113 protein-coding genes and 3 tRNA genes (2 of these 116 only partly in view) are annotated in these 112,401 nt (G+C 65.8%); 62 read left to right on the forward strand and 54 right to left on the reverse strand.

All coding sequences use genetic code 11. The annotated features are described in order from the left end of the window. On the reverse strand, window positions 1–2,090 hold the 5' portion of the coding sequence (locus AC1REM_RS02910) for a Na+/H+ antiporter subunit A (protein WP_492513248.1). Its footprint begins 865 nt before the window's first position; only the first 2,090 of its 2,955 coding nucleotides appear in the window; it begins with the start codon at window positions 2,088–2,090; its stop codon lies beyond the left edge, outside the window. 222 nt (window positions 2,091–2,312) lie between these two features. On the opposite strand from AC1REM_RS02910, the gene AC1REM_RS02915 reads away from it, so the two are divergent. Next, entirely contained in the window at window positions 2,313–3,818 is a 1,506-nt protein-coding gene (locus tag AC1REM_RS02915; RefSeq protein WP_492513249.1) for a hypothetical protein, read from the forward strand. Here AC1REM_RS02915 and AC1REM_RS02920 read toward each other — a convergent pair. Further along, window positions 3,815–4,909, reverse strand: coding sequence for a LacI family DNA-binding transcriptional regulator (locus AC1REM_RS02920; RefSeq protein ID WP_492513250.1), 1,095 nt, complete (start codon window positions 4,907–4,909; stop codon window positions 3,815–3,817). The genes AC1REM_RS02915 and AC1REM_RS02920 overlap by 4 nt on opposite strands. A 59-nt stretch (window positions 4,910–4,968) precedes the next feature. Here AC1REM_RS02920 and AC1REM_RS02925 point away from each other — a divergent pair, with 59 nt between their 5' ends. Continuing rightward, entirely contained in the window at window positions 4,969–6,201 is a 1,233-nt protein-coding gene (locus tag AC1REM_RS02925; protein WP_492513251.1) for an MFS transporter, read from the forward strand. Here the strand turns inward: AC1REM_RS02925 and AC1REM_RS02930 are convergent. Further along, complete coding sequence (locus tag AC1REM_RS02930; RefSeq protein ID WP_492513252.1) at window positions 6,198–6,839, reverse strand: response regulator transcription factor; 642 nt, start codon at window positions 6,837–6,839, stop codon at window positions 6,198–6,200. The two genes, AC1REM_RS02925 and AC1REM_RS02930, sit on opposite strands and share 4 nt — an antisense overlap. After that, entirely contained in the window at window positions 6,836–8,029 is a 1,194-nt protein-coding gene (locus AC1REM_RS02935) for a sensor histidine kinase (RefSeq protein WP_492513253.1), read from the reverse strand. The genes AC1REM_RS02930 and AC1REM_RS02935 overlap by 4 nt, the downstream gene beginning before the upstream one ends. Before the next feature lie 117 nt (window positions 8,030–8,146). On the opposite strand from AC1REM_RS02935, the gene AC1REM_RS02940 reads away from it, so the two are divergent. The 3 genes from AC1REM_RS02940 to AC1REM_RS02950 are packed head-to-tail and all read left to right on the forward strand — an operon-like array spanning window position 8,147 to window position 10,458. Next, a complete protein-coding gene (locus tag AC1REM_RS02940; protein WP_492513254.1) occupies window positions 8,147–9,022 on the forward strand; it encodes a GAP family protein in 876 nt (291 codons plus the stop codon). A gap of 41 nt (window positions 9,023–9,063) precedes the next feature. Continuing rightward, window positions 9,064–9,759: an endonuclease NucS gene (gene nucS, locus AC1REM_RS02945; RefSeq protein WP_204938525.1), complete on the forward strand. Its 696-nt coding sequence runs from the start codon at window positions 9,064–9,066 to the stop codon at window positions 9,757–9,759. Window positions 9,760–9,789: 30 nt separating this feature from the next. Beyond that, window positions 9,790–10,458 (forward strand): HAD hydrolase-like protein, encoded by a 669-nt coding sequence (locus tag AC1REM_RS02950; protein WP_492513255.1) that lies wholly within the window; start codon window positions 9,790–9,792, stop codon window positions 10,456–10,458. Here the strand turns inward: AC1REM_RS02950 and AC1REM_RS02955 are convergent. The 7 genes from AC1REM_RS02955 to AC1REM_RS02985 are packed head-to-tail and all read right to left on the reverse strand — an operon-like array spanning window position 10,455 to window position 17,926. After that, window positions 10,455–11,456: an ABC transporter ATP-binding protein gene (locus AC1REM_RS02955; protein ID WP_492513256.1), complete on the reverse strand. Its 1,002-nt coding sequence runs from the start codon at window positions 11,454–11,456 to the stop codon at window positions 10,455–10,457. The genes AC1REM_RS02950 and AC1REM_RS02955 overlap by 4 nt on opposite strands. Further along, complete coding sequence (locus tag AC1REM_RS02960; RefSeq protein WP_492513257.1) at window positions 11,453–12,445, reverse strand: ABC transporter ATP-binding protein; 993 nt, start codon at window positions 12,443–12,445, stop codon at window positions 11,453–11,455. The genes AC1REM_RS02955 and AC1REM_RS02960 overlap by 4 nt, the downstream gene beginning before the upstream one ends. Further along, window positions 12,442–13,158, reverse strand: coding sequence for an arylmalonate decarboxylase (locus AC1REM_RS02965; RefSeq protein ID WP_492513258.1), 717 nt, complete (start codon window positions 13,156–13,158; stop codon window positions 12,442–12,444). The genes AC1REM_RS02960 and AC1REM_RS02965 overlap by 4 nt, the downstream gene beginning before the upstream one ends. Before the next feature lie 23 nt (window positions 13,159–13,181). Continuing rightward, on the reverse strand, window positions 13,182–14,144 hold the full coding sequence (locus AC1REM_RS02970) for an ABC transporter permease (protein WP_492513259.1): 963 nt from the start codon (window positions 14,142–14,144) through the stop codon (window positions 13,182–13,184). Continuing rightward, window positions 14,141–15,070, reverse strand: coding sequence for an ABC transporter permease (locus AC1REM_RS02975; RefSeq protein WP_492513260.1), 930 nt, complete (start codon window positions 15,068–15,070; stop codon window positions 14,141–14,143). Before AC1REM_RS02975 ends, AC1REM_RS02970 begins: the two co-directional genes overlap by 4 nt. Window positions 15,071–15,123: 53 nt before the next feature. After that, window positions 15,124–16,113 carry an aldo/keto reductase gene (locus AC1REM_RS02980; protein ID WP_492513261.1) on the reverse strand — a complete coding sequence of 330 codons (990 nt, stop codon included), beginning with the start codon at window positions 16,111–16,113 and terminating at the stop codon, window positions 15,124–15,126. A gap of 28 nt (window positions 16,114–16,141) precedes the next feature. Beyond that, window positions 16,142–17,926: an ABC transporter substrate-binding protein gene (locus tag AC1REM_RS02985; protein WP_492513262.1), complete on the reverse strand. Its 1,785-nt coding sequence runs from the start codon at window positions 17,924–17,926 to the stop codon at window positions 16,142–16,144. A gap of 123 nt (window positions 17,927–18,049) precedes the next feature. Here AC1REM_RS02985 and AC1REM_RS02990 point away from each other — a divergent pair, with 123 nt between their 5' ends. Next, window positions 18,050–18,805, forward strand: a complete 756-nt coding sequence (locus tag AC1REM_RS02990) for an IclR family transcriptional regulator (protein ID WP_492513263.1) — start codon at window positions 18,050–18,052, stop codon at window positions 18,803–18,805. A 103-nt stretch (window positions 18,806–18,908) separates the two neighbouring features. Here the strand turns inward: AC1REM_RS02990 and AC1REM_RS02995 are convergent, their stop codons facing one another. The 3 genes from AC1REM_RS02995 to AC1REM_RS03005 all read right to left on the reverse strand — a co-directional run bounded on the left by AC1REM_RS02995 (window position 18,909) and on the right by AC1REM_RS03005 (window position 20,405). Then, window positions 18,909–19,115 (reverse strand): cold-shock protein, encoded by a 207-nt coding sequence (locus AC1REM_RS02995; protein WP_492513264.1) that lies wholly within the window; start codon window positions 19,113–19,115, stop codon window positions 18,909–18,911. Between the two features lie 730 nt (window positions 19,116–19,845). Further along, window positions 19,846–20,241, reverse strand: coding sequence for a DUF6389 family protein (locus AC1REM_RS03000; protein ID WP_492513265.1), 396 nt, complete (start codon window positions 20,239–20,241; stop codon window positions 19,846–19,848). Window positions 20,242–20,321: 80 nt separating this feature from the next. Next, window positions 20,322–20,405, reverse strand: a tRNA-Leu gene (locus tag AC1REM_RS03005). Between the two features lie 191 nt (window positions 20,406–20,596). Here AC1REM_RS03005 and AC1REM_RS03010 point away from each other — a divergent pair. The 7 genes from AC1REM_RS03010 to pknB all read left to right on the forward strand — a co-directional run bounded on the left by AC1REM_RS03010 (window position 20,597) and on the right by pknB (window position 29,475). Next, complete coding sequence (locus tag AC1REM_RS03010; protein ID WP_492513266.1) at window positions 20,597–21,319, forward strand: FHA domain-containing protein; 723 nt, start codon at window positions 20,597–20,599, stop codon at window positions 21,317–21,319. Next, window positions 21,316–21,828 (forward strand): FHA domain-containing protein FhaB/FipA, encoded by a 513-nt coding sequence (locus tag AC1REM_RS03015; protein WP_492513267.1) that lies wholly within the window; start codon window positions 21,316–21,318, stop codon window positions 21,826–21,828. The genes AC1REM_RS03010 and AC1REM_RS03015 overlap by 4 nt, the downstream gene beginning before the upstream one ends. A gap of 8 nt (window positions 21,829–21,836) precedes the next feature. Continuing rightward, complete coding sequence (locus AC1REM_RS03020; RefSeq protein ID WP_492513268.1) at window positions 21,837–23,075, forward strand: PP2C family protein-serine/threonine phosphatase; 1,239 nt, start codon at window positions 21,837–21,839, stop codon at window positions 23,073–23,075. Then, complete coding sequence (locus AC1REM_RS03025; RefSeq protein ID WP_492513269.1) at window positions 23,072–24,466, forward strand: FtsW/RodA/SpoVE family cell cycle protein; 1,395 nt, start codon at window positions 23,072–23,074, stop codon at window positions 24,464–24,466. Before AC1REM_RS03020 ends, AC1REM_RS03025 begins: the two co-directional genes overlap by 4 nt. Beyond that, a complete protein-coding gene (locus AC1REM_RS03030) occupies window positions 24,463–25,926 on the forward strand; it encodes a penicillin-binding transpeptidase domain-containing protein (RefSeq protein ID WP_492513270.1) in 1,464 nt (487 codons plus the stop codon). The genes AC1REM_RS03025 and AC1REM_RS03030 overlap by 4 nt, the downstream gene beginning before the upstream one ends. Next, window positions 25,923–27,707, forward strand: a complete 1,785-nt coding sequence (locus AC1REM_RS03035; protein ID WP_492513271.1) for a protein kinase domain-containing protein — start codon at window positions 25,923–25,925, stop codon at window positions 27,705–27,707. The genes AC1REM_RS03030 and AC1REM_RS03035 overlap by 4 nt, the downstream gene beginning before the upstream one ends. Before the next feature lie 76 nt (window positions 27,708–27,783). Further along, on the forward strand, window positions 27,784–29,475 hold the full coding sequence (gene pknB / locus AC1REM_RS03040) for a Stk1 family PASTA domain-containing Ser/Thr kinase (protein WP_492513272.1): 1,692 nt from the start codon (window positions 27,784–27,786) through the stop codon (window positions 29,473–29,475). A gap of 3 nt (window positions 29,476–29,478) precedes the next feature. On the opposite strand, the gene AC1REM_RS03045 is transcribed toward pknB, so the two are convergent. Genes AC1REM_RS03045 through AC1REM_RS03055 form a run of 3 tightly spaced genes read right to left on the reverse strand, consistent with a single transcriptional unit; the run spans window position 29,479 to window position 31,045 of the window. Beyond that, window positions 29,479–30,117 carry an anthranilate synthase component II gene (locus tag AC1REM_RS03045; RefSeq protein WP_492513273.1) on the reverse strand — a complete coding sequence of 213 codons (639 nt, stop codon included), beginning with the start codon at window positions 30,115–30,117 and terminating at the stop codon, window positions 29,479–29,481. After that, entirely contained in the window at window positions 30,114–30,269 is a 156-nt protein-coding gene (locus AC1REM_RS03050) for a hypothetical protein (protein ID WP_492513274.1), read from the reverse strand. Before AC1REM_RS03050 ends, AC1REM_RS03045 begins: the two co-directional genes overlap by 4 nt. Beyond that, window positions 30,269–31,045 carry a class E sortase gene (locus AC1REM_RS03055; protein WP_492513275.1) on the reverse strand — a complete coding sequence of 259 codons (777 nt, stop codon included), beginning with the start codon at window positions 31,043–31,045 and terminating at the stop codon, window positions 30,269–30,271. Before AC1REM_RS03055 ends, AC1REM_RS03050 begins: the two co-directional genes overlap by 1 nt. A 55-nt stretch (window positions 31,046–31,100) precedes the next feature. Between AC1REM_RS03055 and AC1REM_RS03060 the strand changes: the two genes are divergently transcribed. Next, on the forward strand, window positions 31,101–31,340 hold the full coding sequence (locus AC1REM_RS03060) for a cell division protein CrgA (protein ID WP_204938542.1): 240 nt from the start codon (window positions 31,101–31,103) through the stop codon (window positions 31,338–31,340). Between the two features lie 177 nt (window positions 31,341–31,517). On the opposite strand, the gene AC1REM_RS03065 is transcribed toward AC1REM_RS03060, so the two are convergent. Both AC1REM_RS03065 and AC1REM_RS03070 read right to left on the reverse strand, forming a co-directional pair. Continuing rightward, window positions 31,518–32,414 carry a rhomboid family intramembrane serine protease gene (locus AC1REM_RS03065; RefSeq protein WP_492513276.1) on the reverse strand — a complete coding sequence of 299 codons (897 nt, stop codon included), beginning with the start codon at window positions 32,412–32,414 and terminating at the stop codon, window positions 31,518–31,520. Window positions 32,415–32,444: 30 nt separating this feature from the next. Beyond that, window positions 32,445–33,002 (reverse strand): peptidylprolyl isomerase, encoded by a 558-nt coding sequence (locus AC1REM_RS03070; RefSeq protein WP_204938544.1) that lies wholly within the window; start codon window positions 33,000–33,002, stop codon window positions 32,445–32,447. Between the two features lie 99 nt (window positions 33,003–33,101). Between AC1REM_RS03070 and AC1REM_RS03075 the strand changes: the two genes are divergently transcribed. Both AC1REM_RS03075 and AC1REM_RS03080 read left to right on the forward strand, forming a co-directional pair. After that, window positions 33,102–33,620 carry a DNA helicase gene (locus AC1REM_RS03075; protein WP_492513277.1) on the forward strand — a complete coding sequence of 173 codons (519 nt, stop codon included), beginning with the start codon at window positions 33,102–33,104 and terminating at the stop codon, window positions 33,618–33,620. Next, window positions 33,617–34,123, forward strand: coding sequence for an aminoacyl-tRNA deacylase (locus AC1REM_RS03080; RefSeq protein WP_492513278.1), 507 nt, complete (start codon window positions 33,617–33,619; stop codon window positions 34,121–34,123). Before AC1REM_RS03075 ends, AC1REM_RS03080 begins: the two co-directional genes overlap by 4 nt. Window positions 34,124–34,130: 7 nt before the next feature. Here AC1REM_RS03080 and AC1REM_RS03085 read toward each other — a convergent pair whose 3' ends face one another. Together AC1REM_RS03085 and AC1REM_RS03090 are read right to left on the reverse strand one after the other, a co-directional pair. Next, window positions 34,131–34,568 carry an NUDIX hydrolase gene (locus AC1REM_RS03085; protein ID WP_492513279.1) on the reverse strand — a complete coding sequence of 146 codons (438 nt, stop codon included), beginning with the start codon at window positions 34,566–34,568 and terminating at the stop codon, window positions 34,131–34,133. A 46-nt stretch (window positions 34,569–34,614) separates the two neighbouring features. After that, on the reverse strand, window positions 34,615–36,210 hold the full coding sequence (locus AC1REM_RS03090; RefSeq protein ID WP_492513280.1) for an amidohydrolase: 1,596 nt from the start codon (window positions 36,208–36,210) through the stop codon (window positions 34,615–34,617). Between the two features lie 308 nt (window positions 36,211–36,518). Between AC1REM_RS03090 and AC1REM_RS03095 the strand changes: the two genes are divergently transcribed. The 10 genes from AC1REM_RS03095 (at window position 36,519) to AC1REM_RS03140 (ending at window position 45,080) form a co-directional block, all read left to right on the forward strand. Beyond that, window positions 36,519–36,908, forward strand: coding sequence for a type IV pilin protein (locus AC1REM_RS03095; protein WP_492513281.1), 390 nt, complete (start codon window positions 36,519–36,521; stop codon window positions 36,906–36,908). A 137-nt stretch (window positions 36,909–37,045) separates the two neighbouring features. Then, window positions 37,046–37,468 (forward strand): type IV pilus modification PilV family protein, encoded by a 423-nt coding sequence (locus AC1REM_RS03100; RefSeq protein WP_492513282.1) that lies wholly within the window; start codon window positions 37,046–37,048, stop codon window positions 37,466–37,468. Window positions 37,469–37,488: 20 nt separating this feature from the next. Then, complete coding sequence (locus tag AC1REM_RS03105) at window positions 37,489–38,034, forward strand: prepilin-type N-terminal cleavage/methylation domain-containing protein (RefSeq protein ID WP_492513283.1); 546 nt, start codon at window positions 37,489–37,491, stop codon at window positions 38,032–38,034. After that, entirely contained in the window at window positions 38,028–39,443 is a 1,416-nt protein-coding gene (locus AC1REM_RS03110; RefSeq protein ID WP_492513284.1) for a hypothetical protein, read from the forward strand. The genes AC1REM_RS03105 and AC1REM_RS03110 overlap by 7 nt, the downstream gene beginning before the upstream one ends. Then, the gene (locus AC1REM_RS03115; RefSeq protein ID WP_492513285.1) at window positions 39,440–40,252 is read left to right on the forward strand and encodes a prepilin peptidase; all 813 of its coding nucleotides are present in this window, start codon (window positions 39,440–39,442) and stop codon (window positions 40,250–40,252) included. The genes AC1REM_RS03110 and AC1REM_RS03115 overlap by 4 nt, the downstream gene beginning before the upstream one ends. Window positions 40,253–40,286: 34 nt before the next feature. Further along, a complete protein-coding gene (gene pilM, locus AC1REM_RS03120) occupies window positions 40,287–41,333 on the forward strand; it encodes a pilus assembly protein PilM (RefSeq protein WP_492513286.1) in 1,047 nt (348 codons plus the stop codon). Beyond that, the gene (locus AC1REM_RS03125; RefSeq protein ID WP_492513287.1) at window positions 41,333–42,019 is read left to right on the forward strand and encodes a hypothetical protein; all 687 of its coding nucleotides are present in this window, start codon (window positions 41,333–41,335) and stop codon (window positions 42,017–42,019) included. Before pilM ends, AC1REM_RS03125 begins: the two co-directional genes overlap by 1 nt. Before the next feature lie 2 nt (window positions 42,020–42,021). Then, the gene (locus tag AC1REM_RS03130; protein WP_492513288.1) at window positions 42,022–42,693 is read left to right on the forward strand and encodes a hypothetical protein; all 672 of its coding nucleotides are present in this window, start codon (window positions 42,022–42,024) and stop codon (window positions 42,691–42,693) included. A 7-nt stretch (window positions 42,694–42,700) separates the two neighbouring features. Further along, window positions 42,701–43,843, forward strand: a complete 1,143-nt coding sequence (locus AC1REM_RS03135) for a type IV pilus twitching motility protein PilT (RefSeq protein ID WP_204938557.1) — start codon at window positions 42,701–42,703, stop codon at window positions 43,841–43,843. 1 nt (window position 43,844) lies between these two features. Next, a complete protein-coding gene (locus tag AC1REM_RS03140; RefSeq protein ID WP_492513289.1) occupies window positions 43,845–45,080 on the forward strand; it encodes a type II secretion system F family protein in 1,236 nt (411 codons plus the stop codon). Between the two features lie 69 nt (window positions 45,081–45,149). Here AC1REM_RS03140 and AC1REM_RS03145 read toward each other — a convergent pair whose 3' ends face one another. The 4 genes from AC1REM_RS03145 to AC1REM_RS03160 form a co-directional block, all read right to left on the reverse strand. Continuing rightward, entirely contained in the window at window positions 45,150–46,820 is a 1,671-nt protein-coding gene (locus AC1REM_RS03145; RefSeq protein WP_492513290.1) for a GspE/PulE family protein, read from the reverse strand. Between the two features lie 366 nt (window positions 46,821–47,186). Next, entirely contained in the window at window positions 47,187–48,323 is a 1,137-nt protein-coding gene (locus AC1REM_RS03150; protein WP_492513291.1) for a 5-methylcytosine restriction system specificity protein McrC, read from the reverse strand. A 158-nt stretch (window positions 48,324–48,481) separates the two neighbouring features. Then, window positions 48,482–49,837: an McrB family protein gene (locus AC1REM_RS03155; protein ID WP_492513292.1), complete on the reverse strand. Its 1,356-nt coding sequence runs from the start codon at window positions 49,835–49,837 to the stop codon at window positions 48,482–48,484. Window positions 49,838–50,167: 330 nt separating this feature from the next. Beyond that, entirely contained in the window at window positions 50,168–51,073 is a 906-nt protein-coding gene (locus AC1REM_RS03160; RefSeq protein ID WP_492513293.1) for a DNA adenine methylase, read from the reverse strand. A 70-nt stretch (window positions 51,074–51,143) separates the two neighbouring features. On the opposite strand from AC1REM_RS03160, the gene AC1REM_RS03165 reads away from it, so the two are divergent. Both AC1REM_RS03165 and AC1REM_RS03170 read left to right on the forward strand, forming a co-directional pair. After that, window positions 51,144–52,466: a site-specific DNA-methyltransferase gene (locus tag AC1REM_RS03165; protein WP_492513294.1), complete on the forward strand. Its 1,323-nt coding sequence runs from the start codon at window positions 51,144–51,146 to the stop codon at window positions 52,464–52,466. Between the two features lie 282 nt (window positions 52,467–52,748). Continuing rightward, window positions 52,749–52,910, forward strand: a complete 162-nt coding sequence (locus AC1REM_RS03170; protein WP_492513295.1) for a hypothetical protein — start codon at window positions 52,749–52,751, stop codon at window positions 52,908–52,910. Window positions 52,911–52,950: 40 nt separating this feature from the next. On the opposite strand, the gene AC1REM_RS03175 is transcribed toward AC1REM_RS03170, so the two are convergent. The 6 genes from AC1REM_RS03175 to AC1REM_RS03200 all read right to left on the reverse strand — a co-directional run bounded on the left by AC1REM_RS03175 (window position 52,951) and on the right by AC1REM_RS03200 (window position 56,724). Beyond that, window positions 52,951–53,370: a hypothetical protein gene (locus AC1REM_RS03175; RefSeq protein WP_492513296.1), complete on the reverse strand. Its 420-nt coding sequence runs from the start codon at window positions 53,368–53,370 to the stop codon at window positions 52,951–52,953. A gap of 183 nt (window positions 53,371–53,553) precedes the next feature. After that, window positions 53,554–53,626 (reverse strand) — tRNA-Ala (locus AC1REM_RS03180). 28 nt (window positions 53,627–53,654) lie between these two features. Beyond that, window positions 53,655–53,728, reverse strand: a tRNA-Ile gene (locus AC1REM_RS03185). A 62-nt stretch (window positions 53,729–53,790) separates the two neighbouring features. Then, window positions 53,791–54,576, reverse strand: a complete 786-nt coding sequence (locus AC1REM_RS03190) for a DUF4097 family beta strand repeat-containing protein (RefSeq protein WP_492513297.1) — start codon at window positions 54,574–54,576, stop codon at window positions 53,791–53,793. Between the two features lie 127 nt (window positions 54,577–54,703). After that, the gene (locus AC1REM_RS03195) at window positions 54,704–55,384 is read right to left on the reverse strand and encodes a response regulator (RefSeq protein WP_492513298.1); all 681 of its coding nucleotides are present in this window, start codon (window positions 55,382–55,384) and stop codon (window positions 54,704–54,706) included. Then, window positions 55,372–56,724: a sensor histidine kinase gene (locus AC1REM_RS03200; protein ID WP_492513299.1), complete on the reverse strand. Its 1,353-nt coding sequence runs from the start codon at window positions 56,722–56,724 to the stop codon at window positions 55,372–55,374. The genes AC1REM_RS03195 and AC1REM_RS03200 overlap by 13 nt, the downstream gene beginning before the upstream one ends. Window positions 56,725–56,842: 118 nt before the next feature. On the opposite strand from AC1REM_RS03200, the gene AC1REM_RS03205 reads away from it, so the two are divergent. Next, a complete protein-coding gene (locus AC1REM_RS03205) occupies window positions 56,843–57,556 on the forward strand; it encodes a VIT1/CCC1 transporter family protein (RefSeq protein WP_492513300.1) in 714 nt (237 codons plus the stop codon). Window positions 57,557–57,610: 54 nt separating this feature from the next. Here AC1REM_RS03205 and AC1REM_RS03210 read toward each other — a convergent pair whose 3' ends face one another. From AC1REM_RS03210 to dnaA, 7 genes are all read right to left on the reverse strand, one after another. Beyond that, window positions 57,611–58,018 (reverse strand): DUF3566 domain-containing protein, encoded by a 408-nt coding sequence (locus tag AC1REM_RS03210; protein WP_492513301.1) that lies wholly within the window; start codon window positions 58,016–58,018, stop codon window positions 57,611–57,613. Next, a complete protein-coding gene (gene gyrA / locus AC1REM_RS03215; RefSeq protein ID WP_492513302.1) occupies window positions 58,015–60,558 on the reverse strand; it encodes a DNA gyrase subunit A in 2,544 nt (847 codons plus the stop codon). The genes AC1REM_RS03210 and gyrA overlap by 4 nt, the downstream gene beginning before the upstream one ends. Window positions 60,559–60,593: 35 nt before the next feature. Continuing rightward, entirely contained in the window at window positions 60,594–62,582 is a 1,989-nt protein-coding gene (gyrB, locus tag AC1REM_RS03220) for a DNA topoisomerase (ATP-hydrolyzing) subunit B (RefSeq protein WP_492514466.1), read from the reverse strand. A 210-nt stretch (window positions 62,583–62,792) separates the two neighbouring features. After that, complete coding sequence (locus tag AC1REM_RS03225; RefSeq protein ID WP_378786218.1) at window positions 62,793–63,278, reverse strand: DciA family protein; 486 nt, start codon at window positions 63,276–63,278, stop codon at window positions 62,793–62,795. Then, entirely contained in the window at window positions 63,265–64,482 is a 1,218-nt protein-coding gene (gene recF / locus AC1REM_RS03230; protein WP_492513303.1) for a DNA replication/repair protein RecF, read from the reverse strand. The genes AC1REM_RS03225 and recF overlap by 14 nt, the downstream gene beginning before the upstream one ends. A 90-nt stretch (window positions 64,483–64,572) precedes the next feature. Further along, complete coding sequence (gene dnaN, locus AC1REM_RS03235; RefSeq protein ID WP_204938570.1) at window positions 64,573–65,715, reverse strand: DNA polymerase III subunit beta; 1,143 nt, start codon at window positions 65,713–65,715, stop codon at window positions 64,573–64,575. 534 nt (window positions 65,716–66,249) lie between these two features. Next, window positions 66,250–67,647: a chromosomal replication initiator protein DnaA gene (gene dnaA / locus AC1REM_RS03240; protein ID WP_204938571.1), complete on the reverse strand. Its 1,398-nt coding sequence runs from the start codon at window positions 67,645–67,647 to the stop codon at window positions 66,250–66,252. Between the two features lie 297 nt (window positions 67,648–67,944). Here dnaA and rpmH point away from each other — a divergent pair, with 297 nt between their 5' ends. From rpmH to AC1REM_RS03290, 10 genes are all read left to right on the forward strand, one after another. Further along, the gene (gene rpmH, locus AC1REM_RS03245; protein WP_058724833.1) at window positions 67,945–68,082 is read left to right on the forward strand and encodes a 50S ribosomal protein L34; all 138 of its coding nucleotides are present in this window, start codon (window positions 67,945–67,947) and stop codon (window positions 68,080–68,082) included. 5 nt (window positions 68,083–68,087) lie between these two features. Further along, on the forward strand, window positions 68,088–68,423 hold the full coding sequence (gene rnpA, locus AC1REM_RS03250; RefSeq protein WP_492513304.1) for a ribonuclease P protein component: 336 nt from the start codon (window positions 68,088–68,090) through the stop codon (window positions 68,421–68,423). Next, window positions 68,420–68,770 carry a membrane protein insertion efficiency factor YidD gene (gene yidD / locus AC1REM_RS03255; protein WP_492513305.1) on the forward strand — a complete coding sequence of 117 codons (351 nt, stop codon included), beginning with the start codon at window positions 68,420–68,422 and terminating at the stop codon, window positions 68,768–68,770. The genes rnpA and yidD overlap by 4 nt, the downstream gene beginning before the upstream one ends. Before the next feature lie 3 nt (window positions 68,771–68,773). Next, window positions 68,774–69,841 (forward strand): membrane protein insertase YidC, encoded by a 1,068-nt coding sequence (gene yidC / locus AC1REM_RS03260; RefSeq protein WP_492513306.1) that lies wholly within the window; start codon window positions 68,774–68,776, stop codon window positions 69,839–69,841. Next, complete coding sequence (locus AC1REM_RS03265; protein ID WP_492513307.1) at window positions 69,838–70,347, forward strand: Jag family protein; 510 nt, start codon at window positions 69,838–69,840, stop codon at window positions 70,345–70,347. The genes yidC and AC1REM_RS03265 overlap by 4 nt, the downstream gene beginning before the upstream one ends. 32 nt (window positions 70,348–70,379) lie before the next feature. Next, on the forward strand, window positions 70,380–71,018 hold the full coding sequence (gene rsmG, locus AC1REM_RS03270) for a 16S rRNA (guanine(527)-N(7))-methyltransferase RsmG (RefSeq protein ID WP_492513308.1): 639 nt from the start codon (window positions 70,380–70,382) through the stop codon (window positions 71,016–71,018). Between the two features lie 108 nt (window positions 71,019–71,126). Beyond that, window positions 71,127–72,056, forward strand: a complete 930-nt coding sequence (locus tag AC1REM_RS03275; protein ID WP_492513309.1) for a ParA family protein — start codon at window positions 71,127–71,129, stop codon at window positions 72,054–72,056. Next, window positions 72,056–73,012 (forward strand): ParB/RepB/Spo0J family partition protein, encoded by a 957-nt coding sequence (locus AC1REM_RS03280; RefSeq protein ID WP_492513310.1) that lies wholly within the window; start codon window positions 72,056–72,058, stop codon window positions 73,010–73,012. The genes AC1REM_RS03275 and AC1REM_RS03280 overlap by 1 nt, the downstream gene beginning before the upstream one ends. A gap of 307 nt (window positions 73,013–73,319) precedes the next feature. Next, window positions 73,320–73,658 carry a tryptophan synthase subunit alpha gene (locus AC1REM_RS03285; RefSeq protein WP_454126478.1) on the forward strand — a complete coding sequence of 113 codons (339 nt, stop codon included), beginning with the start codon at window positions 73,320–73,322 and terminating at the stop codon, window positions 73,656–73,658. Window positions 73,659–74,607: 949 nt separating this feature from the next. Further along, on the forward strand, window positions 74,608–75,132 hold the full coding sequence (locus AC1REM_RS03290) for a hypothetical protein (protein ID WP_492513311.1): 525 nt from the start codon (window positions 74,608–74,610) through the stop codon (window positions 75,130–75,132). Between the two features lie 216 nt (window positions 75,133–75,348). Here the strand turns inward: AC1REM_RS03290 and trxA are convergent, their stop codons facing one another. The 4 genes from trxA to AC1REM_RS03310 form a co-directional block, all read right to left on the reverse strand. After that, on the reverse strand, window positions 75,349–75,672 hold the full coding sequence (gene trxA, locus AC1REM_RS03295; RefSeq protein ID WP_204938578.1) for a thioredoxin: 324 nt from the start codon (window positions 75,670–75,672) through the stop codon (window positions 75,349–75,351). Between the two features lie 81 nt (window positions 75,673–75,753). Next, complete coding sequence (gene trxB, locus AC1REM_RS03300) at window positions 75,754–76,707, reverse strand: thioredoxin-disulfide reductase (protein ID WP_492513312.1); 954 nt, start codon at window positions 76,705–76,707, stop codon at window positions 75,754–75,756. A gap of 118 nt (window positions 76,708–76,825) precedes the next feature. Further along, a complete protein-coding gene (gene murJ, locus AC1REM_RS03305; protein ID WP_492513313.1) occupies window positions 76,826–78,454 on the reverse strand; it encodes a murein biosynthesis integral membrane protein MurJ in 1,629 nt (542 codons plus the stop codon). 7 nt (window positions 78,455–78,461) lie between these two features. Further along, window positions 78,462–80,585 (reverse strand): DUF6049 family protein, encoded by a 2,124-nt coding sequence (locus AC1REM_RS03310; RefSeq protein ID WP_492513314.1) that lies wholly within the window; start codon window positions 80,583–80,585, stop codon window positions 78,462–78,464. Window positions 80,586–80,688: 103 nt separating this feature from the next. On the opposite strand from AC1REM_RS03310, the gene AC1REM_RS03315 reads away from it, so the two are divergent. Beyond that, window positions 80,689–82,200: a DUF7059 domain-containing protein gene (locus AC1REM_RS03315; RefSeq protein WP_492513315.1), complete on the forward strand. Its 1,512-nt coding sequence runs from the start codon at window positions 80,689–80,691 to the stop codon at window positions 82,198–82,200. A 46-nt stretch (window positions 82,201–82,246) separates the two neighbouring features. Here AC1REM_RS03315 and AC1REM_RS03320 read toward each other — a convergent pair whose 3' ends face one another. After that, window positions 82,247–83,524, reverse strand: coding sequence for a sensor histidine kinase (locus AC1REM_RS03320; protein WP_492513316.1), 1,278 nt, complete (start codon window positions 83,522–83,524; stop codon window positions 82,247–82,249). A 5-nt stretch (window positions 83,525–83,529) separates the two neighbouring features. Then, window positions 83,530–84,195: a response regulator transcription factor gene (locus AC1REM_RS03325; protein WP_492513317.1), complete on the reverse strand. Its 666-nt coding sequence runs from the start codon at window positions 84,193–84,195 to the stop codon at window positions 83,530–83,532. Between the two features lie 136 nt (window positions 84,196–84,331). Between AC1REM_RS03325 and AC1REM_RS03330 the strand changes: the two genes are divergently transcribed. The 5 genes from AC1REM_RS03330 (at window position 84,332) to AC1REM_RS03350 (ending at window position 89,200) form a co-directional block, all read left to right on the forward strand. Further along, window positions 84,332–85,096 carry a hypothetical protein gene (locus tag AC1REM_RS03330; RefSeq protein WP_492513318.1) on the forward strand — a complete coding sequence of 255 codons (765 nt, stop codon included), beginning with the start codon at window positions 84,332–84,334 and terminating at the stop codon, window positions 85,094–85,096. Beyond that, on the forward strand, window positions 85,093–86,148 hold the full coding sequence (locus tag AC1REM_RS03335; protein WP_492513319.1) for a peptidoglycan-binding protein: 1,056 nt from the start codon (window positions 85,093–85,095) through the stop codon (window positions 86,146–86,148). The genes AC1REM_RS03330 and AC1REM_RS03335 overlap by 4 nt, the downstream gene beginning before the upstream one ends. Then, window positions 86,145–86,855 carry an ABC transporter ATP-binding protein gene (locus AC1REM_RS03340; protein WP_492513320.1) on the forward strand — a complete coding sequence of 237 codons (711 nt, stop codon included), beginning with the start codon at window positions 86,145–86,147 and terminating at the stop codon, window positions 86,853–86,855. The genes AC1REM_RS03335 and AC1REM_RS03340 overlap by 4 nt, the downstream gene beginning before the upstream one ends. Next, window positions 86,852–88,060, forward strand: a complete 1,209-nt coding sequence (locus tag AC1REM_RS03345; protein WP_492513321.1) for an ABC transporter permease — start codon at window positions 86,852–86,854, stop codon at window positions 88,058–88,060. Before AC1REM_RS03340 ends, AC1REM_RS03345 begins: the two co-directional genes overlap by 4 nt. An 84-nt stretch (window positions 88,061–88,144) precedes the next feature. Continuing rightward, entirely contained in the window at window positions 88,145–89,200 is a 1,056-nt protein-coding gene (locus AC1REM_RS03350; protein ID WP_492513322.1) for an LLM class flavin-dependent oxidoreductase, read from the forward strand. A 15-nt stretch (window positions 89,201–89,215) separates the two neighbouring features. Here AC1REM_RS03350 and AC1REM_RS03355 read toward each other — a convergent pair whose 3' ends face one another. From AC1REM_RS03355 to AC1REM_RS03370, 4 genes are all read right to left on the reverse strand, one after another. Next, entirely contained in the window at window positions 89,216–89,548 is a 333-nt protein-coding gene (locus AC1REM_RS03355) for a hypothetical protein (protein WP_492513323.1), read from the reverse strand. After that, window positions 89,545–89,685, reverse strand: coding sequence for a hypothetical protein (locus AC1REM_RS03360; RefSeq protein WP_492513324.1), 141 nt, complete (start codon window positions 89,683–89,685; stop codon window positions 89,545–89,547). Before AC1REM_RS03360 ends, AC1REM_RS03355 begins: the two co-directional genes overlap by 4 nt. Before the next feature lie 113 nt (window positions 89,686–89,798). Then, window positions 89,799–90,266, reverse strand: a complete 468-nt coding sequence (locus tag AC1REM_RS03365; RefSeq protein ID WP_492513325.1) for a hypothetical protein — start codon at window positions 90,264–90,266, stop codon at window positions 89,799–89,801. Between the two features lie 37 nt (window positions 90,267–90,303). Next, window positions 90,304–92,094 (reverse strand): alkaline phosphatase family protein, encoded by a 1,791-nt coding sequence (locus tag AC1REM_RS03370; protein ID WP_492513326.1) that lies wholly within the window; start codon window positions 92,092–92,094, stop codon window positions 90,304–90,306. Window positions 92,095–92,164: 70 nt separating this feature from the next. On the opposite strand from AC1REM_RS03370, the gene AC1REM_RS03375 reads away from it, so the two are divergent. Beyond that, complete coding sequence (locus AC1REM_RS03375) at window positions 92,165–92,458, forward strand: hypothetical protein (RefSeq protein ID WP_492513327.1); 294 nt, start codon at window positions 92,165–92,167, stop codon at window positions 92,456–92,458. A 75-nt stretch (window positions 92,459–92,533) separates the two neighbouring features. Further along, on the forward strand, window positions 92,534–93,961 hold the full coding sequence (locus tag AC1REM_RS03380; RefSeq protein WP_492513328.1) for a CCA tRNA nucleotidyltransferase: 1,428 nt from the start codon (window positions 92,534–92,536) through the stop codon (window positions 93,959–93,961). Window positions 93,962–94,108: 147 nt separating this feature from the next. Here the strand turns inward: AC1REM_RS03380 and AC1REM_RS03385 are convergent, their stop codons facing one another. Next, window positions 94,109–95,152: a DUF1700 domain-containing protein gene (locus tag AC1REM_RS03385; protein ID WP_492513329.1), complete on the reverse strand. Its 1,044-nt coding sequence runs from the start codon at window positions 95,150–95,152 to the stop codon at window positions 94,109–94,111. Continuing rightward, window positions 95,149–95,493: a PadR family transcriptional regulator gene (locus AC1REM_RS03390; RefSeq protein ID WP_492513330.1), complete on the reverse strand. Its 345-nt coding sequence runs from the start codon at window positions 95,491–95,493 to the stop codon at window positions 95,149–95,151. Before AC1REM_RS03390 ends, AC1REM_RS03385 begins: the two co-directional genes overlap by 4 nt. A 230-nt stretch (window positions 95,494–95,723) precedes the next feature. On the opposite strand from AC1REM_RS03390, the gene AC1REM_RS03395 reads away from it, so the two are divergent. The 11 genes from AC1REM_RS03395 (at window position 95,724) to AC1REM_RS03445 (ending at window position 106,398) form a co-directional block, all read left to right on the forward strand. Then, window positions 95,724–96,752, forward strand: coding sequence for a LacI family DNA-binding transcriptional regulator (locus tag AC1REM_RS03395; RefSeq protein ID WP_492513331.1), 1,029 nt, complete (start codon window positions 95,724–95,726; stop codon window positions 96,750–96,752). Continuing rightward, window positions 96,749–97,645 carry a ribokinase gene (locus AC1REM_RS03400; protein WP_204938592.1) on the forward strand — a complete coding sequence of 299 codons (897 nt, stop codon included), beginning with the start codon at window positions 96,749–96,751 and terminating at the stop codon, window positions 97,643–97,645. Before AC1REM_RS03395 ends, AC1REM_RS03400 begins: the two co-directional genes overlap by 4 nt. 46 nt (window positions 97,646–97,691) lie before the next feature. Further along, window positions 97,692–98,735 (forward strand): nucleoside hydrolase, encoded by a 1,044-nt coding sequence (locus AC1REM_RS03405; protein ID WP_492513332.1) that lies wholly within the window; start codon window positions 97,692–97,694, stop codon window positions 98,733–98,735. 48 nt (window positions 98,736–98,783) lie between these two features. Continuing rightward, on the forward strand, window positions 98,784–99,605 hold the full coding sequence (locus AC1REM_RS03410; RefSeq protein WP_492513333.1) for an ECF transporter S component: 822 nt from the start codon (window positions 98,784–98,786) through the stop codon (window positions 99,603–99,605). Between the two features lie 4 nt (window positions 99,606–99,609). Further along, window positions 99,610–100,389, forward strand: coding sequence for an energy-coupling factor transporter transmembrane component T family protein (locus tag AC1REM_RS03415; RefSeq protein ID WP_492513334.1), 780 nt, complete (start codon window positions 99,610–99,612; stop codon window positions 100,387–100,389). Further along, a complete protein-coding gene (locus tag AC1REM_RS03420) occupies window positions 100,386–101,231 on the forward strand; it encodes an energy-coupling factor ABC transporter ATP-binding protein (protein ID WP_204938595.1) in 846 nt (281 codons plus the stop codon). Before AC1REM_RS03415 ends, AC1REM_RS03420 begins: the two co-directional genes overlap by 4 nt. After that, the gene (locus AC1REM_RS03425; RefSeq protein WP_204938596.1) at window positions 101,228–102,052 is read left to right on the forward strand and encodes an energy-coupling factor ABC transporter ATP-binding protein; all 825 of its coding nucleotides are present in this window, start codon (window positions 101,228–101,230) and stop codon (window positions 102,050–102,052) included. Before AC1REM_RS03420 ends, AC1REM_RS03425 begins: the two co-directional genes overlap by 4 nt. Beyond that, window positions 102,049–102,882: an EamA family transporter gene (locus tag AC1REM_RS03430; RefSeq protein WP_204938597.1), complete on the forward strand. Its 834-nt coding sequence runs from the start codon at window positions 102,049–102,051 to the stop codon at window positions 102,880–102,882. The genes AC1REM_RS03425 and AC1REM_RS03430 overlap by 4 nt, the downstream gene beginning before the upstream one ends. 90 nt (window positions 102,883–102,972) lie before the next feature. Next, window positions 102,973–104,295: a GAF domain-containing protein gene (locus AC1REM_RS03435; protein ID WP_492513335.1), complete on the forward strand. Its 1,323-nt coding sequence runs from the start codon at window positions 102,973–102,975 to the stop codon at window positions 104,293–104,295. Between the two features lie 100 nt (window positions 104,296–104,395). After that, window positions 104,396–105,946: an acetaldehyde dehydrogenase ExaC gene (exaC, locus tag AC1REM_RS03440; protein ID WP_204938599.1), complete on the forward strand. Its 1,551-nt coding sequence runs from the start codon at window positions 104,396–104,398 to the stop codon at window positions 105,944–105,946. A gap of 68 nt (window positions 105,947–106,014) precedes the next feature. Next, the gene (locus AC1REM_RS03445) at window positions 106,015–106,398 is read left to right on the forward strand and encodes a DUF779 domain-containing protein (RefSeq protein ID WP_492513336.1); all 384 of its coding nucleotides are present in this window, start codon (window positions 106,015–106,017) and stop codon (window positions 106,396–106,398) included. Between the two features lie 31 nt (window positions 106,399–106,429). Here AC1REM_RS03445 and AC1REM_RS03450 read toward each other — a convergent pair whose 3' ends face one another. Both AC1REM_RS03450 and AC1REM_RS03455 read right to left on the reverse strand, forming a co-directional pair. Beyond that, complete coding sequence (locus AC1REM_RS03450) at window positions 106,430–107,464, reverse strand: NAD(P)-dependent alcohol dehydrogenase (protein ID WP_492513337.1); 1,035 nt, start codon at window positions 107,462–107,464, stop codon at window positions 106,430–106,432. Window positions 107,465–107,602: 138 nt separating this feature from the next. Further along, entirely contained in the window at window positions 107,603–108,670 is a 1,068-nt protein-coding gene (locus AC1REM_RS03455) for a hypothetical protein (protein WP_492513338.1), read from the reverse strand. Window positions 108,671–108,983: 313 nt separating this feature from the next. Here AC1REM_RS03455 and rpsF point away from each other — a divergent pair, with 313 nt between their 5' ends. From rpsF to rplI, 4 genes are read left to right on the forward strand one after another with little or no spacing between them, the layout of a single operon-like run. Beyond that, the gene (rpsF, locus tag AC1REM_RS03460; protein WP_492513339.1) at window positions 108,984–109,349 is read left to right on the forward strand and encodes a 30S ribosomal protein S6; all 366 of its coding nucleotides are present in this window, start codon (window positions 108,984–108,986) and stop codon (window positions 109,347–109,349) included. Window positions 109,350–109,354: 5 nt separating this feature from the next. Continuing rightward, entirely contained in the window at window positions 109,355–109,855 is a 501-nt protein-coding gene (locus tag AC1REM_RS03465; RefSeq protein ID WP_204938615.1) for a single-stranded DNA-binding protein, read from the forward strand. Between the two features lie 60 nt (window positions 109,856–109,915). Continuing rightward, window positions 109,916–110,170: a 30S ribosomal protein S18 gene (gene rpsR / locus AC1REM_RS03470; protein WP_040168021.1), complete on the forward strand. Its 255-nt coding sequence runs from the start codon at window positions 109,916–109,918 to the stop codon at window positions 110,168–110,170. 14 nt (window positions 110,171–110,184) lie between these two features. Then, on the forward strand, window positions 110,185–110,637 hold the full coding sequence (gene rplI / locus AC1REM_RS03475; protein ID WP_492513340.1) for a 50S ribosomal protein L9: 453 nt from the start codon (window positions 110,185–110,187) through the stop codon (window positions 110,635–110,637). A gap of 114 nt (window positions 110,638–110,751) precedes the next feature. Here the strand turns inward: rplI and AC1REM_RS03480 are convergent, their stop codons facing one another. Beyond that, on the reverse strand, window positions 110,752–111,915 hold the full coding sequence (locus AC1REM_RS03480; protein WP_492513341.1) for a chaplin family protein: 1,164 nt from the start codon (window positions 111,913–111,915) through the stop codon (window positions 110,752–110,754). 81 nt (window positions 111,916–111,996) lie between these two features. Next, on the reverse strand, window positions 111,997–112,401 hold the 3' portion of the coding sequence (locus AC1REM_RS03485) for a hypothetical protein (RefSeq protein ID WP_492513342.1). The gene runs 534 nt beyond the window's last position; the window shows 405 of its 939 coding nt (coding positions 535–939); the start codon falls outside the window, past its right edge; the stop codon is at window positions 111,997–111,999.

The following is a 112,401-nucleotide window of genomic DNA, read 5'->3' on the forward strand; positions in this document are numbered from 1 at the left end:
GGGATGCGTCCGACGGACGCGTTGTGCTCGCCCATGCGCGCGGGCAGTCGACGCAGCACGAGCGCGAACGTCACGAGCGTGACGGTCTCGACGAGGATCTGCGTGAGCGCGAGGTCGGGTGCACCGCTGGTCGCGAACAGCACGACCATGCCAAGACCCGTGACCGAGACGAGCACGACGCCGGTGTAGCGCTTCTGGGCACGGACCGCGATGATTCCTGCGGCGATCATGATCGGCGCGACCACCAGCTGGATCGGGGTGTGCCAAGCGCTCAGCTCTGCGCGAGCCGGACCGCTCGCGAACAGCGCCGTCGCCTCGGCGGCCACGACGACCACGAAGATCGTGCCGACGTACACCGGAAGCGAACCTCGCTGGGTGAACGTGGTCGTCAGCACCGAGAGCCGGTCGATACCGCGCACCACCAGGTAGTAGCCGTCGATCGCCGTGAACGGGAGCAGCCTGTTGCGACTGCTCCAGCCGAGGCGCAGCGTGAGGACGAACAGCCCGATACCGAGCGCGATCGCCAGCAGGGAGATGAAGAGCGCGGGTTCCAGGCCGTGCCACAGCGCGAGATGCCCGGGTTCGAGCGGAGAGCCGTCGTACGCGGGAATCGTCGACGTGCGGGCATAGCCCTGCAGTGCGTGATCGACGAGCGGAGCCGCGAGACCGATCAGCGACAGACCCGACAGGATCACGGGCGCGACGAGGAATCCGAACGGCGGATCGGGCCATGCCGTTTCGGGAATATATTCGCCCGCGGAATCCTTCTTGCGCCAGAACGCACCCCACAGGAAACGAGCGCCGTAGGCCGCGGTCAGCACTGCGCCGAGAACGACTCCCACGAAGGCCACGAGTCCCCAGGGGGATCCGAGCTGTGCATCGTGCAGGAGCGCAGTGAGCGCGGACTCCTTCGCGACGAAGCCGATCGTCGGCGCGACGCCGGCCATCGAGCAGATCGCGATGAAGGCAGCTGTCGCCATGACCGGCGCCTGGCGTCCCACACCCGAGAGTTCGTTCACGTCACGCGTGGAAAGCTGACGGTCGATGACGCCGACGATGAGGAAGAGCGCCGACTTGAAGAGCGCGTGACCGATCACGAGAGCGAGGCCGGCGAGGGCCGCATCCGGAGTTCCGTAACCGATCACGACCGTGAACAGACCGAGCTGACTCACCGTGCCGAACGCGAGGATGCGCTTCAAGTCGGTCTCACGCAATGCCTGATACCCGCCGATCAGCATCGTGAGGACGCCGAGGCTGATCACGACCGGACGCCACGGACCCGACAGGGCGAAGACGGGAGCGAGGCGCGCGATCAGGTAGATGCCCGCCTTCACCATGGCGGCGGCATGCAGGTAGGCGCTGACGGGAGTCGGTGCAGCCATGGCGCCAGGCAACCAGAAGTGGAAGGGGAAGATCGCCGACTTGCTGAGCGCCCCCACCAGGATCATGACAATCGCCGCGTCGATGAGTGGCCCCGTGGGGGCGAGCTCGAGGATCTCCGTGATGCTCGTCGTTCCGGTGTCCACCACGAGGAGCACCACACCGACGAACATGACGAGTCCGCCGAGGGTTGTGACGAGCAGGGCCTGCAGCGCCGAACGTCGGCTCGCGCCGCGGCGGTTGTAGTACCCGATCAGGAGGTAGGAGAGGATGCTCGTGAGCTCCCAGAACATGACCAGCAGCACGAAGTCGTCGGTGAGCACGAGACCGTACATCGCCCCGGCGAAAGCGAGAAGCACCGCGGCGAACTGACCGAGGCCTGGCTCGGGCTTCTCGGAATCGAAGTACCAGCGGCAGTACAGAAGCACAAGGGCACCGACACCCGTGACGATGAGCGTCAGCACCCAGCTGAGAACGTCCATACGGAACGACAGGGTTATCCCGAGCTGTGGGATCCACTCGACCGATTGCTGGGGGATGCGTGCCGCATCGGATGCCCCGGCGATGACGGTCGGCATCAGAAGCGTTGCATGAACGAATGCCGCTGCGGGAATAAGAGCCGCCACTGCGAATGCCCGCGCGCCGATCCACTTCACGAGAAGCGGCAGAAGCAGCGCGGAGAGCGTGAACACGACGAGGAGGGTCAGCATGTGCGAACTCCTCTGGCTCGTCGGTCGGCGGGCGACTCAGGCGGGCGGTACTCGTCTATTTTACGGGGAAACCAGGCCGGTCCCGACCGTTTGGGGGACAGAAACATGCGAAAGACACATCGGATCACCCGTCGGCAACCAGCGCCCAACAGGCGTTTCACGTGAAACGGCGCGCTCAACATTTCTCGACAATTCCTCGCCGCGGCCCCGCAGAATGGAGCGGTGACTCACCTGCGACCGGCTCTGGCGGAGATCAGTGGATGGACGGCGGCTGTTGCAATCGCGGTGGTCATCGTCGGTCAAGTGGCGTCCACGGCGCGATCCGAGGTGCTGTTCCGCGATGCGGATTCCCTCGTCGTCGCGCTCGTGACCCGATCCCTCGTCGAGGGTTCGGCGACGCAGTGGGCCATGTCGCCGGTGCTCTTCCTCCCCGAGGTCGCCGTGTTCCTTCCGCTCTGGCTCGTTGCACATTCCCTTCTCGGCATGAATCTGTTCGGCGTGCTTGCGGTGAGCGCCGTGATCAATGTTGCGTTGCTCTATGGCGCCCTCCGCTTCGCGGCCGGATCCCGCGGAAAGGGACGATCACCGATCGTCATGGCCCTCGCTGCGCTCGGCCTGTTCGGACTCCTTTCCGCAAGTGAGTTCTCTGCGTCTCGCGACTCCCTCGAGTTGGCCTCGCTCTCGCTGACATCCACCTACTACGTCGGAACTGTCGCAGCGATGCTGTTCACCGTCGGCGCGCTGCGTCGCCATCGTGACCACCCCCGTCATGGCACCGCTCTGCTGATCACCCTCACAGTGGTCGCGTTCATCTCCGCGATGTCGAACCCGCTGTTCCTCGCTTGGGCGACAGCGCCGCTCTCATTGCTGCTGGGCTGGCGGATGATCCGCGGCGATGTGCTCGCACGGCGGGAGCTCGTTCTGCTTGTCGGAGGATCGACGCTCGGCTACCTCGGTCGCATTCCGCTTTCGGCATGGATCGCGAACACGAGCGCGGCCTACGCCCAGCCCGCGCGCTGGCTCGACGCGACGAGCACCTACCTTGCCCTGCTCGGCGAGCGGCTGAGCGCTCCCCCGGGCTTCCTGGCCGTGCTGCTCGTCATCGGTCTCCTCGGGCTCGGGATCGAGCGCACGCTGCACGTCCGCGATTCAGGCACGCTCCTCGTCGCGATGGCGTCCTGGCTCATCCCCGCCGTGGTGATCGTCGGGATGATCGCGATGGGAACGCATTCCGCGCGTTACCTGCAGCCTGTCGTGTGGGCGCCTCTCCTCGCCGTGCTGTGTCTGCCTCGCGCGCCACTACCTCGCCGACTGCACATGGTCCTTGGGGTGACCCTCTCGATCGTGCTGCTTCTCACCGCGGTCCTCAGCACGCAGCGCATCCGCACCGCGGTGCAGCATCCGGATCCCGACCTCGCCTGCGTGACCGACTGGATCACCGCACACCCCAAGCAGAGCGGTGCAGGGCAGTTCTGGACGGTCCGACTGCCGAAAGCATTCCTCGCCGATCCATCCCAGCTCGTGCAAGTCGACCACGAGCTCAACGCCTACGCCTGGCTCGTCGATCGGGGCGACTTCTCGGTCGACGCCGTCACGTTCCTGATCGAGGATGCGCAGACTGTGGCCTGGAACGTACCGGGACGAGCCACAGCCACCGAGGTCTCCTGCGGTCGCTACACGATCGCGCAGCTTCCCGAACCCGCGCCCCTCGGCCCGCAGAGGTCCTAGCCCCGCGGCGCTGGGCCCGTGGTGGTGCCGATGCGGAACGTGCAGTTCAGCAGCTGCGAGCTTGGCGGCTCACCGCGTAGCATCCGCGCCACCGCAGCACCGGCCGCGCGACCCTTCTCTGCCGATGGCTGCACGACCGTGGTGAGCACGTGGCCACCGAGGCCGTCCACTTCCACACCGTCGAAGCCGGTCACGCTCACATCTTCGGGCACACGCAGACCGAGTTCTTCCGCTGCGCGCACGACCCCCGCAGCGAGCAGGTCACTCTGTGCGATGATCGCCGTCGGCCGCAGACGCGATCCGTCTTCGGGCACGTCGAGCAGCAGACGCCCGGCGAGCACTCCCTCGTCGATGAAGCTGCCCTCACTGTGGACGACCTGCGCCTCCGGGAAGGCCTGCCGCACATCGCGCAGGCGGCGCGCGGTGATCTCGACGCGGATGCGCGCGATCTGGCCCTCGGTGACGAAACCGCGTTCGAGGTCCAGCCCGAACGGAAGAGTGACGATCGCGACGTCTTCATGGCCGAGGTCGCGGAGATGCGTGTTGAGCTGCGCGGATGCTTCGTCGCTGTCGAGTTCGACGTGCGCGGCATCCGCTCCGCCGTCGCCTTCGATCACGACGACCGGCAGCCCGCGGGCGCGGATGACGTCGAGGCTCTCATAAGTGCGGGGCGTGCAACTCAGGAGCACGACCGCGTCGACGGGCGCGGTGTCGAGGGTGACGGGGTTCTCGCCACCGGGATCATGGCGCAGCAGGAGCACGCCGGAGCCGAGTGTCGCGAGTGCGTCGGTGAGGCCGTCCATCGTGGCGGTCTTCACGGGATCGAGGAAGGCAGTGCGCAGGTGCTCTTCGAGGACGACGGCGACGATGCCGCTGCGGCCCGTGCGCAATGAGGCGGCCCGTGGATCGGGCCCGGCGTAGCCCAGTTCGGCCGCCGCATCCAGCACGCGCTGCCTGGTCGCATCCGACACCTTGGTCTTGCCGCTGAAGACCACCGAGGCGGTGGAACCGGAGACTCCGGCGGCTCGAGCGACGTCGGCGATCGTCGCTCGGCGGGGCGCCGGCGTGCGGTTCGTCTCGGTCGTGCTCATAGAAAGGAGAATACCGCGCCCCTTCTGCAGCATCGAATCGTTTCGATACGATGGATTCCATGGATGCCACCCTCACCCGCCCGGTCTACGTGCGCTGGCGTACCGCGATCTTCGCGATCTTCTTTTCCAGCGGCCTCTCGATCGCCACCTGGGCATCGCGCGTGCCAGACATCCGCCTCGCCCTCGAGGTCGACAAAGCGCAGGTCGGAATGCTCCTGCTCGGCGCAGGCATCGCCTCCATCATCGGCATCTCGTCGAGCCCTGCCGTGCTGGCGCGCACCGGCGCCCGGCTCGGGATGATCCTCTCGATCACGACCTTCGCGACCGGCGTCGCCCTCATCGGAATCGGAGCGAACGTCTTCGGCTCCTTCCAGGTCGTGCTGCTGGGGCTCGTGCTGTTCGGACTCGGCAATGGGTGCGTCGACGTCATGATGAACGTCGAGGCCACCGCGATCGAGCAGCACTCCGGCAAGACGATCCTTCCGCTGTTCCACGCCTTCTTCAGCTTCGGCACCGTCATCGGCGCAGGCATCGGCGCCCTCGCCGCCCTGTGGCAAATCTCCGTCTTCGCGCACGCCGTGACCGTCGGAGTCCTGATCTTCGTGATCGGCGCTGTCAGCGTCGCCAACGTCCCGGGCCGGGCCGAGACGCTCGACCCCGTCGAGGGCGACACCGAGAAGGTCCACTGGCGCGAGCGGATGCACGTGGCACTCTCAGCCTGGCGGGAGCCGCGCACCTATGCGCTGGGCGTGGTCATGCTCGGCATGTCGTTCGCCGAGGGCGGCGCCAACGACTGGCTCGCCCTCGGAGTGGCCGAGGAGCACGCGGGCGGCACGCCTGCTCTGGGCGCGGCGGCACTCGCCGTGTTCTCCGTCGCGATGACGACCGTGCGCATCTTCGGCGGCCCCCTCGTCGACCGCCTCGGCAGAGTGATCGTGCTGCGAGTTCTCGCATTGACGGCGGCCGCGGGCATCCTGCTGTTCATCCTCGCGCCGTCGATTCCGATGGTCTTCCTCGGCGCCGCACTCTGGGGCATCGGTGCGTCGCTCGGATTCCCGTTGGGGATGTCCGCCGCCGCGGACGACCCGGCGAAGGCCGCCGCGCGCGTGAGCGCTGCCGCCACGATCGGCTACATCTCCTTCCTCGGGGGCCCGCCGGTGCTCGGCTTCATCAGCGAGCACATCGGCCTGCTGAACACGCTGTACATCCTGGTCGTGCTGGCCGTGGCATCCGGTCTCTTCTCGGGCGCCGCCCGTCCGCTGCGCGAGGACGAGAAGACGCCGACCACCTAGGCGCGGGGTCTGCGCGCGAGCGCCGCTGCATGCGAGCGGCTCTCCGCGCCGAGCTTGGCGAGCACGTTCGACACGTGCGTCTTCACGGTCGGAAGAGAGATACCCAGTCGATCGGCGAGCTGACGATTCGACCACCCGTTCAGGATGCCGTCGAGCACCTCGCGTTCCCGCGTCGTGAGCTCGGGCTGATCTGCAGGATCGGGCGCAGCATCCGGCGCATCCCGCACGACCAGTGCGAGCGCACGGCGCGTGACTTTCGGATCCAGCGCCCCGTCGCCAGCCGCGACTGCGTGCACAGCCTGCACGAGCGTCGGGGCATCGACGGTCTTGAGCAGGAACCCTGCCGCGCCCGCGCGCAATGCGCCGAAGACCAGCTCGTCCTCATCGAAACTCGTCAGCACGAGGACGTCACTGAGACCGCGTTCGACGATCTCTCTCGTCGCCGAGACGCCGTCACGGCCGGGCATCCGCAAATCCATGAGCACGACGTCCGGGCGAAGCGACTGCGCATTGCGCACCGCCACATCGCCGTCCGCGGCCTCGCCGACAACCTCGACTCCGTGCGCTTCGAGCATGATCCGCAAGCCGGCTCGGATCGCCCCGTGATCGTCGGCGAGCAGCACCGTCGGCGCACTCATGCCGCCACCTCTCGCGGAAGCACCGCATCCACCGACCATCCGCGGGCGATCGGGCCCGCATGCAGCGTGCCGCCCAGCATCCCCACCCGCTCCTTCAGCATGCTGAGCCCCCACCCGCTGCCGCTGTAGCCGGGAACCGTGAATGACGTGCCCCCGCGCGAGATCACGCGCACGCGCACCGTTTCGTCCTCGGTGGCGAGAAACACATCGACCTCCGCGCCGCTTGCGTGCCGAACACAGTTCACGAGAGCCTCACGGATTGTCCGAACCACCGTCTGCTCGGCCGCAGACGACAGCGGCGTGACGGTCTCGATGGCCGCGGTGACCTGCAGGCCCGATCGGCGCGCGTCGTCGATGATCGCATCGAGATCTGCCAACCGGGGCGTGGAGAGTGGATCGCCCTCGCCGTGCCGCAGCACCGTGATCATGCTGCGCAGCGCCCGGTGCGCGTCGAGCCCGGCGTCGCGCACCGCCCGAAGCGCCGCCCGGTCGCGCTCCTGCGCAGGCGCGGTCGACAGCGCCGCCTCGGCGCGGATCGCCATGGCCAGCACGTGCCCGGCGACGACATCGTGGAGTTCCTTCGCCATCGTCTCGCGTTCCTCACGGATGGCCTCCTCACGGTCGCGCTCCGCGGCTTCGGCCGCCGCATCCGCGCGCTGGCGGTGCAGCTCTGCGAGCTCGTTCGCCTGGGCCATCGCGACCGCCCACCAGTAGTCGGTGCCGAAGATCGCCCCGAACTGAGCCGCCGTGAGCAGCGCGACCGGGAACGGCATCCGCGCCATCAGCAGTGCTCCTGCGAAGATGACGATCACGGCGATGACGATGGCCCACAGCAGGCGTCGGCGAACAGCAGGGGATGCCTGGAAGGCCATGGACCAGAGCACGTCCAGGAGCACAAGAAGCGGTCCGATGCCGCCGACGGTGAGCAGGTCGATCGTGAAGACGACGGTCGCACCGATCAGAGAGAACAGCGGCGCACGGCGCTTGGTCAGCATGAACACTGCGGCAGGGAGCACCGTGAGAAGCGTCGCCCAGGAGGACAGCCCCTCGATCGCAAGCGGCATGAAACGCCAGCTTCCGCCGACCCCGAGCGCGGCGATCAGCACGCTGAACAGCACGACGCCCAGCGCATCGAGCACGAGGCGGTGCCGCTGATACGCCTCGCGAATCCACGATCCCGCCTGTGACATGACTTCATGCAACCATGCCGGACACCCCGTCGCATCCGCCGAAGGTATGAGCGGCCGCGCAGGAAGTCGGGACTTTCGCCCGATCTCCAAACGGGCTCGCATTGTGAGGCTGAGGGCATGGAGATCTTCGGAGGACTGCCTCTACCCCTCGCGCTGGCGATACTGGCGCTCGTCGACAGTCTGAGCATCGGCACGCTGCTCATTCCCGTCTTCCTGCTGCTGAGCCCGGGGCGGGTGCGCGTGGGGCGCATCCTGCTGTATCTCGCGACGATCGCGGCTTTCTACTTCCTCGTCGGCCTGCTCTTCCTCTGGGGCCTGGTGAATGTCGTCGACGTGGCCGCCGACTTCCTCGCGTCGCCGGTCGGGATCAGCATCCGCCTGGTGATCGGAATCGCGTTGCTGATCACGTCATTCCTGATCCCCAGCGGAAAGAAGACAGCGGATGTGTCGGCCGCGCCCTCGGCCTCCTCGATCAGCGCCTCCTCGGCCACCGCTTCTGACTCCTGGGTCGCCGGCACGAGCCTGAGCGCGTCGACGGCCGCTCCCGCCCCGTCGCCGGACGCGGGCCCCACGGCTCCGGAAGGGAGGGTCACGCGCTGGCGTGCGCGGCTGCTCGATCCCCAGACGCGCGGCTCCGCCGTCATGGTCGTCGCATTGGCGGCCGGCCTCGTCGAGGTGGCCACGATGCTGCCGTACATCATGGCGATGACGATGCTCGCGGATTCGGGCGTGAGCACGCCGATGCGGGTGGCCTCCCTCGTCGGCTATTGCGTGCTGATGACCGTTCCGGCGCTGGTCCTGCTGGTGCTCCGCCTCGTCGCCGCGGGCATCGTGCAGGGTCCGCTGGAGCGACTGGCCGCCTGGATGCAGCGCACCGGTGCCGAGAACACGGCGTGGATCGTGGGCATCCTGGGGTTCCTCATCGCCCGTGCTGCAGCGACCGAACTCGGCCTCCTCGACGGCGTGGGGTCCTTCCTGGACTCGATCACCTGACCACGCGCGCGCGTCGCGCGCACACGAAGTAGGCTCGTCGGGTGCGTCTTGTCATTGCCCGCTGCTCGGTGGATTACACCGGCCGCCTCAACGCTCATCTCCCTCTCGCCACGCGCCTGCTCGTGCACAAGGGAGACGGCTCGCTGCTCGTGCATTCCGATGGTGGCAGCTACAAGCCCCTCAACTGGATGAGCCCGCCCTGCTCGCTCGCCAACGAGGAACCGGGCGAAGAAGAGGCATCCGCGGGTGTCGTCGAGGTGTGGCGCGTGACGCACAAGAAGACCGGCGATGCGCTGCGTGTGCAGATCTATGAGGTGCTGCACGACTCGGCGCACGAGCTCGGCATCGACCCCGGGCTGCAGAAGGACGGCGTCGAAGCCGACCTGCAGCGCCTGCTCGCCGAGCAGGTCGATCTGATCTCCGATGGCGCCACGCTCGTTCGTCGCGAGTACCCCACCGCGATCGGTCCCGTCGATCTTCTGGTTCGGGATGCCTCGGGCGCCGCCATCGCCGTCGAGGTGAAGCGCCGCGGCGACATCGACGGCGTCGAGCAGCTCACCCGCTACCTCGAGCTCATGGGCCGCGACCCGCACCTCGCCCCCGTGCAGGGCGTCTTCGCGGCACAGGAGATCAAGCCCCAGGCCCGTGTGCTCGCCGAAGACCGCGGCATCCGGTGCCTCGTCCTCGACTACGACGACATGAAGGGCATCGAATCGGGCGCTCCGCGCCTGTTCTGAGCCGTCGCGAACGCCCATAGGCTGGGAGGCATGTCTGCCTCTCCCTACACCTGCATCCTCTGGGACGTGGACGGCACGATCGCCGACGCGTCGCCCGGCATCCTCCCGCGACTCGTCGAGACGCTCGCGACCTTCGGGATCGAAGCTCCGGATGCTTCGCAGCTGTCCCACTGGATCGGGCCGCCGCTCGCGCTGTCGTTCCGCGAGTTCGCCGGGCTCGATGAGGAGAACGCGGAAGAGGCCGTCCGTCGTTACCGTGCCCTGGCCGCGCGCGACGGCTACGCGGCATCCGTGCACATCTATGCCGGCGTTCCGGACGTGCTCCGCGCCGTGCAGGCGGCAGGCATCCCCCAGTCGACCGCGAGCACGAAGCCCGAGAATCAGGTCATCGCGATCCTCGAGCACTATGAGCTGCTCCCGCTGTTCACAGCTGTCTCGGCAGCCACGACCGGCCCCGCCGGCAACCATGAGGGCAAAGAGATCGTGGTCGGCCGCGCCTTGGAGCGCCTCGCCGCCGCCGGCACCGACATCTCGCGCCCGGTCCTGATCGGCGACCGCCACCATGATGTCGACGGCGCGAAGCCCTTCGGAATCCCGGTCATCTTCTCGGCTTGGGGATTCGGCGAGCCGAGCGAGGCCGAGGGGGCGATCGCCGTCGCGGAGTCCGCGCAGGACCTGCGCGCGCTGCTGCTTCCCTAGCCGCTGGCACCCGCCCCCGAGCGCACCGGGATGTCGACGGGAAAGTGGCAGGCGGCCGCGTGGTTCGTCGATCCCGTTGATGCGAGGTTCGGCCGTTCCGACGCACAGACCGCCTGCGCGCGATCGCAGCGCGTCCGGAATGCACAGCCACTGGGCAGCTTCAGAGGGGAGGGGACGTCCCCTTGCAGCAGCTTCTCGGCGCCCCGACGCTGCCGCGGATCCGGAACCGGAACGGCATCGATCAGCGCACGCGTATAGGGATGCGCTGGCCTGTCGAACACCTCGTCGACAGGACCGGACTCGACGATGCGTCCCAGATACATGACGGCGATCCGGTCAGAGATCTGTCGCATGATCGACAGGTCGTGAGCGATGAAGACATAGCTGAGCCCGAGATCGCGCGACAGATCCGAGAGCAGATTGATGACCTGCGCCTGCACAGAGACGTCGAGCGCCGCCACGGGCTCGTCGCAGATGAGGACCCTCGGTTCCAGCGCAAGCGCACGTGCAATCCCGACACGTTGCCGCTGCCCACCGGAGAACTCCGAGGGATAGCGGTTGCGGTGGTCGGCGTTCAGCCCGACGCGCTCCAACAGATCGACCACACGCTCCTCTCGCTGAGCCCGGCTCATGCGCTTGTCGTGGATCTCGAACGGCTCGCGCACGATATCGCCGACCGTCATGCGCGGGTTCAGCGAGGTGTACGGGTCCTGGAACACCATCTGAACGTGGCGACTCGACTCGAGGAAGCGGCGTCGACCGCGCGGCATCTTCCTCCCGGCGATCTCGACATGTCCGTCATCCGGCTGCTCCAGGCCCATGAGCAACCGTGCGAGCGTGCTCTTGCCGCAGCCGGACTCCCCGACGATCCCGAGAGTCTCGCCTCTTCTCAGATGGAGGTCGATGTTGTCGACGGCCGTCAGGGTCTGGCCGCGCGTCCGATAGCGCTTCACCAGACCCTCCGCGCTCAGGACCATCTCTTCCCTGTTTCCCGTCATGCGACCATCACCCGCTTCCACTCATGACATGCCGATCGATGCGCCTCATCGATGTCGCGCATCGACGGCTGCTCCTGCACGCAGGCCTCCGTTGCGAAGACGCAACGCGGAGCGAAGGCGCATCCCGCGCCGCGATTTCCGAGCTGCGGAGCCGATCCCGGTATCGAGACGAGTCGCTCGTGCGAGCTCTCGAAGCGCGGGATCGCATCCAACAGAGCGCGCGTGTACCCGTGCGCCGCCTGGCGGAAGAGGGCCTCCGTCGGAGCCTGCTCAGCGAGCCGACCCGCGTACATGACGGCGACGCGATCGGCCTGCTGGGCGACCACGCCCAGATCGTGCGTGATCAGGATGAGCGCCATCTCGCTCTCCGCCTGCAATTCGGACAGAAGCGCCATGATCTGCGCCTGGACCGTCACATCGAGCGCCGTCGTCGGCTCGTCGGCGATCAGGATCTCCGGCTCGAGAGCGATGCTCATCGCGATCATCGCTCGCTGCCTCATCCCCCCGGAGAACTCGTGCGGATACTGATCCACACGCCGTGCGGCGTCCGGGATCCTCACCCGATCAAGCAGCTCGATCGATCTTCTCCGCGCCTCTCGGCGGCCCATCCTGCAATGCACCCGGAAGGTCTCCTCCAGTTGCTGCCCGACCGTGAAGACGGGATTCAGCGCGGAGAGCGAGTCCTGGAAGACCATCGCGATGCGCGATCCGCGAATCGGACGCAGTGCGCGAGGCGAGAGCCCCACCAGCTCCTGCTCACCCAGGCGGATCGAACCGCCGCTGATCCGCCCCGGCGATCCCACGAGTCCCATCAGCGCTCGCGCGGTCACGCTCTTTCCGCTTCCGGACTCTCCGACGATCGCCAGCGTCTCGCCGCGGTCCACACCGAAGGACACATCATCGACGGCATTCGCGACCCCGTCAGCAGTGCGGAACTCCACCGAGAGGTTCGTCACCGTGAGCGCGGCGCGCCCGCTCCGCTCGGTCATGTGCGCACCAGGCGGAAGAGCTGCGAATCGTGCGCGCCCTGCTCCTCCGGTGCGACGAGGCTGACGGCAGACCACAGTCCGGCCAGCGGCGACGAGATGACGGGCACCCCGTAGGCGAGCTCCAGCGCGGTCACTGCGGCGGCGGTGCGCAGGCCACCGCAGGAGATGAGGATGCCGTCGAAATCCTGACTCGACTGCACGGCCTCGATGCCGAGTGCATGGACGCGCTCACCCTCGACGGCGTGCACCTCATCGATCGAGCTGATCGAGAGATGCGCGCCTCCCGCGGGCTGAAATCCCTCTTCGCGCAGGAATGCGAGGAGCTTGCCATGCACCTCCGCGGTGTAGGCGGATGCGACAGCTGGACGGGCCACACCCACAGCACGCAGAGCCTCGACGATCGCCGCGCTCATCGTCGTCACCGGAAGGCCCGTGGCATCACGCATGGTCTGCACGATCTCGTCGTTGAACTCCTTGCCTCGGTAGAAGCTCAGCGATGTGCCCATCAGCACCACCGCGCGCGATCCCTGCGCGCTCAGTCGCTCTGCGGCACCGCGAACGGCGTCGATGACCGAGTCGTATCCGGCGACCGACATCTCCTGGAGGCCCAGTCCCTCGGCCACGAACTCAACCTGCGGGTACACGTCTGGGGCGTCCTGCGGCACCTCTCCGGCGCGCGGGGGAACGATGAGACCGACTGTCGGCGATGACATCCCGTCTCCTTTCTGTGCAGCGCTCATCGCAGCCGCACTCGAGGGTCGATGAGCGCGTAGACGATGTCCACGAGCAGATTCATGATGACGATGAAGAGGGCCGCGAAGATCACGGTGCCCATGACCACGGGAAGATCGCCACTCATCACGCCGTTCACGGCGAAGGATCCGACGCCTGAGATGCCCCAGACCCGCTCCGTGATGATGGTGCCGCCGAGGAGACCACCCAGATCAAGACCGACCAGCGTGATCAGCGGCGCCAGCGACGGCTTGAGCGCAAGGCGTCCGAGGATCCGCGCCTCCCCCATCCCCTTGGCCCGCGCGAACCAGACATAATCGGTGCGCAGCGCATCGATCATCGTGGATCTCACGAACCGCGCATAGACGCCGATGTTCACGAGCGCGATGGTCATCCAGGGAAGGATGAGATGCCGGAACCACCCGGCCGGGTCCTCCGTGAAGGGCACGTATCCGCCGGAGGGGAAGATGGTGATCCCGACCTGGCTCAGCTGGAAGAAGAGGAAGTAGAACAGTGCGAGGCCGATCAGGAAGGTCGGCGCCGACAATCCGCTGAGCGCCAGCACCGAGACCGTGCGATCCATCCAGCTTCCGGGTCGGGTCGCGGCGAGCGTTCCCAGCGGGATCGCGATCAGCACGGCGAGCGCGACGGCGCCGAGCGCCAGCGATGCGGTCGCGGGCAGTCGCGACAGGATCGCCTCCAGCACGGGCTCCTGGGTGCGGAACGAGATTCCGAAGTCGAGCGTGAGGATGCTGCCGAGCCAGTCGAAGTACTGCACAGGCAGTGGACGGTCAAGCCCGAGTGTCTTCTCCACCAGCGCGATCGTGGTCTGATTCGCGCCTTCACCGGCGAACCGCTGCGCGATGCTGCCGGGCGTGCCGACGAAGAAGAGCGTGAAGACCGCGATGCTCACAAGGAGCAGGACGGCGAGTGACGCACAGAATCGCTTCAGCACGTAGCCGGTCATGAGCGCACCTTCCTCTCTCGTCGGGGCCTGGCGCGGCGCAGTTGCGAGGCCGAGTTCGGTTCCAGGGCATCTCGCAGCCCGTCACCCAGGAGGTTGAATGAGAGCGTGGACAGGAGAAGGGCCACCGCGGGGAACAGGATCGACCACCACGCGATGGCGTAGTTCCCCTGGTTCTCGGCGATCATGCCGCCCCAAGTCGGCGCCGGGGGCGGAACGCCGAGCCCGAGGAAGGAGAGCGATGCCTCCATCACGATGATCTGCGGAATCAGCAGGCTGCCGTAGGTCAGCACGGGGCCGGCGATGTTGGGCAGAATATGGCGGGTCACCAGTCGGAAGTCGCTGGCCCCGAGTGTCGTCGCCGCCTTGATGTAGTCGAGCTCGCGAATCGTGAGAACCAGGGAGCGAACCATGCGCGCCACGGTGCTCCAGCTGAAGAACGCGATCGTCAGCATGAGGATGCCCACGCTCGCACCGTGGATCACGACCACGGCCATCGCGATGACGAGGAACGGCAGCGCCACCACGAAGTCGATGATCGCGGAGAGCACGATGTCGACGAAGCCGCCATAGAGACCGGCGATCGTCCCGATGATCGTCCCGATCACGATGGCTGCGAGCGCGCTCACGATCGCGATGGCGAACGTGTTCGTCGTTCCCAGCAGGATGCGTGAGAGGACGTCGCGTCCAACGAAGTCGGTTCCCAGCCAGAACTCCGGGCCAGGCCCGACGGGGATTCCCGCCGGGCTCAGTCCGTTCTGGCGATCGGGAGTGATCGCATCCTGCCCGAGCGCTGCGACGATCACCGGCGCGAAGAGCGCCACCAGGGCGAGCAGAGTGATCACGCTGAGCGCGATGACACTCGTGCGATCGCGGAGCAGACGGCGCAGCACCGCCCACGATGTGCGTTCGACCGGACGCCTGATCACCTCAGTCCGTGGCGGTCGAACTGCGCCGCCGCGCCGGTTCTCGTCGACGTGCGTCATCGCTCGCGGTAGGGATCTTCGTCGGGCTGAACGATCGACCCCGGAGGAACATCCAGACGGTGACCGTCGATCTGGACAGCCTCGTCGAGAAGCCCGCGGATCTCCGCGCCGTGCGCGTCCGCGAGCGCGACCGACTTGAGGTTCGTGTCGAGTTGCGCCACGGAGGACGCCCCGAACAGCACGGTTCCCGTGCCTTCGAACGCCAGCGCGTACGCCAGCGCGAGTTCGGCCGTGGTGACGCCGAAGCCGTCCGCGATGCGGGTGATCTCGGGCATGGCGGCCACGATGTCCTCTCGGATGCGGCCGGGGTCGCGTCCCAGCACACGCGCGGTCGTGCCTGCGCCCTCGGTGCTCTTGCCCGCCAGCACGCCGCCCTCGAGCGAGTCGGAGGCCTGCATCCGCACGCCGCGCTCAGCGAAGATCCGACGGTAGCCGTCGCTCTCACCGACCGATCGTCGGGCGACGTTGTACTTGAGCTGCATCAGCACCGGAAGCGGCGCGGAGTCCGCTTCGAAGGCGTCGAGCACGGTGGTGAAGTGCTCGGGACTCCAGTTGATTCCGCCCCAACTGCGAGAGAGGCCGGCGTCTACGAGCTTTCGCGCATCGTTGGCGTGCTGCACCGGATCGTCGACTCCCCAGCGCGGACCGTACAGGAGGACGATGTCGACCACGTCGCGCTTGAGGCGGAACAGGGTCTCCTTGAGTTCAGAGACGACATCTGCGTCGGGGTCGCTCCCCTTCCACACCTTCGTCATGATGCGGGTCGTGTCGGGGGCGCCAGCGTCTTCAAGTGCTCGCGAGAGGATCACCTCGGTGTGCGGCGCCCGCGTGTAGTGAGCCACGTCGAAGAGGGTGATCCCTGCTTCGAGGGCCCGCGAGACGATGTCGACGATCTGGCGATACTCCAGTCGCGAATACGTCTCATATGATCCGAGCGACAGCGCCGAGACTTCCATGCCCGAATTGGGCAGCACGGAGTACTTCATAGCTTTCCTTCCAGCTGTTCTTGTGCGATCAGTCTTCGAGCCAGACGAGGCCCGGTTCGATGTTGTTGAAGCCGAGGTTGATCGCACCGCCGTGCAGCCGCTTGCTGTGGTAGAGGCTGATCTTCCCCGAGATGAGAGGCACGATCGCCGCGTCCTCCATGATCTTGCGGTCAACCTGCGCCCAGATCTTGGCGGCAGCGGCAGCATCCTGCTCGCCTCGCGCCTTCTCCATGAGGGCGTTGACCTCGTCGTTGTCGTAGCACGTCGGGTTCGTCGTGCTCGCTTCGCAGTCGACGCCGTAGAAGCCAGGCATGATCATCGTGCGTGCACCGTTGCCGATCCACTTCGGCGAGAGCGCCTTGAGCGTGATGTCCCAGCTGCCCGCCGCCGTCGCATCGCGGTTGAGCACGTACTGTCCGTCGACGTTGGCCCCGGGTGTGGGCATGAGGTTGAGCCGGATGCCGGCTGCGCGCAGGTCGGGTTCCAGTGCCTGGGCGTAGGAGTCGTAGCGCGATCCGGAAGCGTAGACGAAGTTGAGGTCGATTCCGTCGGGGTAGCCGGCCTCGGCGAGGAGCTTCTTCGCCTTCTCCGCATCCCCCTCGTCACCGGGCGTCTTGTAGAGGTTGAACGGTTCATAGCCGTCGACCGCCGCGCTCAGCAGCTGATGGTGCGGCTGCTTGACGTCGGGGCCACCGCCGACCTGCGCGACGGCGATCTTGTTCACCGCATAGTTGATCGCCTGACGCACCTTGAGGTCTGCCAGTGCCCCGCCATTGTTCGGCGACTGCAGATTGAGCAGGATGTACGGATTGACCGCCCCGTCCTCAAACTGGACCAGCTGCGGGTCCTTGGTGGCCATCAGTCGCTGCAGGTCCGCCGTCGGCACGGACTGGTCGAAGTACGAGTCCGCCTCGCCCGTCTCGATGAGGCGCTGCACTCGACCCGGGTCGGTGTTGTTCATCGCGATCTCGATGCCGTCGATGTAAGCCTTGCGATAAGGGTCACTCTCGATCGTCCATGCAGGGTTCCGCTCCAGCGTGAGCTTCTGGTCGGGCACGTATGCCGCGATGCGGTACGGGCCCGAGGCAATGTAGTTCTCGCGCAGCTCTGGGGAGTCCGGCAGATAACCGAGGATCTCCTCCGGCACCGGTGCGACTGCAAGCTGAGTCAGAACATAGGAGAAGTCGTTGGAGGGGTGCTCCAGCGTGATCGTCAGCTCCTGGCCGTCGGCGACGATGCCCTCGATGTCCGTGCTCTCGACGAACTCCTGGATGGCACCGACCTCGGGGGCCACATTCGCGAAGGCCTCGCAGTACTCGGTCATCCCCTTGATCACGCCGATGTAGTTGTCGAGCGAGCCGCCTGGACGCACCGGGTTGCACAGACGCTTGAACCCTCGAGCGGCGTCCTCGGCGGTGATGGCGCGCGCCGGCTCGGTGTCCCACTGTGCGCCGTCGCGCAGCACGATCCGATACTCGGTCCCGTCCGCACTGATCTCGGGTGCGTCGGTGGCCAGGTCGGCCATCGGGGTCTGCGCCACGGTCTTGTCGTCATCGGTGGGCAGGATGTAGAGCTGTCGGGTCAGCGCGCGGTGCGCGAAGATTCCCGTCGACCGCGTGACGATCGGGTCGAAACCGCCGATGTCGGAGCCACCCGCGACGCGGAGGATCCCGCCGGTGACGGCGTCGCCCTCTGCATTCGATCCTGCCTCGGCGGGCGCCGGGGCGCTGCATCCGCTCAGTACCAAAGCGGCGCTGGCGGCGATCACGCCCGCAGCCAGAGCCGCGCGCGTGAGGCGAGTTGATGACTTCATACCAAACTCCTTCGTTCAGTCGTGGCAAGATCTCGACTAGGTTGTTTCATCGAGAATGTTCCGTGTGGCGGAACGGTGACCCGTGTGGCGAGACATGTATAGCCGACCAAAGGGGGTACGTCAATGCGAAGCGTTGACCGCGCGCTGGAAGTTCTCGAGAGCATCGCCGACCTGCAACCCGTGGGGGTGAGCGAGATCGCCCGACATCTGGGCGAGCCGAAAAGCTCCGTGCAGAGAGCGATCGACACGCTGGCCGAGGGACGGTGGATCACGAAACAGGATCCGTCACGTCCGCTGTGGGTTGTCGCGGTGCGCACCGCACTGCTCGGACGGGGCTTCGCCGAGCAGTTCAGCGTCAGCACCCTGGCGCTCGAGCAGATGGAACGCCTGCGCCAGATCACGCAGGAGACGATCCACCTGGCCGTCCCGCGCGACGCCTCCGTGATCCTGGTGGAACGGCTCGAGAGCCCACATCCCGTTCGCTACGTGGAACCGCTCGGGGGCGCAGCGTCGATCTTCCGCACAGCGACGGGCAAGTCGATCCTCGCGCATCTCCCCGCGGATCAGAGGCGCCGGCTCGTGAATGACCACCCGGCAGAGCTGGTTGCCGCGGGCATCACGGCCGAAGAACTCGAACGAGAGCTCGCGGATGTGCGCACACAGGGCTTCTCGACGACGTCACGGTGGCGCGAGGAGGTGTTCGCGATCGCTGCGGTCGTGATCGGCGATGAGGGTCAGCCCGTGGCGGCGATCAGCATCTCGGCTCCGAGCTCGCGCGTCCCGTCCGAGACGCAGGTCGAGTACGCCGACCTCGTGCGCTCCGCAGCTGCCGAGATCGGACGCCTCGTGCGAGCCCGCTCCATGTCCGGGTCCAGATGACGCCCGGCTGAACACCCAGAGACACAGAACTCCCCGGGTTGCACGTAGTTGTGCATCCCGGGGAGTTCCTGAGAAAACTTGCGCGGCGAACCGCGACCGTCACTTAGATAGGACGGATGTTCTCGGCCTGCAGGCCCTTGGGGCCCTGCGCAACGTCAAACTCAACGCGCTGGTTCTCGTCGAGCGAGCGGTAGCCGTTTGACTGGATGGCGGAGTAGTGCGCGAACACATCGGCGCCGCCGTCATCGGGGGAGATAAAGCCGAAGCCCTTCTCCGAGTTGAACCACTTAACTGTGCCCTGGGTGCTCATTTACTGCCGTTCTGCTGATGGGGCGAAGCCGACGCAGGATGCACCGACGAAGCCCACGCTAGTAGAGCAAGTGCAAGTTGGCGCAAGATTTGAGACCAGAAGGTAACCCAAATGTTGCATGAAGACCCGTTTTGGGTGCTACGCGCGTGCGATACCGGGCAAAAAATGTGGCCCTCACCGCGGGGGGAGCAGTGAGGGCCGAAGACGACCGGAGGGTGCGTCAGACTCCACCCTATCGTGCTTCTGAGATTTTTGTCCCCCATTTGGGGGACAAATCTGAACTTTGGTGGCACAATGATCTCGGGGGAGGACAAAAACGCGAAGTTCCCGATCGCGAATGGGGTCGCAATCGAGATCGTCGCTCACCTGGACCGCGTGAAAACTGGAGAGCATCGCTGATCTTGGGGAATCGGCAACGTTGGACGTCTCGAGCACCGACAACACTTGCACCCACAGCACACGCGGCCCAGGTCCGGACTCTTGACGATCGCGTCGTCGATCGCACCGAAGAAGAATGATCCCCTCGAGTGTTTCATTGGGGACGAGCACTCGAGGGGACCCATTTGCCTACGCCAGATCGCCGGCTCTGGGGAAGCCTCACTCGTGGATCTGGGGAACCCACGCTTCGCGATCAAATCCCCGGCGCATGCGACTCTCACATTAGGGGAGCGTAGGGTCCTTGTAAATGCTCCTTCTTTGGCGTTATGACACTTCTGGTCACCGCAGAACGTCAGTAGTACGCGAGCACTTCGAGAGCCGGGCCGGTCGGCACCAGTGACCCGACCCAGCGGTCCACCTCGTCGACCACGACGTCCTCCAGCTCATCGCGACTCCAGCCGCGTGGACACGCGGGAACCTGCGGCTCCCATCCTTCTTCGGTCCACGTCACCCCGAACAGGTGGCGTTCCTTCTGAAACCGCTGGTTGAGCGCGAAGACATCCGCGCCCTCGAACTGCGCGTAGACATCGAACGGCCCTTCACCGTCCTGCCCGACGAAGACGCCGATGGTCAGCGTGACATCCACCGAGTCGGTCGCATCAAGAAGACTGCGCAGCTGGGCGGATGCTCCCGCGCTCGCGCGCTCGAGAATCGGACGCAGCGCGGCGAGATACTCCTCTTTCGACATGACGCCCAGCGTAGCGGCGGGGCCTCGACGACTCCCCCTATGCAGAGAAGGCGACCCCTCTCGGGACCGCCTTCTGTTTGTGCGCGAGGGGGGACTTGAACCCCCACACCCTTGCGAGTACTGGCACCTGAAGCCAGCGCGTCTACCTATTCCGCCACTCGCGCATGTCGTGCTCCGAAGAACTCAACTTCCCGAGGATATCACGCGTTGTGACACCATCCGAACCCGCGTGCGGCCCGGGAGCGGCGTGCGCAGGCGAGCGGATCGAAGAACTGCCCGGTACGGCCCGGAATCGGGCGGCATTCAGGTCATCTGACTACGATGGCGTTACCGATCGGTCAGCCATGGGAGCCCAGTGGGACTACTAGACAGCTTTGAGAAAGGTCTTGAGCGCGCTGTGAACAGCGCCTTCGCCAAGACCTTTCGCAGTGGCATCCAGCCGGTGGAGATTGCTTCGGCGGTGCGCCGCGAACTCGACACCAAGGCGGCTGTCGTCAGCCGTGACCGCATCATCGCACCCAGCAACTTCGTCGTTCATCTGAGCGGTGAGGATGCCGCCGCGATGAACGGTCTCGGCTCCGCTCTCACTGACGAGCTGCACACGCTCGTCGCGAAGCATGCGCGTGCGCAGGGCTACAGCTTCGCCGGTCCGCTGTCGATCACGCTCGAAGCCGATGACAAGGTCGCGACCGGCACGGTGCATGTCGACTCAGGCTCGTCGCAGGGTCGGGTGACATGGCAGGCCGTGCTCGAGGTCGACGGCCGGCGACACACTCTCACTCAGGCGCGCACCGTGGTGGGCCGCGGCAGCGACGCCGATCTGACGATCGCCGACTCCGGATCGAGTCGCAAGCACGCCGAGATCCTCTGGGACGGCGAGCGCGCCATGATGCGCGATCTCGGTTCCACGAACGGCACCAAGGTCGATGGCGTAAAGGTGCGCGAGGCGCCGCTCACCTCCGATACCGTCATCACTATCGGACGCACCGACCTGGTGTTCCGCGTTGTTCCGGTCGCCGCGCGCCCCCGCTCGACTGGGGGCGACGATGCCACCCGCACCTTTGGAGTGATGCCATGAGTGAGCTGACTCTGCTTATTCTGCGCATCGGCTTCCTGGTGCTGCTGTGGTTCTTCGTGTTCGCGGTGGTCTATTCGCTTCGCGCGGATCTGTTCGGGGTACGGGTGCGAAAGATGCCCCAGACTGCGGATGCCACGGCGGGATCCGCTCCGCAGGTCGCCGCCGCGCCGAAGGCCGCTCCTGCGCGCAGCCGTGCAGGCGAGCCGGCCACGGCCACCTCCGTGAAGACGCTCGTGATCACCTCGGGTCCGAAAGCGGGGCTCGAGATTCCCCTGGAGTCGGAGTCGATGACGATCGGCCGTTCGAGCGAGTCGGGTCTCGTCATCCGCGATGACTACACCTCCAGCCACCACGCGCGTCTGCAGTTGCGCGGCGGCCAATGGGTGATTCAGGATCTCGACTCCACGAACGGCACATTCCTCAACGGCCAGCGCGTCAGCGGCACCGCCGCAGTCGCGATCGGAACGCCCATCAAGGTGGGCGCCACCACGTTCGAGTTGCGAGCCTGACCGCCGCCATGGTCTTCGAGGGCTCGAGCGCCGCGATCTCCCATACCGGGCGGGTCCGCTCCAACAACCAGGACTCCGGGTACTCCGGGGCGAACCTGTTCGCCGTCGCTGACGGCATGGGCGGCCACGCAGGCGGAGACGTCGCTTCGAGCATCGCGATCCACCGCCTCGAGGGCCTGGATCAGGGCTTCCCCTCGACACAGGATGCACAGGCGTCGCTGCAGGCGGCGGCGACGACGGCGGCTGGCGACCTGATCCGTGCGGCGAAGGATCGACCCGAGCTCGCCGGCCTCGGCACGACGCTCAGCGCGATCATCATGGTCGATGACTATGCGGTGATCGGTCACATCGGCGACTCGCGCATCTATCTTCTGCGTGACGATGAGCTGACGCAGATCACCGCAGATCACACCTTCGTGCAGCGTCTGGTCGACTCGGGCCGCATCACACTGGAGGAGGCGCGCTATCACCCGCGCCGGTCCGTGCTCATGCGCGTGCTCAGCGACATGGATGCCGACCCGGAGCTCGACATGTTCGTCATGCCGACGCAGCCCGGTGATCGCTGGCTCCTGTGCTCCGACGGACTCTCCGGCGTCGTGGACGATGCGCACATCGAGAAGGTGCTGCGGATGGGCTTCGCGCCCGGACGCTCGGCCGATGTCCTGCTGAAGCAGGCTCTCGATGGCGGCGCACCCGACAACGTCACGATCGTCATCGTCGACGTCGGCGGTCACCACCCGCTGATGTCCGGTACTCCGACGATCGTGGGTTCGGCGTCGAACCCGCAGGGCGTGATCATCCCGGCTGCGCGTGCCCCTCGCTCGAACTGGCTGCACCCCGTTCGCCAGGCCGCGAACGAGCCGTCTCACTTCGAGCCCGCGGCGGAATACCTCGAAGAGCTCATCGAGGAAGACCGCCGCCGAGCGCGACGACGCCGCGTCGGCTGGTTCGCAGGCTTGCTGCTCGTCATCGCGATGCTCGTGGGGGTCGCATTCGCCGGCTACGCCTGGACGCAGACGCGCTACTTCGTGGGCGTCGACGACGGTGTCGTGGTGATCTACCAGGGCATCCAGCAGGACATCGGCCCCATCTCCCTGTCCAGCGTCTGGGCACAGACCAGCATCGAGGTCGATGACCTTCCCGGCTTCGACCGATCCCGCGTCGAGGCGACGATCACCGCTCGTTCGCTCGACGATGCCCAGCAGATCGTCCAACGTCTGCGCGATTCGGCGAAGGAGGGCCGATGAGCACCGATCAGATCGACGTCTCGGCCGACACGAGCGTTGTGCGCGCGCTGAAGAAGATCCGAATGCCGCAGTCGCAGCGCAATCGCGAGTTCTGGCTCCTGCTGTTCGCGAGCGCCGTCTCGGGTGTCGCGATCACCCTCGTGCAGTTCGGCGCACTCGGACAGGTCGACCCGATGATCCTGTTCATCGGCGGCGGACTTGCCGTGCTCGCGTTCGCGTTGCACATCGTGCTGCGATTTGTGGCGTCCGATGCGGATCCTTTCGTGCTTCCGATCGCCACGGCTCTGACGGGTCTCGGCATCGCGATGATCTACCGGATCGACATCGCCCAGCGGAACACCGGCTGGGAGGCGTTCTCGAACAAGCAGCTCGCGTGGACGGCGATCTCGCTCGCCGGCGCGATCGCACTCGTGATCGTTCTCCGCAACTACCGCCTGCTGTACCGGTACACGTATCTCTCAGGGCTCATCGGCATCATCCTGCTGCTGCTCCCCTTCGTTCCGGGTCTGCGCGTCGCCGACGCGAACGCCGACGTGTGGGTCTCGCTCGGCGGCATCTTCTCGTTCCAGCCCGGTGAGCTGGCGAAGATCTTCCTGGCGATCTTCTTCGCGGGTTACCTGGTGCGCACCCGCGAGAGCCTGTCGTCCGTGGGCAAGCGGGTTCTCGGAATCACCTGGCCGCGCATGCGCGAGCTCGGGCCCGTCATCGTGGTGTGGCTGATCTCGCTCGGCATCATCGTGAGCCAGCGCGACCTCGGTACCGGCCTGCTCATCTTCGGCATGTTCGTCGCGATGCTCTACGTCGCCACCGGCAAGACGAGCTGGGTGCTCATCGGCCTCAGCCTCGTCGCGGTCGGCGCCGTGATCGCCACGCAGATCCTCTCCTACGTGCAGGGGCGCTTCCGCAACTGGCTGGACGCCTTCAACCCCGACCTGATCGCGGCCGACGGCGGCAGCTACCAGCTCGTGCAGGGCATCTTCGGACTCGCGCACGGCGGACTCATCGGCACCGGCCTCGGCCAGGGACGGCCGCACCTCACGCCACTCTCGGAGAGCGACTACATCATCCCGAGCCTCGGTGAGGAGCTCGGCCTGATCGGGCTCTTCGCGATCCTCTGCCTCTACATGGTGTTCGTCAGCCGCGGTCTGCGCATCGGACTCGCGGGGCAGGACGACTTCGGCAAGCTGCTCGCAACAGGCCTGTCGTTCACGATCGCTCTGCAGGTGTTCATCATGGTCGGCGGCGTCACACGTGTCATCCCCCTCACGGGTCTGACGACGCCTTTCCTGGCCGCAGGTGGCTCCTCCCTCGTCGCGAACTGGCTCATCGTCGCGCTTCTCCTGCGAATCTCCGACGGAGTCCGCCGCCAGCCCCGGGTGGTGATCGGATGACCAAGGAACTGCGCCGTATCAGCATCGTGATCCTGCTGATGTTCATGTCACTGTTCGCCGCGATCAGCTGGATTCAGGTGATCGAGGCCGAAGCGCTCGGACAGCATGAGCAGAACCGCCGCACGCTGCTCGACAGCTACGAGATCCAGCGCGGGTCCATCCTCGCCGGCGGCACGCAGATCGCGTCCTCCGTGCCCGCCGACGACATGTTCTCGTTCCAGCGCGTGTACGTCGATTCCGCGATGTGGTCACCGGTCACGGGCTACTACAACCCGGCACTCGGCAGCGCGACGGCGATCGAACGCGCGCTCAACAGCGAACTGTCCGGCACCGGAGGCACGAACTTCTTCGCGAGCATCGAGCGCATCATCTCGGGCCAGCCGCAGCGCGGGGCGAACGTGGTGCTCAGTCTCGATCCCGCGGTTCAGCAGGTGGCCTATGACGCGCTGGTGTCGGAAGGATACGAGGGCGCGGTCATCGCGATCGAACCTGCCACCGGTCGTCTGCTGGCGATGGTGTCGACGCCGTCGTATGACACGAATCTGATGGCGGTGCACGACGCGGATGCTGCGGAGGCGACGTTCGCGGCGCTCGAAGACGATCCGGCCGATCCGCTCTCGAACCGTGCGATCGCGGGAAACATGAACCCGCCCGGATCGACGTTCAAGATCGTGACGGTGGCGACAGCGCTGGCATCCGGCAAGTACACGATGGACTCGATGATGCCGAACCCGGCGTCATACACGCTGCCTGGAACCAGCACCTCCGTGCAGAACGCCTGGGGCGGCGCCTGTGGCGCCGGCCCCACGGTATCGATCGGAGATGCGCTGAAGCTCAGCTGCAACATCCCGATGGCTGAGCTCGCCGTCGAACTGGGCGACGATGCGATCCTCGCGATGGCGGAGAAGTTCGGCTTCAACAAAAGCTTCGACATTCCGCTGGAGTCCACGCCCTCGAGCTATCCGAGTGGACTCGATGCTGCTCAGACGGGCCTAACCGGCTTCGGTCAGGGTCCGGTCATCGCGAGCCCGCTGCAGATCGCCATGGTGTCGGCCGCCGTCGCCAACGGGGGTGTCGTCATGAATCCGCGCATGGTCGACAGCATCCTCGGTGACGACCTCTCCGTACTGAAGGCGTTCGAGAACTCGGAGTTCGGTCGGGCACTGACGGCGGATGAAGCGAAGGCGCTCACGCAGGTCCTGGTCGCCGGCGTCCAGAGCGGCGCGGCACAGGGTGCAAGAATAGACGGAGTCGATGTAGCCGGTAAGACGGGCACGGCGGAGAACGGTGACGAAAAGCCATACACGCTGTGGTTCACCGGGTTCGCGCCGGCTGACAATCCGGAGGTCGCTGTTGCCGTTGTCGTCGAAGACGGTGGCGGCAAGGGTCAATCCGGTTCGGGTGATGAGATCGCATCCCCGATCGCAAAGAAGGTCATAGAGGCGGTGCTGAGCAGATGAGGCCGACGCAGGGTGTGTCGTTCGGTGGTCGCTACGAGCTGTTGTCGCGTATTGCGATCGGTGGCATGGGCGAGGTGTGGGAGGCGACGGATCACGTCATCGGACGAACCGTCGCCATCAAGATCCTCAAAGACGAGTACATGGGAGACCCGGGGTTCCTCGAGCGTTTCCGTGCCGAAGCTCGTCACGCCGCCTTGGTCAACCATGAGGGCATCGCGAGTGTGTTCGACTACGGCGAGGAGAACGGCAGCGCCTACCTCGTCATGGAACTCGTGCCCGGCGAGGCTCTGTCGACGATCATCGAGCGTGATGGCTCGCTGAGCGCAGATAAGACGCTCGACATCGTCGCGCAGACCGCCGCAGCTCTCCAGGCCGCGCACGCCGCAGGCCTCGTGCACCGTGATATCAAGCCCGGCAACCTGCTGATCACGCCCGACGGCCGCGTGAAGATCACCGACTTCGGCATCGCCCGCATCGCCGACCAGGTGCCGCTCACAGCCACGGGTCAGGTCATGGGCACCGTCCAGTACCTCTCTCCGGAGCAGGCATCCGGTCATCCGGCATCTCCGGCGACCGACATCTACTCGCTCGGCATCGTCGCTTACGAGTGCCTCGCGGGCAAGCGCCCCTTCACCGGCGAATCGCAGGTCGCGATCGCGATGGCGCAGATCAACGAGCAGCCCCCGCCGCTGCCGACGACGATCCCCGTCCCCGTGCAGAACCTCGTCATGGCGATGATCGCCAAGAAGCCGGCAGAGCGTCCGTCTTCTGCGGCGACCGTGGCGCGCGCTGCGCAGGCCCTGCGTCGCGGCGACCTCAACTCCGCCGCCATCGCCATTCCGGCGATCGCAACGGGTGTCGGCGGCGCGCAGGACGACATGACGCAGCTGCTGACGCCCGGCGTCGACAGCGCCACGCGCATCCTTCCGGCGACGGCCCAGATCCCGACCGATCAGAACGTCGACGCCGAGACTCCGGCGAAGAAGAAGCGCAGCCCGTGGACCTGGCCGCTCATCGCGCTCATCGGACTGCTCGTGGTCGTGCTGATCGGCACCGTGATCGCTCTGATGACCAATCAGGGCACGCCCGAGACCAAGCCCACCGGCACCGCGACCTCCTCGGCATCGCCGTCGACGTCTCCCAAGCCCACCCCGAAGCCCACGACGGAACGCGTCGACATCGCAAGTCTGGGTCTCGTCGGCCTGACCTGCGACGAGGCAAGCACCAAGGCGCGGGAAGCCGGGCTCGAGCCCGTCTGCGCCGCAGGTTCGGCGGCACCGTCCGACGACAAGATCGGCACAGTCGAGAAGATCTCGCCCTCGTCGGGCAACGTCGACAAGGGCACCACGGTCACGCTGACCATCTACGGCGATCGGATCCCCGTGGGCGAGCCGACCAGCGCTCCCGCTCTGGTCAGCGGGAGCGAGGTCGAAGCCAGCACGACGGTCGACATCAAGTGGGCCGCCTTCACCTGCCCCAGCGGCACCGGCAACGTCAGCGGCTACAACGTCACCCTGACGAACGGCACGTTCGTCATGAACGGCTCGTCGACCGCCACCTTCGGTGCGAACGAGCTGCGTGCGACGATCTCGGTCGCGAATGCCCCGGGGCAGCAGCTGACGGCCATCTACACGGCGCTCTGCTCGGGCGGTGACGGTGGTGACCGACGCGAGTCCGGTCCCTCGCCGCAGATGTCGGTGCCGATCGTCGCAGGCGGTTCCACCGACGGGACGACCGACGGCACGACAGACGGTGCCACAGACGGCGGTTCCGCAGGGTAGTACGGGTAGCCTTAGTCCATCATCGCGAGAAGGCTCGCGGCGGGTATGAGCTGTTCGTCAAGCAGGGGGTCGATTCGTGTCAGCGGAACCACGCGTTCTGTCGGGCCGCTATCAGGTCGGTGAACTCATCGGCCAGGGCGGAATGGCTCGGGTCTACCGAGGTACCGATCTGACGCTCGGCCGCACCGTGGCGATCAAGATCCTCAATCCTGAGCTGGCCCGCGACACCGCATTCCGTACGCGGTTCCGTCTGGAGGCTCAGGCGGCGTCCCGCATGGCACATCCGTCCGTCGTCCGTGTCTTCGATGCGGGCGAAGACAGCGAGACCGATGCGCAGGGCACGCACGCCGTGCCGTACATCGTGATGGAGCTCGTCGACGGTGAGCAGCTGAAAGACGTGATCGCGCGTGGTCCGGTCGATGTGGTAACCACGGTGAAGTACGTCGACGGCATCCTCGAGGCACTGGAGTACTCCCACCGTGCAGGTGTCGTCCACCGCGACATCAAACCCGGCAACGTCATGATCACGACCGGCGGCAAGGTCAAGGTCATGGACTTCGGAATCGCCCGCGCGGTGTCGGATTCGTCATCGACGGTCGCTGAGACGACGCAGATCATCGGCACGGCCGCGTACTTCTCCCCCGAGCAGGCGAAGGGCGAGCAGGTCGACTCGCGCGCCGACCTGTACTCGACCGGTGTCGTGCTCTACGAGCTCCTCACCGGACGCCAGCCGTTCCGTGGCGACTCTCCCGTCGCCGTGGCGTACCAGCACGTCAGCGAGGCCCCTGAGCCGCCGAGCGAGGTCACCGACAAGGCTCCGCGGTCGATGGATGCGATCGTGCTCCGTGCGCTCGCGAAGGATCCGTTCCAGCGCTTCCAGGATGCGGCCACGTTCCGCGAGGCGCTCGACGCCGCTGTCACGGGCAAGGCCCCGACGAAGAAGCAGCTCGGCGAGCTCACGAGCGAGCTGTACGGACCATCACCGCGCCAGGCGGCGGAGACGGCGCGCTCTCTTCGTCAGCTCAGCAGCGACACCACCATGGTTCGCACGCAGTCCGGTCCCCCCGTGGCGTGGATCTGGGCGGGAGTCGCGCTCCTGGCCGTGCTGCTGGCATCGGTGCTCATCTGGGTCGTGACGATGCGTCCCGCGAATGATCTTCCGACGAGCTCACGCACGGTCCCGTTGCTGACCGGAATGACCTACGAGCGCGCCGAGGCGGAGCTCGAGAAGCACGATCTCAAGGCAGCCCGCCTCAACGAGGCGAACGCCGAGGTCGCGGAAGGTAACGTCATCCGCTCCTCACCTGCCGCGGATGCTCGCCTGGAGGCCGGACAGACCGTCACACTGTTCGTGAGCACCGGAGCGGAGATGGTGAAGGTGCCGATCCTCGTCGGACTCTCGCAGGAGGCCGCAAAGGCTGCCCTCGAAGCGGCGGGTCTGGTCGTGGGCTCGGTCAAACCGGTGAACGATGTCCAGGCCGCCGCCGGAACCGTGCTGCGGGCGAGCGTGGAGGCGGATGACGAGGTCGCCCCCGGCACCGTCGTGGCGCTCGATGTCGCCAGTGGTGTCGTGTCTCTGAAGAACCTCCAGGGTTATCCGCTGGAAGCTGCTCAGCAGGAACTCGAGGCACTGGGGCTGACCGGAAATCCGGTGGAGGATCCGAACTGCAAGGCGACAGAACCTCGAACGGTGATCTCCATGTCTTCCGCTCCGGGCGATGTTCCGGTGCGCTCCACGATCGATCTGCGGTTCTGCGCCGGACCGTAGTCGTCAGCGCAGGGGATCGAGTGTTGCCGAGGCAGTCACGGCGGTGGCCGATCCGCACTGCTCCAGCCAGTTCGCCAGCAGTCGGTAGCCGCTTCCAGTCAGCACGCTCTCAGGGTGGAACTGCACGCCCCAGATCGGCAGCTCGCGGTGCGCGATCGCCATGACGGTGTCCTCCGGCGTGCGGGCGATCACGACGAGGTCGTCCGGCAGGTCGACGTCGTCAACAGCGAGGGAGTGGTACCGGCCCGCCCGGAACGGCGAGGGGATGCCTCGAAACAGCACGGATGTCTCATGCAGCACGTCTGAGACCATGCCGTGCTTCAGTTCGGGTGCACCGATCACAGGAGCCCCGAACGCCGCCCCGATCGACTGATGCCCCAGGCACACGCCCAACAGGGGCATCCGCTTCTCTGCGGCGAGTCGGACGACCTCCACCGAGGCGCCTGCGTCTTCCGGTCTCCCCGGACCGGGCGAGATGAGCACACCGTCATAGTCGTCGAGCATGGTGGCGAAGACGGCTCCGTCGTGGGCATCCGATTCGACGAGATCCACCTCGGCACCGAGCTCACGCAGGTAGCCGACGAGAGTGAAGACGAAGCTGTCGTGATTGTCGACGACGAGCACTCGCGTCGCGCGGGTCACGACAGGTCGACCTCGCCGGGAGTCACGAACGGTGCGACCCACGGGAAGACATAGAAGAAGAGTCCGTAGAGCACGGCGGCGATGAGAACGAGCAGAATCAGCAGCCGGATGAACCAGGGGCCGGGGAGGATGCGCCAGAGAGCCGCGTACATCACAGGCCTCCTTCGGTGAGTGAGGCGGGCGGACCTTCGGCGCGCGGCTGGAAGCCCTCGAAGAGGCCGTAGGCGACGATACGCTCCGCGAGCGAGTACAGCGGGGAGCAGGCGGTCAGTGTGATGTACCGCTCGCCAGTCTGCATCTGCGGCATCGCCGGCACATCGGCGAGGACCTCGACCTGAGTGGGCGTCACGTACTCGAGGGTTCGGAAGCGGTAGGTGTACCAGCCTTCGGGGGTCTCGACGACGATGGCGTCGTCGAGTCGCAGCTTGTCGATCAGGTTCAGCGGCTTGCCCCAGGTGGTGCGGTGTCCGGCGAGCGAGAAGTTGCCGACCTCGCCGGGCATCTTCGATTGCTCATAGAGCCCGAGTCCGATGTGGTCGAGGGTGATCTCTCGACTCGTGCCGCCCGCGATCGGCACAGCGTAGTCCGCTCCGAAACGAGGGACGTGCATGGTCGCGAAGACGTCACCTTCGGCAGGATGCGGCAGAATCGGCGGCTCCCAGGCTCCTGTCGCCTCCACGTCAGCACTCGGTGCGGGAGGTTCCGGGGCCGGGGCGGCGGCCCACTCTTGTGAGTATGCGGCACCGCGCTCGTTGTTCTGCGCACTGATGATGATGTCGCCGATCCACATCTGCCAGGCGACGAAGAGGAGCACGAGCACGCCGGCGGTCAGCAGCAGTTCACCGAGCACGCTCGTCACGGTCGCGCGCGGGCGACGGCGCTGTCGGCGAACGCGCCGCGGCGCAGTCTCCCCCACGGTCAGCGTCATGCCACCGAGTGTAGCTTTCTCCTGTAACGGGTTGCTGATGAGTAGACTGGTCCGCATGGCACGATCCAGCTCCTCTGAAGACAACGTCGTCGACAAGCCCGAAGGCGACGCCGCACCCAACGCGGTGTGGTTCAAGCCCGTCATGGTGGGCTTCATGCTGCTGGGTCTCGTCTGGATCCTCGTCTTCTACATCAGCGGCATGCAGTTCCCTGTGCCCGGCATCGGCTCGTGGAACCTGGTCATCGGTCTCGGTATCGCGATGATCGGCTTCCTGATGACGACGCGCTGGCGATAACGCCACTTCTTCGAAACGCCCTCGCACCCGTTGCGAGGGCGTTTTTGCGTGTGTTGCGACGAAATTGCAGGAATTACACGCGTGTAGTTCTCCCCAGTGTGGATAACCCCTGTGGATAACTTTCGGGGTCGACGAAGATGAGGCACATCATCCGGATGCGCTGCAGCGAGTGCGTTCTCAGGCGGTGAGAAGCAGCGGCGGAAGGAGGAAGACGGCCACCAGGAGCACGACCGAAAGCGCCGCGAGCATCCCGATCTGCGCCCACTTCTGAGAGGCCTTGCGGGTGCGCGCGAAGATGAAGGCCACGAGCGCACCGATGATCAAGCCGCCGACGTGCGCCTGCCAGGAGATCCGCGCACCGGGCAGGAATCCGAGGGCGAGGTTGATGCCCAGAATCACGAGGATGCCCGTGACGTTCGCGCCGAGATGCCGGCCGATGACGAACAATGCCCCCATGAGGCCGAAGACGGCTCCGGAGGCACCGATGACCGGCGTGAGCGGAGACAGCAGCGCAACCGCGACGGAACCGCCGAGGGTGCTGATCAGATAGAGCGCGAGATAGCGGGCGCGGCCGAGCATGGGCTCGAGGCTGCGCCCGATCATCCAGAGGGCCAGCATGTTGAGGCCGAGGTGCCAGATGCTGCCGTGTACGAGCGCTGCCGTCAGCAGACGCCATGGCTCGAACGGAAAGCCGGTGAGCTGCGGCATCACGTACGGCGTGTAGAACCACAGCGCACGGGTGACGTGATCACCGAATCCGGGGATCAGCTGGAGCAGCCCGACAAAGACCGTCACGGCGATGATGACCGCGGTGACGATCGGGGTTCCGCCGATCGTGACGGCAGAACCCGCCCGCCCGCGCATGCCCCACTGGCGTCGGGCGCGGCGCTGGGCGGGCGATTCTGACTTTCGCTGCTCTTTCATGCATTCCGGGCAGATGACGCCCACGGGCGCAGGAGTCTGACACTCAGCGCAGACCGTGCGCATGCACCGCTGGCACAGCACGAAGCTCTGCCGACCGGGGTGCCGGTAGCAGAAGTTGTCGCGGTTGGCGGTGAACTCCGGAGTCGTCATCGAGGATGCGAAACGTGAAAGAGCGCGGGATCAGTTGGCGACGATGTCGACCGAGTGCAGCACGACCGGCTCGATCGGGCGGTCGCCGGCGGCGGTCGGCACTGCAGCGATTGCGTCGACGACAGCGCGCGAGTCTGCGTCCGCGACCTCACCGAAGATCGTGTGCTTGCCCTGCAGCCACGGGGTCGGGTCGGTGGTGATGAAGAACTGCGATCCGTTGGTGCCCTCGACCTCACCGGTGATGGCGTTGCGACGCAGGCCGGCGTTGGCCATGGCGAGGATGTAGGGCTCGTTGAAGTTCAGTTCGCCGTGGATCTCGTCGTTGAAGTTGTAACCCGGCCCGCCGACGCCCTGACCCAGCGGGTCGCCGCCCTGGATCATGAAGTTGGGGATGATGCGGTGGAAGATGACGTCGGTGTACAGAGCGCCTTCGCCCGGCTGACCGGTGGCGGGGTTCGTCCACGCGCCCGTGCCGTCGGACAGGCCGACGAAGTTCTTGACCGTGCGGGGCGCGTGCTCGCCGAACAGGTTGATGACGATGTCACCGTGGTTGGTGTGCAGTGTTGCGACGTGGGTTGCGTGAGCCATGCCCTTATTCTCTCAGAGGTTCTCAGTCAACCCATGTCTTCTGCCGGATACGTCTGGCAAGATGGGGAATCCGAACTCCGTTTCGATTAGGAGGGCCCCGTGAGCCTCAGCCGCAAGCGCAAGAAGGAACTCCGCCGTCTGCAGGGCGACGCGACCAAGCTGTGGGAATCGCAGCAGATTCTGGTCAACGATGCCGCGAACGTCGCTCGCGAGGCGAGCCGCCAGCTCGGAAATTTCGGTCGGGAACAGGTGATTCCCGCCGTCCAAGACACGTATGAGCACCGCATCGTCCCTGCGGTCGACCGGGGTGTGAAGTTCTCGAAGCACATCGTGGACGACCGGGTGGCTCCAGCCATCGGGGGCGTTGTGGGCACTGCGCTCTCCGCATGGGATGTGGCGAACTCGAAGCGGGCGCAGCTCGCCTCGGGCCGCGCTGGCGGGCGTCCGGTCGCGTTCGTGGATCCAGAGAAGAAGAGCGGACTCGGTGTGGGTGGCGTCATCGCCATCATCCTCGGCGTCGGTGCCGCGATCGGTGTGCTCTACGCCGCGTGGCAGACGCTCCGCGCCGACGACGAGCTATGGGTCGCTGACGACCCTCTGAGCGCACCCGAGGCGTGAGCGAGACAGCCGCCGACCCCACTGAGGGAGCGGATGCTGACACGCACGAACGCATACGGAATGCTGCTGCCGCGCGCGGTCTTGACATCGAGATTCGTCAACGGCCGGTGGCGCGCACCCTGCATGAGGCGGCGGAACTGCTGGGCCTGAGCCCGTCGGGGATCGTCAAGACGCTCGTCGTCAAGCGTTCCGACGACACGTACCTGTTCGCGCTGGTTCCCGGTGGGCGCAAGATCTCGTGGCCGAAGCTGCGTGCCCTTGTAGGGGTGAACAAGCTGAAGCTTCCGGAGGCGGAGGCTGCGCTGACTGCGACCGGCTATGAGCGTGGAACGATCGTGCCGATCGGCAGCACGACGGACTGGCCGATCTTCGCGGATGAGTCGATCGTGGGGCAGCGCATCGCGATGGGCGCCGGCACTCACGGCTACAGCCTTTTCGTCGACGCAGATTCCCTGATCAGCGCATACAACGCGACCGTCGCCGATATCTCCGAGCCCGAGTAGGAGCATCTCAGGCAGGCACGGCGACGCCCGCCATTCTGAGGGCGACGTCGACGAGTTTGACGCGCTGCAGTTTCGCGACGGCGGGGAGGGTGAACCAGCCGGCCATGTCGGTGGAGCCGTCGAGCTCGAAGCGCAGCGCACCTCCGACGACATGCGCGCGGTACAGAATCCGGAGCGTGTGCAGCGGAGCGTCCGCTTCCGGCGCTCGAACCCTCTTCGACGCCGGGATCACACGTGAGTGGATGCCGAGAAGCCCGTCGATCTTGACACGGTAGCCCGTCTCTTCGAGCACCTCGCGGCGCGCTGCCACCTCGGGGTCTTCACCTGGTTCGAGCCCCCCACCGGGCATCGTCCACGCGGCGCGGCGACCTTCGATCCAGCGCGCGAGAAGCACCCGGTCGTCATCATCGGTGATGACCGCGTACGAGGCGACCCGCATGTCCACGGCAACACCCTAACGGGAACTCTGACCCGGCCAGGACGACACCGCATCACATCACGCGGCGCCCGCCGAGATACGTCGCTGCCACCTGAGTCTCGGCCAGAGCTTCGGCTGACACTTCGAGAGGGTCCCGATCGACGACAATGAAGTCGGCAAAGAGCCCCGGAGCGAGTGCGCCGATCTCATGTTCGCTGAACAGCTGCCAGGCAGCATTCGTCGAATGCGCGGCGAGCGCATCCGCGCGCCGAACGGGCTGCCCGCCGGGCATCGTACGCCCCGCGCGCGTGGTCCTTGTCTCAGCGACCGCCATGTTGCGGAACGGCTCGTTCGGGGTGACCCATCCGTCGTTGTGGAATGTGGTACGATGACCCGCGGCGAAAGCAGCACCCGCGTCGGCCCAAGACCCGCCGTGCTCCACGCCGAAGAGATCGTCGACGAGCACCTCACCCCAGTAGGTGATGTGATCGACGAAGACGCTGACCGTCACTCCGAGGTCGGCGGCCCTCTGGAACTGCGCTTCGGTCATGGCGCCGACGTGCTCCAGACGGAAGCGGTGATCCTCCAGGTTATGCCGCTTGATCAGGTCTTCATACACGTCGAGGGTGGCGTCGATCGCACGGTCGCCGTGCGCGTGGCACGCCAGCTGCCAGCCCGCCGCCGCATACGGCTCGGCGATCGCGAGGAGCTCATCGGCCGAGTAGTTGGCCACTCCGATGTGCCCCGGTTCGAGCCCGAGATCGCGGGTCGCAGGCGTGTCCAGATAGGGGAAGCTCGTCGCGATGTTGCCGATCCACGGCGAGCCGTCCGACCAGGTCTTCACCCCGATCTGACGGATCGCCGCGTCTCCGTCCCCCCGCTGCGAGACCGCGCCACCCGGCTGCGACATCTCGTACCACCGCACCCGCAGCGGAAGCGTTCCGCTGTCGCGCATGGCCTCGACGACCGGTGTCAGCTGACGATCCCAACTCAGATCGGACACGGTCGTGTATCCGCGTCGGGACAGGTCTGCGAAGTGGGCGGACAGCAGCGCGGGAATCGCGGCCTGCGCCTGGCTGAGGAAGGGGGCGAGCACCTGCTGCACGGCTCGCGCTTCGAGTGCCGTGCCCGCGAGATCGCCGTTCTCATCGCGGACGAAGAAGGCGCCGGGGGGATCAGGTGTCTCGCGGGTGAGACCCGAGAGTGCGGCTGCTGCGGTGTTGAAGTACGCGGAATGGCCGGAGTTGTGCACGATCACGAGCGGTGTGCCACCTGCGAGCTCGTCGAGGAAGCGGATATCGGGAGTAGGCAATCCGCGCTGCAGCAGCGCGTCCCATCCGTTCGCGTACACCGGACCGGTGCCCGCCGCGACGGCGTCACGAAGGAGACCCAGCACGCCTTCGGCTTCCGGGACAACCACCGGGCGGATGTCGACGACGCGGTCCGAGAGAAGGATCGCAGCAGTACCCGGGTGTCCGTGAGGCTCGATGAGACCGGGCATGACCCATCCCTCGAGTGCCTGCGGGACGGCGTCCGGGTAGTCGTCAGCGAGAGTTTTGGACTCACCCACGGCCAAAACCCGACCGTCTTCGTCGACCACAAACGCTTCCGTCCGCGTCTCGACGTGGGGCCAGAAAGGGCGGACGTCTCCGGTGTACATCGTCGTCATGGTGCCAGTTTTGCACCGGAATCTCGGGGCAGCAAGGGTATCGCGGCGTAACTATATACCGGGATTCTCCAGACGTCTAGAAGTGGTACCGTTACCACAACCATTTTGTAATGTTTCTTTACTTACGTTTGTTATGTTGCTTGACAAATGGTTTCACGGTGCCCTAGGAATGGTGTGAGCAGGTGAAGCCTCCACCCGGAAAGTGGCTTCCTGCGCTGGGGCAGGGAAGCTGATTCTCGTCGCGCCATCGCGGGTCGGACGGAATCACCGGCGACCACTACCCTTACTACCCCTCTCAGGAGACAGCTATGCGTGCAACCATCCGTCGCGCCGTCGAGGCGCACAAGGCTCAGCGTGAAGAGAACGGCCAGGCCGGCTTCTCGCTCATCGAACTCATCGTCGTCGTCGTCATCCTCGGCATCCTTGCCGCGATCGCGGTGCCGATCTTCCTCAACCTGCAGAAGACCGCGCAGGAAGGTGCCGTCGAGTCCATCGCTGCGAACGCCGCAACGCAGGTCGCGTCGAACATCGCTCAGGACGAAGCCGCCAATGAGAACCTCAGCAAGCTTGAGTCGACTGGAAAGGTCACGCTCACTATTGCTCCGGCCACTGGCGCGAAGATCGATGATTTCTGCGTAACTGCAACCAGCACCGAGGACGCCACGATCGTCAAGAAGGCAGGCCCCGGCTGCTCGTAGCCGCACATATCTTCCGGGCCGGTGCCCTCACACCGGCCCGGATACCTCTTTAGAAGTTCAGCACCACCCGCTGCACTACCCCGCAGCCCCGCACGACTCCTACCCCACCCCCTCCCTGCCCCGAAGGGAGTCTGACAATGCGTCAGCACCCGGCAGATGACGGCTTCAGCCTCGTCGAGCTCATCATCGCGATGTTCTTTCTCGCGATCCTTTCGCTCGCCGTCCTCCCTCTTCTCATCGGCGCTGCCAGCTCGAGCGTGGCGAACCGCGACCAGGTCAAGGCGACGAGCTTCGCCACGCAGCAGCTCTCTTCCCTCCGTGCAGGCTTCCCCCTCGACGCGGCAACCACGTGCACCGCGCTGTCGGCGCGCGAAGCGAACGCGGCCTCTCCGATTGCGGGCCCCTCGGGCTCAGGCATGACCGCGACCATCGATGTCGCATCGTGTCCTACGAGCACCGCCGCCTACCCCGTCTCCATCGACGTCACGATCCGTGTCTTCGACTCCTCCGGCGATGAGCTGACCTCCCTTCCTACTCAGTTCCGGGTGGCCTCACGATGACCGCTGATCAGAGGGCTTCCGTGCGCGACGCTCTCCGCAATGACAGCGGCGTGAGCCTTGTCGAGCTCATCATCGTCGTGGTCGTCATCGGAATCATCGGCAGCCTGATCACGATGGTCTTCGTCAATGGGCTGACATCACAGCAGGCGACGGCCGCCCGCGACCTGGCCACCGGACGGGCGACCGTCATCACGGAGACTCTCGCTGATTCGGTGCGCAATGCTGTCACGATCCGCGTCAATTCCCAGGGCTCGCGCGTCGATGCGGTTGTCCTGCTCCCGAACAACACCTTCGAGTGTCGCGCCTGGGCAGTCAATCGCAACGCTGAACTCGTCTACAGCAGAGGGTCCTCGGCACGCACCTCCAACCCGGACACATGGGGCCCGCTTGCGGAAAAGGTCTCGGGCTCTCTTTCGGGGTCCCCGGCACGCGCGTTCGCAAGCGCCGGCGTGAACGCACTCGATATCGGCCTCAGATTCTCCTCGCCGACCACGCGCGAAGAAACCGTGATCACCACACGCGCCACCGCGCAGGCGAAGACCGAAAGGACCCCACCGGCATGTTGACGAAGCTTGCGCAGACGATGCGTCGCGAAGAGGGTTCCATGCTCGTCTCGGTGCTCATCATCATGCTGGTGCTCACGATCGGCGGACTCGCGATCGCAAGCGCGGTGATCAACACGATCGGCGTCGTCGCCACCGGGCGAGACAGCGCACAGTCACGTGCGGCGGCAGACGCGGGCCTCGCGGACGTGAGCGCGCAGCTGCAGCGCGGAGACATCATCTGTGACCCCGGCGCCGCGGCACCGGCACCCGTTGTCGCACCCGCCGGATCATCCACCATCTACACGGTCACGATCTCGTGCGCTCCGAACCCGAGCACCGGTCGCAGCGAACTCACCCTGGTCTCGAAGGGACTGGGCGAGCAACAGACGGTCACCGAAACGTCGGTGACCTATGGCCCGGGACTCGCCGGCGCGCTCACCACGATGAAGGCGCCGAACGGCACGTTGATGCTGACTGACCCCCGGTCCAGCGCCTCCGGCAACGTGCTCGTCAACGACGGCGACTTCATCTGCTCCAACGACGCCCGGATCATCGAGACCGTCGTCGTGCGGAAGGGTTCGGTGCACAACTCGAACCGGTGCACCGTGAACAAGATCATCGCCTCGCGAGGCGTGACCCTGGACACCGGCGCCACCGTCAGCGGTGACGTCTACGCGCTGGGTGGAACCTTCCGGCTCGGCACGAATGCGGAAGTCACAGGCAACGTGTACGTCGACGGTGACGTCAGCCTCAACGGCGGAAAGATCAACGGCACACTCACCGTCACCGGTCGGGTCACGGGAACGGCACAGATCTCCGGGGGCACGTTCACCGGCGGGTTCCAGTCACCGCCGGAGATCGCCCCGGATGCCTTCCGTTGGATCGACGTTCCGTATCACGGTCCCCTCCCGGGCAACGACGCAGCGATGAACAGATGCCCTGCCGCGAATGCCGGCGCAGACCTTCTTACGATCGTGAGCAAGACCACTCCCCAGGTCGTCGACTGGCGCGGCTGCACCTCGCTTCTCAACCTCTTCAGCACCGCGCTGGCTCTCCGCACCGATGTGACGATCTACGTCAGCAGAGCCATCAACCTCGACGGCGTCGTTCTCAGCTCCGCAGATGGCGCCCCACATCAGTTCAACGTGATCATGCCGGACGGAGTGACCGACAGTCGGCCCACGGGTCCCTGCACGACAGAGAACCGCATCGACATCTACAGCCTGAAGATGACCCCAGAGATCTCCGGGATCGCATACTCACCGTGCGCGATCAGTCCCGGTGGCGCGACCTGGAACGGACTCATCTACGGCGGCGATGTGCAGGCGTTCAATGGATCGACCTTGACCTACCGTGACCTCAGCCTTCCGAACGGACAGAAGCTGCGCGAGCCCCTGGGCGCCATCCTCAACATGCGGGACATCGGATGACAGTAGTCCTCACCGTCTTCGCCGGCATCCTCGGCCTGGTCATCGGCTCGTTCCTCAATGTCGTGATCGCCCGCGTCCCTGCAGGCGTCGCGCTCACCAGGGAGAGCCGGTGCCCGCGCTGTGACGCCGCGATCCGCCCCTGGCAGAACGTGCCGCTGCTGTCGTGGATGGCCTTGCGTGGTCGGTGCGCAGGCTGTGGTGAACCCATCTCTGCCCGATACCCGCTCGTCGAGCTCGCGACTGCGCTGCTGTTCGCCGCGACGGGATGGTGGGTGCTCACTTCCGAACCCGCTTCGATCACTACGGGCATCGTCCTGTTCCTCACCTACGCCTGGTTCGCGGGAATCAGCGTCGCGTTGACTCTGATCGACCTCGACACGCATCGCCTTCCCAACGTGATCGTCGTGCCCTCGATCATCGTGATCGCTCTTCTCCTCACGGCCACCGCCATCCTGAGCGGCGACTACGCCGCGCTCATCCGCGCCGGCATCGGCGGAGCGTCCCTCTTCGCCTTCTACTTCATCCTCGCCTTCGTGCGCCCGGGGGCAATGGGCGGAGGAGACGTGAAGCTCGCCGCTGTCGTCGGTCTCGTCCTCGCCTGGATCGGCTGGGGCGCTCTCATCGTCGGCGCGTTCGCGGCCTTCATCCTCGGCGGCATCCTGGGTCTCGCTCTCATGGCGTCGCGGCGCGCGACCCGCCGATCCGCGATTCCCTTCGGCCCGTGGATGATCACGGGCGCCTGGGTCGGAATCTTCGCCGGCACGGCTCTCGCCGACGGCTATCTGCAATTGATCGGGGTGAGCGCATGACCCCACACGCGCTGCCTCAGAAGGGAAGGACGACATGAACAAATCCGTCGTCGCACTGGAGATCACTGAAGAGCATGTGCGCGCCGTGGAGGTGCGCCCCGGTCGCACTCCGCTGATCCTCGCCGCCGGCTCCGTTCCGCTCCCCCCGGATTCGGCGCGCGACTCCGAGATCCTGGACGCGGATGCTGTCGCCATCGCCGTGCGCCAGCTGTGGTCTCACGCGGGTATCAAGAGTCGCTCGGTGATCCTCGCACTCGGCAGCCGCCGCATCCTCGTCCGTGACTACACGACACAGGCGATGACCGCCGACATGATGCGCCAGGCCCTCCCCTATCAGGTGCAGGATCTTCTTCCGGTGCCGATCGATCAGGCCGTCCTCGACTTCTACCCCGCCAGCGAAGTCGGCGACCAGGTCTCGGGTCTGCTCGTCGCCGCCGTCGCCGAGCAGGTCGAGTCGCTGATCTCGACCCTCGCGAAGGCCAAGATCGAGGTCGATGTCGTCGACCTGCTGCCCTTCGGGCTCGCTCGCATCTCACGGGCACTGCTCGTGCCGGGTGAGACCGCCGCGATGATCCACATCACCGATCACACGACCTACGTCGTGGTCATGCTCGATGGCATCCCGCGCTTCGTCCGCATCATCCCCGTCGACCTTCCCACGACGACGGTGCGCGCCCGCAGAGCCGCGGAGATGCAAGATTCCCTGGTGGGGCAGGATGAGTTCGAAGAGCTGCTGGCCCCGGCCGGTGTCGGCGCACCGCTGCGCTCCCGGGCATCCATGCGTGTGGGCGGATCGGTGACGACCGCACCCGACCCCAACGTCGCCGATCTGGTGCACCAGGTGCGCAACACCATCCGCTTCGCGAACGAGCGTCCGGGAGCCGCACCCGTCACGAGCGTGTACCTCAGCGGTGCCGGCTCCGCGATCCCCGACGTCGCGGCCGCCATCGGCCAGGTGCTCGGAACGCGTGTCGAGTACGTGAACATCAACATGATCACCACATCCAAGATCGCGCTCGAGGGCGAGTTCGCACTCGACCTCGTCGGTACCCTCGGTGTCGTCTACGGAGGAACGTTCTGATGGCCTCTCCCTCATCACACGGGCTGATCCTCGGCAGTGTGCCGCACGTCAACCTCATGCCCCGCTCGGAGATCGAGCGTCGGGGGCGAAAGGTTCTCATCCACCGCTGGCTGCTGATCCTGATCGCCGCCCTGCTGCTGGTCGGCATCGTCGTCCTCGGCGGATTCTCGCTCAAGATCGCGGCCGATCTGCGCCTCGCGTCGGAGAACGAGCGCACTACGGCGCTTCTCGGAGAGCTCTCATCGCTCTCCGATGTCAGCGACATGCTGCGACAGGAAGCCGATCTCACCAGCTTTCGCACGGAAGCACTCGGCACCGATCTGACGTGGTCCCGGCTGCTGGGAGCGACAGCATCGGTCCTGCCCGCCGGTTCTTCGATCACGAACTTCGCGGTGGAAGCCGCGGGGATCGGTCGTACCGGAGGCGAACCGCAGGATCTTCCCGGTCCTGCTGTCGTCATGACCGTGACCTCGGCGACCCCGCTCGACGTGGTCGGCGTGATTCGCGCGATGCGCGGAGCCACCGGGATCTACGCTGCGGACGGCATCGAACTTCGCAAAGAAGCGGTCGCCGTCGATCCCGACGCTCCGATCCTCTACTCCTATGTCCTCACGATCCTCGCTGCTGAAGAGATGTACACCGGGCGCTTCGCCCCCGAAGAGCCCGCTGCGGCAGAAGAGGACTGATCATGCCCAAGCAGCTCATCAACATCATCGGCACCCTCGCGATCGTGCTCGTCGTGGTGCTCGGAGTGGTCCTCGGAGTGGTTCCCCTCTCGTCTCAGACCGGCCAGGTGCACGCCGAGGCCACGACCGTGCGTCAGTCGAATGACATCTTTGACGCCCAGGTACGTCAGCTCAAGGCTGTCAAGAAGCCGGAACTGGAGGCACGCCTGGCGGGGCTCCGCTCGGAGATCCCCGCGGTCGCTCTCAATGACGACATCTTCGAGCTGATCAACGCCGCCGCAACCGCCACCGCGTCGACCGTGGAATCCGTCACCGTGACTGAACCCGAGCCGTGGGTCACGCCCGTCATCGAAGGCGAAGAACCTGCGCCCGCGGAAGAGGTTCCGGCAACCGAAGAAGCCCCGGCCGGAGATGATACTGCGACGGCAACGGACGATGCCCCCGTCCCGGCGACGCCGTCTGAGTCCCCGCGCAAGAGCCTGCCCTTCGCCATCCAGGTCACGACTGCGGACATGACATCGGCCGCCGCGTTCGTCGATGCCCTTCGCGCCGCGTCGCGGCTCGTGCGCATCGAGACCGTGGCATTCACCGAGAACGTTGCCGCCGACCCCGACGGTGCTCCCACGATCAGCGTCTCCGTCGCGCTGCGCAGCCTCGTGCTCTCCGGAAAGTGAGTCGACCATGAGCGAACCACTCACCCTCGATGCCCTTCTCGCCCAGGCCGCGGGACACCGCGCCTCCGATGTCCATCTGACGGCTGACCAGCCGCCTCTGATGCGCGTCGACGGCTCGTTGGCGCCGATCCCGCGCATCAGCTCGGTGCTGCCCGCGGCATGGCTGGATGCCTCGTTGCGTGGCATCCTCTCCTCCGAACTCGCCGAGGACTTCGAGCGCAACGGTGAAGTCGACCTCGCGCACGCGGTTCCCGGCGTCGGACGGTTCCGTGTCAACGCCTTCCGTCAGGTCGGAAAGACGGCGGTCGCCCTGCGTCTCATCTCGACGAAGGCCATGTCACTCGCCGAGCTCGGCGCGCCGCAGATCGCCCGCGACCTCGCTCTGCGCCCTCGCGGACTCGTGCTCGTGACGGGTCCGACGGGCTCCGGCAAGTCGACGACGCTGACCGCGATGGTCGACATCATCAACGAGACCAAACCGACTCACATCGTCACCCTCGAAGACCCGATCGAGTTCCAGCACACCAGCAAGCGCGCCCTCGTGCACCAGCGCGAGATCGGCAGCGACACGCGCTCGTTCAGCGAGGCGTTGCGACGCGTGCTGCGTCAGGACCCCGATGTGATCCTGGTCGGTGAGCTTCGAGACACCGAATCGATCCAGACGGCGCTCTCTGCGGCCGAGACCGGTCACCTCGTTCTCTCGACCCTGCACACCCAGGGCGCGGCGAAGTCGATCAACCGCATCATCGATGCTTTCCCCGCGCACCAGCAGGACCAGGTGCGCACCCAGCTCGGTGACACCCTGCAGGGCATCATCAGCCAGACGCTGCTCCCCCTCGCGCAGAAGGCCGGCCGTACGATCGCGACCGAGGTTCTCGTGAGCACCCCCGCCGTCGCGAACCTCATCCGCGAGGGACAGGTGGCACAGCTGTACTCGGCGATGCAGGCCGGATCCGCGCAGGGCATGCACACGCTCGACCAGGATCTCAAGCGCCTCGTCGCCAACGGCATCATCTCTCAGCAGGTCGCTCGGTCGATCGCTGTCGACCCGAAGGACCTGGACAACGTGCGCGTTCGCCCTGAGGACCTCGACGCGGACGCGTGGTCGATGCAGGCCACGGAGCATCGCACCCTTGGATGGGCGAACTGACATGGCGATCGTTCAGGAGTACTCCTACCGCGCGACGGACGCGACCAGCGGTGGCGTCGTCAAGGGCACGCTGGAAGCGGCCAGCGAGACCGCCGTCGTCAACAAGCTGCGCGCGCAAGGGCTGATCCCCCTCGACGTGCAGCTGCTCTCGAAAACGGGTCTCAACCAGGAGATCACGATCCCCGGCTTCGAGAAGCGCGTCAAGATCTCGTCCCTCGCCGTGTTCTCGAAGCAGATGGCCGGACTCGTGACCGCCGGGCTGCCCCTGTTGCGGGTTCTCACAATCCTCTCCGAGCAGACGGAAGACAAGGTCCTGCAGACCGCGCTCGTCGCCGTGCAGGCCGAGGTCGCCCGCGGTGTGTCGCTGTCCGTCGCGCTGGAGAGCCATCCCGATGTCTTTCCCCCGCTCATGATCAGCATGGTCCGCGTCGGCGAGATGGGTGGATTCCTCGCGGATGCCCTCCAGTCGGTCGCGCGCACCTACGCCGACGAGGCGGAGCTCCAGAACAAGATCAAGTCCGCGACGACCTATCCCCTGGTCGTTCTGTCGATCGCGATCCTCGGCGTCATCGCCATGGTCACCTTCGTGGTGCCGGTCTTCAAGAGCATGTTCGAGGGGATGGGTTCGGAGCTTCCCCTGCCGACCCAGATCATCGTGTCGATCTCGAACAACATGATCTGGATTCTTCCGGTCATGATCGTGGTCGCCGTCGTCGGCTGGATCTGGTGGAGCCGCAACAAGAACACCGAGGCCGTGCGCAAGCGCGTCGACCCGCTGAAACTCCGGATGCCCGTTTTCGGTCCCCTCAACACGAAGATCGCCGTCGCCCGCTTTGCCCGGAGCCTCTCGATGATGCTCAATGCGGGCGTACCACTCATCCAGGCGCTCGCGATCGTCGGTGAGGCCAGCAACAACTACAAGATCGAACAGGCCGTCCTCACGGTGCAGGAGTCGGTGCGCCAAGGACGTTCCTTCTCGGTGCCACTCGCGAAGGCCGAGGTCTTCCCGTCGATGGTCGCGCAGATGGTGTCGGTCGGTGAAGAATCCGGAACTCTCCCCGAGATGCTCTCCAGCATCGCCGACTTCTACGAGAACGAGGTCGAGACCGCGACCGAGCAGCTCACCGCGAGCATCGAGCCGATCCTCATCGTCGGCATCGGCATCATCATCGGTGGAATGGTGATCTCGCTCTACCTGCCGATCTTCACGATCTACGGCGAACTGGGCGCCGCCTGATCACTCCAGGACGAATCCCCCGCCGCGTTCACTCGCGACGGGGGATTCGTCATCTCGGAGCATCCGCTCTCAGATCGTGACGCGCATGACCTCTTCGATCGTGGTGAGACCCTGCGCGACCTTCGACCAGCCGTCCGTGCGCAGCGAGGTCATGCCCTGCTGCATTGCGACCTCGCGGATCGACGTCGCCGTGGCGTGAGTGACGACCATGTGCTGGATCTCCTCGCTGAGCACCATGACCTCGTGCAGCGCGATGCGGCCGCGATAGCCGGTCCCCGAGCAGGTCGGGCATCCCCCGGGCTTGAACATCTGCGGCGGATTGGACGGGTCATACGGAAAGCCGAGATCGCGCAGCATCCGCTCGGGTTCGTGCGCCGGCACGCGACACTTCGCGCAGAGCTTGCGTGCGAGGCGCTGTGCCACGACGGCACTGAGGGCGGTCGCGACAAGGAATGGCTCACAGCCGATCTCGATGAGACGTGTGATCGCACTGGGCGCATCGTTCGTGTGCAGCGTCGACAGCAGAAGGTGACCGGTCAGGGCCGCCTCGACGGCGATGTTGGCCGTCTCGTGGTCACGGATCTCACCGACGAGCACGATGTCGGGGTCGGACCGCAGGATCGAGCGCAGCGCCGCCTGGAAGGTGAGCCCGGCGCGCTGGTTGACCTGGACCTGACTCACGCCGGGGATCCGGTACTCGACCGGGTCCTCCACGGTGATGACATTCACGCGCGGGTTCGCGACCTCGGCAAGCGCCGTGTACAGCGTCGTCGACTTACCCGAACCCGTGGGACCGGTGACGAGCACCATCCCATGCGGGCGACTGATGGCTTCGCGGAAGCGCGCCTCGTTGTTGGCTCCGAAACGCAGGTCGCTCATCGCGAGCGCCTGCCCGGAGTTGTCGAGGATACGCATGACGACCTTCTCGCCCCACACCGTCGGCAGCGTCGCCACACGAAGGTCGACCTGGCGTCCCTCGTGCGACACCGAGATACGGCCATCCTGTGGGCGGCGACGCTCAGCGATGTCGATCGAGGCCATGATCTTCAGTCGTGAGATCACGCCGTCCTGGATCGATGCATCCGCGCGTTGCATCTCGTGCAGCACGCCGTCGATGCGGAAGCGGACCATCAGCTGCCGCTCCCCCGGCTCGATATGGATATCGCTCGCGCGGTCATTGATCGCCTGGGTGATCAGCAGGTTCACGAAACGGACGATCGGAGCATCCGCATCGCCGTCGTCGAGTGACTCGGTGTGCGCCGTCGTGCCTGGACCTGCCGCCTCACCGATCTGCTCTGACAGGTCACTCAACTCTTCGTCCGAGCGCAGGTAGCGCTCGAAGGCCTGGCGCAGGCCGTCGATGCTGACGACGACGGGCTCGACCGTGAGATCGGTCACGCGCTGGATGTCGTCCATCGCGATGAGATCAGCGGGCTCGACCATGCCGACCATGAGCGTACGACGGCGACGCTCCAGCGGAATCAGCTGGTAGCGACGGCACAGGGCGCTGGGGACCAGGCCGATGATCTCGGGGTCCAGTTCTCGCGAAGTCAGGTCTGTGTAGGGCAGATCACGAGCCGTGGCGACCGCGTGAGCGAGCTGCGTCGCGGTGATCTGATTCGTCTCAAGAAGGTGGGTGGAGAGCTGCTCCCCGTCGCCGACCGTCGCCATGGCTGCCTGCAGATCCTGCGGCATGATCGCACCGGTCAGTACGAGCGTCTCGGTGATGCTGTTGAGCATATGGTGGTCCCCTTCGTCCCCGCCCCCGTTTCCCCATCCTACGGGTTTTGGTAGGTGACCTGCCTAATCCGGTTTCCGGGGGTGATCCGGGGCCGCTGGGGTGGGGTGTCTTGCGTCGAGGACGCGCCCCGCCGCCGATGACGCGTCGTAGCGACGTGGATTGAGCGCGTCCTCGGCGGGCAAGTGCGTCCTCGGAGCCACGAGGCCCGCCAGAAACACAAAACCCCGCGAAAGCGAGGGTTCTGTGTGGAGCCTACGAGAATCAACCTCCTGTCTTCCTGCTCGCAAAGCTACCTCGCACAGCAGGTCGACGTCGGTCGTTACCCCGGCAATTCCGCGGCTACTGCGGGTCGCGAGACCCTCACCTCAAGCACCGGAATCTCTCTCTGCCCACTTCGTGCTCACTACAAGTGGAGAAACAACGCCAACCAGAGGCTTCAGTGCGGTTGCCAGCTCACGATCAGTCTCGCCACGCCGGTAGCCGAAGAGGTCAACCCCGATCGTCACGAGAGTGTGTGGGTGGCCGTGGAACCCGGTGACATCAAAGTGTCTCGGTGGCTCCAACCACGGATACAGCAGGAATGCCTTCGGCGCGGTAAGCGCGGCGGCGGTCGAGAGTGCCTGGTAGATCTGCTCGCGCTTCGGGCGATTCGAGTACTTAGCCTCAAAGGTGGCAAGAACCCGCCCGTCGGCGTACGCGAGGAGCCCGTCGGGCTCCACCGCACGAGGGAAGTTGTCGGCGCCAGCTATCGCGACCTCGACACGGTCGGTCAGCAACCGGTGCGTCGTCTTCGGCAGGACGCGGAGGTTGTCATCCGTAGCCGCGAGTGTGGCGAGGGCGCGTTCGAGCAGCGTCTCGAGGAGTCTCCAAGGCTCTACCGCGACCTCCAAGCCAGTTGCTCTGCCCGGGTCTCCGACGACAGACTGACTTCGAAGGATGGATGCTGCGATGTCCCAGGCGGGCACGTAGGATGCCCACTGTGCCGGCAAACGACGGCGGGCCACCTTGGGGTTGATGAACGCCGGCACCGGCGCACCGGGGATGATGGCGTTCTGGAGCCGCCGCAACCGAGAGGCTGCCTCGCTTCCCGCGGCTGAACGTCCGAGGAGGCCAGCGACCACGGACAGGCCGCGGGTGAAGTCGTTCAGAACTGAAAGCTCGTCGTGCCCCATCGGGAATCGAGTGGGGTCGACTGTGCTTGTCCGGGCCCAGGTTGTGACGTCGAGCCGACCGCGCCACTTGCGGTTGACCTCGTATCGACGCTCATAGGTCATCATCGGGCCGTCCCTGCGCAGAGCGCGCTCGAGACGCCCCGCGTACTCGAAGGCCAAGGCCGCGGTCAGATCGTCCTTGCGCTCCGAGGGCCGCGAGTGATGGGACCCGGTGACCGCGAGGCGCGTTCCTTCAGAGAGTAGGTGGATGACGGCGGTAGTCCAGTCGTTGGCTCGGACCTTCGGGGCGACCTCGACGACGTCGCCACTCGGCAGCGAGAACGAGCCCACTACATTGCCAAATGACGCACTCTGGCCGTCAGCACGGAACTGCCGAATGGTTGGTCGAAGCTGTGCGTCGAGCTGTGCCGCTCCCTCGCGCAAATCTTGCAGCTGTCGATCGGAGGCCGAGATCTGCTCGTACTCGCGCAGATGGATGCGCTCAGACATCAGCGTCCAGATTGCCGCAGCAGCTCCGTGACAGCCGCCTGCTGATCAAGCTTCGAGAGTTCACGCAGGTGAAGCCGCGCAGACGCGTAGGTCCCGAGCTCAGGGTCTCCCTTCTCCCAGTGCGCGACGCTTGACGCACCCCCCTTCGGGCTCTCCGCCGTTCCGGCTCTCAGGACGGCAGCAAGGGCACCGTCGTCGTCTTGCATCGCCAGCTTCAATGTGGCGACGATGCGGTAATCGAACGCGGAGATGAGGTTGGCGGCCGCGTGTTCCACGGTCTCACCCCCAACTCCCCAGAAGTTCGATTGCCCGAGCCGGAAGTCGGCCCCGAGCACGGCGTCGATTCGACTGTTAACAGCCTGCAGAAGTTCGACGGCGAGGGCAGCAATGGTCGCCGGTGTCCAGTCGGTCAGCGGCGCGCCGTAGTCTGGGTCCTCCTCTGCGCCGATGTTCTGGCCGAGCACCGCGTAGTTCGGCGGCATCTCGATGATCGAGAATCGACGCCTCAGGGCTGCATCGAGTGGAGCGACGGAGCGGTCCGACGAGTTCATGGCAGCGACGACCCACAGGTTCTTGGGCAGCATTAGACGAGCCGGGACCTCTCCGCCGCTGTACGGAAGGTCGACCACGGCGGCGCCACGCTTGTCCTTGTCGAGGAGGGCGATCGTGTCGCCGAGAACCGCCGCTGCGTTTCCGCGGTTAAACTCGTCGAGGACGAGGAGCGCCCGCCGTCCTGGTGCTTTCGCGTATTCGGCAAGTCTCACAAGCGGGCCTGCCGCTGCCTTCACCACAACGCCGCCCTTAGGCGCTGCTTCCGGGAGCAGACCAACGACCAGGTTCTCGTAGCTGTATGCAGGATGGAGGACGACAGTGCGGGTCTGCCCGGGAAGCGCGCCGGTATCCTCGGTGAACGCCTGGTGCGGTTCGTCCGGGTCGAACAAGAGGCCGCCGGCGCTGTGCTCGACGAACTCGACCAGCTTCTCGAGCAACACAGTTTTGCCCGTGCCGGGAGGCCCCACGAGGAGGACGTTCGGGTTCTCTTCGAGGCGCTCGAGGAGCTGCGCGACCTCCGGCGCCGCGGTCACACCACCGGTCACCTCGAGCGATGCGCAGCTCTTGTTACCGTGCGTCGTCCGGGCCGCGGCCGGGATGCCGCCGGGGAGCGAGTCCAGAGCTGCCCACTCCATGCCGCTCTGGGGCTTCGCCAGGTACGCACGCATGTGAAGTCTGTCCGACTCGCCGCGGAGCTTCACAGCCACGAGATACGGCTCAAGGTCCCGTGCCGCGAGGGCATTCCACTCATCGTCTGCGTCGCTTTGGTCATCGTGACTTGGGTTTCCCGGGATGGCGCCCACTGCCGTGTCGACAGGGTTGGGCGTCAGCTTCCAGGGCAGCGGGGCTCCACCCATCGGCCAGTTCAGGTGATAGCGGTCCACCGACCAGTTCACGTGCCCGACGACCTGTCCGCCCGGCCACACATAGGTCAGGTCGTGCCGAACGCCCTTCTCCTGAGCGATGTGGAAAACAGACGAAAGCAGGTCACGGCATTCGCCGCTGACCTGGACGTAGTTCTTCGTGTAGGAGTCCCCCGAGGGCGAATCAGCGAACCGCCCGTAGGTCGCTTTGAACGCGCTTACCCCGAACTTCCAAAGCCAGACTGCTTCGACTGCCTGTGCAACCACGTGCTACCTCCCGATGATCACGGCCTCCGGGGAGCGGTGCGCTTCGACCTCACGCTTACTCTGTGCCGCAACTGAACGATGTGCTGTGAAGCCCACGATATCGGCGAAGTCGAATAGCTCGCGGACGCCCTTGGTGTCGCGATTAGACATGACCCAGCGAATGCCGCGTTCCGAGAGACCACGACACAGCTCCGCGAGGTCCATCAGGTCGGGGAGCTCGAACGTCTTCGCGTTGTACTTGTTGAACTTCGCCGTCGGTTCCTTCTCGTCCGGGTTCGTGAAGATAGGGAGATACGGCGGGTCGAGGTAGACAAAGTCGCCCGGCTTCGCGCGATCGAGCGCGTCCCGGAAGTCTTCGGTACGAACGTCCGCGATCGCGAGTGTGAGTTCGAGCGCAGCGAAGGTCTCGTCACTGAACCCCTTGAACGACCGGTCACCCCACGGCGCGTTCATCGCTCCGGTCTTGGAGTTCTCTCGCCACAAGTGATTCCACGAGGTTGCGTTCAGGTAGAGGAAGCGAGCCGCACTCTCGATGGGGTCGCTTGCCGACTGAGCCCGAACCTCGTAGAAGTACTGCTTCGAGTCTTGTGCCTGGTGGACATCCAGCAGCGGTCGAAGAGCATCCTGGCTGTCTCGCATGGCGGTCCAGGCGTTGACCAGATGCGGATTCACATCGGCCAGATGTGCACGGTTCTCGATACGGCCCTGTATGGCGAAGAACACGGCACCACCGCCGAGGAACGGCTCGTGGTAGTTCGCGATCGTCGAAGGAATGTACGGCAGAATGCGCGGCAGGAGCTTCGTCTTGCCGCCCGCCCAGCGGATGAACGGTTTCGTCGCCAGAGGCGCAGTCGTCGTGTCCAGTGCCTTCACCTCCGTCGCGCCTCCGCTGTCCGAGGCTTCTGCCATCGTAGTCTGGACCCGGCCTCGGACACCCCGACGAGGCCTTGCCGCGCATAGACAGAAGGTGTCCCGTCGCATGAGCAAAGGAGTTGAGCTCGCCTGGCCGAACAAGAGCCTGTCCCTGCGCGCGCACGGCGCGGCGACGTACAAATGGGTCGCACCCACCGACGCTGCGCTCGCGACGCCCCTCTCCGTCCAGCACTTCGGTGCCGAGACCCCTGGTCCGCGCTCGAACGTCCTTGCGATCGGGGACGGCCTGGATGCGCTTGAGGCACTCAGCGCGACAGGTGTGTTCACCGATGGCATCCGAGCGGTGTACATCGACCCGCCGTTCAACACAGGCAAGACCTTCACGCAGTACGGCGACGCGCTCGCGCGTCCGATGTGGCTCAGCATGATGCGCGACCGACTCGCTGCGCTGAAGCCGCACCTGCGCGAGGATGCGTCCGTGTGGCTGCACCTCGACGACAGTGAGGTGCATCGCGCCCGCATGATCATGGACGAAGTGTTCGGTGAGGATGCCTTCGTCGCGAGCGTCGTCTGGCAGAAGCGCACGACGCGGGACTCACGCGCTGCGTTCTCCTCCAACCACGACACCATCCTCGTTTATGCGCCGTCGGGCCCGCGGAAGTGGAAGCTGTCGCGCAACCTACTCGCGAAGGACGAGGCGACCCTCCGCAACCGTGATGACGACCCCCGCGGGCCTTGGGCTGACGCACCCTTCACAGCACCTGGGTTTCGCAAGGCGCAACAGTATGAGATTGTCACGCCTTCCGGTGGCGTCGTTCGTCCTCCGCGCGGCCGCTCCTGGTACGCGACGGAGTCCACCTATCGCCAGCTTCTGGAGGAGGACCGAATCTGGTTCCCGAAGGGTGGCGCCGGCTCCCCCCGCATCAAGCTGTTCGCGCACCAGTTGCGCGGCCTCGTACCCTTCACTGTCTGGGGCTCGGCGGACGTCGGTACGAATGACGATGCGAAGCGGCATCTCCTTCAGCTGTTCCCGGACCAGCCAGTCTTCGACACGCCGAAGCCAGAGGAGTTGATCGAGCGCATCCTCCACATCGCCACCAACCCTGGTGAGCTGGTAGTCGATCTGTTCGCGGGCTCGGGCACGACAGCGGCGACCGCTCATAAGATGCGCCGCCGCTGGGTCACGGTCGAGCGCAACACCCAGACCGTCCTGGACTTCACTCTTCCGCGCCTGCTGCAGGTCATCAACGACACTGACCGAGGTGGCGTCACGAGCCAGGTGTCGTGGGTCGGCGGCGGCTCGTTCGCAGTCCTGCAGGCCGTTCCTCGCTTCGGCACCCTCACGGGCGTCCATCGTCCGGCGACTCTAGAGGCGAAGCTCGCCCCACTTCTCAGCCGACTGCACGACTCCTTCGCTTCTACAGCTTGAGACGCCTAGCGCGTCGCTGAGTGATGACCGGGTCAGACGATCGCGAGCGAGTGGTTCGCATGCACGTCGATGACATGACCGAGCGGCCAGCGCATAAGCCTTGGGTGGAAGGTCACGCGCGAGCACCGTCGTTGTCGACGCCTCTTTCCTAGCTCACTCCTCGACGTCGTCGCTCTCGTCCTTAGCACGCGCGCGGCGATGCTCCACGAGCACCTTGATACCTGTGTCCTGCACCCTCACGGCCTGCGTGTGCCGCAGTTCGGCCGCGAGGAGTGCCGCGACGTGCGGCGCGCCATCCAGCACCAGGGGTGGCGTGCTGCCTGGGTGCTGCTCCCGAGCCTTCCGTACCGTCGGATCCCCGGTGACCGCGCGGCGGCGATTGTCGAAGCGGGAACCTCCGACCCGCAGACGCCCGCTGTGCTGACCGTGACGCCCGTGCGTTAGCCCCTGCCGCGGCACATCCACACGCTGCGGTTCAATCTCGTCACTGCGAGGTCTTGGTAAGGCGGCGCTGCAGCTCGATCACCGTCTCATCGGGCAGCAGCTCCGGGTGAGGGGCGAGCATGCCGCGGACGTGGTTGGCGAACTTCGCGCGCGTGATGGCGTCCGCCGCACGTCTCCCATAGGTGGGCTGCAAGTGACGATGCCAGGCCGGCATGTAGTGCATCCGTGTTCTCTCGCCGACGACGGCCGAAGAGGTGCGCTGCGGCGCTTCCCACGTTGCGGCGAGCTCGTCCATCGTGATGGTCCGCTTCCGCGCCGGCGCACCACCGGCCATCGCGGTTGTCAGGGCTTTGAGCGCCGCCTGCGACGTCGGGCTAATGCGGAAGATGCGTGAGCGCGTCCCATCCTCGTAGGCCGCCATGAACTGAGCGGTGTAGCCCGAGCACCTTTCACCTGTCATGCGCGGCTCACCGAAGCTCTCTTTCGCAAGGTCTCGGGTCGGGCGCGGCATGCTTCAGCTGGTGGCATCCGCGGATGTCTCCAGAAAACTCCGCGAGGATGTCTGCTCCGTAAGTGCTCACGTCCCAGCACTGAAACGAAAGAACTCCTGGTCCGACTTTTCAGTCGGACCAGGAGTTTCCAGTGGAGCCTAGGAGATTCGAACTCCTGACATCCTGCTTGCAAAGCAGGCGCTCTACCAACTGAGCTAAGGCCCCGTACGGGTATTGAATTGTGGGTGAAACGTGGGGCTACCAGGACTTGAACCTGGGACCTCTTCATTATCAGTGAAGCGCTCTAACCACCTGAGCTATAGCCCCGCAACCTCGAAAACTTTACCCGAGATTGCGCGAAACTCCCAATCGAGCCCGCGACGCGCCGATCAGCGCCCGCGGAACAGTTCGATGCTGCCCGCGGATGCGGAGACCGACACCACGTGCCGAGACGTTGACGAGGTGCGCAGTTCGCTCTCCAGCGACCCCGCGGAGAGGTCCTGGGTGACCGCGTACTCGACGTCCGGGAGTGTGACGTCCATGCTTCCTGCGCTCAGCTCGAGCTCGACCTCGTCGGGTGCGGATCCCGTGAACTCGGCCACGATCCGTCCCGCGGATGCGTTCAGGTCGACCTCGCGGACGTTCGCGAGCCGGAGTTCGGCGTTCCCCGCACTGAGTTCGGCCGTGACCGACTGGGCGGAGCCGCTTGCGGTGAGTCCACCTGCGCTCACCCCGATGTCCAGGTCACGGAAGTCACCGTCCGCGCGCATGCTGCCCGCCGAGAGGGAGAGGTCGGCGTCGATCCGCCCGTTGAGCGCTTCCGGCAGCGTGATCGTGACGGTGGTCTGGTCGCCGAACCAGCCGGAGATCCACCAGCCGAAGCCGACGCGCGGATCACGGACGAGGATCTCATCCTCGTCGCGCTTCATGGTCCAGCCGTTCGACTGCCCGGAGACCTCCATGACGGCCTCATCGACGTCACCGAATCGCAGGACGACATCGGCGCCTCCGGCTTCCACGTCGATCGCGGTCACACCTGTGGCATCCACCGTCGCTGTGACCTCGGTGGAGCTCGTCGATGTGATCTGTCGTACCGCTCCGTAGGCGGCCGTGGCGCCGGTGATGAGGAGAACCGCGCCACCGACGATCGCTGTGACTGTTGTGATCGCAGCCACCGCTGCTGTTCGTGAGGGCGGCCTCGGCGTTTCCGGCGAAGGACTGGGGGCGGGAGGGGGAGTGTGCGGTGTGGTGTTCATTTCTCTGTCCTGTCTTTGTGACGGGATGGCGCGGCGAGGCCGGCGCTCACCGATTCGTTCGGTCAGCGGATGCGGCTCCGCCGGTGTGATCGATGTGGGCGATGGTGGCGAGCACGCGGCGGTTACCGGACTCGTCGGGTTCAAGGCCCAGCTTCTGGAAGATCGCAGTGATGTGCTTCTCGACGCTCGCCTCTGAGACGAACAGGATTCCGGCGATCGCCTGGTTCGACTTCCCCTCAGCGATCAGAGCGAGCACCATGCGCTCGCGCTCGGTCAGCGCGCGCATCCGGTCGTCCTGATTGCGTCGGGTCAGCAGCTGGGCGACGACCTCCGGGTCGAGCACGGTGGCTCCGGAGGCGATCCGTTCGACGGACTCGACGAACTCCGCGACATCTGCCACGCGATCCTTGAGCAGGTATCCGAGCGCGCCACCCTGTCCGGCGATCAGATCACTCGCGTACCGCTCCTCGACGTACTGCGAGAGCACGAGCACGGGAAGCTGCGGATTCTGTCTGCGCAGCACGAGTGCCTCGCGGATGCCCTCATCCGTGAATGTCGGAGGGAGTCGCACATCGAGGATGCACAGATCCGGTGTGGTTTCGGCGACGGTCTCGTGCAATTCGGAGGCATCCGGCAGCGCCGCGACGATCTCGTGGCCGGCATCCTGCAGCAGACGAGCGAGCCCTTCGCGCAGCAGCACAGAGTCTTCGCAGATCAGGATGCGCATGGCACCGTCACCTCCAGGCTCGTCGGGCCGCCATGCGGGCTGTCGATGCGCACGGTTCCGCCGGCGGCGAGGATGCGGTTCGAGATGCCATCCAGGCCTCCGCCCGGCGTGACCTGCGCACCGCCGATGCCGTTGTCCTCCACGCGCGCCCACAGCGTTCCGCCGTCGCGCACCCGCACCACGACCCGGCTCTCGCTGGCCCGCGAGTGCTTCGCGGCGTTGGTGAGAGACTCCGCGATCGCGAAGTACACGGCGGCTTCCGCGTCGCGGCTGCATCGGCCGTCCACGCGCACGTCGAGATGCACGGGGATGTGCGACCTGCCGGCCAGTGCGGAGAGTGCCGCGTCGAGACCTCGGTCGTCGAGCACCGAGGCGTGGATGCCACGAGCGAGCTGGCGCAGTTCGGTGATGGCCGCCTTCGTGGAGGTGTGCGCCTCCTCGATGAGCGCCTTCGCGGCATCCGGGTCCGTCTCGATCTTCTGCTGGGCCATCCCCAGAGTCATTCCGACAGAAACCAGCCGGGGCTGCACCCCGTCATGGAGGTCACGCTCGATACGAGTGCGCTCGACATCGGCGGCGCGCACGGCGCCTTCACGCTGTGCGGAGGACGTGCGCACCTGCTCGGTCAGACGCTCCTCGCGGATCGGAGCGGCCATGATCGCCCGCGAGATCACGCGGTGCAGGGCCACGAGGCCCCAGATTCCGAAGAAGGCCGCACCGACTCCGGCGATACCCGCGAGTGGTGCCCAGGCCACCGACATGGGAGTTCCCCATCCGGTCGTCACGAACTCTGCGTTCGCCAGCGGCGCGAATGCGCTGACCGCCGACCAGATGCCCCACCAGAACAGGCGCAGGACGAGGGCACCCAGCACACACGCGATCGCGAAGTTCGCCAGCGCCCGCCACATGCGGCCGTCGATGCTCTGTCGTCCGAGCGTGCGCAGCCACCCGCCGAACCCGGGTCGCGTCTGCGCCCGCCAGGTGAGCGGCGGCAGGTCGAAGCGGTACAGCGCATCGATACGCGCCACCTCGAACCAGGCGACGCCGAAAAGGGCATAGACAAGACCGACGAGGAGGACGACACCGATTCCTGCGACGAGGACGAGCGCCAGACCTGTGCCCAGGAGGGTGGTGAGCACCGTCCAGACGATCGTGCCCACGATGCCCAAAGCCGCGAGCTGTGCGGTCGTGAGGAACAGGCGGAGCGGAGGCGTGCGCTTTTCGGTCGCTCCTCCGGACGCGGCGGGAGCGGACGCGGCGGGAGCTGTCGGAGGGACAGGTGCCGTGGGCGCCTGCGCGGGCGACGCCGCCGGGGGAGTCGGAGGCAGGTTGCTTGTCATGCTTACAAACTACGGCCGGTGCCGTATCCGCCGACACCGAGGCATCCGGATGCTTGACTTCGGGTTTTCCCGAAGATTTCGCACGCCCCGGGCGTGCCGTGCGTGATTCACTGGGCGCATGAGCACCTCACACACCGGCGAACCACACGCCGTCGGAATCAGCCAGCGACTCAATTGGTTGCGCGCCGGCGTCCTCGGCGCCAATGATGGCATCATCTCGGTCGCGTCCCTGGTCGTCGGTGTGGCGGGAGCCACGACCGAGAATGGCGCGCTGCTCACGGCGGGAATCGCAGGCCTCGTCGGCGGTGCGATCTCCATGGCGCTCGGGGAGTATGTCTCGGTGAGCAGCCAGCGCGACAGTGAGCGAGCGCTCATCGCGAAAGAGACTCACGAGCTGGCGACGATGCCAGAGCAAGAACTGGCGGAACTCACAGAGCTGTACCGTCAACGCGGACTATCGGATGCGACCGCCCGTACCGTCGCGAAAGAGCTCACCGCCCATGACGCGCTGGCCGCACACCTCGAGGTCGAACTCAACATCGACCAGGACGATCTCGTGAATCCCTGGCATGCGGCGGTCTCGTCCGCCATCGCCTTCACCCTCGGCGCTCTGCTGCCGCTGCTGGCAATACTTCTTCCGCCGGCCGACATCCGCGTGCCCGTCACCTTCGTGGCCGTGCTGCTCGCGCTTGCGCTGACTGGCTGGGTGTCAGCGAAGATCGGCGGGGCGAAGCCAGGTCGATCGATGATGCGTCTGGTGCTGGGCGGAGCACTGGCGCTGGTGGTCACGTGGGGACTCGGCACCCTCCTCGGCACGACGGGAATCGTCTAGCGGGGACGAGGAAGGGCCGGATGCTGCGTAGCATCCGGCCCTTCTTGAGAAGACTCAGTTGGTCGAGGTGAAGCCGACGAGCAGGCCGCCCGTGACCTTGACGGCCAGGTTGTAGATACCGGCCACGATCGCGCCCAGCACCGTGAACACGATCAGGTTGAGGATCGCGATGACGGCGGCGAAGGCCATGACCTGCGGCAGACCCAGCATCGTGGACAGCGAGATCGCACCCTCGGTGAAACCGCTGACGAACTCATCCGCCTTGCCGATGAGGCCCGTGGCCTGCAGCACCATGTACACCAGGAAGTACGACACGAGCGTGACGATCGCCATCGCCACCGCACCGAGGAAGGACAGCTTCACGGCCGACCAGAAGTCGATGTAGACCAGGCGCAGGCGAACCTGCTTGCCTGCGGTCTTGTGAGTGGACTTCTTCGCCAGCTTGTCGGCTACTGTGCTCATGCTTCAGTGCTTTCTTGGGGGGTCTCGGTGTCAGCGTCTGCGGCGTCGGACTCTTCGGCTTCTTCTGCCAGTCCTCGCTCGCTGTTGCGAGCGATCGCAAGGATCTTGTCATCGCCGCCGAGGCGAGCGAAGACGACGCCCATGGTGTCGCGACCCTTCGCAGGGACCTCGGCCACGGCAGAGCGTACCACCTTGCCGCTGGCAAGAACCACCAAGACCTCGTCCTCCTCGGACACCATCAGACCACCCGCGAGAGTGCCCCGATCGTCGTTCAGTTTCGCGACCTTGATGCCGAAACCACCGCGTCCCTGGACCCGGTACTCCTCGATCTTCGTGCGCTTCGCGTAGCCGCCATCAGTGACGACGAACACGAACTGACCGGGTGCCGCGACGGACGCCGAGAGCAGGCAGTCGCCCTCGCGGAACTTCATGCCCTTCACACCGGCGGTCGCGCGACCCATCGGACGCAGGGCGTCGTCGGTGGCGCTGAACCGCACCGACATGCCGTGCGAGCTGATCAGCAGGATGTCGTCCTCGGCGTCGACGAGCAGCGCACTGACGAGTTCGTCGTCGTCGTTCAGACGGATCGCGATGACTCCGCCCTGGCGGTTGGTGTCGTACTGCTCGAGACGCGTCTTCTTGACGAGGCCGTTGCGGGTAGCGAGCACGAGGTACGAGGCCGTCGCGTAGTCGCGGATGTCGAGCATCTGCGCGATGTTCTCGTCCGGCTGCAGGGCGAGCAGGTTGGCGACGTGCTGGCCCTTGGCGTCGCGACCGGCCTCCGGCACCTCGTACGTCTTGGTGCGGTAGACCCGGCCCTTGTCGGTGAAGAACAGCAGCCAGTGGTGCGTCGTCGTGACGAAGAAGTGCTCGACCACGTCGTCGGCGCGCAGCTGCGCCCCCTTGACACCCTTGCCACCGCGGTGCTGCGAGCGGTAGTTGTCGCTGCGCGTGCGCTTGATGTATCCCTCGCGCGTGACGGTGACGACCATCTCCTCTTCGGGGATGAGGTCTTCCATCGACATGTCGCCGTCGAAGCCGTGCAGGATGTGCGTGCGACGCTCGTCACCGAAACGGTCGACGATCGCCACCAGCTCCTCGCGGATGATCCTGCGCTGACGGCCCTCGTCGGCGAGGATCGCCTTGTAGTCGGCGATCTGCGCCTCGAGCTCGGCAGCCTGGTCGATGATCTTCTGACGTTCGAGAGCGGCAAGACGACGAAGCTGCATCTGCAGGATCGCGTCGGCCTGGATCTCATCGATTTCGAGGAGCCGCTGCAGGCCCTCGTTCGCTTCCTGGGTGGTCTGCGACCGGCGGATCAGGGCGATGACCTCGTCGAGCGCGTCGAGCGCCTTGAGGTAGCCGCGCAGGATGTGCATGCGCTTCTCGGCCTCGTTGAGGCGGAACTGCGTGCGCCGGACGATGACCTCGAGCTGGTGGGCGAGCCAGTGCGTGACGAAGCCGTCGATCGCGAGCGTCCGCGGCACGCCGTCGACGATCGCGAGCATGTTCGCGCCGAAGTTCTCCTGCAGCTGCGTGTGCTTGTAGAGGTTGTTGAGAACGACCTTGGCGACGGCATCGCGCTTGAGCACGACGACGAGACGCTGACCTGTGCGGTCACTGGACTCGTCGCGGATGTCGGCGATGCCGGTGATCTTGCCATCGCGGGCGAGGTCACCGATCTTGACCGCGACGTTGTCGGGGTTCACCTGATACGGCAGTTCGGTGATCACGAGGCACGTGCGGCCCTGGATCTCTTCCACGTTCACGACGGCGCGCATCGTGATCGAGCCACGACCCGTGCGGTAGGCCTCGTGGATGCCCTTCGTGCCGAGGATCTGCGCGCCGGTCGGGAAGTCCGGGCCCGGGATGCGCTGGATCAGACCGTCGAGCATCTCCTCGCGGGAGACGTTCGGGTTCTCCAGTGCCCAGAGTGCAGCATCCGCGACCTCACGCAGGTTGTGCGGCGGAATGTTCGTCGCCATGCCGACCGCGATACCCACAGAACCGTTGACGAGCAGGTTCGGGAAGCGCGCCGGCAGGACCGTCGGCTCCTGCGTCTGGCCGTCGTAGTTGTCCTGGAAGTCGACCGTGTTCTCTTCGATGTCCCGGACCATCTCGAGCGCGAGGGGCGCCATCTTGGTTTCGGTGTATCGAGGAGCAGCAGCACCCATATTGCCGGGGGAGCCGAAGTTGCCCTGTCCGAGCGCCAGGGGGTAGCGCAGCGACCACGGCTGCACGAGGCGCACAAGGGCGTCGTAGATGGCCGAGTCACCGTGCGGGTGGTACTGACCCATGACCTCGCCGACGACACGGGCACACTTGGAGAACGACTTGTCGGGTCGGAACCCGCCGTCGTACATGCCGTAGATCACGCGGCGATGCACCGGCTTCAGGCCGTCGCGCACATCGGGGAGCGCACGGCCGACGATGACGGCCATCGCGTAGTCGAGGTAGCTCCGCTGCATCTCCGACTGGAGGTCGACCTGGTCGATGCGTCCGTGGTCGTGTGCCGGTTCGGGGCGTTCTTCGTCAGTCATGTGTGTCTTTTCTGTCTTCGTCTCGCGCGCCAGGATCAGATGTCGAGGAAGCGAACGTCCTTCGCGTTGCGCTGGATGAAGGTGCGTCGCGATTCGACGTCCTCACCCATCAGCACGCTGAAGATCTCGTCGGCAGCAGCCGCGTCTTCGATGGTCACCTGTCGCAGAGTGCGGGTCGTGTGATCCATCGTCGTCTCCCACAGTTCCTTGGCGTTCATCTCGCCAAGACCCTTGTAGCGCTGGATGCCGGCGTCCTTGGGCATCCGCTTGCCGTTCTGGAGCCCGTGCGCCAGCAGGGCGTCGCGCTCGGCGTCGCTGAACACGTACTCGTGTGCCGAGTTCGACCACTTCAGTCGGTACAGCGGCGGCATCGCCAGGTACACGAAGCCCGCCTCGATGAGACCGCGCATGTAGCGGAAGAGCATCGTCAGCAGCAGCGTCGTGATGTGCTGACCGTCGACGTCGGCATCCGCCATCAGGACGATCTTGTGGTACCGGGCCTTCTCGATGTCGAAGTCCTCGCCGATTCCCGTGCCGAACGCCTGGATCATCGCCTGCACTTCACGGTTGCCAAGCGCCTTGTCGAGACGCGCTCGTTCGACGTTCAGGATCTTTCCGCGCAGTGCGAGGATCGCCTGCGTGTGCGGGTCGCGACCCTGCACCGCCGAGCCACCTGCGGAGTCACCCTCGACGAGGAAGATCTCGCTGATCGAAGGGTCTTTGCTCGTGCAGTCCTTGAGCTTGTCGGGCATCGCCGCCGACTCGAACACGCTCTTGCGGCGGGCGGTCTCACGCGCCTTGCGCGCAGCCATGCGCGCTGTCGCGGCGTCGATCGCCTTGCGGACGACGTTCTTGGCCTGGTTCGGGTTGCGGTCGAACCAGTCGCCGAGCTGATCGCCGACGACCTTCTGCACGAAGGCCTTCGCCTCGGTGTTGCCGAGCTTGGTCTTCGTCTGCCCCTCGAACTGCGGCTCACCGAGCTTGATCGAGATGACCGCGGTGAGTCCCTCACGAACGTCGTCACCCGACAGGTTGTCGTCCTTCTCTTTGAGAAGGTTGTTCGCACGGGCGTACTTGTTGACGAGCGTCGTCAGTGCCGCGCGGAAACCCTCTTCGTGCGTGCCGCCCTCGTGCGTGTTGATCGTGTTCGCGTACGTGAAGACGTTCTCGGTGTACCCGGTCGTCCACTGCATCGCGACCTCGAGCGAGATCTTGCGCACGGTGTCTTCCGAGTCGAACGCGATGATCTCGTCGTTGACGACCTCGGCGTGACGGATGCGGTTGAGGTACTCGACGTAGTCGACGAGACCGCGCTCGTAGAGGAAGACATCGTTGCGAAGTTCGACGATGACTTCGCCGTCCTTCTCGATCTCCTGAGCGGTGCCCTCACGTTCGTCGTGCAGCTCGATGCGCAGACCCTTGTTGAGGAAGGCCATCTGCTGGAAGCGCGTGCGCAGCGTGTCGTAGTCGAACTCGACTGTGTCAGTGAAGATCTCAGCATCCGGCCAGAAGGAGATCGTCGTACCGGTCTCCTCCGTCGCCGCACCCTTGACAAGACCCTGCTGCGGGTGGCCGCCGTTCGCGAACGCGTGGTTCCAGACGAAGCCCTGACGCTTGATCTCGACCTCGAAGCGCGTCGAGAGGGCGTTGACGACGGACGAACCCACACCGTGCAGACCACCGGAGACCGCGTACCCGCCGCCGCCGAACTTTCCACCGGCGTGCAGGATCGTCAGAACGACCTCGACCGTGGACTTCGACGGGTCGGAGGAGTGCGGATCGACCGGGATGCCACGGCCGTTGTCGACGACACGGACGCCACCATCGGCCAGCAGTGTGACGATGATCGTGTCGCAGTAGCCGGCGAGGGCCTCATCGACGGAGTTGTCGACGATCTCGTAGACGAGATGGTGCAGACCGCGAGGTCCGGTCGAGCCGATGTACATGCCGGGCCGCTTGCGCACGGCTTCGAGACCTTCGAGGATCTGGATCGCGTCGGCGCCGTAGTCGGCCGAGGGCTTCATGGAAGACGTTTCGGCGTCGGCAGCAGTATCGGAGGGTGCGGAACCCCCGTTCGTCTGGGTCGACTCGTTCTCATCAGGGGTTTCAGGCGTCATCTGAGGCAAGGCTCCACATCGAAATCTAGATACTCATCCTATCGCGGATCGAGCTGCCATGTGGCTTATACGCCCTTCTGCGCGTCGATTTACCCGGGGGACAAGATGGATCATGTCCTAGCCATAGGTATCGCGCGGACCGCGCCCTGGAACGGCTCTCGGACCCCATTTCCACGAGGGGACGTCTGGCCCGATGAAGCGAATGTTCTCCACACCCGCTTCCGGGTACCTCCGACCGATCTCCGTGATGATGACCGCCCGCATGAATTGCAGGTTCTTGGCCCACGCCGTCGAATCGCACTGCACCGTGAGCATTCCGCCCTCCAGCGACACCGGCTGCGAATGCTGGGCTGTCTCTGCGCCCGCCAGATCGTGCCACTGCCGCACGAGATCCTCGCGGCTGAGCGTGATCTCCCACCCGGAGTCCTTGCTGAGCTTCTGCAGGACATCGCCCAGCACGCCGGGATCCCGTCCGGGAGTGAACGGAGCGTTGTCGTCATCCGTGACGATGCGTCGCTTGCGCTTCCAGGAGCTCGAGCTCGGCTGCAGACCGCGAAGTCGCAGGTACGTAGCGACGGTCTCGGGCACGTCATCCATCGACATCGGCCTGCTCCTCTCGTTCTGTTTTCTTTATCTGATCTGCGGATTGATCGGCGACATCGCGCTCGTCGCTGATCGTCCCCGCAGAGATCCGAACAACATGTGCATGCAGCACCGGAGGGATGTCGGCTTCGACGGCAGCGGTCACGAGCACCTGCTCATAACCGGAGGTGAGGCTGGCAAGACGCTGTCGACGATCCGCATCGAGCTCGGCGAACACGTCATCGAGGATCAGCACCGGGTCGCCGGCCGGGGACTCGTGACGAAGCAGCTCTGCGGATGCGAGCCGCAGGGAGAGGGCCACCGACCAGGACTCGCCATGGGACGCATACCCCTTCACGGGCAGTCCGCGCACCCTCATGATCAGATCATCACGATGCGGGCCGACGAGAGTCAGTCCGCGGTCGAGCTCTGCTGCGCGCTTTGCGAGCAGGGCTGAACGGAACAGCTCTGCCGTGGAATCACTCGATTCCGCGGATGCCGCGTCATCGCCCTCCTCCGGATCGCCGCCCCGGATCGACTGCGCCCAGGCGAGTGTCGGGGAGTGGTCCTCACCGGCGATCGCCAGGTAGGCCGACGCGAGGGGATGCTGCAGGTCGGCAGCCAGACGCGAGCGCGCGTCGATGATCTCGGAGCCGAGTGCGATGAGCTTTTCGTCCCACACATCGAGGGTCGTGAGCGCGTCGCCGCGGATGCCTCGGGCGCGTGCCGACTTCAGCAGCGCGGTGCGCTGCTTGAGTACGCGCTCGTAGTCACCGATGACCGCAGCCATGCGCGGTGTCCGCTGAATCAGCAGCTGATCAGCGAATCTTCTGCGGGCGGATGGGTCACCGCGAACGATCTGCAGGTCTTCCGGGGCGAACAGCACGACATGCGCATAGCGAGGAAGGTCGGCGGTGCGCCCCGGCGAGCCATTGATGCGCGCACGGTTCGAGCCCTGCCTGTTGATCTGCACCTCGACGAGCACAGTGCGTTCACCATGGGCGAGTCGGGCTCGCACGAATGCCGCATCGTGGCCGTCACGCACCATCGGCGCATCCGAAGAAACGCGATGCGATCCCAGCGTGGCGAGGAAGACGATGGCCTCGGCAAGATTGGTCTTGCCCTGCCCGTTGCGGCCGACCAGCACGTTCGGACCGCGGTGCAGCGTGAGATCTGCGGTCGCATAATTGCGGAAATCGACCAGGTTGAGGTGCTCCACAATCACGCGAGTCACCTTACCTTTCGGGTCAGACGTTGGCCGCTCCGCGGGTGAACAGCAGACCGCGACCGACCAGACTCACCCTCGAACGTACGCTCAGCGCAGCAGAAGGTTGGGCTGCAGCAGGTACTTGAACGAATCCAGCCCGGCCTGATCGACCGACGTCTGGCTCGTGACGAGAACCGGGCTCAGCTTGTTGGCGTTGTCACTGGACGTGAAGGTCACGCGGACGAACTCGCTCTTGACGGCGCCGAGTGCTTCGAGCAGGTACTGCGGGTTGAGGCCCAGCGTCACCTCATCGCCGCCGATCAGGTGCGCGTCGACCGACTCGGAGGCGCGCGCCTGCTCGCTGCCGGATGCGTCCATCGTCACCGAGTCGGACGAGAAGGTGAAGCGCAGCGGGGCGGAACGGTCGAGCACGAGCGCGACACGACGCACGGCTTCGGTGAGCTCGGCTGTGTTGACGACCGCGTGGTGCTCGGTCTGCTCGGGGAACAGTCGACGAACGGGGGGGAAATTGCCCTTGATCAGGAGAGAAGTCACGGTCTTGTTGCCGGCCGTGAACGCGATGATCTCGCGGTCGCCCTCGCCCGAGAACGCGATCTGGATCGTGCCGGCATGGCCGAACGTCTTTCCGACCTCCTGGAGAGTGCGCGCAGGAACGAGTGCCGTCTGCTCGGACTCCTCGCCATCCCACGGAACATCACGCAGTGACACCCGGTAGCGGTCCGTGGCGACCAGGCTCAGCTGCTGGCCGCTCACTTCGAGCTGCACACCCGTAAGGACAGGGGTGACATCGTCGCGCGACGCTGCAAAGGCGACCTGTGCGATCGCGGTGCCGAACTCATCGGCGGGCACGAGGCCTGATGTGCCCGTCACCTCGGGGATCGAAGGGTATTCCTCGACCGGCATGGAAGCGAGCGTGAAACGTGCGGATCCACAGCGCACTGCAATGCCGCCGTCTTCTTCGACTGAGATCTCGATCGGCGCGTTGGGCAGACGGCTTGCGATGTCAGACAGCAGTCGTCCATGCACAAGGATCGTGCCCGGCTCGTCGACCGTTGCCTCGATCGTCGTGCGTGCGGAGGCTTCGTAGTCGAACGCTGACAGAGTCAGTCCATTGTCGCCCGCCTCGATCAGCACGCCCGCAAGGATCGGCTGCGGATTGCGCTGGGGTAGCAGTTTGACGACAAACGACACTGCTTCGCTGAACACGTCTCGATTGACCTGGAACCTCACGGGCGCTCCTCTGTCGTCTTTCTGCGGGCAAACCCCACGGGCTCCCATGCTAACGCCCAAGTCCGCTCACACCACGACCCCTCCCAAGGTGATCGATCGCCCTCTTCAGAGTTAACTTCTTAACAGTGTTAACAACTGTGGAAACTGTGGATAAGTCTGGGGATTCCAGGAGAGACAAGGGAACTACACGAGTGTGACATGTGGATTTCCTGCGGAAACAGTGGGATCACTCGAAGAATCACACGCGTGGGATTTACAAGGTTGTCCACAGGCAGCGATCGGATCTGGGGATTTCTTGTCATCCTCACCGCGTGTCATCCACAGGTTATCCACATGTGCAATTTGGGCGGTTTCGTCGTTTTCGACGCTCAGAAGGCCGTTTTCGGCCTCTCAGAAGCATCCTGCGGGTCGGACGGACACGAGTGGATGCTGCGCAGAATCGTTCTGAGAGACCAAAAAGGGCGGATCTGACGATCCGCCCTGTGATTGTGAGCTGCGCAGGAGGCCCTGCGCAGCATCCGCTTTCCGTGTGCTCTAGCGACGACCGAGCTGCGTGGTGATCTCGGAGACCTGGTTGTAGAGCGAGCGACGCTCCTTCATGAGGTCGCTGATCTTCTTGTACGCGTACATGACGGTGGTGTGGTCGCGGTTGCCGAAGAGCTGACCGATCTTGGGCAACGACAGGCTCGTGCGCTCGCGGCACAGATACATGGCGATCTGGCGCGCTGTGGCGATCTGCTGCGAACGGCTTGACCCGTAGAGGTCGTCCACCGTCAGCTTGAAGTACGCGGCCGTCGCCGTGATGATGTCGGTCGGCGAGACGATGTTGTCCTCGGCCTGATCGATGATGTCTCGCAGAACGGTCTGCGCAAGCGACATGTCGAGCGTCGAGCGGTTGAGGCTCGCGAATGCGGAGACGCGGATGAGAGCACCCTCAAGTTCGCGGATGTTGGAGGAGACGACGGTCGCGATGTACTCGAGCACCTCGTCCGGGATGTGCAGTGCTTCGCTCTGCGCCTTCTTACGGAGGATCGCGATGCGGGTCTCAAGGTCGGGCGCCTGCACATCCGTGATGAGCCCCCACTCGAACCTGCTGCGCATCCGGTCTTCGAATCCGGTGAGGTGCTTTGGCGCGACATCGCTCGTGATTACGACCTGCTTGTTGTGGTCGTGAAGCGTGTTGAAGGTGTGGAAGAAGGCTTCCTGCGTCTCGGCGCGACCCTGCAGGAACTGGATGTCGTCGATCAGAAGGATGTCGACGTCGCGGTAGCGCGCCTGGAAGGCGGATCCGCGGTTGTTCGCGATCGAGTTGATGAAGTCGTTCGTGAACTCCTCGCTCGAGACGTATCGCACGCGGACCCCGGGATAGAGCGACTGTGCGTAGTCGCCGATCGCATGGAGAAGGTGCGTCTTGCCGAGACCCGAGTCACCGTAGATGAAAAGTGGGTTGTATGCCTTCGCCGGCGCTTCGGCGACAGCGACGGCCGCGGCGTGTGCGAAGCGGTTCGACTGTCCGATGACGAAGTTGTCGAAGGTGTACTTCGGATTCAGGCGGGATTCGTGCCGAAGGGGAGTGGGCTGCGGCTCCATCGGCGATTCCGGGCGTTGCGCATCCTGACGCGCGGAGAACTCCGCCACCGGTGCCGAGAGCGTGGGTTGCTCCGCGAGCTCCTGATTTACGACCACTCTGTAGGCCGTGACCTCGTCGCCGATGCCGACGAGTGCTTCCATGATGGGCATCCGCATGCGCTTGTTGATCTGCGCAGCCGTCAGATCGTTGGGAACATCCAGGTACAGCGTCGAACCCATGACACCCGCCGGCACCGCGAGACTCAGAAAGCCCCACAGCTGCGGCGTGAGCCGATCGTCCCCTTCCAGAGCCGCGATCAGCTCATTCCAGATCGGGACATCGGGGTGCGACGGTGATGACATGGTGCTCCGGGGGGCTCGGAACGGCGAGGATGGGGTAATCCTCCGCCTGTGGATAACTGCTCGTGCAACGCTAGTCAGCGACAGGGGTCGGGGCAACCTGTCAGCGGAAAATCGCGGGGTGTGTTCCTTCCGCGGAGGTAACCGAGGCTGTGGATAATGCAGAGGCGGATGCTGCGGGTTTGCCAATCCGAGGCGGAAGACGTAGCCTTAATCGGTTGACTTATGCCTGAAATGGCAGTCGTTGTCCACCACGTCTCCGGTCGAAGTGATCCCGGCGACAACACTCCGGAGTAACTCATGAGCAAGCGCACTTTCCAGCCCAACAACCGTCGTCGCGCCAAGAAGCACGGCTTCCGCGCCCGCATGCGCACCCGCGCCGGCCGCGCGATCCTCGCAGCGCGTCGCGCGAAGGGCCGCACCGAGCTCTCGGCGTAAGCCTCGTGCTCGGCCGTCCGTATCGGCTCACTCGCGGAAGCGACTATCGCATGGTCGTTCGCCGCGGTCGGCGATACGGCGGCCCCCGCGTGGTGACCTCCGTGCTGTCCCACGATGAGGATCGCGTTCCTCGATTCGGTTTCATCGTGAGCAAGCAGGTCGGCAACGCGGTCATTCGAAACACTGTGCGTCGTCGGCTCAAGGCTGTGTGCGCACAGTTTTCGTCGACGCTTCCGGCCGGAACAGATGTGGTCATCCGTGCCCTGCCGTCGTCCGCCGACGCATCCTTCGCAGAACTCCTGGACGACGTCCAGCGTGCCCTCGTTCGGAGTACGAGATGAGCGCGCTGCCGGCATCCTCTCGGGGAACGGCGGAATTCCGGGCGCAGGACGCGCTTCGCGCGATCGTGCTTGTGCCGCGGAACCTGGTTCTGAGCCTTCTTGCCGCATATCGACGAGTGATCTCTCCAATGTATGGAGATGTCTGTGCGTACTACCCATCCTGTTCCGCCTACGCTGTAGGTGCGGTGCAACAGCATGGCGCGTTGAAAGGCGCGGCGCTGGCGGCATGGCGCGTGCTGCGATGTAATCCCTGGACGCGCGGTGGCGTCGATGATGTGCAGCCGCGCAAGAACTTCCGATATTCCCTCACGCCGCGAGGGTTTGTCGTACCTTCCCGAAAGGACTGATCGGTGGGTCTCGACCTTCTGTTGGCCAGCACTTCCACCCCGGCTCCGGCCGCGGGTGGGTTCGATCTGCTCGGCACGATTCTCTGGCCGCTGAAGTGGGCCGTCGAGCTCATCCTCGTCGCCTGGCACTGGCTGCTCACCCTCGCCGGTCTGCCGGCGGCGGCGGGTATCACCTGGGTGCTGTCGATCGTCGGTCTTGTCATCGTGGTTCGCGCTGCGCTGATTCCGCTCTTCGTGAAGCAGATCAAGAGCCAGCGGAAGATGATGGAAATTGCACCTGAACTGCGAAAAGTTCAGGAGAAGTACCGTGGTAAGAAGGATCAGCTCTCTCGCGAGGCCATGAGCCGCGAGACCATGGCGCTGTACAAGAAGCACGGCACGACACCGGTGTCGAGCTGCCTTCCGCTGCTGGTGCAGATGCCGATCTTCTTCGCGCTGTTCAGCGTGCTGAACGATGTGACCAAGCACGCGCTCACTGACCTGGGTGGTGTGGGGCTGCTCAGCCCTGAGCTCACCAAGGAGTTCTACGACGCGACGATCTTCGGATCCGTCTCGCTGCATGGCACGCTCGGCGGAGCGATCGAGACCCAGAACATGGCAGCGATCATCCTGCTTGTGGTCCTCGTCGCGCTGATGATCATCTCGCAGTTCATCACTCAGCTGCAGATCATCTCGAAGAACCTGTCGCCGGAGGCCAAGACAGGCCAGGCATACCAGATGCAGAAGATCATGCTCTACATCCTGCCGCTGGGCTTCATCTTCTCCGGTGTCTTCTTCCCGCTCGGCGTCGTCGTCTACTGGTTCGTCAGCAACCTCTGGACAATGGGGCAGCAGTTCCTTGTCATTCGTGAGATGCCGACCCCCGGCTCTGAGGCTGCCAAGGCTCGTGAAGAGCGCCTGGCCCGCAAGGGCAAGGCCATCGACTCGTCGGGCAAGGTCGTTCCGATTGCGGTGTACGAGGCTGAGCAGCAGCGTCTGCTCAAGGAGAGCGAGAAGGCCAAGGCCAACGCTCCGAAGCGCCAGCAGCCCGTCGGCAAGAAGCGCGCGAAGAAGAAGGGTGACCCTCAGTGAGCACGATTGACGAGCGGTCCAGTGATTCCGCAGCAGATTCGAACACGACGATCGCTGATCTCGAGCACGAGGGTGATGTCGCGGCGGATTTCCTCGAAGGACTCCTTGACATCGCAGACATCGACGGTGACCTGACACTCGATGTACGACAGGGACGTGCATACGTCTCGGTCGAAGCAGAAGACGACGCGCTGCGACTCGTTTCTGCTCCCGATACGGTGCAGGCACTGCAGGAGCTCACGCGTCTCGCCGTGCAGAACAAGACCGGTGCCTTCTCGCGTCTGATTCTCGACATCGGGGGGTCCCGCGATGTGCGCCGGCGTCAGCTCGAGACGCTCGTGGATCACGCGGAAGCAAAGCTCGACGAGGGCGCTTCGCAGGCTTCGCTTCCTTCTATGTCGAGCTACGAGCGCAAGCTGGTGCACGACATCGTGGCGGAGCGGAACCTGATCTCGGAGTCCTATGGTGAGGGTGCTGACCGCCACACGGTCATTCGCCGTCGATGAATGTTTCACGTGAAACATCGGGTGCGGGCGATATGACTGAGAGTATCCCCGTGGAGCGTGAGCCGGCCATCGCTGCGGAGCTTTTCGGTCCAACGATCGAGAAGGCGCGGGCATTCACCGCTGCGCTCGCAGATCAGGGCGAGGAACGGGGCCTCATCGGTCCCTTGGAGCTTCCGCGCCTGTGGAACCGACACATTCTGAACAGCGTGATCGCTGCTCCCTTATTCCACGGTTCCGTCGCGGATGTCGGATCCGGGGCCGGACTGCCGGGCATCGTGCTTGCGATCGCGCGTCCGGATGTCCAGTGGACGCTGATCGAGCCCATGGAGCGGCGCGTCACCTGGCTCAACGAGCAGGTGAAGGAGCTTGACCTCTCCAACGTGACCGTTGTTCGGGCTCGTGCAGAAGAAGTACGCCCCCTTGCCGCATTCGATGTTGTGACCGCTCGTGCCGTCAGCGCCTTGCGCACCTTGATTCCGCTGACTGCCCCGCTCGTGCGCGACGGAGGGGAGATCACTGTTCTCAAGGGAGTGAACGCCGCGAATGAGATCTCCGCGGCCGAGAAGCAGATCAAGAAGTTCCGTCTGAGCGATGTGCGCGTGGAAGTTCTTGGTGAAGGCGTGATCGAGGAGACCACTCGCGTCATCCGGGCCCAGGTCCGCGCTTCATAGGGGAGCGTGAGCGATGTTTCACGTGAAACATCGCTCAATGGGAACATGTCCTCACTCCCCGTTAGAGTGGAAGGCACGTTCCGATGCGAACGCAGTCGAAAGGAGTGGATGTTTCACGTGAAACAGTCCGATGAGACATCAACCCCCGGCTTTGGTACGGACACACCCCTTGCGCGCGAACTTGCTGATCTGACGGCACGTCGACGCTCGCTCGAGATGGTTTCAGTGAAGTTCGAGGGCCCGACGAGGGTCTTCACGATCTCCAACCAGAAGGGTGGCGTCGGGAAGACGACCACGACGGTGAACATCGCCGCTTCTCTGGCTTCTCTGGGCGCAAAGGTCCTCGTGATCGATCTCGATCCCCAGGGGAATGCCTCCACAGCGCTAGGGGTACCCCACACGGCTGAAACGTCGAGCATCTACGATGTTCTGATCAACGACGTGGCACTTGCCGAGATCGTGCAGCAGAGCCCGGAATCCCCGAACCTGTTCTGTGCTCCCAGCACCATTCACCTGGCCGGTGCAGAAATCGAACTCGTTTCGCAAGTCGCTCGTGAACACCGCCTCCGGACCGCTCTGGATGAGTATCTCTCCGAGCAGCGCGTCGACTACGTCATCATCGACTGTCCGCCGTCTCTGGGGCTGCTCACAATCAACGCTTTCACGGCGGCTACTGAGGTCTTCATCCCCATTCAGTGCGAGTACTACGCACTCGAGGGATTGAGCCAGCTGCTGGGCAGTATTCGCATGATCCAGAAGCACTTGAACCCGAAGCTGCATCTCTCGACGATTCTGCTGACGATGTTCGACGGCCGCACTCGGCTGGCGCATCAGGTTGCGGATGAAGTGCGTGAGCACTTCCCGCAAGAGGTTCTGTCCACGGTGATTCCGCGTTCGGTGCGTGTTTCTGAAGCGCCGAGCTTCGGGCAGACTGTGATTGCCTACGATGGACAGTCTGCGGGCGCGATCGCGTACCGCGAGGCAGCGGTAGAGATCGCTGGGCGGGCCACGAGCGCCGCCAAGAAGGGAAAGAACTGATGGCCAAGCGCACGGGACTGGGACGCGGCATAGGAGCACTCATTCCGACGTCGGATCAGACGGAGCGGCCGGTTGATGTGTTCTTCCCCGGCGTGAAGATCGACGCAGCTCCGTCCGCAGACGCTGTGGACGAGAATCTCCTGGCGGTACCCGGTGCACGCCTGGTGCACGTGAATCCGCACGAGATCGTGCCCAATCCGCGTCAGCCACGTACGCACTTCAAGGAAGACGACCTCGCCGAGCTGGTACACAGCGTGCGTGAGTTCGGTGTCCTGCAGCCCGTCGTGGTGCGTCTCAACGGTCAGGGCGCCTATGAACTGATCATGGGTGAGCGCCGTACCCGTGCCGCCCGTGAAGCGGGGCTGGAGTCGATTCCTGTGGTCGTTCGTGACACTGCAGACGAAGACCTGTTGCGCGATGCTCTGCTCGAGAACCTTCACCGCTCGGAGCTCAACCCTCTGGAAGAGGCATCTGCCTATCAGCAGCTCCTTGAAGACTTCGGCATCACGCAGGAAGAGCTGGCGACACGTATCGGACGATCGCGTCCGCAGATCAGCAACACGATCCGTCTGCTGAAGCTGCCCGTTCCTGTGCAGCAGCGTGTGGCAGCAGGCGTATTGAGCGCGGGGCACGCTCGCGCCATCCTGTCGTTGGATGATGCGGACGTCATGCAGCGCCTCGCTGACAAGATCGTCAACGAAGACCTCTCGGTGCGAGCCGCCGAAGAGGCAGCGAAGCAGATCACGACGGCGACTCCTCGGGCGGCGAAGCCCACTGCCGGCGCGCGCCGCGCGTACCTGGATGAGGTCTCGGGCAAGCTCGGAGACCGCCTCAATACGCGGGTGCAGATCACGCTGGGTGCACGAAAGGGGCAGGTGAAGATCGACTTCGCCTCGATCCAGGACCTCAATCGGATCCTCCAGGAGATCGGCGAGGCCGAGTACGGGGCTCGCTGACGGGCCTTCGCCACACAGCGACCTCTGTTGGGCACAGGCACGGGCACTGACCGTCGGCGTGCCCGGTGGCGAGTCACCCAACCGCGGCGCCCGCACGGACGAGTTGGGGTTGCGCGGGGGAGTGGGCAGACATGGCCCGCTTCCCGTGCTTGTCAGCTCCTGCGCGGTAAACAGCTCTCCCGCTGACGATCGCCTGTGATGAACCCTCGCGATCGCTGCGCAGTGAGGGCGCGCTGGCAGCCACCCGTCGCTGGCGAGATGTGCGCGCTCAGAGTCCCGGGCGAAGGTAGGCAGTTAGGCTGGGAAGGTGAGTGATTCTGTACCCCGGCGCGCGAGCCTCGAAGTGCTTCGCGCGGAGGCCGCTGACGAGCTGGCAGTTCTCGTCCAAGAGCGGCTGCTCGGGGGAGAGGACCCCTGGTCGTTCATGGAGGAGCTGCCCAGCGTCGATGAACTGGTCGTCCTTCTTCTTCGCGCCGACAACATCGCTGCGAACGGGGGCGTGCGTCCCAACGAATCGCGTCAGTATCGGGTGCTGAGACAGATCGCCCTGGACTACCCGGAGCTCACCACGATCGTCTGGGGCATGCTCGGCGACAGCGAGAAGCACCGTCGCTGGCACGCCAGCGTCGCCGATCAGGCCAGTTGAGCCCTCGATCCCAGGTGATGTTTCACGTGAAACACAGGTACGGGATCGAACGGAGCTACGCCCACGTTTCACGTGAAACATCGACACCCACGAGAACCCCTCTGCACTCCACCTAGACGTCAACGTTCGCGAGATCGCTGCGTTTCACGTGAAACATATGGCTCCCGGATCAAGCGCTCGGCGATGAGTCGGGAGACGAGGCGTCTCGGGCGCGGAATGCTGTTATCCGTGTGGTCGTGGTCCGCCTCACACCGCCGTGCGTGGGTGTGTGTGTGTGTGTGCAGCGCTGGCGTGCAGGAGATGGCCTGTAGAAGGTCAGCCCGGCGCGGATCTTGCCTTCTATGAACTGGAGGATCCGAGCGGACAGCCGAGTCGGCGGGGACCGCGGCGGGCGTCAGTTCGCAGGAAGGAATGGCCAGTGACATCCACCTTGCTCTGGTCTTTGCAGAGCTTGTGATCCCCAGGTCGGGTCTCGGACGTCTATCCACGGGAAGCACGGAGAACGGATGCTGAGGTGAGCATAGGCGAATAGCTGAAGGGACCCCTGCGGAGCCTTGTCGCTTCTTCGCGACAGCCAGCGAGTGTGACATGCGGGTATGCGCCTTCTTCCCACCCGTCGCCATCCAAGTAGAGCGACGCGAAACCAGGGAGCCGGGGCTGAGGTGCGACAGCACTTCTCCGAGGGTCATCGGTGTCCGGCCGATCGTGCGCGCCGCCGAGAAGCACTGTGTACCCACGGCCGCTGCACTGCTCAGAGAGGAGACGGCATAGCGGAGAGGTGCGGGCGGGGACCCTATCGGCTTTGTCAAGCTGGATGCGACCTTTCAAACCCGCTGCGAGCGCGGGGTTAGCCTTGTTCGCATGACGAGCCAGAGGGTGTCGATCGCAAGCGAGGGGTACGGGCGGGCGTGCTCGCGAGTTCGTCCCGGCGTCGCAGCGTGGACTGCCGATGGTGCGCATCCTTCTTCCGATGTGGGGAGAGCGCGAGGGGTCGCCGGTGCGATGGTCGGAGTATGTCGCGCTCGATGACGAGTTGGCTTCGCTGGAATGGTGGGACGTTGTCGAGCGAAATGCGGACGCGCGCCATGAGATTCGTCATCTGGTCTCATGTCGCGGCGAGCTGGATGCGGCGACGGTCGAGGGCCTCGCAGAAGCGGTCGGTGACACGGAGTTGATGTCGCTTCGGTGGACGGGTTACGCGGGGAACCCATCTACCAGCGACCTCGTTCGCGTTCACAGTGAGGAGTTCTCTCCGGCGGTGTTGCGTCGGGATGAACTTCGTGTGGGCGAGCGGATTCCGGAGTTCGCGTGGCACGAGGGCGGCACCATCGCATGGGGAGCACGCCTGTATCCGGATTCGCTGATCTTTGCTGGTGATATCGATCGTGTGCGGCGTGTGCATGCTGACCTGCGACTGGACACCATTGTGGTCCACCCTGACGAGGATGCGCTGCCGCCGAGCTCGGGCGACTGACCCCCGCAGCCTCACGGGACCAGGCCACGACCGCCTACGGTGCTGGGTAGAAGAGGCCGTCGCGGAGCACGGCGTAGAGGACGTACTTGCCGCGGATCGAGGTGTCGGATCTTCGAGTCACGGGTGCGGGTACGGGATCTCACCCACACCCATGTTTCACGTGAAACACAAAAGGCCCGCCCCGCGAAACGCGGAGGCGGGCCTTGGTGAGAAGTGTCAGCCGATGAACTCAGCGAGGTCCTTCTCGAGTGCGAACTTGGGCTTGGCGCCGATGATGGTCGTTTTGACCTCGCCGCCGTGGAAGACCTTCATCGCCGGGATCGAGGTGATCTGGTACTGCATGGCCAGATCCGGGTTCTCGTCCACGTTGAGCTTGAGGATGGTGATCTTGTCGGGGTTCTCAGCCTGGATCTCATCAAGAATGGGCGCGACCATTCGACACGGGCCGCACCAGGCCGCCCAGAAGTCGACGAGGACGGGACCTTCAGCCTGGAGCACGTCCTGCGCCCAGGTCGCCTGGCTGGTTGCCTTGGCAGTCATGGATTCTCCTTGCAATGGGGTGTGATCGTTGTGCGCGGTGCACAGTGATCACAACACGGGGTGTGTCGGATGTGTTCCCGCTCAGTTGGCGACGACCGCCAGGGGAGCGGCGTCGCCGAGCTCAGCGAGGAAGTGCTCGGCGTCGAGAGCTGCCACCGTTCCCGAACCGGCTGCGGTGATCGCCTGACGGTACGAGGGGTCGATGACATCGCCGGCGGCGAAGACACCGGGCTTCGACGTGCGCGAGGAGCGACCGTCGACCCAGATGGTTCCGTCAGTGGTCAGCTCGAGCTTGTCGTGCACGAGGTGCGTGCGCGGGTCGTTGCCGATCGCGACGAACACACCGTTGAGGGCGAGCTCGCTCGTGCTGTCGTCGACCGTCGAACGCAGACGCACGCCGGTGACCTCTCCGTCGCCGAGGATCTCTTCGACGACGCTGTTCCACACGAACTCGATCTTCTCGTTCGCGAAGGCGCGCTCCTGCATGATCTTGGACGCGCGGAGGGTGTCCTTGCGGTGGATGATGTAGACCTTCGACGCGAAGCGCGTGAGGAAGGTCGCTTCTTCCATGGCCGAGTCGCCGCCGCCCACGACGGCGATCGTGCGCTCGCGGAAGAAGAAGCCGTCGCAGGTCGCGCACCAGGAGACACCGTGGCCGGAGAGTCGCTCTTCGCCGGGGATGCCGAGCTTGCGGTACGCCGAGCCCGTGGCGTAGATGACCGAGGACGCTTCGTGGGTCGCACCCGAGCCGAGCGTGACCTTCTTCACGGGGCCGTCGAGGTCGAGCTCGGTGACATCGTCGTAGACGACCTCGGTGCCGAAGCGCTCAGCCTGTGCCTGCAGCTTGGCCATCAGGTCGGGTCCCTGGATGCCCTCCGGGAAGCCCGGGAAGTTCTCGACCTCTGTCGTGTTCATCAGCTCTCCGCCGACCTCCACAGAGCTGGCGATGAGCAGCGGTTCGAGGTTCGCGCGAGCGGCGTAGATCGCCGCCGTGAATCCTGCCGGACCGGAGCCGATGATGATGACCTGGCGCATTGCTTCTCCTAGCGTTCTCGTGCTTCAACACATGGTAGTCGCGGCACATTCCCGCGCGCTGGGCGCGCGCGAGAAGAACGGAGAAGTGGCGGATGCTGCGCCTCCGCAGCATCCGGGATCAGCGGCCGGGGAGGAAGCGCTTGATGATGCCCGATGCGACTTCAAGCTCAGGGGCGCGCAACAGCGCAAGCGAGCCGACATAGACGCCGAGAACGACAGGAGCGATGATGATGCATCCAGCGGCGCCCGTGAAGATGCTCGCTGTCGTCCAGCCCTGTGTGCCACCGAGGAGCAGGAAAATGCCCCAGCCGGCGGCTGTCGCGGGGACCGCGGCGAGAGTGAATCGCAGGAGAGCAACCGCCCACTCGGCGGTGTGAATGCCGCCGAGGCGACGGTGCAGCAACCAGGTGGCGACGATCGTCTGCACGGTGCCCGCGACGGACTGGCCGAGTGCGATGGTCGCCGCCAGCGAAGAGAGAGGGATCACGTCGTTCTGGTACAGGACGATCGCCCCGTAGGCCGTGGCGACGATCAGTGCGCACTGGAAGATTGTGAAGAAGAAGGGTGTGCGGGTGTCGCCGTAGGCGTAGAAGGTGCGCTGCACGATGAAGAGAACCGCGAGCGAAAGAAGACCGGCCAGGTAGCCCACGAGGACGAGGGCAGCAGCTTCCGCTTCTTCGGCAGAGCCGGTGAAGATGCGCGACGCCGGAACCGCGGCAGCCAACACGGTGGCCAGCGCGCCCATGAGGAAGAAGCCGAGTGTTCGGATCGAGCGACTGATGTCCGCACGCACGTCGTCGTCACGACCGGCAGCGGCGTGCTCGCTGAGCTGCGTGAAGTACGGGGTGCCGATCGAGTGCACGATGACGGAGTAGGGGAGCATGAAGATCAGCCAGGCGTTCATCATCACCATGACCGACGGGTGTTCGCCTGAGGCCTCCATGGCGATGCGGTGCTGGTAGAAGCCCGCGGCGAGGCTGGCGACAGCCATGAGGAGCGTCCAGCCGGCAAGTCGCCCGATGTTTCCCAGGCCCACACCGCGCCAGCGGAAATCAGGGCGCAGGTTCAGCCCGGTCTTCGACCAGAACAACAGAAGCACTGCGGCCTGTGCGGCGATGCCGAGAGTGCTGAGGCCACCGAGGATGGCGATGCGATCGGGCGTCCAGTCAGAGAGCTCGGTGAGCGAGCCGCCGAAGAGAATCAGGATGACGGCGAAGCCCGCGATCGAGATGATGTTGTTCGCGATGGGCGCCCAGGTGAACGGCCCGAAGATGCGGCGAGCGTTGAGCGTCTCGCCGATGAGCGCATAGAGGCCGTAGAACAGAATCTGCGGGAGGCACCAATAGGCGAAGGCGATCGCGAGTGACTGCTGCTCGGCGGGGGCGCCACCCGCGACAAGGGAGACCAGCCACGGCGCCGCCAGCAGCGCGAGAGCCGTAGCCAGAAGCAGCACGACCGTGCCCAGCGTGAAGAGCTTCGAGATGAACGCGTTTCCGCCATCCTTGTGGGCCGCCGCCTGCACGATCTGCGGAACGATGACCGCGGTGAGCACCCCCACCGAGATCAACGAGAAGACATCGTTGGGCAGCTGGTTGGCGACAGAGAACGCGTCGGAGGCAAAGCCCACGGCGCCGATGACCTGGACCAGAACGATGGTGCGGATGAGCCCCGTCACACGGGACACCATGGTTCCCGCGGCGAGGATGGCGCTTGCGCGGCCGAGACCTCCGGTGCGTGGGGTTGTCATTCGGCTCCTAGCGTTCGGTGGGCTCAGGGGCATCCTGGGCGAGAGCGGTGCGGGCGTCCGCGCGGCGCCGGAAGACAGTACGGACGACACCGGCGCCGATCAGCAGCACTGCGAGGCTGCCGAAGACGATGAGACCGATCGTCTCCCATTCGGCGCGCACGGTGAGTTGCGCGACCTGGGTGGTGCCGATGTGGATGCCTGTGGGGCTGGTCAGATCCATAATGAGGTCGACCTCGCCGCTGGCGATGCGGGCGGTCACGGGAATCTTGACGCGCGTCGTGGTCGCCGCTGCACCCTCGATCGTCATCACGCCGTCGACCTCGAGACGCGGATCACTCGGACGGGCGTTGAGCTGGACGGTCACCGGGTAGGGGAGGTCGTTGCGCAGCCACACGGGCACGTCGACGGACGAACTGATGAGGATCGGGTTGGAGGGCTGGATGCCGACGGCGCCAAGGGTCTTCGTCGTCGCTTCGCGGTGTCGGCTGAACGCCGCGGCATAGTCCTCGTCACTCGTGTGCGCGCCCACAGCGAGCAGGCGAAGGATCGACAGGCGCTCGCGGGCGGTGAGCTGCGCGGGGTCGGTAAGGATCGTTGCGAAGTCCCGGATCTGTGCTTCCCCGTCGAGCAGGGTCGTGACGGATGCGGCGCGTACCGCGGAGGACTCACTGGCCACGGAGACGAGTGCGGGAGGGGCCGACAGCAGCTCTGCGAGCGTTCCGGTGTGTCCGCCGGAGAGCGCAGCGAGTGCATCCTTCAGACCGTCCGCGGAACGGTTCTCGTCGCGATCGAAAGCGACGAGGAGCGACGCCTGCGGGTCGGTGAACCAGCGCAGGGCGCGGGCTTCAGCGAGGGGAGCGCCCCGGTGCAGGACGTCGTCTTCTGCAGCCGCGCGGCTCAGCGCGGACGACAAGGCGCTGTCGGCAACGAGCACGGTGGCACCGCTGGCATCCCCGCGGACGGCGACGGGTGCAGCATCCGCTCCCTCTGCGAAGCTCGACGACGGAAGCACCGTCACCGGATCCCCGGAGCCCGTGACGAAGCGGGAGAGGGCAGCGAGGTCGTCGGGGGAGATCTCTCCACGCGGCCAGTAGATGTTCGTGCGCGCGCCGACGAGGGCCGTCAGCTCTTCGTCGGTGGGGAGTTCTGCCGCGGCAGGGGCTGCGTCGGGACTCGGCGAGGGGGTCGCGCTGTCATCGGTTTCCGCGAAGCCACGGGGATCGAGGAAAGGGGCGAGCGTGGTCGGCTGGAGCGGGCTGTCCAGTCCTGCGGAGACCTGCGCGGTGAGGTCGGCATCGTTGAACTGCAGCAGGAAGCGCTCGTTCGGAAGCGTTTCGAGGCGCTGTAGCCAATCCACCGCGGAGAGAGGGGCCGCAGTGCCGAGCGCCCGAATCGCCGCGGGGATCGCGGGGTCGATGGCGAGCACGGCACCCGTACCGGCAACCGCCGACAGTTGCAGTGTGAGCGCACCCTCGGCGGCCGTCAGCGCGATCAGCTCGTCGGCGCTGAGGATGCTGCCGCTTGGGGTCGCGGTGATCGGCACAAGGGCGCTCACCGCGCTGTCTGCCGTCGAACCGGTCGCGGACACGATGACGGCACTCTGCGCGGTCACGGGGTCGAGCGCGTCACCGTCGGTGGTCTGAGCGAACGAGAGAGTAGCGCGCAGCGGGTACACGCCGGGGGGCAGTTCGCCGACGAGAGCGCTGGAGACAACAAGGGAAGCGGATGTGGTCGCATCCGCTCCGACCTCGGTTGATGCTGTCTCGCCGAGGGGGGAGAGAGGCTGCGCGGTGGTGCCGTCGTTCAGCCACGCCAGAAGTGATGCGCGGTCGCTGAGCGCCGTGCGGCCCAGGTCGAGAGTGATCTGCCCTGCGGGCGCGGCGGATTCCCCGTCGTTGTCGATCGCGATGGCTGCGGCGAGCGGCAGGCCCGGCGTGTAGGCGCCCTGATTCTCGGGGGCGAGCACGATCGAGACATCCGGGCCCGTTTCCGGGGACGGAGACTCCGTGGCGGCGGTGGCGGACAGTGCCGGGGCGAAGACGCCCGCGAGTACCGTCAGCGCGGCAACGGTGGTGTGCGCAGCGCGGCGCAGACGACCGGAGAGAGAACGCGGGGGATGAGGCACTGTCATGTCGAATTCATCGGGCGGCACGGTGGCCGTCGGCGGAGAGTCCTAGCCCTGTGATTCTAGGCGGCGCGCCGATGCGAACCCTGGAGGCGCGTAGAGTGACGCAGTGCGACGACAGCTGACCCCCCGCCCTGATGCTGCTCTGTGCGCGGCTCTCGCTGTCGATCTGGATGCCGCCGACCTTCGCTCCGAGCCGCTTCGCGGCGCATGGGGTGATGACGCGGATGATGCGTTCGGCCGTGGCATCCGCGGTCCGCTGCTGCGGGCGACAGAAGGACGTACGGACGCGCTGGCGACCCTGGGTCGCTTCTTCGTCGTGGGGCTGCCTCAGCCCGCGGATGCTGTGGAAGCGGCGCTTCCGACGGTGGGGCTCGCGGGCCTCGAGGGGCTCGGGCTCGCATACCGCGACGACGACCTGGCGGTGCCGGCGGCGCTCGTACGGCCGCAGTCATTCGTCGATGCAGACGGCGTCGGGGAGTGGTGGATCGCGAGCGACCTGGACGAGGTGGCGCTCGGTGGCGCGCTTCCGCCCGACCATGTGCTGGGCGTCGGCGGAGCATCCCGTACCCTCGCCGAACTGGTCATGCCGGTGCCGGTCGCGCGGGCGCTCGACCTGGGCACGGGCTGCGGGATTCAGGCGCTGCTCGTCGCGCGGCACGCCACCAATGTCGTCGCCACCGACATCTCGGCGCGGGCGCTCGCCTATGCCGAGATCAATGCGATGATCGCGGGCGTCACGACGATCGAGTTCCGCCAGGGAAGCATGTTCGAACCCGTTGCGGCGGAGGCGTTCGGGCTGATCGTGTCGAACCCTCCGTTCGTGATCACTCCGCGTGCCGAGGGCATTCCGGAGTACGAGTACCGCGATGGCGGACTCGTCGGGGACGCGCTGGTGGAGAAGTTCGTGCGTGAGGCGCCTGCGTTCCTGATCCCCGGAGGGGCCGCGCAGCTGCTCGGCAACTGGGAAGCACGCGCGGGAGTGGCCGGAATGGAACGCCTGCGCTCATGGGTTCCGGACGGCATCGACGCCTGGGTGATCGAGCGCGAGAGCCTTTCGCCGATCGGCTATGCCGAACTGTGGATCCGCGACGGCGGGACGACACCGCGCGAGCCCGAGTTCGAACCCCTGCTGGAAGCGTGGATCGATGACTTCGCCGGACGTTCTGTGGACGAGATCGGCTTCGGTTACGTGCTGCTGCGCAGACCGAAGGACCCGACGGTGCCACCGCTGAGACGGTTCGAGTCCCTGACCCAGGGCGTCTCCGGCGTCGGACGTGCGCTGCGCGACGGACTGCGCGGCCACGACGCGCTCAACGCGGGGATGCCGGAGCGTCTTGTCGTGGCATCCGATGTCACAGAGGCCCGCCACCACCTGCCGGGCGCCGAGAACCCCAGCGTGATCGAGCTGCGTCAGGGCGGAGGCTTCGCGCGCACCCTCTCGGTCGATTCCGCGCTCGCGGCGTTCGTCGGGGCCTGCGACGGAGAACTGACGGTTGCGCAGATCGTAGGTGCGCTCGCGGACCTGTTCGAGGTGCCGCTCCCAGAACTCTGGGCCGACCTCGAACCGCGGATCCGCGCGCTCGTCGTCGACGGATTCCTCCGGGCACACGACGGCTGAGTCTGACGGACTCGCGTCGGGTGCGCGTGAACCGCCCGCGATGACCTCAGATCGGAAGGATGATTGTGGCGATCAAGCCACCGTCCTGACGGGCGCGCAGGCGCACCTCGCCATCATGTGTCAGGGCGATGCTCTGCACGATCGCGAGCCCCAGTCCAGTGCCATCTGGGCCGGCTGAGGTTCGACTCGCGTCGCCGCGGTAGAACGGCTCTGTGAGCAGATCGACGGTAGCCGGGAGGATCGGCGCGCCGGTGTTCTCGAACTCGATGATCGCGCGTCCGCGCTCACGTCGGCAGCGCACCCACAGATCTCCGCCGGGCGTGTTGTGAAGAACGCCGTTCTCCAGAAGATTGCGCACTGCTCTGGCCAGCAGCACGAAGTCACCCTCGACCGTGAGTGCACGGAGGTCGGCGTGCACACTGACCTCCTGGGCATCCAGGTCGTCGATTTGCTCTTCGATGAGCTCGCGCAGCTCTATCGGCTCGACATGCTCCAACCCGGTGCGCGCGCGGGCAAGCGCCAGCAGCGCCGTGATGAGTCGTTCACTCTGCTCGGTGGCACGGAGGGCACGATGCAGATTGGGCCTCAGGCGAACGGGAACGGTGCCCTGCTCCAGCGGAATCTCGAGGGCGGCGCGGGTGGTCGTCAGGGGAGTGCGCAGCTCATGGGAGGCGTTGGCGACGAAACGGTCCTGCGCGGCGAAGGCCGACTCCAGTCGGTCGAGCATCCCATCGATCGTGTCGCCCAGTTCTTTGATCTCGTCATCCGGACCGGGTAGCTCGAGACGGCGCCCGAGGTCGCGCTCGGAGATGTCGCGGGCAGCCGCAGTGACCTCCCCAATTCGATCGAGTGACCGACGAGCCAGCCAGAACGCGATCGCAGCCGCGACGCCCGTGAACGCGACGAGCACCACGATCGACCACAGCAGGAGGCCGCCGCCGACCTCATCTGCAAGGAACGTCGACTGCTGCAGCACCGCGCCCTCGACCACATCCAGCGTCACGGTGTCGGTCGGGGCGATGGCGGCGAGATCGGATACCGCGGCCGTTGCGGCGAAGTAAGCGCACCCCGTGCCGGTGGAATCGAAAAAGAGGTCGTTGCTGTCGATGAGTGGCTCGATCCCGCCGATGCCCGTTCCATCAGGCGGACTGTTCTCGTGTGCGAACTGCGTGATCGACAGCGATGGCAAGCAGGTGGCCGCCGTCGTGTTGATTGCCGAGGTGAACAGCTGCTGTACAACCAGGTACTGCACGGTGAGCAGGGCAGCGCCTGCGGCGATGAAGACTCCGGCGATGATGATCACCAACCGGGTGCGAAAGCTCATGCGGTTCATTTCGTCCCCACTCGATAGCCGTGACCTGCCGCCGACTCGATGATCTCGGGGGCCCCGAGCTTGCGCCGCAGCGTGTGCACCACGATCTTGACCACGCCGCGGGTGCGTTCCAGGGGTTCGTTCCACACTTCGTCGAGCAGATCGTCGGCGCTGACGTAGCCGCCCTCCGCGGCCAACAGCGTCTCGAGCACGCCGAACTCCTTGAGTGTGAGCCGGATCGGCGTGCCGTCGCGCTCGACGATGCGCCGCACGGTGTCGAGTCGCAGCCCCGCGAACTCCAGCACGGACCTCACCCGCGCAGACTGCCCGCGACGGCTGAGCGCCCTCAGGCGCGCCAGGAGCTCGACGTAGGCGAACGGCTTGGAGAGGTAGTCATCGGCGCCCAGATCGAGGCCCTCGACGCGGTCGTTGAGGGTCCCCGCTGCCGTGAGCATGAGGATGCGCGCCGGGTACTGCTGCGCGACGAGCGTGCGGCACACAGCATCGCCGCTCAGCACCGGCAGATCGCGGTCGAGCACGATGATGTCCACATCGGCAGCGGCGGCCGCGGCCAGTGCGCGGGCGCCGTCGCGGGCGACATCGACGAGATATCCCTCGCGTCTCAGCCCGTCGGCCAGCGTGTCGGCCAGGTCGGTCTCGTCTTCCACGAGCAGCAGTCGCATGGCACCTCCTGACAACAAGGGTGTGCTCCTCGCGGTTAGTTTCCGGTTAGGCACCGTCATACCCACAGCAAACCACCGCATCCGTAGAACTGACTGCACGTCGTGGATACGCCGCGACCGCAAGAAAGGGACAGCCATGTTCGATACGAAAGCACGCCGTTCGCTGGCGGTGATGCCCGCCGTCGTCGCGCTCCTTGCGATCGCTGCCTGCAGCGCCGCACCGGAGGCTGAGGCTCCGAATCACGCCGCAAACGACGCTGCCGCGGCCCGGTTCGTGACGTGCCTCACCAACGAGGGCCAGACGGCGAAGATCGTCAAGGGAGGCCAGGTCGGTCTGCTGATGCCGGATGCTCCCGGGGACGGACCGATGAGCACCCTGAACGACAGCACGGCCTCGCTCAGCATGGGCGAAGGCGAAGATATGCCGATGACGATGTTCTTCTCAGACGAAGACGGCACCTGGCTCGCATCGACCACAGCATCGGGTTACCCGGAGGAGGGCGGTCAGCGCACTGCATGGGAGACATGCGAGAAGAAGGTGCCGGAGTTCACACAGCCGCAGCCAGACATCTCGATCAAGGAGGGTGCGCAGACGCAGATGATCTCCCCCGAGGAGATCATCGAATCTGGTCTCGCCTTCGCCTCGTGCGCCCGCAAGAACGGATTCACAGACTTCGCTGACCCCGACGCCGATGGCATGCTCACGCTGCCGGTCGGAATCACCGAGGATGAAGCGCGGACGCTTCTCGAGGCATGTGCCGATTCAGTGAAGGACATTCCGCCCATGTTCACACCGGAGAGCATCGAAGCGGCTGGCTTCGACTGGTTTGCACTGATGGGAGAGTACTTCGACGGCGCCTTCACTGCGGCGACAGTCATGCCCGAGGGCGGTGACGAATGAGCCGTCGACTGACGAAGGTGCTCGTGCCGGTGGGAGTGCTGCTTGTGGTCGCGGCTGTGGCACTGGCGGTTCTGCGACCGTGGAGCTCGGTCGCCGAGTCTCCGGATGCCACGAAAAGACCGGTCACCGCCACGGCAGAACTGACCACTCTCACGTCAGATCTGAGGTTGAACGGGAACCTGAGCTACGGGGCATCCATCGCTCTGCCTGGCAGAGGGGGAACCATCACTCGACTGCCGGGGGCCGGCGAGGTGATCGGTGTCGGTCAGGCGATCTATGAGGTCGACGGGAGGCCGGTGATCGCGATGCGCGGTGAGCGCCCCTTCTGGCGCGACCTGAGCCTTGGCGTGGAGAACGGCCCCGACGTCCGCCAGCTGGAGCAGGCTCTCGCCGACCTCGGCTTTGGGAAGGACATGACGGTGGATGACGAGTTCACCGCGGTCACTGAGGCGAACGTCGTCGCCTGGCAGAAGGCGCTCGGTGTGACGAAGGACGGCATCGTCAAGCTCGGCGACGTCGTCGCGATCGCGGATGCGTCGGTGCGGGTCGAGTCGGTCAAGGCTCAGCTGGGTGACCCTGCGGGAACGAGCCCGCTGACGTACACGAGCACTGTCCTTCGCGTGATCGCGAAGCTCACGGATGCGCAGGCGCGCGAAATCCTGCCGGCGACCCGAGTGACGGTCATCCTCCCTGACGGCACGGAGGCACCGGCCACCGTGACGGTCATCAACCCGGGTGGTCAGCCGACTGCGAAGGAAGGGGAGACCACACCGGCTACGGCGAACGTCGAGTTCGACGACCCGACCGTCGCAGCGGGGATCGGGTTGCGCGCAGTCAAGGTCGTGTTCGCCACCTCGGAAGTGAAGGACGCCCTGGTCGTGCCCGTCACCGCCCTCGTGGCGACCATCGACGGGGGGTATGCCGTCGATGTGCTGCGCAAGGGAGACAAGATCGAACGCGTCGCTGTGGAGATCGGGCTGATCGCCGACACGAAGGCGCAGGTGGTCGGCGGCGACCTCGCGGCCGGCGATGCGGTGGTGGTGGCGCAATGACGACCGACACCGTCGTCGAATTGGTCGACGTCATCAAGGAGTATCCCGGCAGCCCACCGCTGAGGGTTTTGCACGGCATGAGTCTCGCGATCGAGAGCGGCGAGCTGGTGGCGGTCGTCGGAGCATCCGGATCAGGAAAGAGCACGATGCTCTCGATCATGGGCACGCTCGACGATCCTACGAGTGGCACCGTGCTGATCGACGGGATGGATGCTGCGGCGCTCGCTGAGCGCGATCGTGCGGTTCTGCGTGCTCGCCGCATCGGGTTCGTGTTCCAGCAGTTCTTCCTGCTGCCGGCACTCAGCGCGCTGGACAACGTCGCCCTCGGACTGCTCTACTCCGGAGTTCCGGCAGCGGAACGCTCTGCGCGCGCGGTGGCCGCACTGGAGCGGGTGGGTCTCGGCGCTCGCATGAAGCATCGCCCAGGGCAGTTGTCGGGTGGCGAGCAGCAGCGCGTCGCGATCGCCAGAGCGATCGTCGGCAACCCTGTGGTGCTTTTCGCCGATGAGCCGACGGGAGCACTCGATTCGACCACGGGCGAGCGCATTCTCGAGCTGCTCACCTCCATCGCCGACTCGGGTACCGCGGTCGTGATCATCACGCATGACGCCCACATCGCCGAGCGCACGCAGCGGCAGGTGAGCATTCATGACGGCCGCATTGTGAGCGATACGGGATCGCGGGAGAGGGAAGAGGTCGCGGTATGAGACGCAGAGGGGAGCGGATCCCGCGGCTCAGCGTTGCGGACAGCATCCGCACGGCGCTCATCGGCCCTCGCAGCCGGAAGATGCGAACGGCACTATCGGCGCTCGGCGTCGCAGTCGGCATCGCGGCGCTGACAGCCATCACGGGTATCGCCGCATCGAATCAGGCGGAGCTTCTGGCCAAGCTCGACGCGCTTGGGGCAAACATGATCGTCGTGCAGCCCGGCTATGGGCCCGACAACAAACCGGTCGCCCTTCCTGAGACTGCAGCCGGGATGATCGAACGAGTCGATGGTGTCGGGCAGGTGGGCGTGCTCGAGAAGGTGCCCGAAGGCACCGGCGTGTATCGCAACGACCTCATACCGAAGAGCCAGGGAAACGGTCTCACGGTGTTCGCGGCGAGTCCGGACTTTCTGTCGTCGGTCGAGGGATCTGTCGCGCAAGGCTCCTGGTTCGATGAGACAGATCGTTCGCTGCCGGTGACCGTGCTCGGTTCCGCTGCTGCTGCGCGAATGGGGATCACCGAGACGGGTGTGCGTGTCTGGATCGGCGAGCAGTGGTACACCGTGATCGGGATCCTCGATTCGGCAGGTCTTGCCGAATCGATCGACGCGAGCGCCTTCCTCGGTGATCATTGGGCGGCCGAGCGGGTCTCGAAGAAGGGCGACGACAGGATCGCCTCGATCTACGTGCGGATGGAGGAGGGCTCCACAGGAGAGAAGGTGCGCGATGCCATCGCCCGCGCGGCGAACCCCTCCTCTCCCTACGTGCAGGTGACCGGACTCGGCGACCTCGCCGGGGCGCGGGATACCGCGGACGACTCGCTGTCGGGGCTCGCAGTCGGTCTCGCAGCAATCGCCCTGCTGGTCGGAGGAATCGGAATCGCGAACACCATGGTGGTGGCGGTACTGGAGCGTCGGGGTGAGATCGGGCTGCGGCGGGCGCTCGGCGCACGGTCAGGACAGGTTGCAGGCCAGTTCGTTGCGGAGGCTATCGTGCTCGGTGGATTGGGTGGCATCGCAGGCGTGATCTGCGGGGCGCTCGGTGTTTTCGCCTATGCGGCGATCCAGGGGCAGTCGGCGACGATCCCGGTGGTCGTGCTCGTCGGTGGCCCGCTCGTGGCGCTGGTGGTCGGCGTGATCGCGGGACTCTATCCCGCGATCAGTGCGGCACGTCTGTCGCCGACATCCGCTCTGCGGACGGTCTGACGGAGGTGAGGTGGCCCGTTCGTTGCGAGACGGGCCGCCTCAGCCGCGGGGAATACCGCCAGCGTTCATGCGTTTGCATACGACATGAAGGCATTCGGATTCCTCTCGTTCGGGCACTACGGCAACGTGCAGGGTTCGCTGACGCGTACTGCCGGAGACATGCTGAAGCAGACCATCGAGATCGCTGAGGGCGCCGATGAAATCGGCGTCAACGGCGCGTACGTGCGCGTGCACCACTGGGCGAAGCAGGCAGCATCCCCGATGCCCCTCCTGTCGGCCATGGCGGCACGCACGAAGCGCATCGAAGTCGGCACCGGCGTGATCGACATGCGCTACGAGAACCCGTTCCAGTTCGCCGAGGAGGCCGCAGCCCTCGACTACATCGCCGACGGCCGCATTGCCCTCGGTGTGAGCCGTGGGTCACCCGAGACCGCGCTGCGCGGGTACGAGACCTTCGGCTTCGAGGATGCGGAGGACACGGAGCGCGGCAGTGTGCTCGCCCGTGAGAAGTTCGACCTGTTCCTTCGCGCGATCGACGGAGAGCGGTTCGCTCCCGGTGACCCCCGGATGGTCGGAGCGGGTCAGTACCTGCCGGTTGAGCCGCATTCCCCGGGATTGCGGGAGCGGATCTGGTGGGGTTCCGGATCGAGCGCGACCGCGGGTGAGACGGGCCGTCAGGGGCTCAACATGATGAGCTCGACGCTCGTCACCGAGGCGACCGGTGAGCCATTCCACGTGCTGCAGCGGAAGCAGATCGACATCTTCCGTGCCGCGTTCAAGGAGGCGGGTCATACTCGGCGTCCCCGCGTCTCGGTGAGCCGGAGCGTCTTCCCGCTGATCAGCGACAAGGACCGCGCCTACTTCGGTCTGCGTAACGCTGAGAACGGCGATCAGATCGGAGTGATCGACGGGCTGCGCTCGACCTTCGGGAAGACCTATGCGGCGGAACCCGATGAGCTGATCCGGCAGTTGCGCGAGGACGAGGCGGTCATGGCCGCAGACACCCTCATGCTCACGATTCCGAACCAGCTCGGGCCCGAGTACAACCTGCACGTGCTCGAGTCATTCGCGAAGTACGTCGCCCCGGAACTCGGCTGGAAGCCGAACACAGAAGGACCGGTGCAGGGCGACGCCGTGTGACGGGCTGTCGCCCCGTCAGCCGATCTGCTCCCAGCGATCCTCGGTGAAGACACCGGATCCGAGTTCGGTGATCGCCGACAGCACTTCAGCGCGTGTGAGCACATACTCGCGGGGGTAATCGACGGCCTGCCCGCCGACGGTCAGATCGACGGTGTCGTCGTCGTCATCATCAGGCTCGGTCGAGGTCAGAGCGTTGGCGATGCGCTGACCGGAATCGCGTGTGGCCGTCACGATGAACTGCTCCGGGCCGCCGCCGATCATGACCTCCCACCCGGAGATCTCGCGGGTGATGAGTGTGTGCGTCTGTCCGTCGAGCTCATCGATGCCCCAGGAGTCGGTCGCCGTCATGCGCTCAGTCTCGCAGGATCATCCGGATTCGGCCGCAGGAATTTCGTCATGAAGACGCTGTGCGGGTCGTCGGCGTAGTTCCCGAGGGCGACCATGCCGACGATCTGCTCTTCGTCGCGGGCCGCCCACATGCGCACATGTGGCTGCTGCAGAGCACTGAGATCGAGTGCCTGTCGCCCATCTCGGACGCCGACTCCTCCGCCGGAAGGACGCGCCCCTGGTGCGAGATCCTGCCGGACGTCTACGGAGCTCAGTCCGAACTGCCGTAGATGACAGCGGCCACCACCGCGCCGGGGCCGTGCTCGAGAACGCCATTGACCCTGATCGCATTGACGTCCGCGATAGGTGCGGACAGCGACAGCGCCTGGTCTGTGCCGTCGCAGACAAGAGCGACCGAATCAAGGCCCTTCCAAGTGGACTCCGTGCGCACCACGACGCCGAAGCGCCCGCCGCCGTCACCGAAGCAGGCTATTCTCACGCCGTCCACGCGGCGACCAGACTCATATGTGAGTTCCACACCTGCGTTGTCGCCGAGTGGCTCATCGCCCGGCCGCGAGGGATAACTCCCCGAACCAAGAACATCCGCACCGTTCGACGCCGCCTCAATGAACGCGCTGGCTTCCACTTCAGCCGCGCGCCAGTCGGTCTCGGGCGAGGCGCAGGCCGCAAGGACGACTGCGAGTGGCAGCGTCAAGATCAGAGAGGTGAGGCGGCGCATGGCCGTCAGCGTAGGGGGAGTCGCATCTGAGCGCCAATCACACCTCTCCGGGAGGGCCGAAGAGGCCCTGCCCGTGGGTGTTGAGCAGGTCGTAGGCCTGCCCGAAGGTCTGCGGGATCTCTTCATCCGGCATCCCGAAGCGCGCCAGCAGGAGTCCGAGGAGTCCGTGCGCGGGCGGGGTCAGCGGCTTGGTCTTGTGCGTGTGCGCCGGATGGGGCGGTGTCGCCTGCGGGTTCGTCGGGGTGAAGGCGGGTGTGGTTTCGGGCCAATCGGCCGGATGCCGTGGCTTGTCGAGGTTCACGACGCTGAACAGATCATTCGCGGTCGCGTCGCGTCGGGTCAGTGGCTTGAGACCGTGCAGGCGGCTCAGCGTCGCGATGACGGCCCCATGATGCATCTCGTCATTGATCACGGTGCCCCGGCGCGTGTAGGCCGAGACGGCGATGGCCGGCACGCGACATCCGAGTCGATCGAACTCGAACCCCATCTCGCCCGGGTCGTCGCCGACGACCGGGGGAGTGGCTGCCGGCGGAACGACGTGGTCGTAGCATCCGCCGTGCTCATCGAACGTAATCAGGAAGAGAGTGTTGAGGGCGTTCGATCCCTTGGGAGTCTTGCTCAGCCGGATGGCGTCATAGACCTCGTGCACCAGCTGGTCGCCGGCGCGCACGTCGGAGTGCGCGCTGTTGATGACCATCTCGCCATTGACCTCGCTCTCGTGCAGCTTGCCGAATGGCGGGTGGAAGTCGTTGTGGTTGTACACCATGCGCGGCTCGATGAACGCATAGACGGGGAGGGTGCCGTTCTCGACGTCGGCGTAGAAGTCCTCCATCGTGCCGAAATGGTCGGTCTTCCAGTACTGCTCCAGCACGGGGGCGTGCAGGACGCCCGTGTACGAGACCATCTGCAGCTTGTCGATGTAGATCTTCCAGCTGAGGCCGGCTTCCTCAAGGCGGTTGAAGATCGTCGGCTCGGGATTCGCGTCGAGCCACTTGTCGTATCCGCCTCCGTGCTTGTTCGTGACGAAGCCGTGCGAGGTGGAGGCGTGGAAGAACGAGCGATTGCAGAAGGTCTGCGACGGCACCGCGGCGAACCAGTTGTCGAACACGGCGAACTCGCGGGCGAGCGTCGACAGCGTCGGCAGCATCTCGGGCGAGAACGAGCCCATGATGTGGCGGGCCGCATCGATCGACGGCTCGACGCCCTTCTTCAACCGCGTGTAGTTGATGATGTAGTCGTGCAGGAAGCCACCCATCGTGGCCTGCTCGCCGTTCTGCGGGGTGTTGAACGGGTGCTTCATGCCCTCGACGAACAGTGCCGCGTTGGTGGCCGGCTCGACGGTGTTGAAGATCTGGGTGTTGACGTGCGGGTATTCCTCGCCCGGGTCCGGGTCGGGCCAGCCCATGATCGTGTCGGTCGGCCCCTCGTAGATGTGCGCAGGAACCCAGGTCACGCCGTCCGGCGCGAAGTTGCCGTAGTCGCCGAAGGCGAGCCCGTTGAAGGTCTGCCCCTTGGGCAGGTTCTTGCTCGTGTAGAGGTAGCCGAGCAGATTGTCGAAGGAGCGGTTCTCGCCCATGAGGACCACGATGTGGTCGAAGCCGGGCACGTGCCGGGGAGAGAGTGCACCGAAATCGTGCTGTGCTTCGAGAAAGCCCTCGCGGTGGCCGATGGATGCGCCGATGGCCGCGCCGCCGACACCGCCGACCGCTGCACCTGCAGCGGCGATGCCGCCGAACTTGAAGAAGTCGCGGCGTGAGGTCTTCTTCGCGGAGGCGTCGGCAGCGGCGTCTTCGCCGGTGGTGTCGTTGTCGCGCGGGGGCGTGGTCATGGGCAGATTCTATTGAGTGCGCGGGGGCCAGGGGGTGCGCGTCTGAGCGAGGTCGCCTAGGGTGGGGCGCGTGAGCGAACTCGATGACACCTCCGTCGCCGGACGCGTCCGTGCCGTGCAGCAGGAGTACGCAGCGAAGCAGAATCGCTTCTTCATCCTCTTCGCGATCATCGAAGGTGGGCTGCTCGCCCTCCTTGGAGTGCTCATCTACGGAGTCGAGCTGATCGATCCGGATGTCGGCCTGTGGATCCTGCTCGGCGTCGCGGCCGTCGGCGGGTTCACGATGATGGCGCTGCTGATGCGGCTGATGACGCAGCGCAATGCCGCCGTCGACCAGGCACGCGGAGTGACACCGCTGACCTGATCCGGGCGGATCGACTTCGCCAGGATGCATCCGCCCGACGGGTGCGCACGGCGAGACCCCGGTACGCTGGAATCCATGCTCAATATGGCCGAGGGACTCGTCCGTCTTCGCGCGCTCGCGGAGAATCCGGTCGTTCGCACCCTCGCCCAGGCCTTTGCGGCCGCGGGTTTCGACCTCGCCGTCGTCGGAGGACCGGTGCGCGACGCACTGCTGGGCAGGGTCACGAACGACCTCGACTTCACGACGAATGCGATGCCGGATGACATCCTCCGCATCGTCACCCCGATCTCCAGCACTCAGTGGGACATCGGTCGCGAGTTCGGCACGATCGGCGCCCGCGTGCAGGGCGAGCAGGTTGAGATCACGACCTACCGTGCCGACAGCTACGACGGACTGACGCGCAAGCCCACCGTCGAGTTCGGCGACACCATCGACGGTGACCTGCTGCGCCGCGACTTCACGGTGAACGCGATGGCGCTGCAGGTGCCGCAGGTTCGCCTGATCGATCCGACCGGCGGCGTGGAAGACCTCGTGGCGCGTGCGCTGCGCACCCCGACGGATCCGGCGGTCAGCTTCGGCGACGATCCGCTGCGGATGCTCCGGGGAGCCCGCTTCAGCGCGCAACTGGGCTTCGACATCGAGCAGGCGACCCTGGACGCGATCACCGAACTGCGCGCGACGCTCAGCATCGTCAGCCCCGAGCGGGTGCAGGGCGAGCTCGTCAAGCTGCTGCAGACCGATGACCCCGTGCGCGGCATCCGCGTCCTGGTCGACACCGGGCTCATCGAGGAGTTCCTTCCCGAGGTCTCGGCGCTGCGCCTGGAGGTCGACGAGCACCACCACCACAAAGACGTCTACGAGCACTCGCTCACGGCACTGGAACAGGCGATCGCACTGGAGCGCACCCGGCACCCGGATGCAGCGCCGGACGCTGCGTTGCGCCTGGCCGTGCTGCTGCACGATATCGGCAAGCCTCGTACCCGCAAGCTGGAGGACGGGGGAGTGGTCTCGTTCCATCACCATGATGTCGTCGGTTCCCGCATGGCGCGCAAGCGCCTGCAGAGTCTGCGCTTCGACAAGGACACGACCGATGCGGTGTCGAAGCTGATCGAGCTGCATCTGCGCTTCTTCGGCTACGCCGAGGGAGCGTGGACGGATGCGGCAGTGCGCCGCTACGTGCGCGACGCCGGCGACCAGCTGGAGCGCCTGCACATCCTCACCCGCGCCGATGTCACGACGCGCAACAAGCGCAAGGCCAAGCGCCTCGCCGCCGCGTATGACGACATCGAGAAGCGGATCGCCGCGCTGCGCGAGCAGGAGGAGCTCGACGCGATCCGCCCCGATCTCGACGGCAACCAGATCCAGCAGATCCTGGGCATCAGCCCCGGACGTGAGGTCGGCGAGGCCTACAAGTTCCTGATGGAGCTGCGCCTCGACGAGGGGGCGATCGGAGCGGATGCTGCCGAGCAGCGCCTGCGCGAATGGTGGGCCACGCGCGGCTGATCTGCACGCACGAACGACGGATGCCCCGGGCGATGGCCCCGGAGCATCCGTCGTCTTAGTCTTCGTCCGAGTCGTCGACGGGGCGCTCGGCCCGCAGCGCCTCCTCGACGAGGTGCGTGAGGTCGATCGAGATGATGCGCGGGGTGGTCATGGTGTCGGCTCCGTCGGCGTGACAGGAGTGGGAGTCGGAGTCGGAGTCGGGGTGGGCGCGGCGCTCGGCTCTACGAGCGTGGGTGCCTGTGCGAATGGAGGCTTCGCGGCCTTTGCTCGATTCTTGTCAACCTCGCCGCGTTCCATGTTGAACGGGGCGATATCGAGCGGATACAGGTTCCACACGGGGCGGTTCTGGGCGTTGATGAATGGGACCGTCACGTCATCTTCACCATTCCACCACCCTCGGTAGGTGCTGTCTGAGAACTCGGAGCTTTGCGCGCCGAAGAGATCGAGCGGCGTTCCATCGTCGGTGAAGATCTGCGCGCCGTCGATCAGCTCGCCGGAGGCGTCGTAGACGAAGAGGTTGCCGATCTGCGCCCCATCAAGAAGGAGTCCCGTCGTGGGTGCGGTATCCGCATACACGTAGGTGGGGACGGTGGCTGCAACCCAGCCGAGAGGGAGTCCGATCACAACGAGGAAACTCGCGACCGTGCGGATGTGCCGCAACCAGTTGTTGGGCAGCCAGCGGTCGCGACCCCACTGTACGCTCACCACGACGAGTCCGATGAGCAGTGCCCACGCCAACAGGAAGCTCTCGAACGAGTGCTGTCCCGTCAGCGTGCGCGGACCCGCGTTGAACCACGCTCCCGCGATTGCATAGAGCGCGAAACCACGTAGCACCCACCACACCGGACGAAGGGCAACCAGAAAGTCAGTAAGCCAGGCGCCCAAACCTGTGCGTCGGATTCTGCCAACAATGCGCCCGAAGCGCGCAGACACGCGGATATGCAGCGGCGTCCGCGTGTCTGTTGCTGATTTCTCGGGCAAGCCTGCGGCCGTGCGCAGCTCGCGCGCGTACTCGGCGGGGTCGCCCAACTGGAACGCGTCGTCGCTGTCGGCGGCCTGATCCGTCAGGTCGCCGACGAGGCCTTCGACGAGGTCATCGACATCTTCGGCCGGCAGATCGGAGAGCTCAGCGCGCACAGCGGCGGCGAAGGCGCGAATCTGCTCGTCGACGGTGGTGAGGGTGTCGTTCATCGCTGCGCTCCAACTTCATGACGGGGGGTGGTGAGAAGGTCAGACATTGCTGTCGCGAAGTGCTCCCAGGTGACCCGCTGCTCGTCGAGCATCGTGGTGCCCTGAGAGGTGATCGCGTAGTACTTGCGGTGAGGACCGCCATCCGACGGAACGACATAGCTCGACAGTGCTCCGGCCGCGTAGAGCCGACGAAGCGTCCCGTACACCGACGCGTCGCCGACGTCGCCGAGCCCCGCGTCGCGAAGCCGCCGCACGATGTCGTAGCCGTAGCCGTCCTCATCACCGACGACAGCGAGGACCGCGACGTCGAGCACGCCCTTCAGTAGTTGCGTCGTATCCATCGCCTCTCCTTCGCCATCTCCTGATGACTCCATTGCGAGGCACACTACCACGGTATGCGCAGTAGTATCCAGAAGAAGATAGCGCACGGATGGCCCGCTCCCGAGAGCCCCCTGTTTCCGCGGATTCTCGCTGATCTGGGCTGCGTTCTGAAAGCCATGCTTGCCACCGGCAGTGCGCAGGGCTAGGCTCCTGACCAATTCGTAAGCGCTTACGTTCGCAAAGGAGCGACGTGGTTGTAACGGTGTACGACGTGGCACAGGCGACGGGACTCTCGATCGCCAGCGTGTCCCGCGCGCTCAACGGGCGCCCCGGTGTCTCGGCGGCGACAAGCGAGCGCATCGTGAAGATCGCGACCGATCTGGGCTATCAGCCCAACGAGGTTGCGCGTTCGCTCGTGGCCAAGGCCACGCAGACCATCGCTCTGCTCGTGCCGGACATCACAAACCCGTTCTTCCCGGAGTTGGTCAAAGGAGTGCAGTCCGTCGCCGACGAGGGCGACCAGCTGCTTCTGCTCCTCGACGCGCCCTCCGACCCGCACCGCCTCGCCGATCGCCTTGCCGCGCTGCGACGCAAGCAGGTCGACGGTGTGATCGTGGTCGCAAGCGAGCTCGATTCTGCCGACGACGATCTCTTTCACGGCATCCCCGGGGTCTTCCTCGACCGTGCGGGTAGCGGGTCAGCACCCAGCGTGAGCGTCGACCAGGAACAGGCGGCGCACCTCGCCACGCGCCACCTCATCACCCGGGGACACCGGCGTATCGCCCACGTGCTCGGCCCCGAGAAACTGGCGGTCTCGGCCCTGCGCCGCCGTGGGTGGGAGCGCGCCTGCCGTGAGGCTGACCTGCCCGCCGGCGACGATCTCGTCTTCCATGGCGACTTTCTCGAAGAGGGCGGCTTCCACGCGGCCGAGCAGATCCTCGACGCCCGCGACAGCATCACTGCCGTGTTCGCAGCCAACGATCTCAGCGCGATCGGGGTGCTCGCGTGTTGCGCGGCTCGTGGCGTCTCCGTGCCCGAAGACCTGTCTGTGATCGGGCTCGACGGCATCGAGCTGGCACGGTTCACCGCTCCGGCGCTCACCACGGTCGCGCAACCGATCCGAGAGCTCGGGGAGCGGGCATGCGCCCTGCTGCTCGACGTGATCTCCGGCGCTTCGGCCGGCGATGTCGTCCTGCCCGTGCGACTCATCGACGGCGCGAGCGTGCAGACCCATTCAGGAGACGGTGGCGCAAGCCCCACGAACGGAGATGAAAGATGACGGGTCGTGTGGTGGTGTGCGGATCGCTCAACGCCGATGTCACCTTCGCCGTGGAGCGGATCCCCGTCGTCGGCGAGACGACCGTGGCGTCGGGGACCGCGCGATCCTCAGGAGGAAAGGGCGCGAACCAGGCCTACGCGGCGGCGCGCACGGCGCGCACAGCCGACGTGCTCATGGTCGGCGCCGTCGGCGCGGATGAAGCCGGAGATGTGCTTCGCGCCGAACTCGCCGCGGCGGGCGTCGACACCTCCCTTGTACGCAGGGTGGACGCACCGACGGGCCAGGCCTTCATCGCGGTCGATGCAGAAGGCGGAAACATCATCGTGGTCGCCCCGGGCGCCAATCTCGAATGGTCAACCGACGAGCAGCCCCCGTTGGCGGCAGACGACACGGTCGTACTCCAGCTGGAGATCCCGCTGGCCGCCGTTGCCAGGATCGCCACGCAGGCCCGAGGCCTTGGAGCGCGGGTCGTCCTGAACGCCGCTCCGGCCGTCGCGGCCGCACAGACGCTGCTCGATGCGGTCGATATCCTCGTGGTCAACGAGCCGGAAGCAGAGGAACTGCTCGGACTCGATGCGAAGGCCACAGCGGAGATCAGCCGCAGCGCCGCACGTCTCGACCTTGACATCGTCGTCACCCGCGGATCCGACTCCACTCTCCTCGCCACTCGCGACGGCGAGCTCACCGAGATTCCCACACTCTCCGTCTCCGCGCTCGACACGGTCGGCGCAGGAGATGCCTTCGTCGGCACGCTCGTCGCCGCGATCGCCGAGGGCCACAGCCTTCCGGAGGCCGCGCGTCGCGCGTCCGCCGCGGGCGCCGCGACTGTGACGGTTCGCGGCGCTCGGCACCCCGATCTGTCACCCGCACTTCTCGATCAGATGCTGTCCTAGCCGACCGCATCTCCCTTCCCGAATCCGCGTCTGCAAAGGAGCATCCGTGACCGGCACCACCACCCGCATCCCACTCATCCTCGACGTCGACACCGGCATCGACGACTCTCTCGCCCTGCTCTACCTGCTGGCGAGCCCCGAAGCCGAGATCGTCGCGATCACCTGCACGGCAGGAAACGTCCCCGCGCGGCAGGTCGCGATCAACAACCTCGCCTGGTTGGAGCTCTGCGGTCGTGAAGGGGTGGAGGTCTCACTCGGGGCCGAGATCCCCGTCATCCAGCCGCTCATGACGACCGAGGAGACGCACGGACCGCAGGGCATCGGCCATGCCGAGCTGCCTGCGCCCACCCAGGAGATCTCCGCACGCCACGCCACCGAGGTGTGGATCGACACGGTCCGCTCGCGGCCCGGTGAGGTCATTGGACTCGTCACCGGCCCGCTCACCAACCTCGCGCTCGCCCTCAAGCTGTGCCCGGAGCTTCCGCTGCTGCTCAAGCGCCTCGTGATCATGGGCGGCGCGTTCAACTACCCGGGGAACACCACGCCGACCACCGAGTGGAACATCGCCGTGGATCCGGATGCCGCGAAGATCGTGTTCGACGCATTCTCCGTGGTTCCCGCGGATCGACGACCCGTCATCTGCGCGCTGGACGTGACCGAGCGCATCGAGATGAAGCCGGAGCACATCGCCGCGCTGGCTGAAGCGGCCGGCAGCACCCCCGCAGAGATCATCTCACCCGATGACGCGCTCGGCCTGCGCTCGACGGCGAGCAACACCGTCATCCGGCACCTCTCTGATGCCGTGCGCTTCTACATGGAGTTCCACCGAGACCAGGACCAGGGGTTCCTGGCGCATATGCACGACCCCTTCGCAGCGGCGATCGCGCTCGATCCCTCGCTCGGCACGACCCGTGCCGCCACCGTCGACGTCGAACTCGCCGGCACCCTCACCCGCGGGCAGACCGTCGCCGACTGGCGCGGAATGTGGGGCCGCGAGCCCAACGCGGACATCGTCGTCGACACCGACCCGGCGGAGTTCTTCCGCATGGTGATCGACCGCGTCGGCCGCTTCGCACGCGAAGTCGGCTGAGAAGAAAGCGCACGAACCACCCATCCGAACGAATGCAAGGAGGCGTTCATGTTCACCACACCCGCGAAGCCTGCGGATCCGCACCGCGTTCGCAATACCGTCCTGATCGCGGTCGGCGCAGCCGTCATCATCGCGACGTACCTGTACCTCGCAATCGGCCAGCCCACTGAGGTCGCTGAGAGCAGCACAAGCCAGGCCTCGCTCATCGCGATCGCCGGCTACGTCATCGGTGCCGTGCTGCTCGCAGCCGGATCGATCCACCGCCTGCCCACCGCCACGATCGCGATGATCCCGGTGGCGATCGCGCTCAACATCGTCGTCGGGCAGATCGTGGCCGTTCTCGGGCTTCCGGTCTACGTCGACTCGATCGGCACCGTGCTGGTCTCGGCGCTTGCGGGACCGGCGGCCGGTGTGGTCACCGGAATCCTGACGAACGTGATCTGGGGCCTCACCCTGAGCCCGATCGCATTGCCTTTCGCCGTCGTGCAGGTCGTCATCGGCGTACTCGCCGGATACGCGGCGCGCATGGGCATGTTCCGTCGCTTCTACCTCGCCCCCGTGGCGGGCGCGATCACCGGCATCGTGGCCGCGATGATCTCGGCGCCGATCTCGGCGTTCATCTTCGGCGGAGCGACGGGAGGTGGCACGGGCGCGATCGTCGGTGCCTTCCAGGCGATGGGGCAATCACTGCTCGGCGCCACCACACTGCAGGGGCTGCTCTCCGATCCGCTCGACAAGGCGATCACCTTCACGATCGTGGTGCTGATCCTCGCGGCGCTTCCCGCCAGGTTCCTGCAGAGATTCCCGTTCGTCCGGCAGTACCGGGTCTTCGGCAAAGCACCGGTGACCCCGCGCAGCAGCGGAGCGTGACCTGATGGCGTCGACGCTGTACGTGGACCGGCCGTCGCCGGTGCACCGACTCAATCCCGTGACAAAGCTGGTGGCACTGCTCACCCTCCTCGTCGTGATCTTCGCGATCCCGTACTGGTGGGTAGCCGCGCTCGGCGTCGTCGCCGTCGTCCTCCCGGCCGCCGTGGTCTCCGGCTGCGGCGGCCGGCTGCTCAAGCTCGGCGGTGCGATCCTGCTGCCGATCATCCTGGTGCTCTTCATCGTGCAGGGACTCACGTTCCCGGGCGGCAAGACACCCGTCTTCCAGTGGGGCATCATCACGGTCACGCTGGAAGGCTTGCAGTTCGCGCTCGGCATCGGCTCGCGCATCGTCTGCCTCGTGCTGGCCTCGCTGCTCTTCGTGCTCACCACCCACCCGGGTGACCTGCTCTCCGAGCTCACCGCCCGAGGCATGTCCCCGAAGTTCAGCTACGTGATCAGCTCGACGCTGCAGCTGATTCCCGCGTTCCGCGACCGTGCCGACGGCATCCTTCTCGCGCAACAGGCCAGAGGGCTGGCCGTTGGCGGCGGGATCGGCGGCCGGATCAAGGCGATGATGCCGCTGCTCAGCCCGCTCGTGCTCGGCATGTTCACCGACGTCGAGGAGCGTGCCACCGCGATGGAGGCGCGCGGTTTCGGATCAGGCGCTCGGCGCACCGCGCTCACTCCGGTGCGCGACACCACAGGCCAGCGCATCGCACGCTGGGTGATGCCCGCGCTCGCGATCGTCGCCATCGTCCTTCCCATCGTGACAGGAGTGCTGTGATCACCCTTGACGGCGTCTCATACGCCTACCCCGACGCGGAGGTCTTCGCGCTCGAGAACATCGAGCTGCACGTACCCGAGCGCGAGATCCTCGGCATCGTCGGCGCATCCGGAGCGGGAAAGACCACGCTCGCGAAGGCGATCGCCGGTTTCATCCCGCATGTCGACGGCGGCGAGCTCTCCGGTTCCGTCGTCGTCGACGGCACTGACCTCGCCGGTGTGCGCCTCTCGGACGCTGTGTCGAAGGTCGGTCTGGTCATTCAGAACCCGTTCAACCAGATCTCCGGCGCGAAGTACACGGTGCGCGATGAGATCGCCTTCGGGCTGGAGAACATCGGCACCCCGCGCGCCGACATGATCGACCAGGTGCAGGCGGCCGCCGAGCTGCTGCGCATCAGTCACCTGCTGGATCGCTCGCCCTACGCACTGTCGGGCGGACAGCAGCAGCTCGTCGCGATCGCCTCGATGATCGTGATGCGCACCCCCGTGCTCGTGATGGATGAGCCGACGTCACAGCTCGACCCCGCCGGAACCCGGATGGTGTTCGACGTGCTGTCTGCGCTGCGCGATGCCGGGACCACGGTCATCATCCTGGAGCACAAGCTCGAACTTCTTCGCGAGCATGCCGACAGGATCGCGGTGATCGCCGATCGCACGATCGCGGCGATCGGCGGCGCGCAGGAGATCCTCGCCGATCCGCGCACCGAGGAGTGGGGGATCGGCAGCACCCGAGTGACGACGGCGGCACGCATGCTGGCTGCGCAGGGGCGCTTCGAGACGTCGCAGACGTTGCCCGTCTCGGTGGAAGACGCGGTCGTCGCGTTCGGAACGGAGAGATCATGACCGGCCTGGATGTGCGCTTCGACAACGTGCGCTTCACCTATCCCAGTGGCGTCGAAGCACTGAAGGGGATCACGTTCACGATCCCTGCGGGGCAGCGTGTCGCGATCATCGGGCAGAACGGCGCGGGGAAGACGACTCTCGTGCGTCACCTCAACCGCATCAACGCTCCGAGCTCCGGAACCGTGCACGTCGGCGACACCACGACGGCGGATCAGAGCATCGCGCAGATGTCTGCGCGGGTCGGCTACGTGTTCCAGAACCCGGATGAGCAGATCTTCGCGCGCACCGTCATCGCCGATGTGTCCTTCGGGCCGCGCAACCTCGGCCTCGACGCCGAGGAGGCCGACACGCGGGCGCGGGCGGCGCTGGAGGCGGTGGGGCTCGCCGATCACGCCGACGTGCACCCGCATCAGCTTTCTCTGAGCGAGCGCAAGCGCGTGGCCTTCGCCGGAGTTCTGGCGATGCGCACTCCCGTCCTCGTGCTCGATGAGCCGACGACAGGACAGGATGCGCGCGGCGTCGAGACGATCGCGCGCATCGTGCAGCACGTGGCATCCGAGGGGCGCACGGTCATCGCGATCACCCACGACATGGACTTCTGCGTGGAGAACTTCGACCGCGTCATCGTGATGACGCAGGGTGAGGTGCGTGCAGACGGGACGCCCGGAGAGGTGTTCGCGAGCGGAGAGGTGATCGCGCAGGCCGCTGTCGAGCCGCCACAGCTCATGCGCCTCGCCGCAGAGCTGGGGTGGGCAACGCGTCCGCGCGATGCGGAGGAGTTCGTCGACACCGTCGCACTGCATTCGGGACCGGCCGCATGACCGCGATTCTCGCTCTGCTGGCCGCAGGATTCCTCGGCACGGCGGACTTCCTCGGTGGTGCGCTCTCGCGCCGCGTTCCGATGCTCACGGTGCTGGTGCTGTCGCAGCTCGTCGCGACGGCCGCAGTGGTTCCGCGGCTGATCGCCGAGCCCATCGGCGGCGACCCCGGTGGGGGATATCTCTGGGGTGTCGTGAGCGGCATCGGCGCCGCGGTCGGCGTCTCGGCCCTGTACCGCGCGCTCGCGATCGGCACAATGGGCGTCGTTGCGCCGATCGCCGCACTCAGCGTGCTCGTGCCCGTCGTCGCCGGCCTCGTCGGCGGGGATTCTCCCGGGTCGCTCCTGGTCATCGGGATGATCGTGGCGGTTCTCGGAACGGTGCTGGCGAGCGGGCCCGAGCTCAAGGGCGGAACCGGCGGGATCAAGCCGATCCTGCTCGCCCTGCTCGCCGCGCTCGGGTTCGGCACCAACAATCTCGCCGTTGCATGGGGGAGTGCCTATGACGTGTCGGCGACGCTGCTCGCGAACGTGCTGACGACGCTGGTGCTCTACCTGATCGCCCTGGCCGTCGTGCGGGTCGCTCCCCGGGCATCCGGTTGGCCGCTTGTGGGGATCGTCGCGATCGGCGTGCTGGGCTTCCTCGCGAACCTCTTCTTCGCGATCGCCGCCGAGACCGGAATGCTCTCCGTCGTCGCCGTCTGCGTCTCGGTGTTCCCCGCCGTGACCGTGCTGCTCGGATGGTGGTTCCTGAAGGAACGACTGCGTGTGGTGCAGATCATCGGCGTGGTGCTGGTCCTCGGCGGAGCGGCTGTCGTCTCTCTGTCGGTCTGAGCCCTTCGCGTCGGCTCGGTGCGCCGCCCCTGCCGCCGAGCCGACGTGAAGCCTAGACTGACCAGACCCGTCACCGCCGATCGGAATCCGATGGTCTCGCCCTGGTCTTCGCGACGTGAGGTCTCGCCAGAGACATCACGACTGATGATCGAGCGCGCGCACGAGGAGCTCGTCGCGGGAAACGTCGTCGATCCGCGTCTGACAGATGTGCGTCCGCTCGTCCGTGATTCGTGGCGAAGGTCGATGGCGCAGCTCGTCGGGGTCGAAGCCCTGCCACCGCTCGATCTCGGAGATGCCGTTCTTGAAGAGCATCGTCGCGCGCATCCGCTGGCGGGGGTCATGGACATGGTGCGCGGGCTGCTGCTGCCGGGCGGGGCCAGCGAGTCCGGTGTGGTCGTCGCCGTCGGCGATGAAGCAGGCCGTCTGCTCTGGGTCGAGGGCGACCATCGCATCCGCACCCTCACCGGCGAGATGGGCTTCACCGAGGGTGCGAACTGGTCGGAGGCCGCTGTCGGCACATCCGCTCCCGGCACCGCGCTCGAGCTCGGACGCTCCGTGCAGATCCTGGGCGCCGAGCACTTCAACAGGCTGGTTCAGCCGTGGTCATGCACCGCGGCACCCGTGCACGATCCGGAGACGCGCCGCATCCTGGGTGTGATCGACGTCACCGGGGATGCCACGGCGATCACTCCACAGGCGCAGCTGCTCGTGGATGCCACGGCGCGGGCGATCGAGGGCGAGCTGCTCGTCTCGCGGCTGCGCGCCCGCGCCGAACAATCGCCGGTCAAGGCGAAGAGGCGCCGTCCGGACGCGTCCCGTTTCACGTTGCGCGTTCTCGGCAGAGATCGCGGACTGCTCGAAGCGGCATCCGAGCGATCATCGACCGCGGTTCCGATCAGCGCACGGCATGCGGAGATCCTGCTCATGCTCTCCACCCACCGTCAGGGGCTCTCGGCGGAGCGCCTCGCCGAACTCGTCTACGACGATTCCGAAGCACTCGTCACACTGCGCGCGGAGATGGTGCGGCTGCGTCGGATGCTGCAGGAGCACGCGCCCGCGCTCGTGCCCGAATCGCGGCCCTACCGCCTGCCCGCTGACGTGGAGACCGACGCGCAGCACCTGCTGTCGCTACTTGATCGCGGTGCGCACCGTGTGGCGCTCGCCGCGTATCGCGGAGACGTGCTGCCGGACTCGACCTCTCCCGGCGTCGAAGAGGTACGCGAGAGCGTGCGCGCAGCGTTGCGGGAAGCGATGCTGTCCGAAGCCAGCGTCGAGGTCCTTCTGAACTACATCGACACCGATCTCGGCGCTGAGGATGATGAAGCCCTGCGGCTCTGCCTCAGCTTGCTGCCCGCCCGCTCGCCCAAGCGTGCAGGGGTCGTTGCGCGTCTGGAGGCGCTGAACGACGGGTAGCTGCAGCGCCCCACTCGCGGGCGCAACTGCATGCAACCTTCGCGCGCGTACGCTCCGAGGCATCTCCGGAACCACTCCCGGACCTGTCAAAGGAGACACCATGACCATCGTCGAAGAAGACGTGTCCACCGCATACGCCGCACCCGGGCAGCCCGGGAGCATCGCGAAGTACCGCGCCCGCTACGGTCACTACATCGGCGGCGAGTTCGTCGAACCCGTCAAGGGCCAATACTTCGAGAACGTCAGCCCAGTCAACGGCAAGCCGTTCACCGAGGTCGGCCGCGGCACCGTCGAGGACATCGACCGCGCCGTCGACGTCGCCTGGAAGGCCTTCGGCAGCTGGGGCAAGACCAGTCCCGCGCAGCGTGCCGTCGTGCTCAACAGGATCGCCGACCGCATGGAGCAGCATCTCGAAGAGATCGCCGTCGCCGAGACGTGGGAGAACGGCAAGCCTGTGCGCGAGACGCTCGCCGCCGACATCCCGCTCGCGATCGACCACTTCCGCTACTTCGCAGGAGTGCTGCGCGCGCAGGAAGGCGGCATCAGCCAACTCGACGAGAACACGGTCGCCTATCACTTCCACGAGCCGCTCGGTGTGGTCGGGCAGATCATCCCGTGGAACTTCCCGATCCTGATGGCGACGTGGAAGCTCGCTCCTGCGCTCGCCGCGGGCAACTGCATCGTGATCAAGCCCGCCGAGCAGACTCCGGCCTCTCTGCTTTTCCTCTTCGACCTCATCGGCGACCTGATCCCCGCCGGCGTCGTGAACATCGTCAACGGCTTCGGCATCGAGGCGGGCGCCCCGCTCGCGCAGCACAAGCGCATCCGCAAGGTCGCCTTCACCGGCGAGACGACGACGGGGCGGCTCATCATGCAGTATGCGTCGCAGAACCTCATCCCGGTGACGCTGGAGCTCGGAGGCAAGAGCCCGAACGTGTTCTTCGAGGACGTCGCACGTTCGACGAGCGACCCCTACTACGACAAGGCGCTTGAGGGCTTCACGATGTTCGCCCTCAATCAGGGCGAGGTCTGCACCTGCCCCTCCCGTGCCCTCATCCAGCGGTCGATCTACGACACCTTCCTCGCCGACGGTCTGGATCGCGTGCAGAAGGTGCGCCAGGGCAACCCGCTCGACCCGAACACGATGATCGGCGCCCAGGCGTCCAACGACCAGCTCGAGAAGATTCTGTCGTACATCGACATCGGAAAGCAGGGCGGTGCGCGGCTGCTCATCGGTGGGGAGCGCGCCGATCTCGGCGGTGATCTGAGCGAGGGCTTCTACGTGCAGCCGACGGTGTTCGAGGGCACGAACGACATGCGCATCTTCCAGGAGGAGATCTTCGGACCTGTGCTGTCGGTCACGAGCTTCGACGACTTCGACGATGCGATCGGCATCGCCAACGACACCCTCTACGGTCTCGGTGCCGGGGTGTGGAGCCGAAGCGGCGACACCGCGTACCGTGCCGGGCGTGCGATCGAGGCGGGTCGCGTCTGGACGAACACGTACCACCAGTACCCGGCGCACGCCGCCTTCGGTGGCTACAAGCAGTCGGGCATCGGTCGCGAGAACCACAAGATGATGCTCGATCACTATCAGCAGACCAAGAACCTCCTGGTCTCCTACGCCGAAGGCCCGATGGGCTTCTTCTGATCCGCTCCCGGGCGGGCGTCGCCGCTGGCGCCCACCCGGGTACGGGGGAGTGTGAGAGGAGCGGACGCATGAACTTCACCAGAGTCGCGGTGACGGATGCCGCGGCATCCCTTCTCCGTCAGCTCACCGCGCAGCACGGGCCACTGATGTTCCATCAGTCGGGCGGATGCTGCGATGGTTCGGCCCCCATGTGCTACCCCGTGGGCATGTTCCTCACCGGGCCGGGCGATGTGAATCTGGGCACGCTGGATGTGGGGGTGGATGCGGCGATCGACGTCTTCATGTCGGAATCGCAGTTCGAATACTGGAAGTACACTCACCTCACGATCGATGTCGTCCCGGGCAGAGGCGCAGGCTTCTCGGTCGAGTCGCCGACCGGTCAGCGCTTCATCACCCGCTCCCGGATGCTGGACGAGGCAGAGCTCGCACACTTCGGGCTCGCAGCCACCTGACCGCGAGCCCGAAGTGTGCGAGGAGCAGGAGCTACGGCACGACGACCGCGCGGCCGCGCACCTCGCCCTTGTGCAGCTTCTCGTAGGCCTCCACCGCCGTGTCGAGGGAGTACTGCTCGACGTGCACCCCGACCGATCCGGTGCGGGCCAGATCGAGCACCTCGATCAGCTCGCTGCGGCTGCCCCAGTAGGGCGCGCGCACCGAGGCGCCGAAGGGCGTGGAGAAGAAGCCGGTCGGCAGGATGCCACCCCCGATTCCGACGATCTGGATGTCGCCGTCCACGGCGACCACCTGGCGCGCGATGTCGAGCGTCGGCTGCACGCCGGTGAAGTCGAAGACGGCTTCCGCGCCTACACCGCCGGTGAGCTCGCGGATCTTCTCGACCGCGGCAGCATCCGACATCAGCGCATGATGCGCGCCGACCTCGCGGGCCAGAGACAACTTCTCCTCGCTGATGTCGAGAGCGATCACCGTCACCGGCGAGACCGCGCGCAGCACCTGGATGCCGACGTGGCCGAGGCCACCGGTTCCGATCACGACCGCGGTCGCTCCGGCGCGAAGCTTCTTCGCCGACGACATGATCGCGTGGTACGGGGTGAGGCCCGCGTCGGTGAGGGAGACGGTCTCGATCGGATCGAGGTCGCCGAGCGGCACGAGGTGACGTGCGTCATCGACGATCACGTACTCGGCCATCGCACCCGGAGCGCCGAGTCCCGGAGGGGCGATGCCCAGCGCGGCGGCACGGGTGCAGTAGTTCTCCTTGCCCTGTGCGCACGCGTGACACTGGCCGCATCCCCATGGGCCGTAGATCGCGTAGGAGCCGCCGAGTTCAATGCCTTCGACGCCGTCGCCGAGCTTGTCGACGATACCCGCACCCTCGTGACCGAGAGTGAGCGGCAGTCCGTAGGCGTACTGCTCGGCCGGAAGGCTCATGATGAACCAGTCCGAGTGGCAGAGCCCGGCCGCGGTGACCTTCAGCCTGATCTGACCCGGCCCGGGTTCGGGTGTGGGGATGTCGACGAGCTCCGGGCCTTTGCCGATCTCGCGATACTGGATGGCTTTCATACCTGCTCCTCATCTGAGGGCGGATGCGCCCTCGGTCGTGGCGAAGCGCGGCGGCATCGCCGCACATCCAGCTTCGCACTCTCCGCGAGCTGATGGGCAGGTGTGCACCGTGAATACTGCGCGGCCAGCGGGCGACCGTTACAGGAAGTAGGTGAGCAGTCCGAACCCGACCGCGGCGCCGAGCACGATGAAGAGCACCCACGGGACGCTCTGCTTGAGCCGGCGTCCCTGCGGGGCGACGCCGACGGGAGCGGAGAGCGCCGCGACGAACGGCAGCGTCGATGCGGCATCCACTGCCGCTGGTGCGTCGAGACGCTCGTCGCGCCAGCGACCCCACTGGTCGAACTTCACCATGAGGGCGGCGACGATGTCGAACATCCGCTCCCAGGTCGCCGGGTCGAGAGTCGAGATGTCCCGTTGTGCGTAGAGGAACAGCCAGTCGTCGACGATCTCGACATCGAAGCGGCTGGCCTTGTCGATGAAGCGCTGCATGATGTCGGGCGTGAAGAGGTAGAGGGCGTCGCGTTCGTAGCCTGCGGGGCAGTAGAGGGCGAAGTGCTTGTCGAAGTCGCCCTCGAGCCCCAGGCGCTGTTTCTTGTTGAAGCTGTTCGGCAGGTTGGATCCGAAGAGCGAGTTGTTGCCGCTCGAGTCGAGCACGATGTTCGGCAGAGGCGCATCCAGCCGGACCGCGATGTAGCCCCAGTTGTGGGTGGTGCGGTTCTTTCCCGAGCCTGTCTCGTACTGGTAGTTCGCGAACTCGACGAAGCGCGGACGCTCGCCGCGCACGATCCGCTCCGCCATCCGGCTGTCGCCCTCGTGGAAGATCATCCCCGGCAGGTTGGGCCTGTCGATCCGCGGGATGTAGGTCATGCCGTTCGCCTCCGCGAAACGGTGCAGTCGGTAGTGGCGGATGCGCGAGCGCTGCACGGCCTTGACGATGATCCAGAGGAGAAGGGCAAGTGCCGCGAGAGTCGCGACGATCGCCATGATGCTCGAGAACACCTCGCCGGCGAGGAACAGCTCACCGATCATCGCGACTCCGACGGGCAGCAGGACGCCGGCCGCGACGAGACCGATCAGCGAGAGCATCACGATGCCGACGACAGATCCAGCAGAGGTGTTCGAGCGCGTCGCCTTCGTGTAGGCCGCGACCTCACGGGGATCCACCGGCTCGGTCAACGGGCGGGGGTCGAAGCTCACGCTCATGGGTCCTCCGGGGCAGTGGGGCAGTCGCGCACGGGGCACGTGCGGTCACAACTCCTCAGTGTTGCGGGCTTTCCGAGAAATCGTGCGCCGAACGGGCTGATTCCTGCGTTTTCTGAGGAGATGCGCACGCGGGATGACGCGAGCCCCGGTTGCGTGCCACTCGGGCGTGTCGTGCGGCACCCTCGACTTCGGCTAGACTGTTGAGGTTGTCTGCCCAGATCCGGAATCGCCGGCTACGGACAGACACGTGCAACACACCCTCCTGCTTCCGGGAAAGTCCCGGGAGCCGTTCTAGTCCGAAGGAGGTGGGTAAGTGACGCACCAGTACGAGCTCATGGTCATTCTGACCCCCGAGCTGGATGAGCGCCAGGTTGCCCCCAACCTCGACAAGTTCCTGAAGGTCATCACCAACGATGGTGGCTCGATTGACAAGGTCGACGTCTGGGGCAAGCGCCGTTTCGCCTACGAGATCAACAAGAAGAACGAGGGCATCTACGCCGTCGTGAACTTCACCGCCACCAGCGAGGCCACGCAGGAGCTCGACCGTCAGCTCGGTCTGAGCGAGCTCGTGTTCCGCACCAAGGTGCTCCGCGCCGAAGAAGCAATCGCACAGGTTGCTGCTGAGGCCAAGCGCGCCGAGGAGAAGGCTGCTCGCAAGCCCAAGGCAGCGAAGGCCTAAGACCCATGGCCGGCGAAACCGTCATCACCGTGGTGGGAAACCTCACGGCCGACCCCGAACTGCGTTACACGCAGAACGGGCTGCCGGTGGCGAACTTCACCATCGCATCGACGCCTCGCAACTTCGACCGTGCGGCGAACGAGTGGAAGGACGGCGAAGCGCTGTTCCTTCGCGCGTCCGTGTGGCGTGAGTTCGCGGAGCACGTGGCAGGTTCACTGACCAAGGGCATGCGGGTCATCGCGACCGGCCGTCTGCGTCAGCGCTCCTACCAGGACCGCGAGGGCAACCAGCGCACGGCGATCGAGCTGGAGGTCGACGAGATCGGCCCCTCGCTGCGGTACGCCACGGCGCAGGTCACCCGCGCTGCCTCGAACGGTGGCGGCGGCGGACAGTCTCGTCCTGCGCAGCAGCAGGTGTCGGAAGAGCCGTGGTCTACCCCCGGCTCGTCCACCAGCGCAGATGCTTGGAGCACTCCGGGCAGCTTCGGCGACGACACTCCGTTCTGATCAAGTCTCGGGATGCGCGCGCATAGCGCGGCAGCATCCGCAAAAAACTAAGGAAAAACCATGGCTGGAAAGTCGAGCGGCGACCGCCGCAAGCCGCGGAAGGGCGCGAAGAACGCCGCTCCCGCGAAGTCGATCCGCGTTGGTGTCATCGACTACAAGGATGTCGCGACCCTCCGCAAGTTCATCTCGGAGCGTGGAAAGATCCGCGCCCGTCGTATCACCGGTGTCTCGGTTCAGGAGCAGCGTCTGATCGCCAAGGCGATCAAGAACGCACGCGAGATGGCTCTCCTGCCCTACGCCGGCGCTGGCCGCTAAGGAGGAGCCCCATCATGTCGAAGCTGATTCTTACGAATGAGGTCGCCGGGCTCGGTGGAGCCGGTGACGTTGTCGAGGTCAAGAACGGGTACGCCCGCAACTACCTCATCCCGCAGGGCTTTGCTGTCGCGTGGACGCGCGGTGGCGAGAAGCAGGTTGCGTCGATCCGTGCTGCCCGTGAGGCACGCGCGATCCACGACCGCGACGACGCTGTTGCCCTGAAGAACACGCTGGAGAGCGCCAAGGTGCGTTTTGCCGTCAAGGCAGGCGGCGAAGGCCGTCTCTTCGGTTCGGTCAAGACCGCCGACGTCGCTGACGCTGTTGCTGCAGCTGGCCTCGGCGCGATCGACAAGCGCAAGGTGCACATCCCCGCCCCGATCAAGGTCGTCGGCGAGCACCAGGCCACGGTTCGTCTGCACGACGACGTGACCGCCGTCATCACGCTGCAGGTCGTCGCCGCCAAGTAAGGCGCGACGCCTCCGGAACGGCCTCTGTCCCTCGGGACAGGGGCCGTTCCGCATTGGTGCGGGGGTGGATGCCTCGGGCCTTAAGATGCCGAGGCATCCCTCACCGCGATTCAGTTAGGCGCGACGACCGCGAAGAGCGAACCCGCCGGCCGCGAGCAGCAGCAGGCTCAGAACGACCAGCGCGACCGGCGCCGCCCCACCCGTCGAAGCCAGCATCGGCATCGAACCGCTGGCACTTGCGAACGCGTGCGTCGATCCGGGCGTGCCCGTCGGGGGGTTTCCCGGGTTCGTTCCGGGAGTGGTGCCGGGGTTGGTCCCGGGGTCAGTGCCCGGATCTGTACCAGGGTCCGTGCCGGGGTCCGTCCCCGGATCGGTCCCGGGGGTGATTCCCGGTGTCTCCACGACGCTGGTGCCGAGAACGGCGATGGCGTTGCCGCCGACAGTGATCGGAATTGAGACCGGGAGGCCCAGCTGCGTGCCGCCCAGGAGCGAGCCGTCACCACCCGTGGTCGGGGTCGACCATCCGCCCGTCGACGGGCCCGTCGTGGGCGACCCTGCCGATGAGCTGTCGCCGAGCACCGCGATCGCGTTCCCGACGACACTCACCGGAACTGCGATCGGAGCGAGCACCTGCGTGCCGCCGAGGATCGAGTCATCACCGGAGGTGTTCGGCGCGGGAGCGGGTGCCGGGGCGGGTGCCGGGGCCGTCGCGCCAGCGGGTGCCTGCGACACCGTGCTGTCGCCGAGCACGGTGATGGCATTTCCGGATACGTCCACCGGCACAGTGACGTCAAGCAGCGCCTGCGTGCCGGAGAGCAGCCCGTCGATGCCGCTGGTGGTGATCACCGGCGGGGCTGCCGACGTCTCGGGCGGCGCAGGCGTGGACTCCGCCTGGGCCGTTCCCAGCAGCCCGAGAGCGTTGTCGGTGACGGACACCGGCACGTTCACAGTGACGACCGCCTGTGTGCCGGATGCTGCGCCGTCATCCCCGGAGGTCACCGGGGCGGTTTCCTCGCCATGCGCCAGCACCGCGTCAGGTGAGGGCGCAGGCTCGGGAACCGGGGCGGGTGCCGGCGCGTCCACGACGGACGTGCCGAGCACTGAGATCGCGTTTCCCACGAGCGACAACGGTGCTGTGACAGGCGTGAGGATCTGCGTGCCTGAGAGCAGTCCCTCCTCGCCGGAGGTCTCTGCCGCGTTGGCGGCTGTCGCGCCGAGCAGGGTGACCCCGCCGGCGAGGAGCAGGCCCCACAGGGCCCGCTTGATGAATGTACGCATGATGTAACTCCTGACTGATTGCTTCGAGTGATGGCGCGCGAGCGCGCGGGTTCTTCCGCCTCTGTGGCGGCTCGAGGCAGGTCAGTCAGGTGAGGAGTCAGAGTCGAACGTCGGAGATGACGGCAGCGCCTCGCTGGCGGCGCCGGATGCGTGTGCGGACGCAAGGAGCGTCCTGCCATAGGTGCCGGGAAGGTGCCCGGCCATCCCACCTGATCCTCCCGCGCCGCCGGAAGCGGACGCAGAGGGCGCAACTCCCGGCGGTGCGTGCGCGGGGCCCTGGGGTGATGTCGGCGGCGAGGGCGCTGCGGACAGCGGGATGTCGTCAGCATCCGTCTGCCATGCCGATGATGCGTTTCCGGCCGGTGTGCGACTGAACGTCCCCGCGGTCGCGGGCACGGAGGCCACGAGCGCAGCGCTGGGAGCGATCGCGTCCGGTGCGACCGGAGCGGGAGTGGGAACCGGTGATGCCGGCGTTGGTGGCGTGAC

The organism is Microbacterium sp. GW823-FHT02G05 (assembly GCF_058797175.1).

Bases quoted from the DNA above. Each gene is read 5' to 3' on its own strand.
- AC1REM_RS02920 (WP_492513250.1), bottom strand. From the start codon at position 4,909: ATGAGCACGACCGAGACGAACCGCACGCCGGCGCCCCGCCGAGCGACG.
- AC1REM_RS02925 (WP_492513251.1), top strand. From the start codon at position 4,969: ATGGATGCCACCCTCACCCGCCCGGTCTACGTGCGCTGGCGTACCGCG.
- AC1REM_RS02930 (WP_492513252.1), bottom strand. From the start codon at position 6,839: ATGAGTGCGCCGACGGTGCTGCTCGCCGACGATCACGGGGCGATCCGA.
- AC1REM_RS02935 (WP_492513253.1), bottom strand. From the start codon at position 8,029: ATGTCACAGGCGGGATCGTGGATTCGCGAGGCGTATCAGCGGCACCGC.
- AC1REM_RS02940 (WP_492513254.1), top strand. From the start codon at position 8,147: ATGGAGATCTTCGGAGGACTGCCTCTACCCCTCGCGCTGGCGATACTG.
- AC1REM_RS02950 (WP_492513255.1), top strand. From the start codon at position 9,790: ATGTCTGCCTCTCCCTACACCTGCATCCTCTGGGACGTGGACGGCACG.
- AC1REM_RS02955 (WP_492513256.1), bottom strand. From the start codon at position 11,456: ATGACGGGAAACAGGGAAGAGATGGTCCTGAGCGCGGAGGGTCTGGTG.
- AC1REM_RS02960 (WP_492513257.1), bottom strand. From the start codon at position 12,445: ATGACCGAGCGGAGCGGGCGCGCCGCGCTCACGGTGACGAACCTCTCG.
- AC1REM_RS02965 (WP_492513258.1), bottom strand. From the start codon at position 13,158: ATGTCATCGCCGACAGTCGGTCTCATCGTTCCCCCGCGCGCCGGAGAG.
- AC1REM_RS02970 (WP_492513259.1), bottom strand. From the start codon at position 14,144: ATGACCGGCTACGTGCTGAAGCGATTCTGTGCGTCACTCGCCGTCCTG.
- AC1REM_RS02980 (WP_492513261.1), bottom strand. From the start codon at position 16,113: ATGAAGTACTCCGTGCTGCCCAATTCGGGCATGGAAGTCTCGGCGCTG.
- AC1REM_RS02985 (WP_492513262.1), bottom strand. From the start codon at position 17,926: ATGAAGTCATCAACTCGCCTCACGCGCGCGGCTCTGGCTGCGGGCGTG.
- AC1REM_RS02990 (WP_492513263.1), top strand. From the start codon at position 18,050: ATGCGAAGCGTTGACCGCGCGCTGGAAGTTCTCGAGAGCATCGCCGAC.
- AC1REM_RS02995 (WP_492513264.1), bottom strand. From the start codon at position 19,115: ATGAGCACCCAGGGCACAGTTAAGTGGTTCAACTCGGAGAAGGGCTTC.
- AC1REM_RS03000 (WP_492513265.1), bottom strand. From the start codon at position 20,241: ATGTCGAAAGAGGAGTATCTCGCCGCGCTGCGTCCGATTCTCGAGCGC.
- AC1REM_RS03015 (WP_492513267.1), top strand. From the start codon at position 21,316: ATGAGTGAGCTGACTCTGCTTATTCTGCGCATCGGCTTCCTGGTGCTG.
- AC1REM_RS03020 (WP_492513268.1), top strand. From the start codon at position 21,837: ATGGTCTTCGAGGGCTCGAGCGCCGCGATCTCCCATACCGGGCGGGTC.
- AC1REM_RS03025 (WP_492513269.1), top strand. From the start codon at position 23,072: ATGAGCACCGATCAGATCGACGTCTCGGCCGACACGAGCGTTGTGCGC.
- AC1REM_RS03030 (WP_492513270.1), top strand. From the start codon at position 24,463: ATGACCAAGGAACTGCGCCGTATCAGCATCGTGATCCTGCTGATGTTC.
- AC1REM_RS03035 (WP_492513271.1), top strand. From the start codon at position 25,923: ATGAGGCCGACGCAGGGTGTGTCGTTCGGTGGTCGCTACGAGCTGTTG.
- AC1REM_RS03050 (WP_492513274.1), bottom strand. From the start codon at position 30,269: ATGTACGCGGCTCTCTGGCGCATCCTCCCCGGCCCCTGGTTCATCCGG.
- AC1REM_RS03055 (WP_492513275.1), bottom strand. From the start codon at position 31,045: ATGACGCTGACCGTGGGGGAGACTGCGCCGCGGCGCGTTCGCCGACAG.
- AC1REM_RS03060 (WP_204938542.1), top strand. From the start codon at position 31,101: ATGGCACGATCCAGCTCCTCTGAAGACAACGTCGTCGACAAGCCCGAA.
- AC1REM_RS03065 (WP_492513276.1), bottom strand. From the start codon at position 32,414: ATGACGACTCCGGAGTTCACCGCCAACCGCGACAACTTCTGCTACCGG.
- AC1REM_RS03070 (WP_204938544.1), bottom strand. From the start codon at position 33,002: ATGGCTCACGCAACCCACGTCGCAACACTGCACACCAACCACGGTGAC.
- AC1REM_RS03090 (WP_492513280.1), bottom strand. From the start codon at position 36,210: ATGACGACGATGTACACCGGAGACGTCCGCCCTTTCTGGCCCCACGTC.
- AC1REM_RS03095 (WP_492513281.1), top strand. From the start codon at position 36,519: ATGCGTGCAACCATCCGTCGCGCCGTCGAGGCGCACAAGGCTCAGCGT.
- AC1REM_RS03100 (WP_492513282.1), top strand. From the start codon at position 37,046: ATGCGTCAGCACCCGGCAGATGACGGCTTCAGCCTCGTCGAGCTCATC.
- AC1REM_RS03110 (WP_492513284.1), top strand. From the start codon at position 38,028: ATGTTGACGAAGCTTGCGCAGACGATGCGTCGCGAAGAGGGTTCCATG.
- AC1REM_RS03115 (WP_492513285.1), top strand. From the start codon at position 39,440: ATGACAGTAGTCCTCACCGTCTTCGCCGGCATCCTCGGCCTGGTCATC.
- pilM (WP_492513286.1), top strand. From the start codon at position 40,287: ATGAACAAATCCGTCGTCGCACTGGAGATCACTGAAGAGCATGTGCGC.
- AC1REM_RS03125 (WP_492513287.1), top strand. From the start codon at position 41,333: ATGGCCTCTCCCTCATCACACGGGCTGATCCTCGGCAGTGTGCCGCAC.
- AC1REM_RS03130 (WP_492513288.1), top strand. From the start codon at position 42,022: ATGCCCAAGCAGCTCATCAACATCATCGGCACCCTCGCGATCGTGCTC.
- AC1REM_RS03135 (WP_204938557.1), top strand. From the start codon at position 42,701: ATGAGCGAACCACTCACCCTCGATGCCCTTCTCGCCCAGGCCGCGGGA.
- AC1REM_RS03140 (WP_492513289.1), top strand. From the start codon at position 43,845: ATGGCGATCGTTCAGGAGTACTCCTACCGCGCGACGGACGCGACCAGC.
- AC1REM_RS03145 (WP_492513290.1), bottom strand. From the start codon at position 46,820: ATGCTCAACAGCATCACCGAGACGCTCGTACTGACCGGTGCGATCATG.
- AC1REM_RS03160 (WP_492513293.1), bottom strand. From the start codon at position 51,073: ATGGCAGAAGCCTCGGACAGCGGAGGCGCGACGGAGGTGAAGGCACTG.
- AC1REM_RS03165 (WP_492513294.1), top strand. From the start codon at position 51,144: ATGAGCAAAGGAGTTGAGCTCGCCTGGCCGAACAAGAGCCTGTCCCTG.
- AC1REM_RS03175 (WP_492513296.1), bottom strand. From the start codon at position 53,370: ATGACAGGTGAAAGGTGCTCGGGCTACACCGCTCAGTTCATGGCGGCC.
- AC1REM_RS03195 (WP_492513298.1), bottom strand. From the start codon at position 55,384: ATGCGCATCCTGATCTGCGAAGACTCTGTGCTGCTGCGCGAAGGGCTC.
- AC1REM_RS03200 (WP_492513299.1), bottom strand. From the start codon at position 56,724: ATGACAAGCAACCTGCCTCCGACTCCCCCGGCGGCGTCGCCCGCGCAG.
- AC1REM_RS03205 (WP_492513300.1), top strand. From the start codon at position 56,843: ATGAGCACCTCACACACCGGCGAACCACACGCCGTCGGAATCAGCCAG.
- AC1REM_RS03210 (WP_492513301.1), bottom strand. From the start codon at position 58,018: ATGAGCACAGTAGCCGACAAGCTGGCGAAGAAGTCCACTCACAAGACC.
- gyrA (WP_492513302.1), bottom strand. From the start codon at position 60,558: ATGACTGACGAAGAACGCCCCGAACCGGCACACGACCACGGACGCATC.
- gyrB (WP_492514466.1), bottom strand. From the start codon at position 62,582: ATGAAGCCCTCGGCCGACTACGGCGCCGACGCGATCCAGATCCTCGAA.
- AC1REM_RS03225 (WP_378786218.1), bottom strand. From the start codon at position 63,278: ATGTCGATGGATGACGTGCCCGAGACCGTCGCTACGTACCTGCGACTT.
- dnaA (WP_204938571.1), bottom strand. From the start codon at position 67,647: ATGTCATCACCGTCGCACCCCGATGTCCCGATCTGGAATGAGCTGATC.
- rpmH (WP_058724833.1), top strand. From the start codon at position 67,945: ATGAGCAAGCGCACTTTCCAGCCCAACAACCGTCGTCGCGCCAAGAAG.
- yidD (WP_492513305.1), top strand. From the start codon at position 68,420: ATGAGCGCGCTGCCGGCATCCTCTCGGGGAACGGCGGAATTCCGGGCG.
- rsmG (WP_492513308.1), top strand. From the start codon at position 70,380: ATGACTGAGAGTATCCCCGTGGAGCGTGAGCCGGCCATCGCTGCGGAG.
- AC1REM_RS03275 (WP_492513309.1), top strand. From the start codon at position 71,127: ATGTTTCACGTGAAACAGTCCGATGAGACATCAACCCCCGGCTTTGGT.
- AC1REM_RS03280 (WP_492513310.1), top strand. From the start codon at position 72,056: ATGGCCAAGCGCACGGGACTGGGACGCGGCATAGGAGCACTCATTCCG.
- AC1REM_RS03290 (WP_492513311.1), top strand. From the start codon at position 74,608: ATGGTGCGCATCCTTCTTCCGATGTGGGGAGAGCGCGAGGGGTCGCCG.
- trxA (WP_204938578.1), bottom strand. From the start codon at position 75,672: ATGACTGCCAAGGCAACCAGCCAGGCGACCTGGGCGCAGGACGTGCTC.
- trxB (WP_492513312.1), bottom strand. From the start codon at position 76,707: ATGCGCCAGGTCATCATCATCGGCTCCGGTCCGGCAGGATTCACGGCG.
- murJ (WP_492513313.1), bottom strand. From the start codon at position 78,454: ATGACAACCCCACGCACCGGAGGTCTCGGCCGCGCAAGCGCCATCCTC.
- AC1REM_RS03310 (WP_492513314.1), bottom strand. From the start codon at position 80,585: ATGACAGTGCCTCATCCCCCGCGTTCTCTCTCCGGTCGTCTGCGCCGC.
- AC1REM_RS03320 (WP_492513316.1), bottom strand. From the start codon at position 83,524: ATGAGCTTTCGCACCCGGTTGGTGATCATCATCGCCGGAGTCTTCATC.
- AC1REM_RS03325 (WP_492513317.1), bottom strand. From the start codon at position 84,195: ATGCGACTGCTGCTCGTGGAAGACGAGACCGACCTGGCCGACACGCTG.
- AC1REM_RS03330 (WP_492513318.1), top strand. From the start codon at position 84,332: ATGTTCGATACGAAAGCACGCCGTTCGCTGGCGGTGATGCCCGCCGTC.
- AC1REM_RS03335 (WP_492513319.1), top strand. From the start codon at position 85,093: ATGAGCCGTCGACTGACGAAGGTGCTCGTGCCGGTGGGAGTGCTGCTT.
- AC1REM_RS03340 (WP_492513320.1), top strand. From the start codon at position 86,145: ATGACGACCGACACCGTCGTCGAATTGGTCGACGTCATCAAGGAGTAT.
- AC1REM_RS03345 (WP_492513321.1), top strand. From the start codon at position 86,852: ATGAGACGCAGAGGGGAGCGGATCCCGCGGCTCAGCGTTGCGGACAGC.
- AC1REM_RS03350 (WP_492513322.1), top strand. From the start codon at position 88,145: ATGAAGGCATTCGGATTCCTCTCGTTCGGGCACTACGGCAACGTGCAG.
- AC1REM_RS03355 (WP_492513323.1), bottom strand. From the start codon at position 89,548: ATGACGGCGACCGACTCCTGGGGCATCGATGAGCTCGACGGACAGACG.
- AC1REM_RS03365 (WP_492513325.1), bottom strand. From the start codon at position 90,266: ATGCGCCGCCTCACCTCTCTGATCTTGACGCTGCCACTCGCAGTCGTC.
- AC1REM_RS03370 (WP_492513326.1), bottom strand. From the start codon at position 92,094: ATGACCACGCCCCCGCGCGACAACGACACCACCGGCGAAGACGCCGCT.
- AC1REM_RS03380 (WP_492513328.1), top strand. From the start codon at position 92,534: ATGCTCAATATGGCCGAGGGACTCGTCCGTCTTCGCGCGCTCGCGGAG.
- AC1REM_RS03385 (WP_492513329.1), bottom strand. From the start codon at position 95,152: ATGAACGACACCCTCACCACCGTCGACGAGCAGATTCGCGCCTTCGCC.
- AC1REM_RS03390 (WP_492513330.1), bottom strand. From the start codon at position 95,493: ATGGATACGACGCAACTACTGAAGGGCGTGCTCGACGTCGCGGTCCTC.
- AC1REM_RS03400 (WP_204938592.1), top strand. From the start codon at position 96,749: ATGACGGGTCGTGTGGTGGTGTGCGGATCGCTCAACGCCGATGTCACC.
- AC1REM_RS03410 (WP_492513333.1), top strand. From the start codon at position 98,784: ATGTTCACCACACCCGCGAAGCCTGCGGATCCGCACCGCGTTCGCAAT.
- AC1REM_RS03415 (WP_492513334.1), top strand. From the start codon at position 99,610: ATGGCGTCGACGCTGTACGTGGACCGGCCGTCGCCGGTGCACCGACTC.
- AC1REM_RS03425 (WP_204938596.1), top strand. From the start codon at position 101,228: ATGACCGGCCTGGATGTGCGCTTCGACAACGTGCGCTTCACCTATCCC.
- AC1REM_RS03430 (WP_204938597.1), top strand. From the start codon at position 102,049: ATGACCGCGATTCTCGCTCTGCTGGCCGCAGGATTCCTCGGCACGGCG.
- AC1REM_RS03435 (WP_492513335.1), top strand. From the start codon at position 102,973: ATGGTCTCGCCCTGGTCTTCGCGACGTGAGGTCTCGCCAGAGACATCA.
- exaC (WP_204938599.1), top strand. From the start codon at position 104,396: ATGACCATCGTCGAAGAAGACGTGTCCACCGCATACGCCGCACCCGGG.
- AC1REM_RS03445 (WP_492513336.1), top strand. From the start codon at position 106,015: ATGAACTTCACCAGAGTCGCGGTGACGGATGCCGCGGCATCCCTTCTC.
- AC1REM_RS03450 (WP_492513337.1), bottom strand. From the start codon at position 107,464: ATGAAAGCCATCCAGTATCGCGAGATCGGCAAAGGCCCGGAGCTCGTC.
- AC1REM_RS03455 (WP_492513338.1), bottom strand. From the start codon at position 108,670: ATGAGCGTGAGCTTCGACCCCCGCCCGTTGACCGAGCCGGTGGATCCC.
- AC1REM_RS03465 (WP_204938615.1), top strand. From the start codon at position 109,355: ATGGCCGGCGAAACCGTCATCACCGTGGTGGGAAACCTCACGGCCGAC.
- rpsR (WP_040168021.1), top strand. From the start codon at position 109,916: ATGGCTGGAAAGTCGAGCGGCGACCGCCGCAAGCCGCGGAAGGGCGCG.
- rplI (WP_492513340.1), top strand. From the start codon at position 110,185: ATGTCGAAGCTGATTCTTACGAATGAGGTCGCCGGGCTCGGTGGAGCC.
- AC1REM_RS03480 (WP_492513341.1), bottom strand. From the start codon at position 111,915: ATGCGTACATTCATCAAGCGGGCCCTGTGGGGCCTGCTCCTCGCCGGC.